Source organism: Paenibacillus eucommiae, from assembly GCF_017874215.1.
Taxonomy (GTDB): Bacteria; Bacillota; Bacilli; order Paenibacillales; family NBRC-103111; genus Paenibacillus_AI; species Paenibacillus_AI eucommiae.
Genome location: NZ_JAGGLB010000016.1, coordinates 115,343 through 212,121 on the forward strand (window position 1 = coordinate 115,343; position 96,779 = coordinate 212,121).

The 96,779-nt window shown below is 43.1% G+C and carries 79 protein-coding genes, 1 pseudogene and 1 riboswitch (1 of these 81 cut by a window edge); of the genes and pseudogenes, 56 read left to right on the plus strand and 24 right to left on the minus strand.

What is annotated here, in order from left to right:
* Positions 1-403: the 3' portion of a DedA family protein gene (locus J2Z66_RS22275; protein ID WP_209974645.1), read on the plus strand. The gene continues 125 nt to the left of window position 1, outside the view; the window shows 403 of its 528 coding nt (coding positions 126-528); the start codon falls outside the window, past its left edge; it ends in the stop codon at positions 401-403.
* A gap of 16 nt (positions 404-419) precedes the next feature.
* On the opposite strand, the gene J2Z66_RS22280 is transcribed toward J2Z66_RS22275, so the two are convergent.
* The 4 genes from J2Z66_RS22280 to J2Z66_RS42860 form a co-directional block, all read right to left on the minus strand.
* Complete coding sequence (locus J2Z66_RS22280) at positions 420-1,448, minus strand: NAD(P)/FAD-dependent oxidoreductase (RefSeq protein WP_209974510.1); 1,029 nt, start codon at positions 1,446-1,448, stop codon at positions 420-422.
* Positions 1,449-2,423 carry an ABC transporter substrate-binding protein gene (locus J2Z66_RS22285; RefSeq protein WP_209974511.1) on the minus strand — a complete coding sequence of 325 codons (975 nt, stop codon included), beginning with the start codon at positions 2,421-2,423 and terminating at the stop codon, positions 1,449-1,451.
* Positions 2,424-2,541: 118 nt separating this feature from the next.
* Positions 2,542-3,375 carry an ABC transporter substrate-binding protein gene (locus tag J2Z66_RS42855; RefSeq protein ID WP_312894709.1) on the minus strand — a complete coding sequence of 278 codons (834 nt, stop codon included), beginning with the start codon at positions 3,373-3,375 and terminating at the stop codon, positions 2,542-2,544.
* Entirely contained in the window at positions 3,330-4,169 is an 840-nt protein-coding gene (locus J2Z66_RS42860) for an AraC family transcriptional regulator (RefSeq protein WP_245375741.1), read from the minus strand. The genes J2Z66_RS42855 and J2Z66_RS42860 overlap by 46 nt, the downstream gene beginning before the upstream one ends.
* A 180-nt stretch (positions 4,170-4,349) precedes the next feature.
* Here J2Z66_RS42860 and J2Z66_RS22295 point away from each other — a divergent pair, with 180 nt between their 5' ends.
* Positions 4,350-4,712: a nuclear transport factor 2 family protein gene (locus J2Z66_RS22295; RefSeq protein WP_209974513.1), complete on the plus strand. Its 363-nt coding sequence runs from the start codon at positions 4,350-4,352 to the stop codon at positions 4,710-4,712.
* 43 nt (positions 4,713-4,755) lie between these two features.
* The gene (locus tag J2Z66_RS22300) at positions 4,756-5,280 is read left to right on the plus strand and encodes a shikimate kinase (protein ID WP_209974514.1); all 525 of its coding nucleotides are present in this window, start codon (positions 4,756-4,758) and stop codon (positions 5,278-5,280) included.
* 100 nt (positions 5,281-5,380) lie between these two features.
* Here the strand turns inward: J2Z66_RS22300 and J2Z66_RS22305 are convergent, their stop codons facing one another.
* On the minus strand, positions 5,381-5,812 hold the full coding sequence (locus tag J2Z66_RS22305; protein ID WP_209974515.1) for an SRPBCC family protein: 432 nt from the start codon (positions 5,810-5,812) through the stop codon (positions 5,381-5,383).
* Positions 5,813-5,980: 168 nt separating this feature from the next.
* Here J2Z66_RS22305 and J2Z66_RS22310 point away from each other — a divergent pair, with 168 nt between their 5' ends.
* From J2Z66_RS22310 to J2Z66_RS22320, 3 genes are all read left to right on the plus strand, one after another.
* Positions 5,981-6,457, plus strand: coding sequence for a GyrI-like domain-containing protein (locus tag J2Z66_RS22310; protein WP_312894710.1), 477 nt, complete (start codon positions 5,981-5,983; stop codon positions 6,455-6,457).
* Between the two features lie 196 nt (positions 6,458-6,653).
* A complete protein-coding gene (locus J2Z66_RS22315) occupies positions 6,654-7,409 on the plus strand; it encodes a creatininase family protein (protein WP_209974519.1) in 756 nt (251 codons plus the stop codon).
* A gap of 32 nt (positions 7,410-7,441) precedes the next feature.
* Positions 7,442-7,900, plus strand: coding sequence for an NUDIX domain-containing protein (locus J2Z66_RS22320; protein WP_209974521.1), 459 nt, complete (start codon positions 7,442-7,444; stop codon positions 7,898-7,900).
* Positions 7,901-8,047: 147 nt separating this feature from the next.
* On the opposite strand, the gene J2Z66_RS22325 is transcribed toward J2Z66_RS22320, so the two are convergent.
* Positions 8,048-8,740, minus strand: coding sequence for a hypothetical protein (locus J2Z66_RS22325; protein WP_209974523.1), 693 nt, complete (start codon positions 8,738-8,740; stop codon positions 8,048-8,050).
* Between the two features lie 165 nt (positions 8,741-8,905).
* Here J2Z66_RS22325 and J2Z66_RS22330 point away from each other — a divergent pair, with 165 nt between their 5' ends.
* From J2Z66_RS22330 to J2Z66_RS22340, 3 genes are all read left to right on the plus strand, one after another.
* Entirely contained in the window at positions 8,906-9,502 is a 597-nt protein-coding gene (locus J2Z66_RS22330) for a GNAT family N-acetyltransferase (protein WP_209974524.1), read from the plus strand.
* A 25-nt stretch (positions 9,503-9,527) separates the two neighbouring features.
* Complete coding sequence (locus J2Z66_RS22335) at positions 9,528-10,481, plus strand: phosphotransferase family protein (protein WP_209974526.1); 954 nt, start codon at positions 9,528-9,530, stop codon at positions 10,479-10,481.
* Positions 10,482-10,596: 115 nt separating this feature from the next.
* Entirely contained in the window at positions 10,597-10,944 is a 348-nt protein-coding gene (locus J2Z66_RS22340) for a VOC family protein (RefSeq protein WP_209974528.1), read from the plus strand.
* A gap of 82 nt (positions 10,945-11,026) precedes the next feature.
* On the opposite strand, the gene J2Z66_RS22345 is transcribed toward J2Z66_RS22340, so the two are convergent.
* Entirely contained in the window at positions 11,027-13,636 is a 2,610-nt protein-coding gene (locus J2Z66_RS22345; RefSeq protein ID WP_209974530.1) for an S-layer homology domain-containing protein, read from the minus strand.
* A 354-nt stretch (positions 13,637-13,990) separates the two neighbouring features.
* On the opposite strand from J2Z66_RS22345, the gene J2Z66_RS22350 reads away from it, so the two are divergent.
* The gene (locus J2Z66_RS22350) at positions 13,991-17,800 is read left to right on the plus strand and encodes a cadherin-like beta sandwich domain-containing protein (RefSeq protein ID WP_209974533.1); all 3,810 of its coding nucleotides are present in this window, start codon (positions 13,991-13,993) and stop codon (positions 17,798-17,800) included.
* A 102-nt stretch (positions 17,801-17,902) separates the two neighbouring features.
* Here J2Z66_RS22350 and J2Z66_RS22355 read toward each other — a convergent pair whose 3' ends face one another.
* Positions 17,903-18,796, minus strand: coding sequence for a hypothetical protein (locus tag J2Z66_RS22355; RefSeq protein WP_209974535.1), 894 nt, complete (start codon positions 18,794-18,796; stop codon positions 17,903-17,905).
* A gap of 413 nt (positions 18,797-19,209) precedes the next feature.
* Between J2Z66_RS22355 and J2Z66_RS22360 the strand changes: the two genes are divergently transcribed.
* The 15 genes from J2Z66_RS22360 (at position 19,210) to J2Z66_RS22430 (ending at position 32,020) form a co-directional block, all read left to right on the plus strand.
* The gene (locus tag J2Z66_RS22360; protein ID WP_209974537.1) at positions 19,210-19,461 is read left to right on the plus strand and encodes a DUF2164 domain-containing protein; all 252 of its coding nucleotides are present in this window, start codon (positions 19,210-19,212) and stop codon (positions 19,459-19,461) included.
* Between the two features lie 13 nt (positions 19,462-19,474).
* Positions 19,475-19,915, plus strand: coding sequence for a hypothetical protein (locus tag J2Z66_RS22365; protein ID WP_209974539.1), 441 nt, complete (start codon positions 19,475-19,477; stop codon positions 19,913-19,915).
* 222 nt (positions 19,916-20,137) lie between these two features.
* Positions 20,138-20,647 (plus strand): GrpB family protein, encoded by a 510-nt coding sequence (locus J2Z66_RS22370; RefSeq protein WP_209974541.1) that lies wholly within the window; start codon positions 20,138-20,140, stop codon positions 20,645-20,647.
* 29 nt (positions 20,648-20,676) lie between these two features.
* Positions 20,677-21,639, plus strand: a complete 963-nt coding sequence (locus J2Z66_RS22375) for a GNAT family N-acetyltransferase (RefSeq protein ID WP_209974543.1) — start codon at positions 20,677-20,679, stop codon at positions 21,637-21,639.
* Between the two features lie 113 nt (positions 21,640-21,752).
* Positions 21,753-23,087 (plus strand): IS91 family transposase, encoded by a 1,335-nt coding sequence (locus tag J2Z66_RS22380; protein WP_245375742.1) that lies wholly within the window; start codon positions 21,753-21,755, stop codon positions 23,085-23,087.
* Between the two features lies 1 nt (position 23,088).
* On the plus strand, positions 23,089-23,262 hold the full coding sequence (locus J2Z66_RS22385; protein WP_209974544.1) for a hypothetical protein: 174 nt from the start codon (positions 23,089-23,091) through the stop codon (positions 23,260-23,262).
* Between the two features lie 355 nt (positions 23,263-23,617).
* Positions 23,618-24,067, plus strand: a complete 450-nt coding sequence (locus J2Z66_RS22390) for a GNAT family N-acetyltransferase (RefSeq protein WP_209974546.1) — start codon at positions 23,618-23,620, stop codon at positions 24,065-24,067.
* Positions 24,068-24,150: 83 nt separating this feature from the next.
* The gene (locus tag J2Z66_RS22395; RefSeq protein WP_209974548.1) at positions 24,151-24,852 is read left to right on the plus strand and encodes a GNAT family N-acetyltransferase; all 702 of its coding nucleotides are present in this window, start codon (positions 24,151-24,153) and stop codon (positions 24,850-24,852) included.
* A 296-nt stretch (positions 24,853-25,148) separates the two neighbouring features.
* Positions 25,149-26,630 carry an Lsa family ABC-F type ribosomal protection protein gene (locus J2Z66_RS22400; protein ID WP_209974550.1) on the plus strand — a complete coding sequence of 494 codons (1,482 nt, stop codon included), beginning with the start codon at positions 25,149-25,151 and terminating at the stop codon, positions 26,628-26,630.
* Between the two features lie 318 nt (positions 26,631-26,948).
* A complete protein-coding gene (locus J2Z66_RS22405; protein WP_209974552.1) occupies positions 26,949-27,980 on the plus strand; it encodes a Cfr family 23S rRNA (adenine(2503)-C(8))-methyltransferase in 1,032 nt (343 codons plus the stop codon).
* A 710-nt stretch (positions 27,981-28,690) separates the two neighbouring features.
* Positions 28,691-29,488, plus strand: a complete 798-nt coding sequence (locus tag J2Z66_RS22410; RefSeq protein WP_209974554.1) for a lipid II flippase Amj family protein — start codon at positions 28,691-28,693, stop codon at positions 29,486-29,488.
* Positions 29,489-29,615: 127 nt separating this feature from the next.
* The gene (locus J2Z66_RS22415; RefSeq protein WP_209974556.1) at positions 29,616-29,756 is read left to right on the plus strand and encodes a hypothetical protein; all 141 of its coding nucleotides are present in this window, start codon (positions 29,616-29,618) and stop codon (positions 29,754-29,756) included.
* 13 nt (positions 29,757-29,769) lie between these two features.
* A complete protein-coding gene (locus J2Z66_RS22420; RefSeq protein ID WP_209974558.1) occupies positions 29,770-30,078 on the plus strand; it encodes a hypothetical protein in 309 nt (102 codons plus the stop codon).
* Positions 30,079-30,203: 125 nt separating this feature from the next.
* Positions 30,204-30,992: a PhzF family protein gene (locus J2Z66_RS22425; protein WP_209974647.1), complete on the plus strand. Its 789-nt coding sequence runs from the start codon at positions 30,204-30,206 to the stop codon at positions 30,990-30,992.
* A gap of 86 nt (positions 30,993-31,078) precedes the next feature.
* Positions 31,079-32,020 (plus strand): copper amine oxidase N-terminal domain-containing protein, encoded by a 942-nt coding sequence (locus tag J2Z66_RS22430; protein WP_209974560.1) that lies wholly within the window; start codon positions 31,079-31,081, stop codon positions 32,018-32,020.
* A gap of 129 nt (positions 32,021-32,149) precedes the next feature.
* Here J2Z66_RS22430 and J2Z66_RS22435 read toward each other — a convergent pair whose 3' ends face one another.
* Complete coding sequence (locus tag J2Z66_RS22435; protein WP_209974561.1) at positions 32,150-33,043, minus strand: AraC family transcriptional regulator; 894 nt, start codon at positions 33,041-33,043, stop codon at positions 32,150-32,152.
* A gap of 268 nt (positions 33,044-33,311) precedes the next feature.
* Between J2Z66_RS22435 and J2Z66_RS22440 the strand changes: the two genes are divergently transcribed.
* The 5 genes from J2Z66_RS22440 (at position 33,312) to J2Z66_RS22460 (ending at position 42,208) form a co-directional block, all read left to right on the plus strand.
* The gene (locus J2Z66_RS22440) at positions 33,312-39,293 is read left to right on the plus strand and encodes a DUF4838 domain-containing protein (RefSeq protein WP_209974562.1); all 5,982 of its coding nucleotides are present in this window, start codon (positions 33,312-33,314) and stop codon (positions 39,291-39,293) included.
* Between the two features lie 186 nt (positions 39,294-39,479).
* Positions 39,480-39,890 (plus strand): VOC family protein, encoded by a 411-nt coding sequence (locus tag J2Z66_RS22445; RefSeq protein ID WP_209974563.1) that lies wholly within the window; start codon positions 39,480-39,482, stop codon positions 39,888-39,890.
* Positions 39,891-40,028: 138 nt separating this feature from the next.
* On the plus strand, positions 40,029-40,607 hold the full coding sequence (locus J2Z66_RS22450) for a hypothetical protein (RefSeq protein WP_209974564.1): 579 nt from the start codon (positions 40,029-40,031) through the stop codon (positions 40,605-40,607).
* Positions 40,608-40,768: 161 nt separating this feature from the next.
* Entirely contained in the window at positions 40,769-41,764 is a 996-nt protein-coding gene (locus J2Z66_RS22455; RefSeq protein WP_209974565.1) for a phosphotransferase, read from the plus strand.
* A gap of 24 nt (positions 41,765-41,788) precedes the next feature.
* Complete coding sequence (locus J2Z66_RS22460; protein ID WP_209974566.1) at positions 41,789-42,208, plus strand: HIT family protein; 420 nt, start codon at positions 41,789-41,791, stop codon at positions 42,206-42,208.
* Here J2Z66_RS22460 and J2Z66_RS22465 read toward each other — a convergent pair.
* On the minus strand, positions 42,201-43,250 hold the full coding sequence (locus J2Z66_RS22465; RefSeq protein WP_209974567.1) for a bifunctional transcriptional activator/DNA repair enzyme AdaA: 1,050 nt from the start codon (positions 43,248-43,250) through the stop codon (positions 42,201-42,203). The two genes, J2Z66_RS22460 and J2Z66_RS22465, sit on opposite strands and share 8 nt — an antisense overlap.
* Positions 43,251-43,352: 102 nt before the next feature.
* Here J2Z66_RS22465 and J2Z66_RS22470 point away from each other — a divergent pair, with 102 nt between their 5' ends.
* From J2Z66_RS22470 to J2Z66_RS22520, 11 genes and pseudogenes are all read left to right on the plus strand, one after another.
* Entirely contained in the window at positions 43,353-44,306 is a 954-nt protein-coding gene (locus tag J2Z66_RS22470; protein ID WP_209974569.1) for a phosphotransferase family protein, read from the plus strand.
* 265 nt (positions 44,307-44,571) lie between these two features.
* Complete coding sequence (locus J2Z66_RS22475; protein WP_209974571.1) at positions 44,572-44,955, plus strand: hypothetical protein; 384 nt, start codon at positions 44,572-44,574, stop codon at positions 44,953-44,955.
* Positions 44,956-45,017: 62 nt separating this feature from the next.
* Positions 45,018-45,110, plus strand: a pseudogene (locus tag J2Z66_RS42865) (integrase); the annotation flags it as partial.
* A gap of 688 nt (positions 45,111-45,798) precedes the next feature.
* The gene (locus J2Z66_RS22485; protein WP_209974573.1) at positions 45,799-46,845 is read left to right on the plus strand and encodes a hypothetical protein; all 1,047 of its coding nucleotides are present in this window, start codon (positions 45,799-45,801) and stop codon (positions 46,843-46,845) included.
* A 175-nt stretch (positions 46,846-47,020) separates the two neighbouring features.
* A complete protein-coding gene (locus J2Z66_RS22490) occupies positions 47,021-48,304 on the plus strand; it encodes a hypothetical protein (protein ID WP_209974575.1) in 1,284 nt (427 codons plus the stop codon).
* Between the two features lie 138 nt (positions 48,305-48,442).
* A complete protein-coding gene (locus J2Z66_RS22495; protein ID WP_209974577.1) occupies positions 48,443-49,432 on the plus strand; it encodes a LacI family DNA-binding transcriptional regulator in 990 nt (329 codons plus the stop codon).
* A gap of 283 nt (positions 49,433-49,715) precedes the next feature.
* Entirely contained in the window at positions 49,716-50,444 is a 729-nt protein-coding gene (locus J2Z66_RS22500) for an SDR family NAD(P)-dependent oxidoreductase (protein WP_209974579.1), read from the plus strand.
* A 240-nt stretch (positions 50,445-50,684) separates the two neighbouring features.
* Positions 50,685-55,550, plus strand: coding sequence for a DUF4838 domain-containing protein (locus J2Z66_RS22505; RefSeq protein WP_209974581.1), 4,866 nt, complete (start codon positions 50,685-50,687; stop codon positions 55,548-55,550).
* Between the two features lie 647 nt (positions 55,551-56,197).
* On the plus strand, positions 56,198-56,923 hold the full coding sequence (locus tag J2Z66_RS22510) for an SDR family NAD(P)-dependent oxidoreductase (RefSeq protein WP_209974583.1): 726 nt from the start codon (positions 56,198-56,200) through the stop codon (positions 56,921-56,923).
* Positions 56,924-57,014: 91 nt separating this feature from the next.
* Complete coding sequence (locus J2Z66_RS22515) at positions 57,015-62,609, plus strand: S-layer homology domain-containing protein (RefSeq protein WP_209974585.1); 5,595 nt, start codon at positions 57,015-57,017, stop codon at positions 62,607-62,609.
* Positions 62,610-62,639: 30 nt separating this feature from the next.
* The gene (locus tag J2Z66_RS22520) at positions 62,640-66,596 is read left to right on the plus strand and encodes an S-layer homology domain-containing protein (RefSeq protein WP_209974587.1); all 3,957 of its coding nucleotides are present in this window, start codon (positions 62,640-62,642) and stop codon (positions 66,594-66,596) included.
* Between the two features lie 124 nt (positions 66,597-66,720).
* On the opposite strand, the gene J2Z66_RS22525 is transcribed toward J2Z66_RS22520, so the two are convergent.
* Positions 66,721-67,416 (minus strand): response regulator transcription factor, encoded by a 696-nt coding sequence (locus tag J2Z66_RS22525; protein ID WP_209974589.1) that lies wholly within the window; start codon positions 67,414-67,416, stop codon positions 66,721-66,723.
* Between the two features lie 461 nt (positions 67,417-67,877).
* On the opposite strand from J2Z66_RS22525, the gene J2Z66_RS22530 reads away from it, so the two are divergent.
* A complete protein-coding gene (locus J2Z66_RS22530) occupies positions 67,878-68,213 on the plus strand; it encodes a response regulator transcription factor (protein ID WP_209974591.1) in 336 nt (111 codons plus the stop codon).
* 114 nt (positions 68,214-68,327) lie between these two features.
* On the opposite strand, the gene J2Z66_RS22535 is transcribed toward J2Z66_RS22530, so the two are convergent.
* The gene (locus J2Z66_RS22535) at positions 68,328-69,230 is read right to left on the minus strand and encodes a hypothetical protein (protein WP_209974593.1); all 903 of its coding nucleotides are present in this window, start codon (positions 69,228-69,230) and stop codon (positions 68,328-68,330) included.
* 751 nt (positions 69,231-69,981) lie between these two features.
* On the opposite strand from J2Z66_RS22535, the gene yunB reads away from it, so the two are divergent.
* Complete coding sequence (yunB, locus tag J2Z66_RS22540) at positions 69,982-70,779, plus strand: sporulation protein YunB (protein WP_209974595.1); 798 nt, start codon at positions 69,982-69,984, stop codon at positions 70,777-70,779.
* Positions 70,780-70,817: 38 nt separating this feature from the next.
* Here yunB and J2Z66_RS22545 read toward each other — a convergent pair whose 3' ends face one another.
* Positions 70,818-71,894, minus strand: coding sequence for a M23 family metallopeptidase (locus J2Z66_RS22545; protein WP_245375743.1), 1,077 nt, complete (start codon positions 71,892-71,894; stop codon positions 70,818-70,820).
* A 139-nt stretch (positions 71,895-72,033) separates the two neighbouring features.
* Here J2Z66_RS22545 and larC2 point away from each other — a divergent pair, with 139 nt between their 5' ends.
* Positions 72,034-72,537 carry a nickel pincer cofactor biosynthesis protein LarC2 gene (larC2, locus tag J2Z66_RS22550; protein ID WP_281068877.1) on the plus strand — a complete coding sequence of 168 codons (504 nt, stop codon included), beginning with the start codon at positions 72,034-72,036 and terminating at the stop codon, positions 72,535-72,537.
* 395 nt (positions 72,538-72,932) lie between these two features.
* Here larC2 and larC read toward each other — a convergent pair whose 3' ends face one another.
* Genes larC through larE form a run of 3 tightly spaced genes read right to left on the minus strand, consistent with a single transcriptional unit; the run spans position 72,933 to position 75,791 of the window.
* A complete protein-coding gene (gene larC / locus J2Z66_RS22555) occupies positions 72,933-74,165 on the minus strand; it encodes a nickel pincer cofactor biosynthesis protein LarC (RefSeq protein WP_209974599.1) in 1,233 nt (410 codons plus the stop codon).
* A 7-nt stretch (positions 74,166-74,172) separates the two neighbouring features.
* Positions 74,173-74,949 carry a nickel pincer cofactor biosynthesis protein LarB gene (larB, locus tag J2Z66_RS22560; protein ID WP_209974601.1) on the minus strand — a complete coding sequence of 259 codons (777 nt, stop codon included), beginning with the start codon at positions 74,947-74,949 and terminating at the stop codon, positions 74,173-74,175.
* A complete protein-coding gene (larE, locus tag J2Z66_RS22565) occupies positions 74,946-75,791 on the minus strand; it encodes an ATP-dependent sacrificial sulfur transferase LarE (protein WP_209974603.1) in 846 nt (281 codons plus the stop codon). The genes larB and larE overlap by 4 nt, the downstream gene beginning before the upstream one ends.
* Before the next feature lie 314 nt (positions 75,792-76,105).
* Here larE and lipA point away from each other — a divergent pair, with 314 nt between their 5' ends.
* Both lipA and J2Z66_RS22575 read left to right on the plus strand, forming a co-directional pair.
* Complete coding sequence (gene lipA / locus J2Z66_RS22570; protein ID WP_209974605.1) at positions 76,106-76,987, plus strand: lipoyl synthase; 882 nt, start codon at positions 76,106-76,108, stop codon at positions 76,985-76,987.
* Positions 76,988-77,025: 38 nt separating this feature from the next.
* Positions 77,026-77,346, plus strand: coding sequence for a YutD family protein (locus J2Z66_RS22575; RefSeq protein WP_209974607.1), 321 nt, complete (start codon positions 77,026-77,028; stop codon positions 77,344-77,346).
* Between the two features lie 671 nt (positions 77,347-78,017).
* Here J2Z66_RS22575 and J2Z66_RS22580 read toward each other — a convergent pair.
* From J2Z66_RS22580 to spoVV, 3 genes are all read right to left on the minus strand, one after another.
* Positions 78,018-78,830: an NAD kinase gene (locus tag J2Z66_RS22580; protein WP_209974608.1), complete on the minus strand. Its 813-nt coding sequence runs from the start codon at positions 78,828-78,830 to the stop codon at positions 78,018-78,020.
* A 158-nt stretch (positions 78,831-78,988) separates the two neighbouring features.
* Positions 78,989-81,610, minus strand: a complete 2,622-nt coding sequence (gene glgP, locus J2Z66_RS22585) for an alpha-glucan family phosphorylase (RefSeq protein WP_245375744.1) — start codon at positions 81,608-81,610, stop codon at positions 78,989-78,991.
* 1 nt (position 81,611) lies between these two features.
* Entirely contained in the window at positions 81,612-82,850 is a 1,239-nt protein-coding gene (gene spoVV, locus J2Z66_RS22590) for a dipicolinic acid transporter SpoVV (protein ID WP_209974610.1), read from the minus strand.
* Positions 82,851-83,141: 291 nt separating this feature from the next.
* Between spoVV and J2Z66_RS22595 the strand changes: the two genes are divergently transcribed.
* Positions 83,142-83,525: a globin domain-containing protein gene (locus J2Z66_RS22595; RefSeq protein ID WP_209974612.1), complete on the plus strand. Its 384-nt coding sequence runs from the start codon at positions 83,142-83,144 to the stop codon at positions 83,523-83,525.
* Positions 83,526-83,627: 102 nt separating this feature from the next.
* The gene (locus J2Z66_RS22600; protein ID WP_209974614.1) at positions 83,628-84,326 is read left to right on the plus strand and encodes a DUF2225 domain-containing protein; all 699 of its coding nucleotides are present in this window, start codon (positions 83,628-83,630) and stop codon (positions 84,324-84,326) included.
* Positions 84,327-84,453: 127 nt separating this feature from the next.
* Here the strand turns inward: J2Z66_RS22600 and J2Z66_RS22605 are convergent, their stop codons facing one another.
* Positions 84,454-84,690, minus strand: coding sequence for a hypothetical protein (locus J2Z66_RS22605; RefSeq protein WP_209974615.1), 237 nt, complete (start codon positions 84,688-84,690; stop codon positions 84,454-84,456).
* Positions 84,691-84,693: 3 nt separating this feature from the next.
* Positions 84,694-84,891, minus strand: a complete 198-nt coding sequence (locus tag J2Z66_RS22610) for a YycC family protein (protein WP_209974617.1) — start codon at positions 84,889-84,891, stop codon at positions 84,694-84,696.
* A 185-nt stretch (positions 84,892-85,076) separates the two neighbouring features.
* On the opposite strand from J2Z66_RS22610, the gene J2Z66_RS22615 reads away from it, so the two are divergent.
* Complete coding sequence (locus J2Z66_RS22615; RefSeq protein ID WP_209974653.1) at positions 85,077-86,882, plus strand: M3 family oligoendopeptidase; 1,806 nt, start codon at positions 85,077-85,079, stop codon at positions 86,880-86,882.
* A 130-nt stretch (positions 86,883-87,012) separates the two neighbouring features.
* Here the strand turns inward: J2Z66_RS22615 and J2Z66_RS22620 are convergent, their stop codons facing one another.
* Complete coding sequence (locus tag J2Z66_RS22620) at positions 87,013-88,266, minus strand: methyl-accepting chemotaxis protein (protein WP_312894714.1); 1,254 nt, start codon at positions 88,264-88,266, stop codon at positions 87,013-87,015.
* A gap of 321 nt (positions 88,267-88,587) precedes the next feature.
* On the opposite strand from J2Z66_RS22620, the gene J2Z66_RS22625 reads away from it, so the two are divergent.
* Complete coding sequence (locus J2Z66_RS22625; protein ID WP_209974619.1) at positions 88,588-88,956, plus strand: O-methyltransferase; 369 nt, start codon at positions 88,588-88,590, stop codon at positions 88,954-88,956.
* Positions 88,957-89,713: 757 nt separating this feature from the next.
* Positions 89,714-89,912: riboswitch (cyclic di-AMP (ydaO/yuaA leader) on the plus strand.
* Positions 89,913-89,917: 5 nt separating this feature from the next.
* Positions 89,918-90,598 carry a 3D domain-containing protein gene (locus J2Z66_RS22630; RefSeq protein WP_209974621.1) on the plus strand — a complete coding sequence of 227 codons (681 nt, stop codon included), beginning with the start codon at positions 89,918-89,920 and terminating at the stop codon, positions 90,596-90,598.
* A 77-nt stretch (positions 90,599-90,675) separates the two neighbouring features.
* On the opposite strand, the gene J2Z66_RS22635 is transcribed toward J2Z66_RS22630, so the two are convergent.
* Complete coding sequence (locus J2Z66_RS22635) at positions 90,676-90,903, minus strand: alpha/beta-type small acid-soluble spore protein (protein WP_209974623.1); 228 nt, start codon at positions 90,901-90,903, stop codon at positions 90,676-90,678.
* 163 nt (positions 90,904-91,066) lie between these two features.
* On the opposite strand from J2Z66_RS22635, the gene J2Z66_RS22640 reads away from it, so the two are divergent.
* The 3 genes from J2Z66_RS22640 (at position 91,067) to rnhA (ending at position 93,747) form a co-directional block, all read left to right on the plus strand.
* A complete protein-coding gene (locus tag J2Z66_RS22640) occupies positions 91,067-91,561 on the plus strand; it encodes a hypothetical protein (protein WP_209974625.1) in 495 nt (164 codons plus the stop codon).
* A gap of 12 nt (positions 91,562-91,573) precedes the next feature.
* Complete coding sequence (gene cls, locus J2Z66_RS22645) at positions 91,574-93,034, plus strand: cardiolipin synthase (RefSeq protein WP_209974627.1); 1,461 nt, start codon at positions 91,574-91,576, stop codon at positions 93,032-93,034.
* Positions 93,035-93,099: 65 nt separating this feature from the next.
* Entirely contained in the window at positions 93,100-93,747 is a 648-nt protein-coding gene (gene rnhA / locus J2Z66_RS22650) for a ribonuclease H (protein ID WP_209974629.1), read from the plus strand.
* A 69-nt stretch (positions 93,748-93,816) separates the two neighbouring features.
* Here the strand turns inward: rnhA and J2Z66_RS22655 are convergent, their stop codons facing one another.
* Positions 93,817-94,230, minus strand: coding sequence for a DUF4395 domain-containing protein (locus J2Z66_RS22655; RefSeq protein ID WP_209974631.1), 414 nt, complete (start codon positions 94,228-94,230; stop codon positions 93,817-93,819).
* A gap of 156 nt (positions 94,231-94,386) precedes the next feature.
* Between J2Z66_RS22655 and ilvD the strand changes: the two genes are divergently transcribed.
* Both ilvD and J2Z66_RS22665 read left to right on the plus strand, forming a co-directional pair.
* Positions 94,387-96,075, plus strand: a complete 1,689-nt coding sequence (gene ilvD / locus J2Z66_RS22660) for a dihydroxy-acid dehydratase (RefSeq protein WP_245375745.1) — start codon at positions 94,387-94,389, stop codon at positions 96,073-96,075.
* A gap of 220 nt (positions 96,076-96,295) precedes the next feature.
* On the plus strand, positions 96,296-96,610 hold the full coding sequence (locus tag J2Z66_RS22665; RefSeq protein WP_209974633.1) for a hypothetical protein: 315 nt from the start codon (positions 96,296-96,298) through the stop codon (positions 96,608-96,610).
* Positions 96,611-96,779: the final 169 nt, after the last annotated feature.

The following is a 96,779-nucleotide window of genomic DNA, read 5'->3' on the forward strand; positions in this document are numbered from 1 at the left end:
CTCTGAGGGGCTGCTTCTCTTCCCGGTATCCGTTGTAGTTAGCTTCTTCGGCGCCATGACCGGCATGCTGTGCAGCTACGCCCTTGGGAGGAAATTCGGCAAATCACTGCTCTGGAAATATGGGAAATGGATCAGGCTTACGGCAAAAAGGCTTGAAAAAAACGAGATTTGGTTCGAGCGCTACGGACCTTGGGTAATTTGCATGGGCTACTACATTCCGGGCATTCGCCATCTAACCTGCTACATGGCAGGGGTAAGCGATATGAGCCTGCGAAAATATTTGCTTTTTGCGGGAATGGGAGCTTTGTGCTGGTGCCTTATTTTTATTTCAATCGGTTACTTCGTCGGGGCATCCGTCGATCTGCCCACTTTTTATTCTTCTTTGCTGGGGTTATTTTTCTAGCCACACGCTCTTTTTGTTACTGATGGATAATTGCTTTGTTTTTTTCAAAAAAACGATCATTATGAGAAGAAACACCAGCCATATCTGAAGCTGCCGGGTCCAGATAGAGCTTTGCACTATTGACAGCTAGAACGGCGTCATTAAAGGCGCCTGCGATTAGACGGACTTTACTGCCATAGGTAATAAAATCACCAGCGCCGAAAATACCCGGCATGCTTGTTCGCATTCGCGGATCAACAGAGACGCCATAGTCTTCTTTGTCTAGCCCCCATTTCAGTAAACCGCCAAAATCCCGGTCAAATCCATGGCTCACTATAACCTCATCTACTTCAATTTGCTCGATAGCACCAGTATCTGAATGTTCGAGAACTACGCTTTTAATCTGATCGCCCGCACCATGTAAGCGAGAGATTCTATATGGTGTCATTACCTCAGCAGATGCTTTCATTTGCGCTACAGGCAGTTCGTGTGCGGTAAATTCATTTCGTCTATGAACAACGATGACTTGTTTGGCCAGTTTTACAATTTCATTTGCCCAGTCAACGGCAGAATCGCCACCGCCTGAAATAAGAACACGTTTATCTTTAAATCTCGACAAATCTGTAATCGTATAGTGAAGATTCGTCAATTCATAACGGTTGGCCCCTTCAACATCCAGCTTTTGAACTTGCGTCATTCCCCTGCCGGCACATAATAATAGGGTGCGTGTATAATGACGTTCCCCCGTTTTCGCTGTCAAAACAAAGATCTGATCATCGCGCCGTTCCAAATGGGCAATTTCCTGGCCTAACACCAGAGTTGGATCGAATGTTTTCGCTTGAAGCTCCAGAATATCAATCAATTTTTCACAACGTATCGGACCAACTCCGCCTACATCCCAAACTAACTTCTCCGGATAAGTGCGCATGAAGCCCCCTAATTCTTCTTTAGCATCAATCAACTTGGTGCGCATTGCTCTCATTCCGCTATAGAAAGCCGCATACATACCGGCAGGACCGCCGCCAACAATCGTTATATCGTAAATATCAAGTTGTTCTGTATTCATTTAAGGCACCAGTTTTTCTACAATATAGTCAATGAGCAGGCTTGTTCCAATGGGTCCTTTAGCTGAAATATAATCATTGGTGCGCAGCGGAAATACATGATTATTCTTTACGGCATCCAAGCCTTTCCACAAAGGGTTCTCTTCCAATTCCTTCAATGATTCTGAGCTGTCATAGTTTTCCATGCTTCTTTTTTCTACAAAAATATAATCCGCTTTGATATCAGGCAAGATTTCTAAGGAGAAGGGTGTGAACCATTCTGTTGTATCTTTAAAAATTTCAGGAATTTTTAGTCCTAGTGTTTCATAAAAGAACCTGCTAACATCATCGTCAGCCTTTGCTCCTAAATAACGATATCGCTTTGGCTCCACTCGGAGTACGAGTACGGTTTTGTCACCAATCGCTTGATGAATTTTTTCTTTTGCCGCTTTCGCCTTCTGATCAAATTCAGCCAAAACTTTTTCAGATTGTTCTTTCTTATCGAATAGCTCGGCCAGCTTTGGCATCGCATCATGCATGCCGATACCTGAAGTCAAAGCGATAGTCGGCGCAACTTTGGACAATTCTTCATATACTTTTGTCTCCATGCCTCTTCCTGATGCAATAATTAAATCCGGTGATAAGCCCAGCAATTGCTCATAGTTATATTCATATTGTGCGTTTTCGATCATTTCAACACCATGTTCTTGTAAATAGGGTGCACGGTAATCGGGTTCAATTTCAGGAACTACTAATACTAACTGGGGTGTAACTCCCATCTCAATTAAATATTCTGCATAACTTGAATTCGATACAAGTATATTTTTCGGATTGGCTGGAATGGTCACGTCTCCAAAAATATCCTTCACCACTCTTGTTGCAGGCTTCTCTGGATCTTCAGTAGAAGTTGCTTGCTTCTTATCCGAAGAATTGGAACATGCCACTAAGATAATGGCTAGTAATGCTGTTCCAAAAAGTAAAATAAATCGTCTCGACATTAGGTATTCGCCCCTTTTTTTAATTGATAATAATTATCACTATCAAAGATTATCAAATAAGAGGACAGCATTCCATAGCTGATGGTGCGTATTAAGGTGGATTATTGTGCTCCGTGCTTTAGCGATTTAATAGACTGCTAACAATTTGACCGATGATAAGGTGATGCCCCGTGACTCCGCAGCCATCTACCCAAAGACTGGTATCCACATAGAAAACCCGATTCTCTTTTACCGCTTTTAAATGTTTCCACTGGTTGCTTTCCATTAGTTTCTCCATATTTTCCTCTGCGCTAAAATTCTCCATCACACGTTTCTCCACAAATAAATAATCTGGATCCGCCAGAAGTAATTGCTCAATGGAGCAAGGGTTAAACCACGCCTCGCCCGTCTTTAACGATTCAGGGAGTGATAGACCGAGCTTTCTATAAAGCAATTTGGATACTCCGTTTGCGTTTCCTCCCAAATACCGGTATCCGAAAGGCTCAACCCGTAAAACCATTACAGTAGCAGAGGCAGGAATCCCGGATTGAAGCTGCTTCTTTGCTCTATTCACTTCATGCTGCATATGAGCCTGGAGTTTAGCTGCTGCTTCTTTTTTATTAAAAATAGCTGCAAATAGCTGAAGAAGAGTCTCCATATCGTTCGTGAGACCTGCTAGCAGGGGTGCGATTGGGCGCAATTTCTTCTTCATATTTTCGCTTACAAAATTTCCGATAATTAATTCCGGCTGCTCCTGTTGTATGAACTCCGGATGTATCACATACTGCGGTACTTCCAGCAGCCTAACCTGATGCTCGTTAAACAGCTGCCGTTGATGCTGAGGCAAAAGTAAAGGAGTGACCATGACAGCATGCGGTATGATGCCTAATTCGATTAAAACTTCAGCACAGAGCGGAGAAATCGATACTATTTTTCGTTGGAGCAGGGTTTGAGCATAATTTCTCGGGGACACTCCTGTAAAATGCTTGAAGCGGCGGCTAAAATAATGGGCATCCTCAAACCTACTTTTTTGGCAATCTCCTGAGATTTCGCTGAAGTTAATAGCAGCTCTTCCTGGGCACGATAGATCCTGTAATTTGTTAGATAATCTAAGGGCGGTTTGCCGCATAGCTCACTAAACTTTCGAGAATAATGCCACTGGCTTACTCCTGCAATTTGCGCTAATTGCTCGCGCGTGATCACCTCATCATAATGCTCCTGCATATAGGCAATCGAACGCATAATTCCTTTTTCGGTTGTCTGCTGATCCGCGGGCTGTTTCTGGTATACATTTTTTAATAATCCATATAAAAGATGCTGATTTTCAATCATCGATTCATTGACATCATGAAGCAAATCTTCACTCAAACGATCACTGATACTTGTTAAAAAACCGCCCGTTAACTGCATGATCTGATAGCTGCTACCCAGCGGCACATGCCACTCAAATTTCATTGCTTCCCGTTCTTTATTGAACAAAGAATACGTACTAAAATCAATTTGCCAGCCTGCCAAATCCAGATTCCCGCCCTCAACTACCTCGATAACCGAGTTCTCTTCAATGGCAATTAAATGACCGAAAGCTACATGAATATGGTGCCCATTAATATTCCAAACAGCATGGCCGTCCGTTATAATTATGAATGCATGACTTAAGCAATAATGGAGTTCCCCCTCAGTCATCCATTTAGCTGTTAACGGCTTGGTTGACTCCCATTGAGCGATCCATTGGCTCACATTTTGTTGTGGTTCTATCCAATTCATCATTACTATGCTCCTTTTGAAAAAAGAGGAATAATCTCATCATTTAACCGCTCACTTAGTGGTGATAATCATATGTTATAATAGTAATAATATGATATCCCCGGTAAACGGCGCAAGACGAAAACCTGATATAGGAGTCCAAGTGAGTAATCAAAATATTGGTAAGAAGCGGTGGTTATGAAAATGGAGAATGACGTTTCATTAAGGGCTCAATTACTTGAACTGGAAGAACGGTTGTTAAAAACAGAGGTTCGTACATCTCCAGAAGAACTTTCATTATTACTAGCAGACGATTTTTTTGAATTTGGAAGCTCAGGTGACATATGGTATAAAAGCAATGGGGTTGCTGAAGAGGGAATAGGTGCAGTGAAAATGATACTTAGTAATTTTGAAATACATCCCCTGTCTAACGAATCAGTGCTAACTACATACCGAATATTCAACGAAGTAAAAATGCAGCATACATTGCGCAGTTCAATTTGGAGATATAGAGATGGCAGATGGAAGATGTTTTTTCATCAAGGGACACCTAGTAAACACTGCTGATTTTTTATGATTAAATGAAAGGAAGACAACAGTGAGGAAGAATATGAACATAGTTCTTATAGGTATGTCTGGGGCTGGTAAAAGCACTTTAGGTGTGCTGCTCGCAAAAGCATTAGGAATGGATTTCGTGGATACAGATATTGTTATACAACAACATGAAGGCAGGTTGCTACAGGATATACTTGATAATGATGGTATCGAAAAATTTATGCAAGTCGAAGAAAAAATTGTGTCAGAGCTGCAACTTAAAAATTGCATTATATCTACAGGCGGAAGTGTAATATATTCAGAAAAAGCTATGAATGTCCTTAAACAAGGTGGACGGATTATTTATTTACATGTGCCATATGAAGAAATAAATAAGAGACTAATAAACATAACAACCAGAGGCATTGTAATAAAGAAAGGAAATAGTCTTAAGGATGTTTACGAGGAAAGAGTTCCATTATACCTGAAGTATAGTGATAAAACTCTTGATTGCTCAAATAAGGATATAGAACAATGTGTTAGTGAAATTATAGAGAAAATACAAGAAAGTCATTGTGATAATTCAACTAACGGTGAATGATAGTGAGGAGCTTCTTCTGGGCAACTCCTAGTCTCTAACATTTAATTTTGTTAGCATAAAAAAACCTTCCGAAAGGAAGGTTTAAAATAATAATTTTATCTTAAGCTTCTTTGGAGGTTTCACTATATTTTTTAAAATTGTCTAGAATCGACTGCCAGCCTGCTTCCTGCATTTCAATGGAATTGGTGGTTTCTGCTTCAAAAGTTTCAATTACCTTAGTGTCGTTTTCTTGGCTAATAAAAGTAATCGTAACTGTTCTTCCATCTCCAATAGTGTAAGAAATAAATTCATTTACTCTCACTTCATCATAAACTCCACTAAAATCAAATCCGAAACTTCCATCCTTAGCTTCCATTCTTGTTAGAAAACTCCCGCCAACCCTTAAATCATTTTCGGCTTTTGGTACATGCCAGTCATCAGAAGCATTATTCCATTTTGTTATATGCTGTGGCTCTGTCCAATATTTCCATACTTCTCCAACCGGTTTATGAACTGTGGTTTCTATCGTTATTGTTTTATTACCTGTTTCCATTATAACTACCGCCTCACTAGGTTAAATTTAAATTCTATGAGTAATTATACCATAAAAATTCCTATGTGATTTCTTATGGATTGCTGTTTGCTAACCTGTTTTTTGAACCTTGATAAGTATATTATGGTAAAATGTACAAGGAACTATTCATACAGGAGGGAAGAAAAAGTGGTCGATATTATCGAAAAACAGCAGTTTTCAGTTATTGGTAAAATGGGGGAAGGACTTGCGATTGAAGGATCCAAGTGGATACCTCCATTATGGCAAGAGGCAAATAGTAGCTTTGCTGAGATAAGCAGTTTCGCGAAGTTGGATGCTGAAGGTAATATTACTGGAATTTGGGGTGCTATGAGTGATGTGGATGAGAAATTTGAAAGGTGGAAAGAAGAAGGTAAATATTTAGCAGGATGCGAAGTTACAGACGATGCTATTGCCCCAAAGGGATGGACAAAATGGGTCATTCCAGCATTCAAATATGTTGTAATAAAATGCACTCAAGATTCTTATCAGAACATGTTTAATCAAATGATTACAGATTATTTACCTCAAAACAATTATCAAATCGTTGGAGCCATTCAAGAATTTTATAATCCTAAAGATGATACCGGAGAATTGTACTTATACTTCCCAGTTGAAAGAATATAATTATACTCAACACGCCTCCAATACGTTAACAAGCCACGATAGTTCGACAAAAAAGCAGCATCGCGGCGGCGTATTGTTGCTACGTTTAGAAGAGATTGATGTACAAAGGATAATTTAGTTATATCCATTTTCCACGGTCCTATAATGGTATAATTTGTTGTATATTAGGAATTTGAACTTTTTAGGGAGTGTTAATATGTTTAGTTTTAAGAACACGACAATGGAAATTTCATCAAGTGGGATTGATACTGTTGTTTTGTCAGTAGGAGCAACGGAACAGTTTGGACCGTACTTACCCATGCATTTGGATACGCTTATCGCAGAGTTATACGCTGATGCTTATGGGAGAGAACTAAATGCGTACGTGTTACCTACAATCCCGTTTAATACCTCTGAGGAACATGCCAATTTCAAGGGAACAGTGACGGTAAGCCCCAATATTTTAACAGCCATGTTGGAGGAAATTATTTGCAACTTAACAAGGCAAGGCTTTAAGAAGTTCTTGGTCTGTACTGGACATGGTGGATCCTATTGGGAGGGAGCCTTCGTCAAGCATATGAACTACAAGTACCCTCATATTATCTTAATCTCCGCAAATCATAATAATCATATTGCATGGGAAGAGGCAGTTGAAAAGGCAGGTTTACAAGGTTTAAACGAAATGCATGGCGGGTTATTGTCCGTTTGTACAGCTATGTGGCTTTGTCCTGAATTGGTTAAAATGAATTCTATGGGTTCAGACATACCTCCAGAAAACCGTCTTTATGCAGATTACTTAGGTTGGGAAAAGCTAACTCAGGATGGTTGTTGGGGAAAGTTTGAAGAAGGAAAATATTCACATGAGGAACTGGCTGAAAAAGGTAAAATATTTTGGAATACATATATTCAAAAAAGAACTGAAGGTCTGAAACTAATCCTTGAAAAGGGATATTGGCGAAAAACCCAAGGATGATTCAGCATATTAATTTTATAACAGGAGGTAACATGAAGCCAATCAGAAATTCTGCTAAAGCAATAATTATTCAAGATGAAAAGATTTTATTGACCAAAAACAAAGATGATTTTGGTTTCTTTTATTTATTTCCCGGTGGGGGGCAAGATCATGGAGAAGAACTGAAAGATACTGTTTATAGAGAGTGTTTAGAGGAGATTGGGGAAAAAGTAATGGTTAGTGATCTTGTTTATGTACGTGAGTATATTGGAAAAAGTCATGAATTCGCAGAATGGGACTCAGATGCTCATCAAGTTGAATTTTATTTTAGCTGCTCATTAGCTTCAAATGATTCACCATGCGTGAATGGTACGAATCCTGATAAAGATCAGGTAGGTGTTGAGTGGATTGAAATTAAGAAACTTCATGAAATTAGATTGTATCCTAAAGCGCTCGGCAAAATCATTATAAACAATGAAATAGAAATTCGTTATCTTGGGGATGTGAACTAGGAATAAGTTCGATACGGAAAGGACGGACGCCAATGCTTCCGATCTACAAAACATTATCCGATCGTGCCCTTAGAGGGGTTGTCGATAAGGTACATCCTGGAGCAAGCGTTCTTTCCGTTCAACAGCTCCAAGGGGGAATCGATAGCTTTAAAGATAAAGGTAAACACCAAGTACTCGCGAGGATGGATTATCTACGGAAAGATAAATTTCTTTACAAGTAAAGGAAAAAAATTGGACACAAATACTATTGATCAAATTATCTGAGAATAACCATTTTGGTGACAACGAAACGTAGGTCTTATCGTGACTCATTAGTTTGAGAAAATCCCAGATTTCCTCAAATTCTTTTATCTGATGGGGTTCAACAGAATCTTTAGATAAAGGCTCCACACATGTTCTATTTAATTTCACTTCCTTAAAATCTCCTGAAGCCACATACCGACCATAATAATGATAAAAATCCAGAACAAATGGGTTAATCTTTTTTTGGTTCATTAATGATAGGAATGCTTCTTTTGATGCAGCTTTTAGATTATTTAGTCTTGCTTCAATAGGAATTTTTTTTGATGTAACAATTTGTAAGCTTTCAAAATGACATATTATTTGCTTCATGGCATCTCCATGTAAATCAATATCATGCAAGGCAATATTTATAGTAAGTTCATTTTCAATTTCATAAAATATAAATGGAGCTATAAAATATTGAGCTATTGGTGATAGGAAATTTGATGAGGCTTCCAGGATATCCAGAGAATTTATATTTAAATCTTCATATTTTGTATATTTCAAATTTCTATGTTTTAAGTAAACACGTTTATCTACTATTTCAAAATATTCCACTTTTAATCCTGCTCCTATCGTGTATTTCTCTATTTTGATTATATTACCTTATTTTTCTAATTCCCAGAGACTTAAGTCGCAAAATGTGAAATACTAGGATAAACAAGAACGGGTTAATATAAATAATGTTCAGTAATCATTGGGTTTACTTGGAGGCTGATGCGAATGAATTCAACTAACCAATTTGAATACACAAACAACGTTTTCACGATTGAGTGTGCCGATATTATTTTGCGTGAGTATAGAATTGAGGATTTGGACGAATTTTACGCTCTTACCCAGCAATCTGAAATAACAGAATTTTTGCCAGGATGGGATGTATCCAAGGAACAACGGTTAGAGTGGTTAATTAATCACGAATTAATAGAAAACAAACAGTTCTTAAAGGCTGTCTCGGAGGGTGGCAATATTGCGCAGCTTCGTTTACGGTTAGGAATTATATCAAAGGAGACCGGGGAGTTTATCGGTTGGTGTTGCACTGGAATAAAAGAGGAATTGCCGCCTCCGAACAGGGAGATCATGTTTGCCATATCAAAGCATCACAGAAATAATGGCTATACAACTCAAGCGACACAAGGCATTATCAAGTTTTTATTTGAGAAAACAGATGTACAGGAAATTAACATAATTGCTCTGATACGTAACATTCCCTCCAATAGAGTCATACAAAAATGTGGTTTTCGTTTTATAAATGTTATGGAGATTGAAGGCGAGAAAATTAATTGTTACAAACTTAGTAAGGAAACAAGATCCCATGTTTAGTATTTAGTGGAGGATAGCTAATCACATGTACAATAATGATAAAAATGAACATTACGGTATTATTAATGAAACACTTAAATTATTTGTTTCTTCAGAGGCTGAGATTTTAAAAGTAGAGGAGCAGGCAATAGCTAAGGGGTTTTCAGCTGAAGATATCGTACGCCATAAAATTATTATAATGGATAACAAGGAAGAAAAAGTAATAACTTTTATAACCAAAAGATCAACTTTGATCGAACGTCGTGTTCTTTCCCGATTATACAAGCAATCAGCTAATGTACCGTTTAACTTCTCATATAATTATGAATCAGATGAACCAAGTACTATCTACATGCAAGATATAGATTTTGACACAGACTATAGTAAACTCAACATAGAAAAGATTCTTAGAAGTGAGTATAAACTTTTAGCACATATTCATAGTAAAAACTATGGACTTAAGGACGACCTCGCTTGGTTACCCGTTGCTGACCGTGTTTATATTATAAAAATGCTCGATGAACGTTGGAAACCTTTTTGGGATAAAGCGCTTGAAAACGAACAATTTTTAGAAACTTTTGCTGCTTATATTCCAGAAATCAAAGCAGTTGCTGCTCTAATAATTGATGATATGGAGATTGTTATAAATGATGAAAGTTCACATACTTTGATCCATACAGATATGCATCCAGGAAATGTATTAGTCGGTAGTAATGATGATCTTTATTTTATTGACTGGGAAGAAGCTCATTATGGATCCTTTTATTTTGACATACCCCTTCGATTTAATACTTATGAAAAAGCAGAGAAATACCGTCAAGAACTTGTTTTACAAGGGATAGAAATACAGCAGAATTACTTTGCTGAACGATATAAAGTTGCCTCACGTTATATTGGATTACGGTATATGGCATGGACTTTGGGATCGTGGGAAAATAATCATCATTCTTTGGAGTCACTTCAAAGCTATATTAATATGATCGTAGGTAAAGATATTTAGGAACAAGTATTCGGGGAGGTTGTAGTATAGTTGAAAAAGGAATTTAAATTCAAATCTCGAATATCTAATGTAATCGAATAGCTGAAAATTTGATGATAGACAGGAGTTAGATACGATGATAAAAGGTTTCGGAGGAATATTTTGGAGAACTAAGAATCTTGAAGTTATAAAAAAATGGTACAGTGAAGTGTTGAAGATTGAAATAGATAATTGGAATGGGACTGTGATAAAACCCGAATTAGGCAATGAGACTATCTTTTCTTTCTTTACTGAGAATGACAGTTATTTTCCAACAGAACAACAAGTGATGTTAAATTTCCAAGTACATAATCTGAACGAGACTATTAAGCATCTTGAACATATTGGTGTACCTCTTGCAAAGAAAAAAGAGATTAGTGAATTTGGACAGTTTGTTTGGATTGAAGATCCTGATGGTCGACTGATCGAGCTTTGGGAGAAATAAGCCTATTAAATAAATGGCAAAAGGACCTGACGAGGTATCGTCAGGTCCTTTTCTAAGGCAAGAAGCTGTCAGCTATTGCAGCTTATTTCGAAGTAAAGTCAGTTGAAGCTGCGATAATATCTGAAAATGCCCAGTGAGTGGATGGGACATCTGTGAAGCTGGTTGTTACGGGAGCTTGTTTAACATCGCGCTTCAGAATACGATTAATAATTGCTGCAGCTTCTGCACGTGTCAAAGGTTGATTAGGCTTGAACGTTCCATCCTGCAAATCCGTCATGATCCCTGCCTGACTGGCCTGCTTGATGTAAGCTGATGCCCAGTGCCCGCTAATGTCGCTGGCTTGCGACTGGCCTTCGCCGGTCAGGTTCAGCCAACGGCTGGATATAGCTGCCATCTCAGCACGTGTAATAGCTTGTCCCGGGGCAAAAACATTACCCGACACGCCGTCCATCAATCCGGCTGTTTGCGTATAGAGGATGGCCTGAAGTGCCCAATGGGAGGACGGGACATCAGAATAAGGAGCTGCCGCTGAAGCTGGAGTGGATGTTCCTGCCTCTAGACGCGATAGAATCATGGCCATCTCAGCGCGGCTCATAGTATGATCCGGTCTGAACGTGCCATCCAGATATCCTTGCATATATCCTTTGTACAGGATGGATGGCTTGTTTGGCACTTCAACTTCTTGTTGCGGCAAATCCACAATTGTGAATGTGCTGAATTTTGTTACTGTGAATTTCAATCCCAATTTTCCTTCTTGAAAATTAACGACTTGCGGCTGAATCAGCTCTTTCTCCCCGTCACTGTGCTCAACGAAAATGGAGAGACGGCTTAGCCATTGCTTGCGTGCTGCTGCATCCTGCGGAACGATCTGTGGGTCCAGAGGAAGCACCAGCTCCACCGCGCGGCTTTGCAGATTGGTCTCAATCGTCATAGGACGGCCAACAATGCTGATAGTCCCTCTGCCAATTGCCTTAGTTACAATTTTCTCCTGCTTTGCCCGATCCTCGACTTCATTCTGAGCGGATTTCTCCTTGATCGGAACGATATGGAAATACACATCTTCCGTATAATTTGTCAAGGATGCTGCCGGAATAGAGACAATGACATCGTTCATATGAATTTCGATGCTAATATTAGCTTCTGCCAGCAGTTTGGCTGCTGAGTGGGTGAAGGATACCTTCACCTGTTCGACTTCATCCTTAGTGTCCGGAAGAATCAGTCTGGCGATTGTTTGCTTCGCTGCCTGCAGGCTTGAGATGGTTTCAAGTGCGTTGCCTTGAGAAAAGGTGACTTCATCCTTTTTTTGACCATTGGCCCCGCTTGTACGTGTAAGAGTAGCTGTTGCGTTTGAGAGGTTTTGGCCTGTGCTATCTTTGACGGCCAGTGTAATCTTCTCTCCAACACTCGTGGGAGCAGGAGATGGCACGCTTGTTACGGTTACGACAGCTGTGTCGGTAAAGTCGCCGTCAACTGTACTGGCAGTAATTGTTGTGGTTCCCGCGCTAACGGGACGTACAATTCCGTCCGTAACTGTCGCGATGTTAGGGTCGCTGCTTTCCCAGATGATAGTCTTATTTGCTGCATTTGCTGGCAAGACCTCCGCATTTAAGGTTGAAGAAGTGCCGTTCGCTTCCAGGTTCAACGTCTTTTGGTCCAGAGTAATCCCTGTTACAGCAATGGGAGATTCCACTATGACCGTGCGTTTAACTTCGGCAGCCTTCAGTCCTAAAGGATTGGTCACATTATAGTGTACCTTATAGGTACCTGCGACTCCAGTATTAACGCGGTCTACTTGAAGGCCATCTTTGGAGTAAGTGATTTGTGCGATTAAATTTTCATGTTTTTCGTCAACTATGGTTACACCAGCTTCTTCATACTCTTCACCAAAGCCTATGTTAATGACGGCAGGTCCATTTAGAGTGATGACAGGAGGGGATTGAAAACTGATTTCAGTAATTACACCCGCATTGCCAGTATAAGATCTACCATCAGGTAAAAATGTAAGGCCATATACTTCTCCTCTTTTACCTGTGTTAACCATTGAGCTGCTGGTTAGTGGAGCACTGAAAGCTTCATAGGAGATTTTGTAGAAATTGCCGTTAATATTGTTTAGATATAAGTTCCCAGCATTATCGAAGGCAATTGCATAGAAATTAGCAGCAGGAGTTATATCCGCCAACAATTGCGTGGATGTGGAGCTGTCCTTGGGTAAGACGAATATACCATTGGAGTTGTAGCCTGCGAAATAAAGGTCACCAGCGGAGTTGAAGGCAAGCCCATAAACATAATTGAAAGAGGCTTGGTGGTACACAGTAGAGATTGCTGCGAGTTCATTTGCCGTTAAGGGCAGTTGACCGCTCAGGGCGCTGCGTGGTATTTTATTTATTTTATTGCTGCTGTCTACAGTATAAAATAAATCCCCTTCCTGATTCACTGCAATAGACATAAAGGATTGATTTGAGGCAACGATTTGCGTTACAGCCCCAGTGGCTAACGTGAACTTCGATATTCCCTTATCACGCTGAGCTACGTATACTTCTCCATCATAATAAGCCAGTCCATAGGGGGATGAAATACCAGATTGGTCGAGTGTAACCGTATCTCCGTTATCAGGATTAGCATGGACATACGTTCCTGTCAGGTTAACTCCGATAAACAATAAAGCAAGTATTGAGATTAAGACACTCCTCATGTTAGTCTCCCTTTCACTTCTCTTGTAGTTATGCTGCTGAACTAGAGTATAAATGAAGCCGCTGTACAAATTCTAAACATAGGACCCCTTATTCCGACAAAAAAGCCTAAATTCCTATGTTCTTCAATCGGATGATTTGATACAATGATCATGTTGGTAAAAATGGGCAGCTCTGGTTTTGCCAGTGAACCAATAGCACTTTGTGCAGAGTCAATCTAGTCAGCTTGCAATGAATTAAAAACACTTTACAGGAGTTGATGCTCATTAGTTTGTAGGGTTGTTGTTGCATCAGTTGTAAAATAAGAGGTTGTGCCGCGCCAATAGCGGGAACAACTGTGGAGGGTTCCTTGACAAATGAATAACTTTAAACGAAGAGTATCAATTTTGGTAGCTTTTATGTTCATTTGTAATCTACTAGCAGGAGTTATTCTCCCTACACAAAAAGCTGGTGCAGAAGACCTGACTAATCAGGTTTGGTTTGGTCATAACAAAGTGACTGCTGGTGATTTTGTTTTATTCAGTGGAAGACTCTGGAATGTGATTGCAGATAATTACTTGATTAGTAGTGAAGTTTCACCTGAAGTTCCTTATGGACCCACTTTTGATGCAGTTGATCCTGAAAGCGTGGCTCATTATTTAAACACTACATTCTATGATACTATCAGCCCTGAGGACAAATCGTATATACATACCAGAACCTGGTACTTAGGACACACTGTGCCCACGGTAGGCGGGGTATACAAGATTGTCGTAGCCAGTATTGGTTTACTAAGCACTCAAGAATATGAGGCTTACAAGGGGAGCATACCTTCCACACCCCAGGAATACTGGTTATTAAACCGGGAAACAAAGGATTCACCCCATATTAGCTTCGCAACAGCGGCAGGGATTCACGCTAAGTCTTCGGACTCTCTAAGTGGTGTCAGACCAGCCCTATACTTAAAGCCTGATACACTTATTGAGACAGGAAAAGGAACGGTAGAAGATCCGCATAGAGTTGGAGAAGATATTGTTATTCAAAAGCCGGCTCATTTTATTGTCGAGCATGCAGCTGATGATTATGTCGATATCCGTTGGTCAGAGGTTTCAAAGGCATCGGGTTACAACCTGTATAGGGATGGAGAATTAGTTTACTCAGGAACCCAGACATCCTTTACCGACACAGGCTTGCGCAGCCAGTCACCCTACTCTTACTCAGTAACGGCGACAATAGAGGGCTTTGAAAGTCAATTTTTACATACCAAGGGTACAGTACTAACATCCGGATATCCATTACTGCCAATGACGTCAAAGTTCGAGAAGACGGTAACAGGCGATACCTACCTCAGCCTTAGCTGGTCACCCATAGAAGGGGCATCGGGCTATAAATTAAGCAGAGACGGCAAAGAAATTGCCGATTCAACTAACCTTAGCTATGAGGATAAGGATTTAACCCCAGATACTAACTATGTGTATTCCCTTCAAGGCTATAGCCTGGATGGTCAACTTAGTAAAAAAGCTGTTTTAACTGTAAAGACAGATCGTGCAAAATCAGCAAACAATCTTCTTTCCAGTCTGAGTATCAGTGGCGTAGAGCTAACACCCGGGTTCGACAAAGATACAATCCGTTACATAATTAAGAGTTCTATAACACCAGTCATACTTAATGCGGTAACAGAAGATACCAACGCTAAAATAAGTTACAACGGGATTCCTTTAGAATCAGGGGTAGATTCACAGCCTTTGCTTCTTAAAGCCGAAGATACATTAGTTATTTCTGTTCTTTCAGAGTCAGGAGTTCTAAAAGAGTACACGATACTTGTAAAGCAGGAGTTTTCTTCTGAAAACAGTTTAACAGCTATTCTTTTAACTGGCGCAGTATTGAATGAGCCTTTTGATGAAAACTTGCTTCACTACACCTCGAACGTTCCATATGGAACTGACTCCATGAGTTTTACAGTTTTTTCTTCAAGTACCTTCTCTAACATCAAGATCAACAATCAGCCTGTAGCTAAAAATGAGCGTTCTGGCGATTTCCCTTTGGGAGAAGGAGTCAGTGATTTCAGTATTGCTGTAGAAGCTGAGGATGGGCAAACGAAAATTTACACCATTCGTATAACTAGAGATGAACAATCGGAAGTTAAGAGTGAGAATGCTGATTTACAATCTGTAGAGATACCTAATATTTCATTTAGTCCTGTTTTTGACCCGGCAGAGACCTCATACACATCAACAGTTCCAACTGAAGTAGATTCTATTTTGCTAATAGCTGACAAAGTGGATACAAACGCAATAATCTTCATAAATGGTAATCTGACAACAAGTGGCTCTCCTTCTGATCCATTATCTCTACAGGAGGGACTAAATCCAATTTCAATCGAAGTGGTAGCACAAAACGGAAATAAAAAGGTCTATACGTTCTTAGTAACTCGTGAAAAGTCTGACCCAAAACCTCCTATTGTAGTGCCAGAACCAGGAGCAACAACATTTAAGGCTTCTGAGATAACAAAAACCTCAGTAAAATTAGTTTGGGATCCGGTTGAAAATGCCGAGTCTTATCTGATCTCACGGGATAACAACGCTCCAGTAATGGTAGCAGGTTCAGGTACGACATTTTTCGAAGATTCGGATCTGCTTGAGTTTACTAGATATACGTACTCATTGATTGCACGTAACAATCTGGGAGACTCGGTAATAGCAACTACATCAGTAGAAACCTTGGGCTCTGTACCTACAACCCCTGAGAACTTAACCGCTACTAAGGTTTCACATGAATCAGTCAGCCTTAATTGGGGGAGCGTGAATAATGTAACTTCATATGTTATAACGCGGGATAACAATGAACAGGAACAGAAATCGGAACAGAAATCGGAACAGAAATCGGAACAGAAATCGGAACAGAAATCGGAACAGAAACCGGTATACGAAGGTATCCTAACAGAATTTGTTGATACATCAGTGAGCCCTTTATCTACCTATACCTATACTCTAACTGCGAAGAATGCCGTCGGGGCGTCTGGATCTACTCAAGTGTCCGTTTCAACTCTTCCTCTTCCAGTAACTGAGCCTGGCACAGAGCCTGGTACTGATCCCGGTACTGAGCCGATAGAAATACCAGCAGTTTTAGTTGGAGAGAGGGTGGAATTTTACTTCCCGATTCGTGCAGATGTTGAAGAGTATCACGTAGATCGTAACCCGCGGTGGACATACCTGAAAAATCCAGATGGGACTTTTCATGCAACTTACTTTAATGCGGTCACAAATGAAAGTAAAGATATTGGTAACTACTCTGTAGTAGCTGGAAAATTACCATTTTACGAAGACAATTTATCCGCTGGGGACCACACGTACACCATTACATCAATTGTAAATAACCTTGATGGTACAACCACATCGGTTGTAGAACAAATTGTCAATGTTAGTGTCTTGGAACAAGAGAAAACTGACCCACCTGCTGGTGGAGGAAATATAGGCGGGTGTTGTTTTGGCGGTAACTACAGTGAAAGCGGTCTGACAGGAGCCCCTAAGCTTGAGGGAAAAGAAAACGAGGGCCTTTCTTCTTCAGCCTTGAAATGGGAGGAAGATGAAACGAAGACATTCTTCACTTCTTTTTCAGATGTTGGAAACCACTGGGCTAAGCAGGCAATCGAATCACTGCAGCAAAAAAAGGTGATCAACGGCTACGAAGACAACACATTCAGACCAGACAACAACATAACAAGAGCCGAATTAACAACATTATTAGTAAACTCCCTAGAAGGTGTATCTGAAGATGTTCCAGAAATAGCATACACAGATGTACCGAGGGCATCCTGGTATTACAACAAAATAGCAATAGGCAGCCATACTGGTCTTGTAAATGGAGTATCTCGAAACATATTTTCACCAGAGGTCTTCGTTACAAGAGAGCAAATGCTGGCTATCATCGGACGATATTCCGAATTGCTGGAAGCTGACTTAAATGGAACGAGAAACGTCCTGACGGAGACCTTGGCCGAACAATTACTTAACAAATTCCATGATAATTCTACCATAAGCGACTGGGCAAAAATGGACATAGCCACTGCAATCCAAAAAGGATTTGTACAAGGACATCCAGATGGATCATTAAAGCCTAAAGCTCTTGGTACACGGGCTGAAGTTGCAATGTTAGTCAATTCAGTTCTTGAGAAATATAATAAATAGGACACAGGAAGAACGACTTAATAAAGAGTTAGGGATGAGTTATTGTCTCTAACTCTTTTTCTCTGTGCAGTTTTTTTTTGATTTAAAACATAAAGTCGGGTTTTATTCACCAGGTTTAACATTACTTTTGCATGTAAATTGCTTAACGGCATCATGGATATGTTTCTCGAAATTATCTCGACCAGGATCATACTTATCTAATGAATTAATATTTTTTAAACCGAACCCCTTCATACCTTCAGCCTCAAAATCATTGTTTTTTTCAACAAGATGTACTGGAGAATACCATGCATACCCATCCTGTCGAACAAACCAAGCACCGCCTCCACTTTCATATTCATAAAAGTCCTCTATATATACCATTGCATTAGACCATTTCTCAGCGTCAGAACCTCTAGTAAAATCTTCACAAAGAGCCTTTAGCTTGGTCTCTAAAGCCGCTATCATCCTATCCTTACGCGAAGATGTGCCATAATTGGGTTTGTGAGGCTGTTTCACTTCAACTGAAAATGTTTCAATTACCTCAAACTTGTCTTGGGGCCAGAGGTTTTCATCTTTACTGACTTGGCCATCACAGTAGACGATTCCATTTTTTATCTCAAATATGGCCAGCCACTCGCCAATGCTCGTATGGGCATATACTTTCTTCTTTCCAGAGATATCGGAATATAAACGAACTTCAATATCAATTGTTTGACCGATATAGGGATCAAAACTTTTGGCGGAGTAATTCCCCTGGACTTTTTCTGGATAAAACCACAACCTATAATTTATATATTCTTCAAGAGAGCTTTTGATATTTACTTTCGTGAAGCCGGTTGGCAGTTTTTCCTCCGGATTCGGTGAAACATAGTTCTCCGTTACCTGTATGGTTTCCTTGGGTATGTCCCTGCTGGCGATCACTACGCCATTTCTAGGGTTGCTTGTTGTGGAACAAGAGCAAATAAGTAGGGTTATCCCTGTTACTAAGCCGATGAACGGTATCTTTTTCTTCATCTTCCACACTCCTGATTCTAGCAAAATAATGTGAAAATTATATCGTAGTGCAACAGGGAGCATTTATAATTTTTCCTGTTGTATTAGGATAATTAATATATAAGCTATTTCAATTTTTTAATAGTCATCATTCCTTTTTTGTATTTAAACATTTATGAAAATGTAAGTATATGGGTAAATTATACTAAATAATGGGTAAATTATTATTTATTCATTTAAAATAAAAAGACCACAATCACTTGTTAAGATTTAAGGAGATTTAAAACCATGATTTGTAGTATTTCATCTTAGTTTTGTTAAAGTAAAGGGGCAGGATAACTACATAATGCGATAACTAATCTTTGCTTTTAGTATTGCATATTGTATCATTAATCAACGAAGTAATCGTATAACTGATGGAAGAGGTGTGGGTATTGATTGTCATAAAAATCCCAAAAGAAGATAAAGAAAACTTAGTAAAACGGCTGCAAAATTATTTTTATGAAGAACGATCAGAGGAAATTGGTGATTTGGCTGCAGAGTTTTTACTTGATTTTATGATAAAAGAAATGGGCCCAGTTATTTACAATCAGGCTATTGATGACTCGGTAAAACTTGTCGGACAAAAAATGATTGCTATGGAAGAAGACCTTCAATCAATTAAACAGACAATGAAGAGGAATTGAAAGTGGTGAGTAAATGATACTCCCTAATGGAATAACTGGTTTTTATGACTCAAAAAACAATAAACCTCCATATGTCGATGGAAAGCAATTCAAACAAATTTGTTTTGCTATTGCAACTGATAATGGAGGTGAGGTGTTAGAGTTTAGAGAACCACAATATCCAATGAACTTTTATAATGTTAAAGTTGAGATTTTTAATAATCATTTTCATATATTACTTAATGAGCATTATCATTATCTTGCTTTTGCTGCTATTGTTGAATTTGGATACATAAACTTTATTGATGAATCTAGGCTATTGAAATCTTTTAGTTCTTTTTACAAAGTTTTGAGTACAAAGGAACTAAATGAGCCCTTACTTCCAAGGCATGAGTTAAATACTGCTGAATTGGCGCAGGTAGCGTATTGGAAGCCTGAAAAAATTGGTGAGGTTATTTATAACTACTGGGATTAAATTAATAAAACGTGAGCTTCTGTAGCGATAAAAACTGCAACATTTACTCGATAGTTAAGGAGCTTGCTTTGCTGCGGCTTCTTTTTTATTTGTTGACCTGCTGACGATAGTAGTTAATATAACGCTAACGGAGAACGAGAGTGAACCAGCATACAGTGGAAGGAATATTTAACGATACGTGGAATAAATAACCATATGATTTTGCAAGCAGGGGGTATTTTATTGAAAGTAAGACTAGCTGATTATAGTGAAAATTGGGTTAAGTTATTTCAAGATGAAATTGAGTTTCTGAGGAAGATATTTGGAGATGAAATAGTGCGTTTTGAACATTTTGGAAGTACATCCGTTCCTGGCTTAAAGGCTAAGCCTGTTATCGACATGATGTGTATGGTAAATGACATTGGAATAGTAGATTTATTCAACGATCAAATGTATACACTCGGATATGATGTTGCAGGAGAATGGGGCATTCCAGGAAGAAGGTTATTTCAAAAAGGCGGAGAGAACAGAACCCATCACATTCATTTCTATAAATCCGATAACCCTCAAATTGAACGGCATCTTATATTTAGAGATTACTTGAGATGCCATCCTGAAGAAATAGCCAGGTACAGTCGTTTTAAAGAAGAATTAGTTCAGAGGTTTGAACATACAAGCGATTATAGCCCAGCTAAAAAAACATTCGTAAAGGAAATGGAACAACTTGCACTTGCATGGTTTAATGAAACCTAATAGAAAATTGGTCAATAGGAGGCGGAATAATGGAATTTCAACTTATACCTTTGACTGTTGAAAACTATAAAGATAAGGTGAGCGAATGTGGAGCAACTCAGCTTTCATATGAAGTTCTACTTTACCAAGAAAAGATTCGGACCGAGGAAACATTGCTCAAGCGTATTGGAGCTGTGACTGACCACGGAGAATTGATTGGATTTGGTCTTGCGGTTAGCGGGCCATGGGATCCCATTACAAAACCAGGGCACTTTCTTCTCCAAATAAAGGTTGATCCTCAGTGGTGCAGGCGAGGCATAGGAAACAAAATTTATCAAGAGTTATTGCGCTATGTAACTGCCCATGAGGCGATCGTATTAGAAACAAACGTTGGGGATAATAATTATGAGGACCTTGCGTGGGCTGAAAAGCGAGGGTTTGTTATAGCCCGAAATGTATTCGCTTCCAAGCTGAATCTTTATCAGTTGGATATGTCTAGACTTATCGAAAGTGTGGGAAATAAAGAGACGGAGGGCTTTAGGTTTGTATCACTCGCGGATTATTCCATGAATGATGGAATGGTTGATAGACTCCTACATTTTCATTATGAACTGATGAAGGATGTTCCCAGTATAGGTGAAGTAGATTCGACGGAGCTGATGAAACTGAAGAAAATAATAACCGAGTCGGATGGCTGGGAACCAAGTGGAGTCAAGATAGCTATATATAATGACTGTTGGGTTGCAATGGCATGGGTTATCCGGCGCCCTGACGGAAATTATTACAGTTATATGACTGGCGTTTTAAGAGAGTACCGCGGGCAAGGATTAGGTCTTGCTGTGAAAATCAAGTCAATTGAATATGCACAGGAGCAGAACGCCGAGTTTGTGTTTACGCATAATGACTCCAGCAATACAGCTATGCTTGCTATTAATAAAGGTTTAGGATTTCAATCAGAACACGGAATTTATTGTTTAGTTCAAACAATGCGTCAAGCAAACGAGAAAAGATAGTTGAATAACAGAGGCTGCCTCGTGCAGCCTTTTTTTGACAATATAGAATTTATAAGTTTTCGGGGTGGGAGTAGGGGCTTCTATTCCGTATTTATTTTTGGTAAATTTAGAGTATGGAGACGAACATTCTGAAACGAATTTTCTTTGATGAGCGTGGTCATTGGGACCGATTTGTAAAAAAACATAAAAATAAACTTCGTTCTAACGTAGTGAAGGAAGTGGAGAAATTCCGCAAATGCGGCGATCCGCGAAATGGTTTTAAGCTGTTGGTCTGTGAAGGTTGTCATGATCTACGGCTTGTTCCGTATCGCTCTAAAGGAAGATTCTGTACGACCTGTTCCTGCGGAGAAACAGAGGAGTGGGCGCGGATCTTGGAACAAGATGTATTTCAAGTGAACCATCGCCATGTGGTCTTCACCATCGACGAAGGATTACGTGAAGTCTTTCTACTCCATCGGGAGAAATTACTCAAAGGATTCATGGATGAGGCTGTGCGCATAATCAAGGAATATTTTGAGAAGAAGCACAAGGTAACTCCTGGGATAATAGCCGGGCTGCATACGTTCGGTGCGCGGCTCAATTTTAATCCTCATGTGCATATGCTAGTGACCATGGGTGGAATGAAAAAGAATGGTGAGTGGAAAACATACGACTTCATTCCATTTGAGATGCTGCGCAAACAATGGCAGACGGTCGTGTTAAAACTGCTACGCCAAAAGCTAGGTGGACTGAAGAAAAAGCAGATACAGCAACGTTTGCAAAGAGCCTATTCGGAGAACGGAGAAGGGTTCTATATATATGCCCCAAAACAGAAAGGGAATGTGAAAGAGCAGCTGGGATACATCGGGCGTTATATGAGAAGACCAGCGATAGCGGTAAGTCGAATCGAAGCGTATGATGGGCAGTGGGTAACCTTTCGATACCGGGATAAGAGCGATGGAGAAGAGAAAAGGGAGACCATCTCCGTGGAAGAATTTATGGGAAGACTGATACGGCATATCCCGGATGAAAACTTTAAGACCATTCGCTACTATGGGGTATACTCGAGGCGGATCAAGAGTCTTTGCAAGAAGTTAGTAAGTCAGTGGCAACAAACAGCCAGAAGATGGATTGTAAAGGCGAAACGAATGTTAACACGAAGAACATGGAGTGAGCGGATCAAAGAGCAGACAGGGAAGCCGCCTTGTTGTCTAAAGTGCGAAGGCTACTATGAATACAAGGGAGAAGTATGTCTTGAAGACGGGAAATTAAGGGTGAAGTACGCTGTGTGCTCCACCTCAAAGGCATGTCTAGAAAGGATGATACAAGATGTCACCAGTGTCCAAGAAAAGAAAAGCGGACAAGAAAAAGAAAGCAAAGCAATTGAGCGTAAGCAAGTACCAGCAGTTCAAGGAGGTCGTCAATTATGTGTGTTTGATATGCTCAAGGAACGAAGAGATCCCGCTTAGTGTGGTACGTGATTTTGACAGGATGGACGACGGTGATCCAGAAGTGCCGCCCCAGTTTTCTTGCGAAGCGTGTGGAGGAGAAATGTATCCCGAGTATTACAAGGGAGTTCACGGATATGAGTACCGGATTGAAGACCGGATCGGTACTAGAGAAGTAGAAGGAAGCACCAAGTAGAAGAAAGGGAATGGATATGGGGTGGAAAAGCGATAGCGGCCGCCTTTAAAGTCGTGTTCAAACCACTTCAACCATTCAAAGAACACGACTTTAAAGGCGGTTGGAACCCCATGTCCATTTCCCTCCTATGCTCAAATGTATCGATTTCGACAAGGACCTAGCCGCAGGCTAGGTTTTTCTTACTAATGGGCAGACTCTATAGGTTAATAACAAGTTGTTTGCATAACGAGAAAGATCACGGAAGATTCCTTAATAATAAAGGGATTTTTGGACTGTGAAACGAATTTATTATCAAAAGGTTTGAGTGCACTACGACTGTGTGAATTAGGTTTTTATTGGCAAAGGAGCGATAAGCATGGATATAAGAACTGCACTACAAAGTGATCTTGAAGCCATTGTGCGCTTATTAGCTGATGATGAGCTAGGAGTAAGCCGTGAGCGGTTTGAAACTCCATTACCTCAAGCTTACATTGATGCTTTCTCGGAAATCCAGGGGCAGAAAGGAAATTCAATACTCGTTGCTGTAGAAGATAATGAGGTTATTGGCTGTCTGCAACTTACATTTGTACCAGGGCTAGCTCGATTAGGAATGACACGTGCTCAAATTGAGGGTGTACGTGTTGATAAGCAATATCGTAGTAGAGGTATTGGAGAAGCTCTCTTTCGTCACGCCATCGATTCCGCAAAGGCTAATTGCTGCGGGCTAGTTCAATTAACAACGGATAAGAAGCGTAATGATGCTCATCGATTTTATGAACGGCTAGGATTTGTATCCAGTCACGAAGGTATGAAATTATCTCTATAAGCGAGCATCCTCAGGGGGGATATATTCTGTTTGAAATCATTGATGTTAATCAAGAAAATGTGCATGAAAAAGGTTTTTTTTGCATGAGAAGTAAACCCAAATCGGAAGGTTATCATCAAAAGCTTTCTTGGTTATTGGAACGATTTCAAGAAGGATTGCAGCTAAAAACGATTGAAGAAGATGGAGTTCCTAAAGGGTTCATTGAATATATTCCGAGTGAGTATAACTGGAGAGGAATTTCGGGTGCTAATTATATGATAATCCATTGTCTATGGATTGTTGGGAAAGGCAAAGGTAAGGGATACGGTTCCGCGTTACTTAAAGCATGTTTAAACGATGCGAAACTTCAAAATAAGTCGGGTGTTGCAATGGTTACGAGTTCCGAAACTTGGTTATCGGATAAATCGTTTTTCATGAAATATGGCTTTCGATCAGTTGACACTGCGCCACCTTGTTTTGAATTAATAGTAAATAGCTTTGATAATCATCCAGTTCCTCATTTTAACCATGGCTGGGAGCAGAGGGCGGAAAAACATGGGCAAGGAATAACTATTATCCGGTCAGACCAATGCCCATATTTTGAGGATGCTGTAAATTCAATATTGGAGGTTGCTGCGGATAGAGGGCTTCCAGCACAAATAATTCGTATAGAGAACTGCAAAGATGCGCAGCTTGCACCTTCTGCATATGGTGTTTTCAATGTGCTTTTAGATGGCAGACTCATCACTTATCATCCGCTGAATAAGCGAGAACTGAACAAATTATTGGATACATACAGCGGATAACGAATAATTTATTTGTTGCAATAAAAAAATGGGTATGATAAAATGCATGTAATTTAATGAATGGAGTTGAAAAGTATAATGTAATTTTTCTTGCAAACAATATAAACTAATAAAACAATAGAAGCGGTATTTTTCGCATGTTTTATTTTTTATATGCAAGAGAGTTACTACATCTTTTCACTCAAACAATATGTCCTAATCTAACTCTATGGCGGGTTGGATTAACTGTATTTATTTGAGCTACAAGAAGGTAACTTTCTTGTAGCTTTTATATTTTCATACAGGAGGATAATTTGATGTCATTAATAAATGTTACAAACCTGACGTTTGCCTATGATGGCAGTTACGATAACATATTTGAAAACGTGAATTTTCAATTAGATACCGATTGGAAATTAGGATTTACGGGAAGAAATGGTAGAGGGAAAACTACATTTCTGGGCCTGCTGCTTGGTAAATATGAATACAGCGGAAATATATCAGCGAATGTCAGTTTTGAATATTTCCCATTTCATGTTGAAAACAAAGAAAATAATACCCTTGATGTCATTCAAGACATTTATCCAGACTATCTGCACTGGGAATTAATGCGTGAACTATCATTGCTTAAGGTTTCTGAAGATGTTTTATATCGGCCCTTTGATTCATTATCGAACGGAGAGCAGACGAAAGTATTGTTGGCTGCATTATTTCTTAAGGAAAATAGTTATTTGTTAATTGATGAACCAACCAATCATCTTGACATGAATGCAAGAAAACTTGTCAGTGATTATCTGAAAACCAAAAGCGGTTTTATTCTGGTGTCTCACGACAGAGCATTTCTTGATAACTGCGTAGATCATATACTTTCAATCAATAAGACCAACGTAGAGATACAAAAAGGTAATTTCTCCGATTGGTGGGAAAATAAAGTGAGACAAGATAACTTTGAGCTTGCAGAGAACGAAAAGCTAAGAAAAGACATTAAACGCTTGTCGGAATCTGCTAAACGAACGAGTAACTGGTCACACGAAGTGGAAAAAACTAAAAATGGTACAAGAAATTCCGGTTCCAAGGTAGATAAAGGGTATATTGGTCACAAGGCTGCTAAAATGATGAAACGCTCTAAAGCAATTGAGAATAGACAGCAATCTGCTATTGATGAAAGGTCTATGCTCCTTAAAAATATTGAAAGCTCCGATAGCTTAAAGATTTCACAACTTGTTTTTCATAAAATTCAGCTTGCTGAACTTGACAATGTTTCTATTTATTACGGTGAGAAGAAGGTTTGCACAGATATAAGTTTTACTATTGAGCAAGGTGATCGAATTTCACTTACAGGTAAAAATGGCTCCGGGAAATCAAGCATTATTAAACTGATCTGCGGCGAGGATATAAACTATACAGGCACTTTCAGAAAAGGCAGCCAGCTTAAAATATCCTATGTTTCACAAGACACTTCACATTTACAGGGGAATTTAACGGATTACGCTTTAGAAAATGGGATTGATGAAAGTCTTTTTAAATCTATTTTAAGAAAACTTGATTTTTCCAGAGTTCAATTTGAAAAGGATATTTCAGCTTTTAGCGGCGGCCAAAAGAAAAAAGTGCTGATTGCAAAAAGTCTTTGTGAACAAGTTCATTTGCATATTTGGGATGAACCGCTTAATTTTATTGATGTTATTTCTCGCATGCAGATTGAGGAGTTACTGCTTGAATTCTCGCCAACCATTCTTTTTGTGGAGCATGACAGTGATTTTTGCAAAAATATTGCTACAAAGATCATAAAGCTCCAATAAACTGACTTCTTGATTATGGTGAGAATGTATGCTATGTTGTTTTTTGTATTTAGTAATTACAATTTTAAGGAGGATGAAAGTGATGGCTGAAGTTGTAGATGTTAATGTGAACCTGTCATTTAAAATGATCGTTGACATGGTTCACCAAATAACTAAGCAGCCACCGGAACTTTATCCTTCTATATATAAATACACTAAACGATGACTTCTATAATCGCTTAGATTTTTTGTACTATAGTTTGGTTAATGTAAAACGCAAAAAAGCGCCGGTCGACTGGTGCTTTTTTGCGTTTTTCTCCGTGCTAAAAGGAGAAAACAATGAAACCAAAATCAAAATATAAAATGATTCAGCACATATTATCGAGCCTTAAACAGCCAGGTTACAGATATCTTCAGATCATAGAAGCTATTTTCAAACAAAAAATCGGTGAATTTGAACATATGACCATGTTACCTAAGTTTGTACGGGACGAATTGATCAATGAGCTTGGACATCATGTATCCAGCATTACACCGGTATTAGAAAAAAAATCAAATCAGGTCAGCAAGCTTCTGTTTGCCATAGCAGGTGGTGAGCGTATAGAGGCAGTTAGGTTAAGTTATAAACGCGGGTGGGAATCGTATTGCATATCCTCCCAGTGTGGTTGCGGGTTTGGTTGTAGTTTTTGTGCTACAGGTACAATCGGCTTGAAAAGAAATCTTACAACCGATGAAATAACCGACCAACTGCTGCACTTTCACTTGAATGGCCATGCTTTGGACAGTGTCTCTTTTATGGGAATGGGGGAGGCGCTTGCTAATCCTCATATATTTGATGCGCTGGAGACACTGACCGACCCGCAAATATTTGGTTTAGGGCATCGAAGAATAACTGTTTCTACAATTGGTATTTTGCCGGGAATATACAGACTGATGAAGGACTTCCCACAAGTTAACTTGACCTTTTCGCTGCATTCACCATTTGATGCTCAGAGAAGTGAACTGATGCCCATTAATGAGCGGTTCCCACTGCATGAAGTAATGAAAGCGTTGGATAGCCATATACAGCATACCGGGAGAAAGGTATATATCGCTTATATAATGCTTAGAGGGATAAATGATTCAACCGAACATGCGGATGCTGTTGCTGCTTTATTGTTGGGAAGAGGATTATGGGAGCATCTCTACCATGTTAACTTGATACCCTATAACTCGACCGATGAGACGCCCCAAAGCTATGGGCAGTCTGACCGGAACAGTGTCAAAATGTTCGTTCAAATATTAAAGTCAAGGGGAATCCAGGTCACAGTCAGAACCCAATTTGGATCAGATATTAATGCTGCCTGTGGTCAGCTGTATGGATCAAATTAATCCATCTTGAAACTTGTTTAGAAGCAGATAGTCTTAAAGCAGCGTATGTCCGTATGTTGCATGAGGCTGTCTGCTTTTTTTTATGGTTTTTGTTCATTCTCCAAGGGAATCAGAAAGGAAGCGGAGATTTTCCCTATCTTCACTATCCCTTCGCCTCAGGAAGCAAATTTTGCTGGTGGCCCGTTTGAGCGTGTGCTTCACTTAACGATGTTTTTCATCGTTAAAGTAAATGTTTCCAGGTAATCAGCCACGTTAGTGATGTTTTTCATCGTTAAAAGAGGCCGGACGGGCCCATCTGGGTGGATAACAGGGATTTAACGATGTTTTTCATCATTAAAGTAAGCTTGTGGAGACGAGATGTTGCTTTTAACGATGAAAAACATCGTTAAAGCAACACTCCTTCTCAAATCTTCATTCACAGCGCTTCCGACCCCTAGGAAGTCTTGGGAGAATGGTCTGTTCAGCACTTAGCAGCTGTGGACGGAATAGCGGTATCGTCCGCATTTAAAGATGTGTACCCACCTCACTTGTAACGCACCCTAGTCACTAAATACGCTCCTCAAAGTGCCTTTCGAATCTAAACATCAAAAATAAGAAATAAAAATGAAGTAAGTTTCTCTTTTTTAGAAAAATTAACTTCTTTATGATATAGAAGGAAGGCCGATATTGAGAAAAATTGTAAATAATTCATACAAGCTGGGGGTTATCGAATGGTCGAACGTATCGTATTAATATCGTTACTTACCCTGATAATCCATTCTGCTGAAACGCTCTCCTATGCGGTGAGAATGGCAGGAATTCGGACGGGGAAGCTAGCTATTGCACTTTCTTTAACAGGTATGATTGTTCTTGTTTCGAGAACGTCAAATATTGCTCAGGGAACAATGACCGGCAAAATCGTTGATTTTGCCAAGAGCCATTTGGAATTTAACCTGGCTGGTAACTTTCGGATTATTTTAGCCGCAGCTTCCCTTGGTACGCTACTAGCAATAGCATTATTCCCTACGTTTGTGGGCTTATCTGGACGTATGGTATCGCATCTGGAGAAGGCGGGATCAATCCCGAAAATGATAAAACACGCACTCCGAGTCAGTGTTATTCAAAATATTTTCTACCATATTCGAATGCCGAAATGGGAAATGCTTCAACGCCTTCATGCAGGTGGGGTCCCAAAACGCTTGATGCTTATGAACTGCTTTGTCACAGCTATTTATACCGTGGGCGTATTGGCAGCTTTATATGCAACATTTTTGCCTGGGCCATACAGCATTGGAGCTTCTCAATCCTCGGGATTAATAAACGGAGTGGCCACTATACTATTGACCATACTGATTGATCCGCAGGTTGCATTATTGACAGATAAAGCTTTGAGAAAAGAAGCGAAATTATCATCCATTAATAAAGTTTTTGGTGCTCTCATGTTCTCTAGATTTTGCGGGACGTTATTAGCACAAGTCATATTTATACCTGCAGCTTATTGGATAAAAGCAATTGTCCCTTACTTATAAATCCTATAATCAGATCACTATATGATTTAGTTGATTTCTCTTTATATTCCCTCGTAAATACAAGTGGTGATCGTGTTCTACCTTAAATACAGCATTGTTCAAAATAAATCGTTGGGGTAAAATAGGTTTGCAGAGGACGAATTCGGCGATTTCGCTGCATGATCCGAAGGGGAATTTGTTGGAAAGATGGGGCAGCATTAGAGCGGATATGGAGCATCTGATTTTTTTAGATAGTGAACAGCCTTTTCAAAGAAAAATTGGACGATAGTGGAGGCATCTTAATGAGTCAACGATATAGAATTACAAGAGCATTTCAGGAAAACGGCAATTCGGTGCAAACGATATCTTTGGAAGAGTGCAAACGGTATTTTACTTCCAAACCTGATTTTTCCTATACATCTGTGTTTACTGTAGCAGGTTCTACCAGCATGTCCATTGAGGGAGATTTTTTCATGTGGAGCTACGGCGATATAAAGATCCCATTTCGGCATTATCAGGGGGATATTTACGTATCTGGCACTAATGAAGCTGTGATCCCTAAGATGATTGAGGTTGCAGGTGAATTGATGGCGGATGTAGTGGAAGGGTGATTTCATATTGAAGAAAGAGGTGAATATCAGAAACGCTGCCGCGCGGCTGTCCTTTTCTCTATTTTCCGAAAGGATGAATAATCTTTTTGATAAATTTCAAATGATGGAAAGGAGGGAAGTTAGTGATGCTGCCGATATATGTGGTTGATGCTTTTACGGATAAAACTTTCAAGGGAAATCCTGCAGCTGTTTGTTTAACGCCTGGCCCGCTAGATGATGATCAAATGCAAAGTATTGCCGCAGAAATGAACTTATCTGAAACGGCCTTTTTGTTTCCCTATCAAGATGGATATTCACTAAGATGGTTCACGCCAAACACTGAGGTTGATTTGTGTGGTCATGCTACTTTGGCAAGTGCTCATATTTTATGGGAAAAGGAAATGTTGACTGTAGACCAACAGGCTAACTTTTACACAAAGAGTGGTCTTTTGACTGCCATAAAAAGCGGGTCTTGGATCCAACTGAATTTCCCCATGGAACCAGAGATTGCTTGCAGCTGCCCATCGGAACTCATCGAAGCTTTACAAATAACACCGATTTACGTAGGGCGAAATAGACTAGATTATTTAATTGAAATAGAATCCGAAGATGTTCTCAAAAATCTAAAGCCAAACTTCTCCTTGTTGGAAAAAGTTCAAACGAGAGGGATCATTGTAACGAGCAAATCGGTTGAATTTGACTTTATTTCAAGGTGTTTTTTCCCAGCGCTAGGGGTTAATGAAGACCCGGTTACAGGTTCAGCCCACTGTTGCCTTGCACCTTATTGGAGCAATAAGTTAAAGAAAAATGAATTATACGCTTATCAGGCCTCAGCACGTGGGGGTATACTTAAAATTACTATAAAAAACGATAGAATTATGATGGCAGGACAAGCTGTTACCGTTATTAAAAGTGAATTGTTAATATCAAAGTAAGTGAAGTGATATACAGTAAATGATAGTTGCGAGAGATTATGAGATTCTTGCTTTGCTTTAACTATAGATTAAGGGATGTGTGCTGATTGACTAATAAATTAATGATCTCTGCAAGATTGTTATTACTGATAACTCTTTTATTTATCGGGACTGGAATTGTCAAAACAGAAGCTTCAACAGTTACGGACAACAATATTCAAGTTTCTTTAGACGCGAATTCAATTGCATTTAGCTACCCGCCTTTTATTGAAAACTCGACAACACTTGTTCAATTCAGACCTATTTTCGAAAAGATGGGACTAGAAATCTCATGGGATAATCACACTCGCACGATCATAGGACGTAAGCAAGGTATACAAATCGAACTACAGATTGATAATCCGGTAGCCAAAGTAAATGGTAATTCTGTCACGCTGCCAGTGGCGCCTAAGTTGAAAGAGGGACATACATTTGTTCCAGTGCGCTTTATCTCGGAATCCGTTCAGGCAAAGGTTGAATGGGATGAAAGAGACCGTACGGTAGCGATCCACAGTAAGAAAGAATATACGAGCAGCGACGCCAAATTTCATTTTACCGTTTATGGTCTATGGAGAAATATGGCGGGGCTAGAAAAAAATAAATCAGAAGTAGATGAGAGGGTTCAGGATTTCGCGACCGTCGAGGATGTTGAGAATCTTCAGTTAGCTATACGTTACTTCAATTTCACGATGTTATTTATATCGGCCGAGCCCCAAACTGACGAGACGGAAGACATAACATTAATTGATTATTTGGATCGTGCTAAACAGAAGGCTGCTATTTCTAATGATTCCATTATTGAAGAAAAACAAATGAAACTGTTTGGATTTGACGCTATGCAATTGACCTATGTGAATGATACTGACTGGGATAAGCGAATAGATACCCTCATCGTATTTAAGTCTGATCTCCAGTTTTATAGTATTAGGTATTCCTCCTACCAGGTTACATATAAGAGTTCAATTCTATATTTCAAAGAGTTACTAGAAAGTATGGAATTTCAAGAATAGTAAGTAATTAAGCCCAATCGGTTAAATGGATAAAAAATGCCTCAATGAATCCGCTCCTATTTGTTTTTGAGGTAAGAAAAATATAGCCTTCATATTAACGCCTTAACGCCTTGTCTGCTGACTTGGCGTCTATTGTTGTATTTGACGTTCATGCATCTTTCTATATGCCTTGGGTGTAAGTCCTTTGGTGTTATGGAATACGCGCAGGAAGGTGCGGACGGAATCGAAACCAGTCTCTGCTGAGATATCTACAATCGGCATATTGGTAGAAAGTAGCAGGTTAACTGCAGATTCAATGCGCAGCTGATGCAGGTAGGTAAGAAAGCTTTGGCCTGTGTAATGCTTAAATATCCGACTAATATAGGGAGCGCTTACACCGAAGTGATCTGCGAGACTTTCCCTGGACAGTCTACTGGTGTAGTGCACATGCAGATATTGAATAATGGGCCAGAAGGGCTGCTGCAAATCAGGGATGACGACGAGGTTATCCATCGTCTTATGGGTACTGACAGCACGTACAAATACCAATAGAGCTTCTGTTAATAAGGAACGGATCATGCCGCTCCGGCCTGGAAGCGGGACAGGGCGGGTGCTTTCTACTAACAATTTATGGAACGTTTCTTTCAACCCTTGGCTTTCCGCAGCTGTGAATTCAGCATATGAGGGGAATTGAGTGCCGATTTCATACAACAAGGCACACCAGTCCGAATCGTAGGAGGAGCCCAGCAGCATATGGAAGTCGAACATGCAGCAATACTTGCGAACGGTTTGACCTGTATGACTATGAATTTCATGAATGTGATGCGGAAGCAGGAAGGAGGCTACCCCAGGGCGAAGCGTGTGTTTTTTTCCATTGATGCTCTCTATGCCGCTCCCTTCAATGACGAATGAAAACTCAACAAAATCGTGGTGATGCAAAGGGGTTTGATCTGTAATATCATGGACGCCAATGTAAAAGGGCAGAGATCCTTTCTGGGTATCCAGATTGATCGTTACATCTATATGCTCGGGAATAATGGTCATTTGTTGCTCCTCCCATTGCAATATCGGCTCATGTTCCCTAATTCCTGAGGCTTATTTGGCCAAGGTTCTATAGTGTCAGTAAAATGCTCGCTTTTGACACCTGTTGCAACTGCTTTCATTCTATCATATAAGTGATGACGAAGAGAAGATGATTCCGAAAGGAGGCTACAGGGTTTTTGAGGGGTCAGGGAGGATTGAGCAGAGCAGGATTGGCAGCGTCATTTGGTGGACCATCATTTTTATATACCCATATTATTGGAGGTGCAGTATGATTATAGTTCCTAAAAAACTCAGCAGAACGATTATTCTTCTGTTGGCGTTTTGTCTTGTTTTTACTTCATTTGGCACATCAGTGGCACCAGCTTTCGGTGCAAGTTCAGACTCTAGTCGTGATGTTTCTGTTTCTTCACCTGCATTTTCCGATTTAAGTGGACATTGGGCAGAGAAGCAGGTGGAGAAATGGGTCGAAGACAGGCAGATTGAAGGCTATGAAGACGGCACATTCAGACCTGATAACAAGGTAAGCCGGGGAGAAATATTTGCTCTGATCAACCGGTCCTTTGAATTTACAGCCGCCGCCGATATCCGTTTTTCAGATCTTGACAGCTCATACTGGGCCTATGGTGATGCAGCCAAAGCAGTTCAGGCCGGTTATGTGCAGGGCTATGCCGATGGTACAATCGGAGCGAAGCGGTCGATCAGCCGGCAGGAAATAGCTGTCATGATTGCCCGGCTGCTTGATCTGAGCCAGCAAAGTACTGAAAAGATTGAAAGCGGTTTTACAGATGCAGGGCAAATTGCTCCATGGGCAGCTGAAGCTGTTGCAGCGGCTGCCGCAGTCAAGGTGATGGAAGGCTATCCAGACAAAAGCTTCCAGCCTAGCGCTTCCATTACACGGGCAGAGGCAGTCGTGACGTTGGAGCGGGCGCTTAAGCTGAAGGCCCAGGAGACACTGGTCTACAGTAAAGCAGGTACATACGGGCCTGTAAGCGGTGTTCAAACGATACAAGGAAATGTCGTTGTTGAAGTGCCGGGCGTAACTCTGCAAAATATGGAGATCAAGGGCAGCTTGCTGCTTGCAAAAGGAATTGGAGAAGGAGATGTCACGCTTCAGCAGGTGACTGTGAAAGGCACAACTACGATTAACGGAGGTGGCAGTAACAGTATTCATGTGGCAAACAGCTTCCTGGCTTCCGTTATCGTAGATAGGGCTGAAGGGACTGTACGGATCGTCTTAGAAAATAACGGAAAAATTGCGGCGATCAGAGTTAAGTCTTCTGTAATTCTGGAGCAAGCCCAATCAGATACCGGTATCGGATTTGAACTCGTTCAAATTATGGAAACCCTGAAGAAGGGGGTGACGGTTGTCCTGAAGGGGCACTTCAATCAAGTGGAAGTGACGGACCCGGATGTGACCATCGAGCTTCTGAGTGGAAAGATAGAGAAATTGAAGATAGGTGAGCAGGCACAAGGGAGCAGCTTGAAGGTGGCGACAGAAGCGACAATTGTTGACATTATCCTGGATACGATTGTAAAGGTGCTGGGCCAGGGAGTGATCCAGACTGCAACGGTGAATGAGAAGGCGAAGGGCAGTGAGTTTGAAAAGCGGCCTCAGCAGCTCAAAGGGGCAGGTGTGTCCAATTCAGTTACTTCAGGATCCGCAGGAAACGGTGGGAATAATGGAACACCAACGCCAACGCCAACCCAAACACCGGGACCGACGCAAACACCAGAGCCGACAGAAACACCGGGACCAACCACAACGCCGGAGCCAACTCCGATTGTTATCGTCTCGGTTATTGCTTCTAACGGGAAAGTAGATGTAGCCTTGGATGGAGTCCAGGCTGCCGAACCCGTGTTAAGTGATTTTATCGTAGAACAAATCATCAATGGAGGAAGCCCTGTTATCGTGTCACCTGTCAAGCTAAAATGGGACGAAGCAGTTAAAGAAGCCTCCCTTACCATTCCACCTGTTGCTGCAAGCGGGGTAGCGCAGTCAGTCCTCTATCGGGTTAGCTATCTAGGAACAGCTGCAGTGGATTCCGCAGCCTTTGTGATTCCGGCAGGAACTCAGATTGTTGCGAACGGTCAAGCCCAAGCGGTCGTTGTTATTCCTTCTGATTTGCCGTTGGCCGTTGACCAGATCCCGGGGTGGTTTTCCCATAATACGTTTCTAAAAGGGAACGTACGGGTGACCGATATCAGGCATAATAGCGGCAGCAACAGCCTGCATATCAACGATGACAATGAATTTAACTATACGGTGGAAAGCAACCTGATGGAGGTTACTCCAGGAGTCAGTTACACGGCAAGTGCTTACTATTATCTGGAATCAGGTGAATTGAACCCGGCTTTAATCATCTATTTTTACGATGCCAATAAAACCTTGCTGACATATCCCGCTGTTGTGGGCATAACGGCTGAACAATGGGAGAAGCTGACTGTTACGGGAAGTGCCCCCCAAAATGCCAAATATGCATCGGTTGTAATGCAGTCTGATTCTATCGGAAGAAGAAGTGTATACTTTGACGATATCGAGTTTAAAGAAACGAGCGGGAATGTCTTAACTGTAGAGAATCCCGGATTTGAGCAGGATTCTAGCATCGCAGCTGAAACATTAGTCAAGTATATAAATAAATCTACTGGAGTCGAGCTGCCCGTTGTGACCGAAGAACAATTGCTGGAGGAGGAATGGCAGAATACAGATCATGTTCGTATTTATGTTGGCGGAGGTGTTCCTTCGGAAGAGACCTCACTTCATCAATTATTGGGGAGCCTGAATAGCGAGGGCTTTGTTATTCAAACAACGGATGATGTGATTAGAATTTCGGGTTCTACCAGCTGGGGAACAGAGTTTGGAGTGTATGAATTTTTGGAGCGTTATTTGGGGATTCGTTGGCTGATGCCGGGAGAAGATGGCGAGCATGTGCCTACCCGTAATGCTATCGTTCTGCCGCGCGAAACGGTCAGTGATGAGCCAACCTCACAATCCCGTCATATTTTCTGGATGGAAACGCCAGCAGAGAATCCGGAGTGGCTGCGCTTGAACCGGATGCACGACAATATTCAGTTCCATCATAATCTGGAGCACCTATTCGATCCTGTTGTATTTGCCGATCATCCGGAATATTATCCCGGTAATGTGGTACCCGAGCCTGGAAGCTTTGAATGGAATCCATGTTTAAACTCGGATACGGCAGCGGCAGCGGTTGAAAGAATTGTAGAGTATTTCGAAAAGAACCCGGGGGCTACCTCGTTTTCTCTGGGAGTGACGGATAGCAGGGCACACTGTGAATCGGACCCGTCACATCCAAATTATCCCGGAGCAGATCACCTAAATTCAGTAGGCTTGCTGAATATGTCGGATTTATATTATCCTTGGGTGAATGAGATTGTAGAAGGTGTACTGAATTATCATAACGGTACAGCACAGGAAGGGAAGCTTGCTGATAAATACTTCGGTATGCTGGCCTATGCCCAAGTGTATGATCCGCCGAAGAACGAGGATGGATCTCCTTATAAGCTGCATCCTAACGTAGTCCCCTATATCACGGACGACCGGTTAACGTGGCTGGATTCGGATATAGATGCCGAGGCGCAAATACTGATGGATAAATGGCTGCAATCGGCGACCCATATCGGGTTCTACGAGTATTTATTCGGTTCACCTTATAATTTACCACGAATGTACTTGCAGAAGATGGCGGACAATTATAAATATGCTGAGGAGAACCGCGTAATCGGGCATGTAGCGGAATGGCTACCGAACTTTGGTGAAGGGCCTAAGCTGTGGCTGGCAGCCAAAATGCAGTGGAATGCCGACCAGGATGTCGATGCCTTGACCGAGGAATGGTATGAGACTGCTGTCGGGCCGGATGCAGCTCCTTACCTGCAGCAATATTACGAACACTGGGAGGAATTCTGGACTACGCGCATATTTGAATCAGACTGGTATTTACAATGGAAATACACAAAGCCTAGATCCAATTATTTGAATATTTATACGCATGAGTATTTAACGATGATTACGAAGGAAGAGCTGCAAGCTGCTCGTGAGTTGATGGAGCAAGTGGTTAATGAGGCGCAGACGAAAGGAACCGCAGAGCAGCAGAAACGCGCGGCTTATCTGATGGGGACCTTCGAATTCTATGAGGCATCAGCACTGAGCTTCCCGCGTGAGGATGAAGTGGAGCCACCGGTGAATGAAACCGAAGCCTTGGCCATGCTCGCAGATTTCAAATTAAGCCTGCAGAAGGCCGCAGAGCGTAAGCAGTATATTGAAGCGAATCAAATGAGATATATGCAGATGTGGGATGGTGTACAGCAGGTTCTGATGAATGCTTTGCTAAGCTATGTAGAGGCTCATGAAGACGAGAACGGTATCATTCGCGGGGAAATCAATCAGATTCTGGCTGAGCATCCGGGAATGATCAAGCATCCGGCTTATGCCGTCAAAACGACTGCAAGTAAAGATATCATTTTGCAATCATTGGATTTTGAACAAGGTCCTTGGGTAAACGCTAAACCGTTTAACGATTTTCTGATTACACCATCCAAGGAGCAGCCAACAGCGGAAACAAAGGTGCGCCTGCTGTGGGATGATGCGTATATATATGTAGGATATGAAAACTTTGATCCTAACATTAGCGGGATGATTACGAATGATGCTATCAATTCTGCTATTAATTGGTGGAATGGGGCAACTCCGGACTCGGTGGAAACCTTCCTTGGAGATACGAAAGTGATGTATAAAGGATTTTTCAGCAATTTTAATGATAAGAAAATAGGCTTTACCATGGGTGTCAACCCGCCGACAGGCAGACAGGCGGCACCGGATATGCCTTGGGAAGTCCGGTCCCAGGTATACAGCGACCGATGGAATACGATACAGGCGATACCATTCAGCAGTATCGGGATCGATCCGGATCAGGTTTCTTCGCTGATGGGATTCTTTTTGCGGAATTATCATGGCGGACCTCCGTATTTTAGCTGGTATGGCGGTAATACATGGGCAACCGGAGATTTTAATATGATTTATTTGGAAGACCAGCCAAGTGGAGAAGATGTATTTGCAGTTGCAGTGAATGGCAAGCTGACCGTTAAATTGCCTGCCGGGTCTACAGAGCCCTCATCAGGGGACTTCAGCATCGAGCGGGTTGTTAACGGGGGGACAGCAGAAGCGGTAACGGCGGCGGTCCAGGCATGGAGCTCCGAAACCGGGATTGCTGAGCTAATAGTTCCAATCCTGGCTGCAGCTACGACCGATCAATCGGTAGTATACCGGATTAGCTATAAGGGCGGGTCAGTAGTTCAAGCCCCTGCCTTCGTGATCGCGGCTGAACAAGAGAGCCTTGTTATTGTGGAAGAGGGGCAAGCCCGGGCGATTGTAGTCGTGCCGACGCCAACTGATGATAAGATTGCGGGCTGGAAGCTTACACATCCTATTAATGAGATGGTAGCAGGCAAGATGAAGGTTGTCTCATCCAGGAAAGCCAGCGGAAGTTACAGCGTTCATATTAATGATGAAAATATTTGGCCCAAGCAGGTGCAGGGTTTGCAGACGAATTTTATACCCGTAACTGCAGGAGAAACTTATACGGCCAGTGCAAAGACTTACAGTGAATCCGGATCCTTGCCGTTAATTCTAATTATTTATTATGATAGTCAGTATAATACGATTACGGCAGCTTATAAAGAAGGCGGAATTCAAGGTGAATGGGCCGATATTTCATTAAGCCTGTTTGCTCCGGCCAATACCGCATACGCTTCGATCCAGCTTTTCTCGGATTCAGACGGAATTCGCAATATGTACTTTGACGATATTCAATTCAAGGATTCGAGCGGTCAGGATCTGATTCTGGAAAACCCGGGATTTGAACAGATTTCGAGCAGCGCTGCAGATACATTGGTTGATTATATCAAGCAGTCGTCCAATGCTGAATTGGAGATTATAACCGAAGAAAGGCTGCAGCAGGAAGCAGCGCTTTATCAAGACTTGATCCGGATTGAAGTAGGAGGCAGCGCCCCTACAGGAGATACTGGGCTTGATCTGAAGCTGGGTCAACTGGTGAATGATGAATACGTGATTTGGGTGAAGGGCAGGACGATCAAAATTATGGGATTGACGGATGCAGGTATAGAAGCCGGGGTAAGGGCATTCTTGGAACGCTATCTGGGCGTTGTCTGGGAAACTCCGGAAACACCTGAGGTTATCCCTGCTCATCCGACCATAACGATTCAGCCGGACTAATGTTGGAATTGAAGCTACAAAAGAAGAAAGCCTGCGGCTAACTCCGCAGGTTTTTCTTTTACAATGAGCACCGATAGTTAAATAAATCCGTTTACGAATAGCTGATGCATGCGATATGATGATAGTGGTTAATATTACCAGATGATATTGGCATCCACGTGTGTGGTGCTCAAGGAGGAGAATTGAATGCCAATTCAGCAATTGGGGAGTGTGTTCTTACCCGTCAGTAATTTAGAACAATCCATAGTATTTTATACAGAAATTCTTGGACTTGTTTGTCGGGGGATCGAGGACTGGGGCGATGGCAGCAGGGGGGCGACCTTGTTTTGCGATCCTCATCCCGATCATGCGGCACTGTTAACCTTGGCGGAGATGAAGGGATCAATCCCAGTTTACGAACGCCCTGTATTCAATTTCAAGTGCATCAGTGTTCCGGAAATGCATGCCGATTTAAAGCTGAGAGGGTGCCGCGTTACTGAGCTTGAGTCGTGGGATTCTCCCTGGAATCATCATGTGCTGTTCGATGTATTTGATCCGGATGGGCATATGATTAACATGATCGATATGGTACCGATTAAAGATGTACAAGCTACATAGAGTATTAAATGCCAAAAAGGGCTGCCTCATGGCGGCCCATTAAAGTGCTATTGGCAGTAGTTTAGTGGATAATCTTCATCTATGTTATTAGGCTAACTCTACGAATCTTTCTAGACATCATGTGGAATGAGGAAAAGAATGAGTACATTTATTAGATCCTTAATGAAGGTCCTGATAGGACTTATACCTACACTTTTTATGTTCTATATTTTAATTGAGCTGTTTCCATACACAGGATTAGGGAGAATTGTTGCTTTACCATCTATTTTTATTTTAAACACCATCATTATAGTTTTGGGAGTCTACATCACTCACAGATTAAATAGAAAGCGCCTTAGCTACACGTTGGCGTGGTTTACAATTTTGCTCTTAACCGTGCTGAATACCATTGTGCTTTATCCCCAAGAGTTTAGCCCAAGCGTTTCTAAGCAAGTATGGTATAGTATTTCAGCTATTAAAAATTTTGATGATTCGCCAATAAAAGATATGAAATTACCAATTTCTCATACCAATGAGGGTGCAAACGAAAAATATATTGTAGCGTTGTATAAATACAGACTACAAATTCCCTTGGATGGTTCTTATTTTATTTATAGAGAGTATAAAAGTGATATGAGTAGCAATGATACTGCAATAAAAACTATAGAGGACATTCCAACAAAACTAAAGGGTCATCATAAACTGATCTGGTGGTTTCTTGAAACAACTAGGAGATGATGAGCTGTTAATCTCTAAAACAGAATAGTTGATTAAAATTAAATTGTATCTTGAGTTCCTTTCAGAAAAATCCTACTATTGGAGACACAATTGGATCCTTCACCCATGAGGGGTCCTATCAGTAACTACCTAAAGAAGAATAATTATTCGGAGGTGTAAAATTGGCTTTATTTCCTGCAGCATACTCACTATTGTCGACAGCGGCGATATTATCTCATATAAAAAATAATTATGTGATCCATAAACCAGTTAGTTTCCAGTACTTCCTTAGAGGAATGAACGATACTTATGTTTTAGTAACTGAGCAAGCCAAATATATCTTTAGAGTCTATCGTGCTGATAGGAGAAATCATTCAGAAGTTGCTTTTGAATTAGATTTATTGAATGATCTCCATGCGAAAGGTGTAAACGTTTCAATACCAATTTTAAAAAAAGATGGAACTTTTATAAATGAATTTTTCGTGCCCGAAGGTGTAAAGTATGGGGTTATGTTTAGTTTTGCTGAAGGCAATGAAAAGCCTATACATTCCGTAGAAGATAGTTTTTTATTTGGAAAAGGGGTTGCGCAAATTCACAAAGCTGCTGACAGCTTTAAAAGTGAACACGTAAGAGCTGATCTTGATTTTGAGCATCTGATTGAAGGGCCGCTTAGTACAATTAAATTACATATGGCACATCGTCAAGAGGATTATGATTTTCTTTATGGACTTGCTATGCGATTAAAACAGAAGATTATGGACCATCTGGGAAAAGGTTTGGATTGGGGAATATGTCATGGGGATTTACATGGCAATACAAATGCAGCCTTTACGGATGATGGGCAGCTGACGCATTATGATTTCGATATTTGTGGGTATGGATGGCGAGCCTATGATATTGCTGAGTTTAGGTTGGCTAGAGAAATCCATAGTAGAGACAATAAAGATGAAGTTGAAAGGCTTTGGGCAGCTTTTCTGGATGGATACAGGGACATTAGACATTTTAGTGAAAATGATGTTGACGCCGTGCCTATATTCGTTGCGCTCAGACAGCTCTGGCTCTTTGGTTTGTGCTTAAGTGAAGCAGAGTTTTCAGGAATTGCTGATTATGATGCTGGATTTATAGATAGTAAGGTGGCTTATTTCAGAAATTTAGGTGACATATTTAAAGATTGCTAAATAAATGTTAAAGAGGCGATGCAAATGTCTTGTTTTATCTGTGATAAACATGCTGGCATTACTAATCACCAACCACCTGGGGGGTATATTTATGAAGATGAGCACTGGATGGTCTGCCATTTTCCTGCGGAACAATCGGTTGTGGGACAATTAGTGATAGAATCTAAGCGGCATTTTCTTGATTTTGCTGATATGACTGATGAAGAGGCGGCATCGTATGGTTTCTTGGTTAAAAAACTGTATGCCTTTATCAAACAGATAACGGGTGCGGAACGTGTTTATTCATTGGTGACGATCGATGGTGTCCCGCACTTCCATGCACACTTCATTCCTCGTACGAGTGATAGCTTAACCAAAGGTATTAATTACATTTCACAGGAAAAGTCATGTGACGAAAAAGACGCAATAGAAATAGCTCAGAAGCTGCATGCTATGTTCAATTAGATCCTTGCTTCTCATGATTAAGCAGCCAGTTTTTACGAGTTAAGCCTCCTCCATAGCCGCCCAACCCGCCATTTGTGTTGATGACACGATGACATGGGATAACGATAGCAAGCTGGTTTGCACCATTAGCCTGAGCCACAGCACGGAAGGCATTTGGGTTTCCAACCGTAAGGGCTATATCAGAATATGAACGTGTTTCCCCTGATGGTATTTTTATTAATTGCTCCCAGACACTCTTTTGAAAAGGAGATCCGAATAACATTAAGGGAGTTTTGAATTCGCTTAGTTTACCATCAAAATATTGTGCCAGTTCGCTTTCAATAGATCGAATCGGATTGGTGATACCAGGTATAATCGCTGATTTCGTTTTTTGCCGAAGTCGTTCAATTTCGCGCTCTAGACCTCGGCGGTCAACAAATTCCAAAAGATAGAGTGCTTCCTCATTGGCGATTGCTATCATAGGGCCAAGCGGAGTATCCAGCCATGATGCTTTTAAGAGATTACTATCGTCTAATAAAGTAGGTGCCGCTCCCATAATACGAGAAAATGCGTCCCTGAAACCACTGCTGGAATCATAGCCGGTTGAAAGTTGAGCATCAATTACAGTCTGACCAGCTCTTATGCTTTTCAAGGCGAGTCCCATGCGGCGTGCACGTGCGTATTTAACAAATGTCATTCCGAATCGTTTTTTGAACTGACGGCGTGCCGTTGATGCATCAATGGATAGATTCTCGAAATCTTGATCTTTCCATCGTTTCTCTGGATTTTCCTCAACGGCTTCTACAAGCAAACGAACAAGCTCTGAGACCTGATTAGGGTGGGACAGCGGACGACAGCGTTGACAAGGCCGAAAGGAAGCTAGAAGTGCCTGCTCGGCGGTCTCGTAAAATTCGCAGTTTTCAAACTTTGGTTTCCTGGCCGGACATGTTGGGCGGCAGAATACACCTGTTGTCTTAACGCCTACATAAAAAACACCCTCGTATTCCGTCCTTTTTTCTAATAAAGCCCTATAATATTCTTCTTTACGATCGGCTAGTATCATTCTTATCTCCTTAAACTTTGTGGTGTTCCTAAATTATAGCTTTTTTTATACGAATACGCCGCCGAAAATCAGGCATTCATTTTTTTAGAGAGGGTTGAGCTATTGATCAAAAATGATGCTCCTAATATTGAATTAGTGTTACAACTAGTAAGAGATTGCCTGAATTCCAAATCTTTTAAGCTAGAAAGAGTATTTAGTGGTGTATCTACCTATGTATATCGTATTCAGTTTGGTGAGGATATTTTGTATCTGCGGATTCTTCCAGAACAAGGTTTAAGTTTTGGTGTGGAAGTATATGTACATTCATTGCTTAGACAAAAAGAAGTTCAAGTTCCAGAAGTTATACACTTTGAGCATTTTAATGAAACCATAGGGATGTCAATGATGCTTGTTAAAGAAATCTGTGGTTCCAATGTTAAGGATTGTTCTTCAGTAGACGAATACGAGGGTGTACTTTTTGAGGCAGGAAAACAACTTGCGATTATAAATCAAGTGAAAGTTGATGGTTTTGGCTGGATTAAAAGAGGTGAAGAGGAATACGGAACCACTTTACGAGGCGAAAAGAACTCATTATATGATTACATCTATGAATTTTTAGACGAAGATTTAGCTTTATTATCAAAGCAAGTATTCAGTAAGAGTGACATATCCCAAATCACAAGTTTTTTTAGTTCTGGAATTGAATTGATGTTAAGACATAAAGCCAGTTTAATCCATGGGGATTTCGACGATTCACATATTTTTCAGCAAGCCGGGAAATATACTGGAATTATTGATTTTGGAGAGATTCAAGGAAACAGTCCTCTGTATGATTTAGGGCATTTCAAAATACATGACGGTCAATATCAGCGTTATTATGGTTATAATTCCTTAGCAAGGGGATATGACGAAGCCAGACATCTCTCTAGTAATGACCGTTTAGAAATAGACCTCTGGGCATTATGGATAGGCATTAGACGGCTAGGGGCCGTATGCAAGAGAACTTGGGGAAGTTATCATGAGCATTTAATTAAAGCTATAAAGATTGAAATGGACCTATTAAGCAAAAAATTATAATGACTTCAAAGGAGATTTTATTAAAAGAAGTTCTTTCAAAGGAGCCAAAATATTCTTTGACTTCCCTGGAAAAACTTCAAAATCACTATACTTATCACACAGATTATGGTAAAATTATGAAAAAGAACGTTTGTTCTTGTTTTAATGGCATGTACTTTCCATTGCTACGTGGATACATGTAGTTTAATTTTCGATTACTGTTAACCTTGATAAGGTGAATGTTTCAAAAATCCAACTCAATTAGACGACGAAAGGAAGTAGTTCAATGTCAAATCCAAAACTGACCACATTGGATAGCATCTATATCCCAGTTAAAGAGCGAACAAAATCTATGAATTGGTTTTTGCAGCATTTCGACCTTATTGTTGAAGGAGACCATTTGAAAATTGGAAGTACAGAATTATTTTTTTTAGAGACAATGGATGAAACAACAACAAATTTTACAACCAGTGCTTGGCAGCAGGAAGAGAAGCATTATGAAATGCCTGCGTTTTGTTTTAGGACAGAGAATCTTAGGCAATTGCATGAAAAGCTAATAAATGGAAATGTAAGAGTAACTGAAGTCATAAGTCATAGTTGGTTTGAAGAGTTTGATTTTTATGACTTAGATAATAATAAATTTAAAGTTTGGAGACCAAGTGAAGCCTAACATTGTGAGCAAATGTTTCCGATGTTGAAGATTTTACTCCTCAAATATGGAGATTAGTATCGATGATGAACTACGCTAGGATAACGACTTTGAATACGGTTCTAGGACTCAATACTGAACAACTAGATTACATATATGATTCTGAAAGTAATTCAAAGTGCAAGGGGAATGACGAGATGAGGCTTGGGGAAAATTTTTTGAATAATCGAAGTCTGAGTTTATGTGATTATGGTTATGAGCCCGATCCTGGATGTATTGAACATACTGATAATGGCAATATCGTTTTTTACCATTACACAAGAGAAGATAGATTAGAACAAATTTTTTCGCTTAATAGCGGTTTGTTTGCCCGCTTACCTGTTGACGTGTGTCCGAATCCACCCAATGAGTTCATAGGTTGTTTTATGGTCGAGGGTCTTCTTGAACCGCTTCCCACGTGGTTAACAAACTGTCCCTATTTTGGTGACCTGGGTATAGAAATGATGAGAAGATATGTTGGGAACGTACTACTAAGAATTGAAGTACCTAGCACATACGAAGGTCTTTTCACAGCTGACTATGCGCATATCATGGAAGCTAAACACTTAGAATTTAAAGGATCAAGCCCATTAAATCTTGGCTATGATTGTAGTACAGGGAAAGAAGTAACTCAAGCATATGTTAACTCCTATGTATCTGCAGACAAATACAAAAACAGACATATCGCTCCTGTCATGCAAGCTGCTCGGAAGGAACAGGGAATAGTTATTCCAAGGGACTATATCTCAGTCGCTTTGAAGCAGCCATTGAAGTAAAGGGACTGTTCAACTTAAAGTACGATGACTAATAGTTGGAGGTATACAAATGCAGAAAGACAGTATAATCAATTTTAATAATATGATAAGGCTTGATAATTACAAATTTACTGGATTGGATGCTTCTCTAATCGGAGCAATTAAGTCTGTTGTTGACTATTATCAAATTCCTGTAACGGCATCATGGATCTATGGCATGACAGGAGTTGCTTTTTTACATGTACTTGATGAAAATCTGGTTGAACCGAATGGGGGACCACCGGAGCCAGAAGTTTTTCGACTTGCTCGCAATACCGGAATTGAGATTAATGGACTGCACGTTTATGCTGAAGGTGAAGATTTTAATAGCTTACAGGCTGAGGCATGGGAGAAAGCAAGACTTGCAATGAACGCCAAGCAACCCGTGTTTGCAAAAAATTTAGATATCGAAAATCAAACGTCAGTCGTCTATGCTTTAGATGATATCGGTTATTATACACATTCCTGGCATACAGGGTACGAGAACAGTGAAGATGTGCTGCCTTGGAGCTGCCTGGGTCTAAGCCTTTGCCCTTGTATCAATTGTGTAAATTACCGGAAGTCATCCGAAATTGTTAACCCGGAGGGTGGTTTAATTTCTTTGCATTGGGCTAATCCAATCCCAGCAGTAGATGAACTGACCGCTCTTAAGGAAGCACTCGAATTAGTTATTCGTTTAAATGAGGAGGGGGCTTATACCTGGGGGGGTAAAACGTATCTGGTTGGTTCAAGAGCCTATGATAAGTGGTTAACTGCGCTGGAAAGCAATGATCTTGATAAGTACTTTTTTAGCCTTTTCGTAGAAATTTTGAACGAAGCAAGGGCTCATGCAGTTAAATTTCTGACAGAAATAAAGGATAGATTGACTGAGACAACCGCGCGGCTGATTGACGAGGGTATACATATATACAGCGAGATTGCTGCTAGATATAAAATTTTGAGAGACATGTATCCATACATGGAGCCGCGTGAGAGCGAAATAAAACAGAAAGCACAATGTGCTGCAATAATTGAAGAGTTGATGGAATTAGAGAGAAACGCCCTTGCAACTATTAAAGAAATCTACGCAAGTATATGATAATTAGAGTAGGGATGGCTCATTTCAACGTTAGGGAAACAAATCAGGAAGCCTTGGTGTCTAATATTTCGTGACGATCTTGCATATATACGAACAATTGAGGAAGAAGGAAGAGGCGAAACTCGTGAATAGGAAAGCCATTCTATTTTTGGCATTGGGGCTGCTGGCGGGCGCGTTGCCCGGTCAAATGGCTGTAACGGCACAAACGGCAGGTGTCTTGCAGGCCGCAACATCAACGGATGAAAGCCTGATGTTGTTTGAAACAACGGCGCTTCGAGACGATCATGGACTGGAAGTGGGGGCGGTCTCGCCGCAGAAAGTCCGTGTCTTGCAAACTTCCAGCATACGAAGAGGTCATGGGGAAGGGTACTTAGTACCGATGTATTTGATTTCCACCTGGCTTGGCGATAAATGGATCATCCCCAATAACGCGCTAAAGGGCAGCGAGGAGAAGATTGACACGTATCTTGAGCTGTCGCATGAGGAAAAACTGTACGCCGATCCCGGACTTCTTTCGGAAAAGGGAACGATCGGCAAGCAAACTGTCAAAGTATTGTCCCGCTGGGATGGAAGGTATAAGATCGCGACTTCGGATGGTGAGCGCTGGATTGCGCCCAGATGGCTGGCAGTCGCTGGGGTCAATCCGATTAAAGCGGATGTACAGCTGAAAGAGCGAACGAAACTCTTCTACTTTCCGAACGAATACGATACCGGAGCGAGCGTATCCCCGCAGCTTATGCACGTAACCGCAGTATGGCGCGACTGGTATCGGGCGGATTCGTGGCTTGGGCCGGTCTGGTTCCGGCTGCATGAGCTGGACGCGGTCGACGGCGGTGATAATGTTGAAGTAGGGCTGGGAGCTCGATATTTTGACGGGAAACAGACACAGATTCGTGCGCAGGTGCAGCTCGGAACGAAGTGGCGCGAGCAGAGCAAGACCATTCCGGCAGGCTTCAGAGTCGCGTTCTATGACGACAAGGGAGAGCGGATAGGCGTCTCCTCGGAAGCGACCGTCCGTCTTATCAGCGGGAAGCAGACAACCGTTGATCTGACAGTGGATCAGGACATCAATCAGTTTGCGTTTGCGATCGTCGAGCTCGGCATGTTTAATGGGAAAATCACAAACCTTATCGCACCCGGCGATCCCATGGCCGTTGTGGACGCAGCTAATCAAGATTTGCGGATTGGTGCCATTCAGGTAAGGCAGGAAGGCGCGTTCGGCGTCATTGCGGGCCAATATGCGTATAAACTTGCCGGCGCGCATCATTTGCTAGCAGATCTGTCCTTCCTGAACGCTGACGGAAAATCGATCGCGCGAATGCCACTTAGCCTTGTGTTCGACGATGCCTACCCGGGAAGCGGCGCGCTTCGGCCGTTCGAAGCAGTCGTACCCGCAGACATTACGAAGTACGCGTCGGTGTCGCTTAAAGTGCTGGAAGTAAAGCAGATGAACAAATAGGTGTATATCCAAAGATAACTGAAGAAATAACCGACGGATCCCAATAGCCCCCTTTTCATAAATTAATTTACTAATAGGTTTGACGAACGCTCTTTGTTTATGTATGCTAAGGATAAAACCTATAAGGGGAATAAGGCTATGACTGTAAGGAAAAAAGATATTGCTGAATATCTGGGCGTATCCAGAGCGGCCGTTTCACTCGCGCTCAATAATACGCCTGGCAGCACTATTTCCCAGGAGACGAGAAATAAAATATTGCAAGCAGCCTCCGAGTTAGGATATAAAGATTTTGTATCAAGTGATCAAATTGGTTTTATATTGTACAATCGTGAATCGGATGATCCCCGATACATTTGCATATTGAAAGAAATCGAAAAAACATTGAAAGAATTTCACTGCAATTTGCTGTTTATGAATATAAGCTCTTTGCCGTTGGAACATCTTAATCTTAGGCAATTCCTCGCATCGCAGAAGGTGAAAGGGATTATTGTCTCGGGGGACATGGATGATACGATTATTGAATTGATAGAAGATTCGGGCATTCCTTATGTTATTTACGGCGGAAGTGCGCGCGAAGATCTGCATATGGTCATTCCGGATCACCGGAAAGCGGCTTACGAAGCGGTTAAATATTTAATCCGGCTCGGACATCGTAAAATCGCGCTGTTCAACGGCAGCCTTGATTTAGAAATTCATAAGCTCAGCTTGGAAGGCTACCAGCAGGCCCTGGAGGACTTTGGGGTAGAGGTTAACAAAGAATTGGTACAAATCGGCAAGGAAGAAGACGGCTATGAAATGTGTGGGAGAATGGAAGCCTTGAAGATTGAATATTCGGCTGTTTTTTGCGTGAACACGATTATTCAATTTGGTGCCTTGCAGCGGCTCAAGGAAATGGGAGTAAAAATCCCGGCTGAAAAAAGCCTGATTGGTTACGGCTACACGGAGTTGATTCATATCAGTATTCCACAATTGACTGCTGTGTTTGTGGAACAGTCAGCGGAAAGGCCGGTCAGAAGGTTAATGGATATTATTCAAAACCAAAATCGGAAAAAGGAAGTTCTTTACTTGTCGGAAATGAGCTTTTTTGATGGGGGCACATGCGCATTACATCGTGAAAAGCAGGAATAACAAGTCCCTTATGCAGGAAATTAGATCGATACTGATATTAACGCAACGGTCAGCAACCGTTGTTTTTTTTGCGTGGAAAGACCCCATTTTTTATAAATGAATTTATGAGATAAACCATTTGTGAAGCAGCGGCAATGCGAATTGTGGCTCTTTTTTTATGAATACGAATAAATCAGTTTATGTATTGACAATAATAATTAATTAATTTATATTTGGTCTATGCTTCAAAGATGAAAACAATCAGGAGGCTATTTGAGGTTACATATAGGAGGCTTTATGAGAGATGAAAGATATGCTGCAAAATAAAGTGATTTGGGTTACTGGAGCCATGGGGTTAATTGGGATGGCCTCGTTGGAGGCTTTTCTTGCCAGGGGAGCTTTCGTCTTTGGGACGGATATCCGGGGGGGTGAGGGCAATGCTTACATTCAGCGCTTGCAGGCAACATATGCCGATAAGCTTGTGCTGTGCATTTCAGATGCCACAAATGAGCAGCAAGTGAAGGAAAGTGTGCTTAAAATCAAAGAAGTGTTCGGGCGGATTGATGGACTTTTCCATAACGTGTACACCCAGATCTGGAAAGGAGTCCTCGATCTGAGTCTTGAAGAATGGGAAGCTGTTACTACAGGAACACTCACGAGTACCTTTCTCGTCAATAAATATACGATTCAGGCCATGATTGAAACTGGAGGGGGCTCGATCGTGAATACGTCCTCTATTTTGGGTAAAATCCCGGTGAAAAATACAACGGCAGCTTACAGCTCAGCGAAGGCAGCGGTCAACCATCTGACCCGTATTATTGCAGTCGAATATGCCAAGCATGGATTACGTGCTAACGCTATCGTTCCTGGAGATATTAAAAATGCCGAGAGTTTGCAACAAGACACTAACAACCTGATAGGACGCAGTGGGAGACCAGAGGAAGTTGCTGAGCTTGCTGCATTCCTGCTATCTGACTCATCTTCCTATGTCACAGGTTCTTTGTATCCGATCGATGGTGGCTTTATGCGTTAAGAGACTAAGAAGAACATATTCGGCGGTAAGATCTTGCTATGAAATGCATTTTTCAGGCAAGATCATACTCGCGTTAAAAATAAATGAGAAACAGCTTCTACTGATCAAAGAGAAAGATAAAAGGGGGTGATTAGCAGGAGATTAATTGACATAATATGTAAACGTTTCCTTTTGGCACATGAACTGAATGAAAGCGCTATTAAATTGAAAAAATTATAGAACCAGGGAGATGAAGTTAGCATGAGTAGAACATTCAAACGCGGTTTGTCCATCATCATGACTATTTGTATAATGATCACAACGATTCTGCCTTTAGGCTCAACGGTTTTGGGCAACAGTCCTAAGCCGGATGACTATGGTGGTCTGGATCAGTCTGATCTGGCAGGACATTGGGCAAAGCCTGTTATGGGCAAATGGATTAACCAAGGACTTATACAAGGCTACGGAGATAACGAGTATCGTCCGGATCGGTTAGCTACAAGAGCTGAGTTTGTTGTGTTGATGAATCAAATTTTTCAGTGTGCTCAAAGCACAGGGGGCCAACCTTTCGCGGATGTACAAACCAATGCGTGGTATGCGGAGGACGTTTCCAACATATATGCCGCAGGCATCATTGAAGGTGTGGGCGGTGGCAAGTTCGAGCCAGAAGCACAAATTTCACGCGAGGATGCAGCGGTCATTGTGGCCAGAGCCTTCCGCATCGCTTTCAACAGCAAGGATAATCAAGGAACAGCAGTAGCAGAATTTACAGATTACAACCAGATCTCTTCCTATGCGCTTGAGGCTGTAACAGGATTACAGGCGGGCGGCTATATTCAGGGGCGAGAGAATCAGCAATTTGTTCCTAAAGGTAAGATCACCCGGGCAGAAATTGTGCAGTTGATCGATAACGTAATGGGAACGCTAATTAATGAGCCAGGAACGGATAGCAGTGAAGTTGCCGGAAATTTAGTTGTGAATACGGATGGCGTTACGCTGAAAGATAAGGTTATATCCGGTGATTTGTATGTAACCCAAGGTGTCGGAGAAGGTGACCTGATTCTCGAGGGCGTTACAGTGAAAGGGAACATGTATGTGATGGGCGGTGGCATAAACAGTATCATCGTTCGGAACTCACTGCTACAAGGAATACTCGTCATAAACAAATGGAACGGACAAGTGAGAATTGCGGTTTCGGGGACGACGGAAATAGCACAAACCATGATGCTATCCGGAGGAATTCTGGAGGAAAGCGAACTCGCAACTCCTGAAAGCGGCTTTATAGATGTTGAGGTGAACATTCCTGATACTGTGCAGCCCAAGGGTGTAAGTCTCAAAGGAACTTTCCGCAATGTGCTTAATACTGCGAAAGGCCCAAGCATTGAACTGGAATTGAACTCAATCATCGGCACGTTGATAGTTGAGGCAGCGGCGCAGTTCAAAGGAAAAGGAACGGTTAAACTTGCCAAGCTTCATGTAAGTGGTGCTATGCTGGAGCAGTGGCCGGATGAAGTGAGCTTTGCAAGCGGAGTGTCAGCTACAATCGCTTCGCAATTAGTCACAGAGGATAAGCGTAAACAGGTAAAGGTTTCAAGCTTTGGCCCCTCTGCGGGTGGAGAATATGTAAGCCCATCCCCCACGCCGACCTTAAGTCCACCGCTGCAAATTGTGGATAATAGTCAACCAGCAGCTGTGATAAGGGTGGCATTGAATGCAGATAATCAGACACAGGATGCGGCTGCCAAGCTGGCAGCTTATGTGAAGAAGTCTACGGGAGCGGAGCTTCCGATTCTAATCGATGATCCTGCTTCAGTGGAAAGCCTGCCTGCCGGTATCGAGGTCGAAATCTATGTAGGTGCCCAGGGGCTCCCGACAGGTGAGGGTCAGACGAACCCGCTTGCCGGGATGGATGGGGACGGCTTCGTTATTCAGCAGCATGAAGTGCGTATTACGATTGCGGGTCCGACTGCATGGGGAACGGAGTTTGGCGTTGATGAATTTCTGGAGCGCTACTTAGGTGTCCGCTGGCTGGGACCAGGGGAAGATTGGGAGGATGTGCCGCAGCATGCCGATCTATCCGTGCCTGCAAATGATTTTATTCGTCAGGAGCCTGCCTTCTTCTCCCGTGAATATGATGTTCATGCTACGAATACTCCGGAGCGTGCAGACTGGGCTCGAAGCAATCGGATGCATGGACGCGTTGAATTCAAACATAATTTATTTAATTTGTTCCCGCCTGAGATATACAAGACTTCCAATCCGGACTTTTATCCGGCTGGAGCTTATCTGGACACGCATGGTGGCTGGCAGCCGTGTTTTACAGCAGAAGGGATTGTGGAAGAGGCCGTTAAGAACATCAACGCCTATTTCGCAGCAAATCCGGAGGCTACCTCCTATTCACTAGGTGTGAATGACGGCTTGGCTAACGGAAGCGGTTATTGTGAGGATAATCCGAACCATCCTGATTACCCGAATAAAGTCAATTCAGTCGGCTTTACCGATATGTCCGATATTTATTACAACTGGGTAAATGAAGTATCCAAAGGCGTGTTTGCTGTGAACCCGGATAAATATTTGGGACTCCTTGCGTATGTGGAGGTGTATGATCCGCCGACGAATATCACGCTTGATCCGCGGGTTATTGTTTATATTACAGATGATCGTCTGTCTTGGGGAGACCCGAATCTAAAAACTGCAGGACATGAATTAACGGAAAATTGGGCGGAAGCAGCCCCGGGACTGGCCTTTTACGAATACTTATTTGGAACACCTTATATGGTTCCGCGAACATACCTCCATATATTAGATGATAATTATAAATACGCCAAAGATGCAGGCGTTGTTGCGCATTATGCCGAGCTGGTGCCGAATTTTGGAGAAGGTCCGAAGCCATGGGTCACGACCCGATTACAGTGGGACCCGGAGCAGGATGTAAATGCTCTAACGAACGAATGGTATGAACGTGTTGCGGGCACAGAGGCGGCTGCCGATTTGGCAGCGTACTATGAGATTTGGAGAGACTTCTGGGAAAACCGGATGTTCCAAACGAAGTGGTATTCCGATTGGGCACAGTCAAATCCGCGTATGAACTATATGAGCTTCCTCGATGACAGTTATCTGAATGCAGTCACCCCTCAGGATATGGCGCTAAGCCGCAGCCTGCTGGAATCGGTTGTAGCGAAGGCTGTTACTGTCAAGCAAAAGAAGCGCGCCCAGGCGCTGCTGCGTTCATTCGAATACTACGAAGCATCTGCAATAAGCCACAATGTGGAGGAAAGAGCTGTTCCTCTACCAACCGATGAGACGACGGCGCTAGCATTGGTGCAGACCGTCATGGAGAAAATAAGGCTCGCAGAAAAGCGGAAGGATTTAGTTGAGGCTTTCGCAGAGGATTCATTCCTCCAGCAAGCACTTAGTCCCTATTTTATTGGCACTAAAACCCTTGGAGGGTACTCGCGTATTTGGTCGGGTATAACCAAAAATGAAATGGACGCGATACTTTTCTGGCTGGAGCAAGAGGATGCACAAGGGGCAGTTCATCTGCTGCTCAATGATTTGTATCTGAATGATCAGGTAAGGTCTGTTCGCAGCTATGCCTACATCTTGTTAAGGAGTTCAGATCCCGAAGCGAGAAAGCTGATGAACGCCAATCCGGGCTTTGAGGTCGCTGGAACTACTGCAGATTTGGCCGATACATGGAGCTTGTGGCTGCATAATGGTCTTGAAATGAAGAGAACTGATGAAGTGAAAAAGAATGGAGCCTACAGTATTAAGTCCAAAGGGATTAAATTAGGCGGTGTGATACAGTCGGTTGCGGTACAGCCCGGTGTTCATGAGATGTCATTTGCCTATTATTCGCCAGAAGGAACTACAGGCAAGGGAACGATTCGCATACAGATTGATCTCTGGAATGCGAAGAATGAATATGTCGGAACAGTTCAGCCGCAAATGAAGCGCATCGCAGATACTGCAGGAGATTGGGTAAGCATGTATTGGGCAGGTGAATTGCCAGAGGGTGTCGTTAGAGTGGAGGCTGATGCCATACTGGAAAATTTCGATGACGATCAGGTGGTCTACATTGACGATTTCTACCTCAACCGCTTGAGCCCGGACATATATGCCGACTATTCGAGAACGCGGATTAACGCGAATGCGTCCTTCGAAACAGCAGGTGCAACTCCTGAGACTACCGATGCTTGGAGCTATTGGGTGTATCAAGAGAATGGCACGATACAGAGGACCTCGGATGCGAAAAAGAGCGAAGCATATGGTCTCAAGGCCACAGGCATTGGTGTTGTTGGAGGTGTTTTTCAATCCGCAGAGGTTCAAGAAGGCCTTTATGAAATGTCCACCGCTTATTATTCACCAGAAGGATCAACAGGCAACGGCACCATTAAGCTTCAGTTGGAATTCTATGATGCGCAGAACAACTATATGAGTGATATTAGAACTGTTGCCAAGCGGGCTATCGCTTCTTCAGGGGTCTGGTCTAAACTAGAATGGATTGGAGAAATACCTGAAGGAGCAAGCAGAGTAAATATAGGTGTTATTCTGGAAAGTTTCGCTCCTGACCAGGTACTCTACGTGGACGATGCCTACTTCAACCGTTTGAGTCCGGATATACATGTCGAAAATCCGAAAACACCTATTAACGTGAATTCTTCCTTCGAAACAGCAGGTGCGACTCTAGAGACTAGCGATTATTGGGGTTACTGGATTTTTCAAGAAGATGGCATGATACAGAGAAGCACCGATGCGAAAAAGAGCGAAGCATATGGTCTCAAGGCCACAGGCATTGGAATCATTGGAGGTATTTTTCAATCCGTAACGGTTCAATCCGGTGTGTATGGAATGTCCGCCTCCTATTATTCACCAGAGGGATCAACAGGCAGTGGAACCATCCGGCTTCAGTTGGATCTCTATGATGCGGAGAACAATTTTGTGGGCGAAATAAAACCTGCCGCTAAGCTCATTAGCAGCTCCGCTGGGGGCTGGTCTGAAATTGAATGGGTTGGAGAAATACCAGCAGGGGTAAGCAGAGTAAATATGAGTGTCCTTTTAGAAGCTTTCGATGCTGAACAGGAAATCTACTTGGATGATGTGAAATTTTGGCTAGGTGAAACATAAATCATATTCTGAAACCCTGATGGCCTCTATCTCAAAGAAACCAGCTGCTTAATTGCACTGGTTTCTTTTTTTTATATTGAGGTAGAAGAAACTTTATGAAAAACAGTAGAAAATGCCTCTGTTATCCTGATCAACACTTTCATAAACTATTTTACTAACGTGCTTAATGAACAGTCTTTATTAATATGCACTATAGAAATAAGCAGTGAAGTGAACAGGGTTACAACTGCAGAAAAGAAAATTTGCCAAATAACGCAGAGTTTTTAAGGTGATTGTCTCGTTTATGCTTAATGGCACACCTAGTAATACCATTCCAAGGCGTAAACTTGGGATGCATATGTTTTTCATTTTTTTCCTCCTTTCAGATGAAATAAATAGATTTATGTATTGACAACATTAATAAAATTATTTTATATTAAGGGTGCTACATAAATAATGGTAAGGGGGGAGAAGAAACAGAGCTTACATATCGAACAGATTGGTTAGAAAAGGAAAGGGCAGGTGATATTTGCTCGGAAAATGGCTGCCTTAAACAGAAAAAGTAAAATTAAAATTTGTTATAAATGAAATCGCTTACATGAAGTGTGAATGTTTTGAAGCATCGATGTAAGACTACAGAAAAGATGCGTCATAGGAGGCCATACTAGATGAAAGAAATGCTGCAAAATAAAGTAATTTGGGTAACTGGAGCAATGGGGTTAATTGGTTTGGCATCACTTGAGGTATTTCTTGCCAAGGGCGCATTCGTCTTTGGGACGGATATCCGGGACGATAAGGAAAGTCCTTACATTCAGCGCTTACGTGAAACATATGGCGGGAAGCTTGTGCTGTACGTTTCAGATGCTACAGATGAGCAGCAGGTGAAGGAAAGCGTGCTTAAATTGAAAGAAGAATTCGGACGCATTGATGGACTTTTTCATAATGTGTATACACAGATTTGGAAAGGCGTACGTGATTTGACCCTGCAGGAATGGGAAGCAGTCACCAATGGAACGCTCACCAGCACCTTTCTTGTCAATAAATACGCGATTGCAGCCATGATTGAAACAGGTGGGGGATCGATAGTCAACACATCTTCTATCTTAGGGAAAGTTCCGGTGAAGAATACACCCGCGGCTTACAGTTCAGCGAAAGCAGCTGTCAATCACCTAACGAGCATTATTGCAGTTGAGTATGCCAAATACGGAATACGAGCCAACACAATTGTACCGGGAGATATCAAAAATGTCGACGACCTGCAAGATGTTAACAACCTGCTAGGACGTAGTGGGAGACCGGAGGAAGTCGCAGAACTTGCTGCTTTTCTGCTGTCTGACTCTTCTTCCTATATGACAGGCTCCCTATATCCTATTGATGGGGGATTTAATCGTTGATGGGAAAAGCAGAGACAGCGGAAATACTTTTGGAGATACTTTTGTTTACAAAAAGCAATCGATTACTAATTGGTTAAAGGGAGATGATTAAATGAGATATAGGATGCCTAAGCGGATAGTACCGCTATTGTTAACGATTTGCTTGCTTGTTTCAGCATGGGGACCGTTCACGACTCTAGCCGCTGAAGAAGCGGGACGTTTGCAACAGACAGATTTAGCCGGTCATTGGGCGGAAAAGACGCTTGGCGAATGGTTGACGAAGGGATGGATTCGCACGGATTCGGAGGGGTCTGTACAACCTGACCGTCCCATTCTCAGGGGAGAAATGATTGCTTTTGCAAACCGTGCTTTCGGTCTCACAGAAAAAGCAGACATTGCTTTCTCCGATTTATCTGTATCCGATTGGGAGTATGATGAAGTATCCATCGCTGTGAAGACCGGTTATATTCAAGGGTATGAAGATGGAACTATTCGTGTGAGAAATAAGATTACACGACAAGAAATTGCGGCTCTAATTGCCGGGATGCTTGAATTACAGATGAACGCGGGACGAAAGCCAAACGAATCGGCAACTTTCAAGGATCATGCACAAATTGCAAGCTGGAGCGATAAGGCCGTTGCTTCGATGACTGCGCACAACATTATAGATGGTTACGAGGATGGCAGCTTTCGTCCGAATGAATGGGTGACTCGTGCTGAAGCGATCGTCATGCTGGATCGGGCAAAGTATCGCCAAGGCGATCAAATTATGGATGAGGCTGGCACCTTCGGGCCCAAGCATGTGATTCAAACGGTCAATGGCCAAGTCACTATAAAAGCTGGTGGAGTCAGTCTTAGAAACATGCTCATTAACGGAGATGTTGTTATTGATCCAAGCGTTGGAGTTGGCGAAATTATTTTGGATGGAGTCGAAGTTACGGGTATGGTAACTATTCGAGCCGGAAAAGTGAAGCTGTCTGGAACGCTAAGTAAAATAGAAGCTGCTTCTTCAGCTGTAGAAATCGACATCCAATCAGGTTCAATCAAAGAATTGCTTGTAACAGATAAAGCAGCCGGGGCAAAAGTAAACGTAAATCAACTGGCCCGTATCAGCAAGCTGGTACTCGATGGAACCGTAGACCTCAAAGGTCAGGGAGAAATTCAACAAGCGATTATTCATAAAGGTGCAGAAAAAAGTACATTTGATCGGCAACCGAATCGAAAAGAATCATCAGCTGCAAACAGCTACACACCTTCATACAGTTATGGCGGCAGTGGTTCAGGGGGGAACCCCCCAGTGATTGATCCAAATGAACAGCCAAGAAATCCTAAAGACGAAGAAGGGATTATGGACTGGAACAGCTCATTTGAAGAAGGAACGGGTGCTGAAGGAGTGCATTTTTGGACGACATTCTTCACAAAAGAAGCCGAAGGTTCTCGCATCCTTCGCAGCAGTGAGCAAGCTTTTTCCAATAGCTCCAGCATGAAGGCCGTAGCCGTACAATCGGGCGGGCTGTATCAAAACCTTCATCTCCAGCCCGGTAACTATAAAATTTCAGCCTCTTATTATGTTCCTCTCAGTTCATCCACAGAGGGAACGTTACAATTGTTTGTACAGTTCATGGATGACCGGGGGAAGTGGCTCCGTGAAGCGGTGTCAGAAGTAAGGCCATCTCAATATGATAGGGGACAGTGGAATACGTTTCATTGGATCTTGCAAGTGCCTGAATCTATTTCCGGGAAGGCAGTTAAGATTGCTCAAATCGGGGTGGATCTGCAGGGGTTCAACGCTAATGAAATGATTTATTTAGATGACATTACACTCAGCAAATCAAGCAAAGCTCCTGTTTCTGTAAGTGTTGCGTCTGTAAATTCGGAAGCTGGCAGCATTCGTGTGACTTTGAATGAGGTGCCTGACAATCCACCGGCCATCAGGGATTTCAAGGTAACCCAAAAAATCGACAATGGTATTAGTTCAACGATTTATCCGGATAGCATCAATTGGGACGAAGCATCAAAAGTGGTTACGCTGACGTTTCCAGTCGTGGAAAAGACAGCAAATGAACAACGTGTTGTATATGGTGCTGCTTATCGAGAAACGCTTGCAGTTCAAAGTGAAGAGGTGGTTATTCCAGCAGATCCTACGCAGTCGGTGATTGCTAATCCATCGTTTGAAGCATCGTTGGACGGCAACTGGGGGATCTGGATGGATCGGGAGTATAACTTTGCTGGTACGAGTATAGAGCGCAGTACTGATTTTGCTAAGAGCGGCGAATACAGTTTGAAAGCAAGCGGTGTGAAAATAGGAGGTCCTTTTCAATATGTAACTGTTGTTCCAGGGAACTATAAGTTTAAGGCATCTTATTATACACCTGCTGGTACACAGACGGACGGTACGGTTAAGTTTTCTGTAAATTTCTATGACGCAGGCTATATCGGCACTATAACCGATGTGAAACATGATGTTCAAGATACGTCAGGAGAATGGAACACGATAGAATGGTCATTCGAAGTTCCGGAGACGTATAACGGCAGGACTGTGGAGCGCATTCAAATTGTTTTTAATTTGGAGGATTTCGTAGAAGAAGATGTGGTGTTTGTAGATGATCTTGGGTTGTTCCGTTTGGATGTTCAACCTATCGTTCAAATATCGGCCGTATCCGCAGAGAATGGAACGATTCGGGCAGTATTGAATACGATTCCAGACAATCTGCCTGCTATTCAAGATTTCACAGTGAAGCAAACTGTTCAAGCAGGCATAGAAGTTGTTATTGAACCTACCGCTATCGCATGGGACGAATCAACGCAAACTGTAACGTTGACGGTTCCGATAGTGGAGGAGACGGCAAATGAACAACGAGTTGTCTATCGTGTAGCTTATCAAGAAACACCTGCGATCGAAAGTAATGAAGTGGTGATTCCTGCGAGGCTGTTGATCATGAATCCATCGTTCGAAGCCTCATTGGATGGCAACTGGAGTATCTGGATGGATCGGGAGTATAACTTTGCTGGTACGAGTATAGAGCGCAGTACTGAGTTTGCTAAAACAGGCGAACACAGCTTGAAAGCCAGTGGTGTGAAAATAGGAGGTCCTTATCAATATGTAAATGTTACTCCAGGGAATTATAAACTGTCGGCAACTTATTATACACCTGCTGGGGCACAGACGGACGGAACGGTTAAGTTTTCAGTGAATTTCTATGACGCAGGCTATATCGGCACCATAACAGATGTGAAACATGATGTTCAAGACACGTTAGGAGAATGGCACACGATAGAATGGACGTTTGAAGTTCCAGAAGCGTTAAACAGGAGGAATGTGGAGCGTCTTCAGATCGTGTTTAATATTGAAGATTTCACAGAAAGTGATGAGCTGTTTATAGACGATGTTATTTTGCAGAGCGGTCTAGAAACAGCTGATAAGCATCTCCCTATTGAAGATAGGAAAACTACCCCTAATTTGATCCTGTTTGAAATGCCCTTCACGGATGCCTCAACGACTCCGGCAGGAATTCAGGAAAATATCGCATATATCGATTCCCTGCCATTCGACGGAATAACGATCAGTCCTCCTGGTATTCTGGCAGGTTTGATGGGCGGCAGCGAGCTATCCTATGAAGACATCTATGATGAGATAGAAGTGTTGGATGGTTTGTTTCAGAATCTGAAAGAAAATTATCTCCACATTCAGATCAACAAGCCGATCAATAGAGTCAATCCAACGGAATTCTCTGGCGATTTCTTCGACGATGTTGCCTGGGGCATTGTGGAGCAAAATTTCAAAAACTTAGCACGAGCGGCGAAGGAAGTAGGCATACACAATTTCTTCCTAGACAATGAAGAGTATTGGGATGCATTTCTTCATCATCCCGGACTGTCCTATTATCCAGATAAAACATTAGAGGAATACGAAGATAAGGCCCGGCAGCGGGGAAAAGAACTTATGAACGCTATTTTAAGTGAAATTCCGGACGCAAAGTTCGTTCATCTTCACGGTCCCTACCTTTCGGATAAAAGAACACCCGCATGGTTCAGCAAGTTTCCTTATTTAAATCTTTATGGTCCCTTGTTTGTTGGCATGATGGAAGCCGTCAAAGAAGGGGGAAATCAAGGTACGATTATTGACGGAGGTGAGTTGTACCTTGAACGGACAGAAGGACAATTTATGGATTCCTACCAATATCGTAAATATGAAATGCCCTCTTTCCTGGAAAACACTTTTATCCCGGAGAGTTTACGACAAAGCTATCCTAGCACAGTTAAAATAGGCGCTGGTCTTTACAATCGCGAGATTGGAGAATCGCCAATGAATGCGGGGATCATGCGCTCCACACTGGAAAACGCACTGCGCACGAGTGAGGAAATCGTCTGGTTATTTCACGAACCTTTAGGAGGCCACGGCAATTGGTTAATTCCCGGTAGTGTAGATGAACCCTGGTTTAATGCCGTCCTAGGAGCCAGGCAAGCAATCCAAGAGAAGCCGCTCGGAACGAATCGGATCTATAACAGCGGGTTCGAGTTCGGTAAAGTCAATTGGAAGTTGTATGAGGGCAGCGAGATCAAGGACTTAGTTGATTTGAGGAAGGTAGCCTATTCGAATGCTAGCGGTTTGTCGCTGAACAGATATTCAGAAGGAGCGAAGCAACAACTGACTAACTTGCTTGAAGGAAGGGTATACGACTTGAGTGCTTGGGCGCAAGTAGGGAATACGGACGACAAAGCCCAAATTGGCATTGTTTTCAGAGATGATCAAGAGCAAGTGATTGCTGAGCATTCGTTCGAAGTTAGCACGCTGGATTACAGCCGTGGAAGTATGGCATTCATCACACCAACGCAATTCGATACGGCAGAAGTTTATGTGAAACGCGAAGGCAGTAACGATTATATATTTGTTGATGATGTATTTTTACGCGAATGGATCGTGACTCCGACGGCTGTATCTGCAGTGAATGGCACGATTCAAGTAGTGCTGGATGCGATTCCGTACAATCCGCCTGCTATACAGGATTTCACAGTAAAGCAAGTCGATTATGCAGATGTAGAAACTATCGTTGAACCTACTGCTATAGCATGGGATGAAGCAAGCAAAACGGTTACGCTAACGATTCCACCTGTGGAGATGACAGCCAATGAACAACGTGTTGTATATCGTGTTGCTTACCGAGGAACACTTGCAATCGAAAGTGAAGAGGTGATTATTCCAGCGGATCCTACGCAGTCGGTGATTGCTAATCCATCGTTCGAAGCATCATTGGACGGCAATTGGGCGATCTGGATGGATCGGGAGTATAACTTTGCTGGTACGAGTATAGAACGGAGTACTGAGTTTGCTAAAACTGGAGCACAGAGCTTGAAAGCAAGCGGGGTGAAAATAGGTGGTCCTTATCAATATGTAACTATTGCCCCAGGGAATTATACATTTAAGGGATCTTATTATACACCCGTTGGTACGCAGACGGATGGAACAGTTAAGTTTTCTGTAAATTTCTATGATGCTGGCTATATCGGCACAATAACCGATGTGAAACATGATGTTCAAGATACGTCAGGAGAATGGAACACGATAGAATGGTCATTCGAAGTTCCGGAGACGTATAACGGCAGGACTGTGGAGCGCATTCAAATCGTTTTTAATTTGGAGGATTTCGTAGAAGAAGATGTGGTGTTCATTGACGATCTTACTCTGCACAAAAATTTGGCAAATTAAGGTAATTAAGGAAACGAGGAGGTACAGACCATGAATAAAATCAATAAAATGATCGCCAGAGGGAGCTTATTCACCCTGATCCTTCTGTTATTCATCTCGCAGGTTGTCCATCCTCCCGCCGCTGAAGCGGCCGTGGTACAGGAGCTGCAAGTACAGGCAGCGAATCTAGTAACAAATCTTGTGACAAATCCAGGCTTCGAGGAAGATAAAGCAGGCTGGGATGTAGAATGGCCAGGTGCAATAACCGAAATTACCAACGATGCCCATAGCGGGGATAAGGCATTAAGAGTGCAATACAGCAGTTTGGAACAGACGCTGCCGATTCAACCTGGAAAAAGCTATAAGCTGGAGTTTTGGGCGAAAAGAGGCGGGTCCGTTGAAAATAATGTGATTGGCATCAATTTTTGGGATGTCCCGGGTATGGGGCGACAAGGTGTATTAACGGAGGTGGATTCGACAGAATATCAAAAGTATGAATTATTTTTTGATGCTCCAGTACAATTCTCCTCTGCTACCCTTGTTATTTACAAGGATGCAGGAGAAGGTTGGGTGTATGGAGACGACTTCTTGCTTACGGAGCTGACAAATATCGTGACCAATCCGGGCTTTGAGGAAGATAAAGCGGGCTGGGATGTAGAATGGCCAGGAGCAATAACGGAAATCACGAACGATGCCAATAGCGGAGACAAGGCATTAAGAGTGCAATATAGCAGCTTGGAGCAGACGGTGCCGATTCAACCTGGAAAAAGCTATAAGCTGGAGTTCTGGGCGAAAAGAGGCGGGTCCGTTGAAAATAATGTGATTGGCATCAATTTTTGGGATGTCCCGGGTATGGGGCGGTGGGGGGTATTAACGGAGGTAGATTCGACAGAATATCAAAAATATGAATTATTTTTTGATGCTCCCGTAGAATTCTCCTCTGCTACCCTTGTCACTTACAAGGATGCCGGTGATGGCTGGGTGTACGCCGATGACTTCTATTTGACAGAAGCACCTAGTAAAGAGGATAACGGCCCCGCAGGAGTTGATAAGCATATACCTGTTGAAGAAACGAGAACTCTCCCTGACTTGATTTTGTTTGAAATGGCATTTGTGGATCATTCAACTACACCGGAAGGGATACGGGATAATATCGAGCATATCGATTCGCTGCCATTTGATGGAATAACGATTAGTGCTCCTGATATTCTAAGAGATTTGATGGGCGGCAGCGAGCTAACCTACGAAGACATTTATGATGAGCTGAAAGTATTGAAAGGTTTGTTCAAGAATCTGAAACAAAATTATCTTCACATTCAGATTGACAAACCCATCAACAAAGCCAATCCAACAGAATTCTCGGGTGATTTATTCGATGATGAAGCCTGGGGTATAGTGGCGCAAAATTTCAAAAACGCAGCACGGGCCGCTAAGGAAGTGGGATTACACAACTTCTTCCTAGATAATGAAGAGTACTGGAATGCATTTCTTCATCATCCCAGATTATCCTATTACAAGGATAAAACGGTAGGGGAATACGAAGAGAAGGCACGGCAGCGGGGTAAAGAGCTTATGAACGCTATTTTAAGTGAAATTCCCGATGCGAAGATGGTTCATCTTCACGGTCCCTACCTTTCTGATAAGAAGATGCCAGCATGGCTCAGTAAGGGGTCGCTTCCCTATTTGAATCTATATGGCCCCTTGTTTGTTGGCATGATGGAAGCCGTCAAAGAAGGGGGGAATCAAGGTACGGTTATTGACGGAGGGGAGTTGTATCTGGAACGGACAGAAGGGCAATTTATGGATTCCTACCAATATCGAAAATATGAAATGTCCTCTTTCCTGGAAAACACTTTTATTCCGGAGAGTTTACGACAAAGCTATTCAAGCACAGTTAAAATTGGCGCTGGTCTTTACAATCGCGAGATTGGAGGAGCTCCGATGAATCCGGAAATCATGCGCTCCACACTGGAGAATGCGCTCCGCGCGAGTGAGGACATGGTCTGGCTGTTTCACGAACCTCTAGGAGGCCACGGCAACTGGTTAATTCCCGGCAGTTTGGATGAAGCCTGGTTTGATGCTGTCAAAGGAGCCAGGCAGGCAATCCAAGAGAAGCCACTTGGAACGAATCGGATTTATAACAGCGGGTTCGAGTTTGGTAAAGTCAATTGGAGCTTGTCTGGCGGTGCCGAGAGAAAGACCTCAGTTGACTTGAGGAAAGTAGCCCATTCGAACGAAGGAGGTTTGTCGCTGAGCAAACGTTCAGGAGAAGCAAGGCAACAGCTGACTAATTTGCTTGGAGGAAGAGTATATGACTTGAGTGCTTGGGCGCAAGTATGGAATACGGACGACAAGGCTCAAATCGGCGTTGTTTTCAGAGATGCCCAGGAGCAGGTTATTGCCGAGTATTCATTCGACGTAAGCAGCACGGATTACAGCAAAGGAAGTACGGCCTTCCTTGCCCCTGCACAGTTCAGCGCGGCGGAAGTTTATGTGAAGCGCGAAGCTGGTAACGATTATATATTTGTTGATGATGTGTTTTTACGGGAATGGATCGGGGCACCGACAGGCATGCAAATAAAAATGGAAAAAAGCAAATTGCAAATTGGAGAGAACGTACTCATGAGTGCCACCGGTCTGGATGCACAAGGCAATGAAGTTGCGTTGGACGATGTGGAGGTTCAATTTGCAAGCAGCGATTTTTCAGTTGCTGAAATTAGCGCTAAAGGAAAATCAAAGTCCGTGAAAGCATTACAAACAGGAAAGACTAACGTAGTGGCAAATGCCATTTCAAAAGGGCTTGTGCTGCAAGCACAAGTCGAGGTTACTGTTTATGAGCAGAGTACAGTCCCTTATGTACCTGGAACATCCGGACCCGTGGCCCAACCCGAGATTAAACCTGAAGTCAAGCTTACAACTGATACTGAAGGTAATCTCGTTGTTGATCTTGGAAAAGACGTAAACGAGACGGTCGTTCCCTGGAATCAGCTAGGTAAACTGGCTGCAGAAGGTGGCTCGCTGATATTTACGGATGAGGGTATAACAGCATCGTTAACTGCTGCTGGATTGAAATCTTTATTGAATCAAGTAGAAGCGAAGGATCACGACAAATATGCTTTGAAGGTATCCTTCCATGCATTGCCACAGCAAATGGCGACAGATTGGCTTGGAAAAGCAGAATTAAAAATGCATGCGAAATTAAACATGCAGAGTTCCATTCGCGAGCTAAGCTTTTCTGTCCAATTTAATGGGAAACAAACGGCCGCTATTAGCTTGCCGCCAGTCCGGCTATCATTGCCTCTATTGGACACGGGAAACCATAAGCTGGCAGCAATTTATGCAATTGATAACAGAGGAAATCTCAAATTCGCAGGCGGTGATGTTAAGGGGAATCGTATTGAAACGATCCTCCCGGACGCGAATGATTCGTTTGTTGCCTTGCTATTCGATAAACATTATTCGGATGTACATGCGAATCATTGGGCAGCAGAAGTCATCAAAGAGATGAGTGCGAAGCATCTCATCCATGATGCAGGTGCCAAATTGTTTCCTGAAGAGGGAATGACCAGAGCGCAATATATCGCTATGCTGGCTCAAGCTTTTAACATGGGGGAAAGTAAGACGATTCCATTTAACGATGTGGCTGATGGTGCCTGGTATGCAGGCTGGGTAGCAAAAGCTGTAGAAGAGGGCTTGGTGAATGGATACGGGAACGGTAAATTCGGTCCTGATGACATCATCCAGCGCGAACAAATGGCCGTGATTCTGCTGAGGGCGTACGAATGGAAGACAAAAAAGAGCTTTCAAACGTCTCTCACCTCTGAGTACCAGGACAGGGAACAGATCAGCGATTGGGCGATAAACGCTATTGATGCAGCGACAGAAATTGGAATGTTACAAGGGAAATCAGGCAATTTGTTTGATCCGAAGCAAGCGGTTACTCGAGCGGAGTCAATAATGGCGATTCATTCAATGTTACAGAAGCTAGATCTCCTGCAGTCAAAATGATCGTCGCAAGCCCCATCCTTTTAGTTTAAAGGATGGGGCTTGTTCAAAATATGGCCGAATAATCCGAAATGCTAATTGAGAAAGGAGAAAGGAGAAAGGAGAAAGGAGAAAGGAAGCAGGAGCATCAAAGATCATTTTCGTGAAGGTAAGCGACGGTTTCAGAACGGCTGGAAACATTCAGTTTTTTGTAAATTGTACTCAGATAATTTTTTACAGTACCAGTTGTCAAAAATAATTCAGAAGCGATAGCTTGATTCGATTTCCCTTGCTTCAGAATCTTTACAATATTTCGTTCCTGTATGGACAAACGATTCAATTTTTCATCATACTGTTGGTCGGTATCGGAATAGGAGGGGGCGATCGTATCTGTCGAAGATCCTTTTTCGTGCTGCTCTGATGATTGAAGCGCCTGAATAAGGCGTGATTGAATACTGAATGGATAATTGATCCTTCCATCCAAACAGTCCTGAATCGTAGAAAGAATTTGTTCCGTCTCAACTCCCTTAACTAAAAACCCGCTTGCTCCATGACGAATCGCTTCCAATATGTATTCTTCATCCTCGAAAGTTGTCAAAATCAGCACTTTGGTATCAGGGAATTCCGTTTTAATTTGCTTTGTTGCATTCAAGCCATCTAGCTTTGGCATATGAATGTCCATCAAAACAAGCTGAGGACGGTGCAGCTGAACTTGCTTTATCGTTGCCAAACCGTCGCCCGTTTTAGCTACTACGGTATAGTTTTCCTCCATGTTTAGAATAGCTGCCAAACCGTCGCGTATCAAGGGTTGATCGTCTGCAATAAGAATAGTTGTTTTAGACAATTTGTTCACTCCGTCCGATCGTTTTCCTCTGTACAGCTCACGTGAAATGAAATAAATTACCATCTTTATTTTATCACAAACATGACTTAAGTCATACAAATTAGAAAATCATGTCGAAAAATAGCGGAATTTCGCTCTTACTAGTGATTTTCTTCATCTAGGTTTGGACAATACATTTATTTATAATAGATAGTGCGACAGATTTAGTACCTAAGACCTTTTCATATGTGGGCCAAAAGTAGATGAGATATACTCCCTAGATCGGAAAACGGGTATGGAATTGGCCTGGCATTCTATAGATGAAAATAGAATTTCAAGGGGGCATGTGTAATTGTTTCTGATTTTATGGAACGTATTAGGTTGCATTCTTCTATTATCTATTCTATTTATTCTTATCAGTTTAATGCGGGAAAGCAAGCCAAAGCAGGTTAAACTCCCGTTTGAAAGCAGGGAAGCATCGCATGAAGAACGGAGATATTCATGAACGTTACGGTACGGACTGTGAGCACTTGAATGATTTGCTGACTCAGAGAATGGGCGCCGCCATGCAAAGTTTTTCAAATTGTTATCAAATTACGCAGCGAGAGTCGGAGATTCTCGTACTGATCGCTTTACATGGCTTTTCTAATCGCGAAATTGCCGAAAAATGCGTAATCACGGAAAAAACGGTAAAAAATCATCTTGCAAATATAATGAAAAAGCTTGGCATTCGATCGACTCGAAAGTTACTTTCCCTGCTTTTCAATCATTTACATTACGTTGAGGAAAATCGCCCCCTGAAAGTTGTCTCTCAGTAGGCTCGTACTCGCTTGAAATTAAAGACAGAACCCCTCTGACGAGGGGTTCTGTCTTTTTTTAATAAATTATAGAAATTATAAGTTATTTAATTTAGGCTGCAGCGGCCACGAGCATTAATCTATAGGGAAATATTGGATTTCCTGGTCACTAGGTATGGAGTCACCTTCCGTATCCATAATTGCATTTGTTCTGAATTTAAGAATCAGATATCCGATATCTTCAATAGAAATGTCAGCTGACAATTGCATGATCAGGATTGGTTGATCCGGTACGCCTAGATCCCACGTCAGGGAAATCGGGGTGATCGAAAGTGGTTCCTCGGATTCCTCAGACCCGGACTGCAATGGATAGTAAGCTAACGAAAGCACTGTATCCTCAAACGATGTACGATTCGTCGTCGCTGCTGATAAGGGCTTATTAAAATAAACTTGAAGGGCATTTGAAACCGGAAAATTCGAAATGCCTAAATCTGCTGTCAATGGATACAGTTCCAACAGCTTCGCTGCAGGACCGTTTGCACTAAGCTGCGCGGAGACACTCGTTCTGAACTCAACTGTATATTCGCCATCGTTGCGGATATATAATTCATGATCCACCCAATCAAAATCTAAAATATCATCAGGCCCAATCGCAGCATAAAAGGCAAGCTCTACATTTTGTTTACCCGCTTCATCTAAAGGTGCGCTAAAAATTATTTTTAGAAACTGATCTGTCCACCTGACAGGGAGGTAGGTTGGATTAGGATTATCATCAGTATGAGCTCTTTTTACAACATAAGGGGTTTCTTGACTTACAGGAACGGAAAGAGGTCTAATCTGGCTAAGTAAATTTGAAATCTCGCCCGGAGATGGGCTGCTTTGATTTATGTACTTGACTACATCGTCAATATGTATGCCATCCTCAGCTGTATCTATCTGCAAAGGAGCTGCATAAGTACTTACATGAACACTAATGAGTGATAAGGATAGAAAAATAATTACGGTTAGACATGAAAGCTTTTGCCATCTTGACTTCATCATGAACCTCCAAACAGTCATATTTAACAAAAATATTAAGCGAAATATTTAACCAAATATTCAACCAAATATTCAACAAAATTTTATCACATTTGAGGCTATTGTCATAACCATAATTTACTAAGAGTATTAAAAGGGATCAGTGCGATTTTTTTTACATATTAGAAAGTTTAAGTGCTTTACAGTGTTAAATTGTGGAATTAGGCATTAGTTGGCACTATTATTTTACTTGGTTGGTTTACAGTGTAAAAGAGGGTGCAGGAGGAGCGAGGCACTGAAAAACATGGATAAAGCGAAAATAAGTTTGAGGGGGAGCCCCATGCGTAAGCCGAATGATCGTTAAAGAGGACGGATGGCCTCTCCAGATCCTTCTCGGCTGCGCGAGCTTTTCTTCCCAGCTCTTTTGACGCTAGGAAATCCCTTCCAACCAAGAGAAAACCCTTGCTGGTTGTCCGTTTGAGCTTGATGTTCGAGCGATTGTAGCTGAGAAGAGGGAATCGATGTGGGAGGAAGAGCTTTAGCGTCCGCCTTTAAAGATTTGTTTCTTCCTCCTCATCTATACCATTCAAGGGAACAAATCTTTAACAGCGGCTGGATCCCACAGCGATTCTCTCCCTCCATGCACCAACGTCACGGACACGCACTTCAAAGGACACCGCGAGGCGTCCATCCCAAATATCCAAGCCCTCTTCTTTTTTGCAGGAAGCTTGCATATGGTGATAATAAACGGGAACTAGCTGGGGGGAAAAGGATGCGAAGGCGCAGATGGAGAAGCAGTCCTACTGGTAAAAGCAGCCGCAAAAAAAAGCTGATCCTGGCGATGATCATTTTTTTTCTGTTCTTTCTGCAGTTTTTTATTTTTGTGGAACGCAATTTAAGGCCGCCGCTGATGAGCTTGGCTAAGGTTAGAATTAAACAAATCGCCACGCAGACGATTAATTCGGCAATTGCAGATACCATATCCAAGGAAGCCAATGCCGAGCAGCTTATTGATTGGAAAACGGACAATAATGGGAAAATTACTGGATTTATGCTCAATTATGCCGAGCATATGCGCATAACGGCTGAAACAATAAACACGGTTCAGAAGGAATTGGATAATCTCACCAGCATGCCGGAGCATATTCCACTCGGTCAAGCGCTGAACAGCACCATTCTTGCTTCTTTTGGACCCGATGTTCCTATAAGGCTGCTGCCAGTGGGGAATGTGAAGGTGGATCTAAGCACCAGGCATCAGAATGCTGGCATTAATATGATCCTTGTCGAGGTTTTCGTGCGGATTATTGCCGAAGTTAAGGTTATCATCCCCTTGGACAGTGAAGCGGAAATCGTCGAGACGGAAATTCCGATTTCCTATTCACTGGTTGTAGGGGACGTGCCCACTTATTATTTTGATAACAAAGGTAATCCAGTAGGTACAAACAAAGATTCTGCTCCCAATATGGTGCTCCCCAATGTAAGCTTTCCATTGACAAGCGGGGGGAGTGGAGGCGATCTAAACAGCGGAAATGCTGGTAGTGGAAATGGTAGCAGTGGCAACAGCAATTGAAACCGGAATTGAAACTGGAAATGAAACTGAAATTCGGCTTAGGCAGAAGGAGCGGATTTTGTCCGATTCTTCTGCTCTTCCCGTTCCCAATTTTTTAAGTATGGATAAGGGTTAAATGACCATTCATTTAGACCTGTATCGCGGTACAGCCCATAATGTAAATGAGGAGGGAACTTGCCGGAGGTTCCAGGCTTGCCATATCCGGAGCTTCCTACCCAGCCTACGGTCTGTCCTGGCTTCACAATATCCCCTTGCTTCAGGTTTTTAGCAAACCCCGATAAATGAGCATAGTAGTGGTACGTATTGGTCAGATCCCTGATGCCAACCCGCCAACCGCCGAAGTTGTTCCAGCCAATCAATTCAACGATTCCGTAGCAAGTGCTCCTGACTGGAACTCCATAACGGGCAAACAAATCCGTGCCTTCATGTGTCCGAAAGCCTCCCCATCCCCGTTTGGCTCCCCAAGTGCTGCGATAGGAATAATCTGCGCTCAGCGGCAGAGGAAAAGCATGCTCAAATAAATCAAGTTTTTCTAGATTTTTATATATTTCACTAAATTGTTTAATGCGTTGTACACTCCGGGTGTTCTGATAGTAAGCCCAAAGACCGATCTGACGATCCGTATCACGATTACCAGACTTGGTTATTTTTGATACCATTGTCTGTAATAAGTCCAAATCATTGCTCCGGTCCGCTTTACCGTCTCCAGAGCCATCCTTGCCAATACCGCCAAACCAGGCGATAGACATCGGATTCGTATCTGCTTGATCCGGATTTAGTGGTCCTGCCCAGACAGCCTCGGGGATTTGAATAGCGATTAAGCCTTGTGGCTGGGCGGTACCTTTCTTTTTTGCAGAAATCAAACTGCGTTCGTATTGATCGATAGCAGCCAGCTCATACCAGGGAATTTTGCTGACAAGGGCAAATTCCTCCAATAAATCTTTGCGTTCTGCAAATATGTTTTTCTTCTGCACCTCTGGATTTTCAGCAGCGAATAAACGTTGGTTTTGACCTAAACCAAAGTCAGAACGCGTCATCTCAAGCACAGAAAGGAGCGTAAAAAGAAAAAGGACTGCATAAGCAATTTTCATCCATAAGCTGACTTTGTTAACCATGATTATCATCATCCTTTACTACATCCATCCGGACTTTTGTTTGTAGGATGCTCTGCTGTTAGATTTTTATGCCGCATTTCTGTCGGCTGGGCAGATAATTCCTTTGATGTACCGATTTCTTTTCTGTATGTTTTTTGCTATGATCAATTCAGAGGTGGTTAGGGTGAGCTTTGATCACAGGGAAGAGCACGTGGATGAGAATATGCTGCTAGTACAGGCCAATCTGGATGATATGAACCCGGAGTGGACCTCATACATAACAGACAAGCTGTTTGCTGATGGCGCAAATGACGTATACTGGATTCCTATTATTATGAAAAAAGGAAGACCAGGAATTATGCTGAATGTTCTCATCGAGGCGGTTCGTTTGCAAGCTGTAGAATCCATTATTTTCAGTGAAACGACAACACTTGGTATCCGATATTTGCACGCGTCTTGTCACCGGTTGGCAAGAGAATTTGTAACAGTTGAAACACTATGGGGGCCCTTAAAAGTAAAAGCAGCCTTTCATCAGGGCAAACTCGTACAGTATGCTCCTGAATTCAAAGAGTGCGAGGAAGTCGCAAAGAAGCACCAGGTCCCATTAAAATCAGTCTACGATGAGGTAAGGAAGCAATTCGATGCTGCTCAGAGATCAGGTTGAGTGGGATCAGACAAAAAGTGTGGGAACATATTGCAGGGGGACACTATCGTTTTGAGTAGGGTTCCTTCTTTGGCAACACGGACATTCCGGTAAGCATCACCGGGGCCAAATGCGGGCTTGTCATACATAGAAGTAAAGGTTACGGACATGAGGGCCGCTATTTTGCCATTTATCTCTTTTTTTAGAGAGCTTAAGGACATAGGTTCCGTTATTTGTCTTAAAATCATGGTTTTGGAACGGTTTCCGCATCAATAAGGTCTTTCATGTCCGTAAGCGCCGCAAAAACCTTAGAATTTCTAAAATAACGACTCTGAGGTCCGTAAGGCCCACACATCACATTAAGAAAGCAGCCTCCCTTTAGCGGAAGGCTGCTTTCTTTGTTAATTGTGTTAGCTCTAATGCTGCTGCTTGTGATCATGTTCATCTTCTTCATGGTTGTGGGCATGTCCTTCATGTCCATGACTATGTCCATGCTTATGTGATAGCTCATCATCATGATCATGATCGTGGCTATGATCGTGTTTGTGAGAGTGAACAGGTTCATGCTGATCACTATGTTTGTGTGAATGTGAGTGAACTACATCATGCTGATCACTAGGATCATGTGTATGTGGATGTGAATGCTCACTATGGTGGTTATGTTCGTGTGTATGCGAATGTGATTGCTCATCATGATGGCTATGGTCATGAGAATGGGAGTGGTGTGAGTGACTATGGTCATGATTATGATCTTTGGTGTGCTCGTGCTGGTGACCATGCTCATGAATATGCTCGTGTCCATGTCCAACATGTGTATGCTCGTTATGATGGTGATGCTCATCATTGTGGTGATGATGATGATGATGATGATGGCCCTCAGCCAGATGTTCATGAGTAATTTGCCATTTACTGATGAGTGGGTCAATCGTGCCAATGACAACACGCAGCACGTTGGGCTGGTTAGGCAGGTCGCGAGTACCGGCTCCATATCCGATTGCGTCTACAACCATAGGAGGAAAGCTCTTGGAGAATTCATCCACAACTCCAGAGATAATGCCAGCACCTGTAGGTGTGGTCATTTCCATGCTGTAGTTTGTAGAGGCAATTGGCAGACCGCGCATCATTTCTAATGTGGCTGGTGCTGGTACAGGATAGATGCCATGATCGATATGGATAGTTCCTGAGCCTAGAGGAACGGGAGAGGCATAGATTTTCTCAATGCCCAAAGAATCAATGGCAAGTGCAACACCGACGATATCTACGATAGAGTCAATAGCGCCCACTTCGTGGAAATGGACTTTTTCGATAGAGATTCCGTGAATTTTGGCTTCGGCAATGGCGATTTTTTCGAAAATAACAAGACTAAGCGCCGTTACCCGCTCATTAAATCCGGCTTCCTTCAGTACACGGACTATTTCTGAGTAGTGCCGGTGATGCTGGGGAGGATGGGCAGGATCGAGCCGCACGTCGAACTTCAGTGAAGAAATACCGCGCTTGATAACTCGCTTCCACTCCAGTGTATAAGGCTCCAGCTTGATTCTGGCAAGCTCTTCTTCTATGTAGGCTCTGTCTGCCCCCGCGTCCACCAGAGCAGCGACTGTCATGTCGCCGCTGATGCCGGAGAAGCAATCCAAATATAAGATGCGCATGGCTGAATTAATCTCCTTTAGACATATTTGTATTGATCAATGCTGCATAGTAGCCTGCCCCAAAACCGTTGTCGATATTGACAACAGAAATACCGGGGGCGCATGCATTAAGCATCGCGAGCAGAGCTGCGATGCCGCCCATGCTAGCGCCGTAGCCGATGCTGGTCGGCACCGCCACGACCGGCTTCGCCACAAGGCCGCCGAGGACGCTGGCGAGCGCCCCTTCCATGCCGGCTACAACCACGATCGCGTTAGCACCGCGAATAAGCTCCAGCCGGCGAAACAAGCGGTGGATGCCCGCAACGCCCACGTCGTAAACCCGTTCGACGCGGCTGCCCATGCACTCCACCGTGACCGCGGCTTCCTCCGCCACAGGCAGGTCGGAGGTGCCCGCACACACGACGGCGACATAGCCATCGTGAAGCTTCAGGATCGGGCGCTTGAACCAGGTCAGCGCTCTCGCCGTTTCGTGGTAGCTGACGCCTGCCACAGCGGCTACCACATGCGCAGCTTTCTCAGCATCGACACGCGTGGCCAGCACGCGATCGTTATGCTCCGTCAGCTTGCGGAAGATGACTTCCAGCTGCTCCGCGCTTTTGCCTTCCCCGAATATAACCTCGGGAAAGCCGGTGCGCTTCTCGCGCCCCAGGTCCAGGTGCGCAAAACCAAGGTCCAGCCCTATCTCCTGGCCCTTGGCTTGACTTTCCTCGATCTGCTGCTTGGCTTCTTCGACATCCAGATCGCCGCTTTTCAGCAGCGTTAATATTTTTTCCAGATCCATCATACAGACGCTTCCTTCACTTTATCTTTAGTTTCCTTAGACAAGACCTCATTCATGCTGCCGGTACGATAACCCTGCAAGTCAAGGGTTACGTAGGCGAAGCCGAGCTTGCTGAATTTCTCATATATAGCATCACGGTGCTCAATAACCTTATGAATTTCATCAGGCATGACCTCGATGCGGGCAATTTTGTCATGATGGCGCACACGAACCTGGTACAAGCCGAGCTGTGTCAGGAAATATTCGCCTTCGTCCAGCTGATCGATTTTCCACTTCTCAATCTTCATACCATATGGAATCCGCGAGGAAAGACAAGCGAAGGAGGGCTTGTTCCACGTTCTAAGGCCAAGCTCCTGCGATAATTGACGGATTTCATCTTTCACCATACCAGCTTCCTGCAGCGTACTTCGGATGCCTTGTTCATTTTTAGCCTTAAGCCCTGGACGGTAATCGCCCAAATCATCGACGTTGGAACCGTCAAGAATAAAGGGGTAGCCATTCTCCTTGGCCAGCTGCTGCAAATGAGCGTACAAGCCCGTTTTGCAGTGGTAGCAGCGATCCGGATTATTGGCGACGAAATCGGCATTTTCGAGCTCTTTGACTTCTGTTTTTAGAAGCTTGACGCCAAGCTCTTCGGTTAACTCAACAGCAGCGTCGAACTCTCTTGAAGGAAACGTTTCGGAAGCAGCAATTACTGCAATGACTTCACTGCCAAGCTCCTGAATCGCCCGCTTAAGCACAAATGTACTATCGACCCCTCCAGAAAAAGCGACCATGACGCGCCCCATACCTCTTAGAATTTCTCCTAGCTTGCGATCCTTCTCGCGGGTTGTTTCCAGTATCATGATGTTATCCCTCCCAAGCTCAAGACTATATATTTTCATAAAAATAATGAATACAAACAACGCCGTTATCCGTTACAGCTAAGTGTTATGCAAACGTGTCCATTAACAATGCAATGCATCGTAAAGTTGGCAACAACAGCAAATCTGCATGAAAGCAGCACCTGTTTTAAAGCAGAACTTATTTACGGGGGCAAGCAAAAAAGAACGATTATTAATTAAGTGTATCATAAACCATAGTTAAAGTGGATTGTTTTGTCATGTATTCATGTTATAATGGGGAAAATGAATGAAACCACTGTAAGGACGTGACTTCTTTGGCGACAAAACCAATGGAAAGAAAGCCGGAATGGCTGAAAATAAAGCTGAACACCGGAGATAATTTTAAAGAAATCAAATCGATGATGCGTTCCAAAACGCTGCACACGGTATGTGAGGAAGCTAAATGCCCGAATATTCATGAATGCTGGGCTAACCGTACAGCAACCTTTATGATACTAGGCGATATTTGTACCCGGGCTTGCCGCTTCTGCGCTGTTAACACAGGACTTCCAACTGAGCTGGATCTACAGGAGCCGGAACGTGTTGCGGATGCCGCACTGCAAATGGGACTTCAGCATTGTGTAGTCACATCAGTAGCACGCGATGATTTGGAGGATGGCGGGGCAATGATTTTTGCGCGTACCATCCAGGCTATTCGAGAAAAAATGCCGTTATGCGGCGTAGAAGTGCTGATACCTGATTTTCTGGGTCGCGAGCAGTCGCTGATCACAGTATTGGAAGCTAAGCCAGACATTTTGAATCATAATATTGAAACGGTGGAGCGTATGTCTGACCGCGTGCGTTCCAAGGCCAAATACCGCAGATCACTGGAACTGCTGGAACGCTCTAAACGAATTGCTCCTGGCATTCCTACGAAATCAAGTATTATGCTTGGTGTTGGTGAGGAATGGGATGAAATTTTGCAAACGATGGACGACCTTAGAGCTGTTGACTGCAATATCATGACAATTGGTCAATATTTGCAGCCTTCGCCTAAGCATCTGGATGTAAAGATGTATTACACGCCCGAACAATTTGCGATTCTCAAAACAGAGGGAATGAAGAGGGGCTTCAAGCATGTAGAGTCAGGCCCACTGGTGCGAAGCTCCTACCATGCGCATGAGCAGGGGAAATCGGTGGTTGAATCCAAGGTCTAGCCCCGGCTTATTTAGAAAGGAGACAAGCAGCAATTACTATGATTCATATCGGAAGCAAAACCTACGAGTTGGTAATTGATCATAAAAGCGGCTGGAATTACGAGGTGTTCCGGGAACGCTTCAGTGAAGTACTGGAGCGCTACGATTATATCGTTGGCGACTGGGGATACAATCAGCTGCGATTGCGCGGATTTTTCAAGGAAAACAACCAGAAGGTAACCAAAGAAAGCTCGATTGCCTTTTTGCAGGATTACTTAAATGAATACTGTAATTTCGGCTGTGCCTACTTTATTATAGAGAAGGTAGCCAGTAAAAATCCGGCCGTTCCGGAAGCAGAGCCTGAAATTTCAGAAGCCTGATGTATATAGGAACACATTGTTGCACATAAGCACCTAGAAAACACATATGCACATAGAAAATCCCCGTAAGCGATAAGCTTATGGGGATTTTTTATTCGTTAGAGCGTAGGATGAAGAACGGTAGTAGCAGCCAATAGCAGCCCATCTCGCCGGCCTACTTCAAATTGAGATGTCTTCACTTAAGCATTTCATCGTTAAAGTTAGAGTTCCAGGTCAATCCATCACGTTAACGATGTTTTTCATCGTTAAAAGAGGGAGGATGGCCTCTGTGGGTGGTGAAAAGGGATTTTAACGATGTTTTTCATTGTTAAAGTAAGGTAGCGGACCCGACCTGCCGCTTTAACGATGAAAAACATCGCTAAAGCGGCAGGTCCTTCTCAGCTCTTCATCCCCAACGACAGCCCGCCAGGAAATCTCCTCCGATCAAGAGGATAAAACTTTGCGGGCTGTCCGTTTGAGCTTGGTGTTCGTCCGATTGTAGCTAGAAGAGGGAAGGGGTGTGGGTGGAGGAGCGATAGCGTCCGCATTTAAAGATTTGTTCCAACCCATACATCCATTCCATTCAAGGGAACAAATCTTTAACAGCGGCTGGAGCCCATACCCCTTCCCTCGGTAACGCACCTAAGTCACGAACACGCTCCTCAAAGGAAGCCGCAAGGTATAGGGGGCAGTTAGTTGACATCAAGGCCAATAAAAGCCTCCCGGACCCGGTTCCAGAAAGGAAACGGACGGAAGCGGGCGAATTTCACTTTGACGTCTGTGGCAACTCTGCAGCGGATCGAAATCACATCGCTGCGCTGGATGTAGAGATGATCGAGCGAAAGCAGCATATGCTGATGGTCGCTAGGGTAAATATCACAGTGATGATGTTTAGGCAAAATGATGGAGGACCCAAGGGTTCGGTAAACGCGGTTGTTGATAGAAGCAATTTCCGCTATTTGTATGGCCTCAAGTGCAGGATGGACCATCGCTCCTCCCAAGCCTTTATTATATCCTGTGCTTCCGGATGGTGTGGAAATGCAAATACCATCGCCGCGGAAGGTTTCGAAAATTTCATCATTAATATGCAGCTGGGCAACGAGCGTTTCTTCAATTCCTTTTAACGTAAATTCGTTAAGGGCCAGATGGGTTTCAACGCCAGCAGCTGTTGTAATTTCAATTTCTACAACCGGATATTTGACAACGCTTAGCTCTTCCGGAGTAGCTATGTTCATCATCAGATCAGCCAGAACCTCTACCTCATCGGGTTTCCAGTCTGCAAAAAAACCAAGTCTTCCAGTATGAATGCCAACAAAAGCGATGTGATCAAGCTGATTTATGTATTTGTGAAAAGCGCGCAGCATCGTGCCGTCGCCCCCGATCGAAAGGACAATATCGGGCGTTTCCTCCTCGCGGAGCATTCCGTGCTGAGCGGCCATACTGTGAAAACGTGCCGTCAGCTCCAGGGAAACCTCATCACCACGATCAACAATATTGTATTTCAACGGTTTTCCTCCTTAGCCTTTACGCTTCTCCCCTTATAGCATCACCATGGGGAGAGATTTACATGCTATTAGCTTGCCAACGTAGTGAGTATAGATGAAATTATATCCTTAATGTAACATTAAGAAAAGCCCCAATCGGGGCTTTTCGACATATCGCACTATTCTTGCAGCGTACTTACCGACAAAGGCAGCTCAAAAGAATGAGCGAAGCTGCTGCTTATAGGCCGGACACGAATGGAGAAATTCGGACCGTGCTTAAGGTGGGAGGGAATGCTCGCTTTGAAGCTCTGAGTTTGATTTTTCAAATCGCCAGTGGCCTGCATCCATACAACGACTTCGTTCCAATCACTGCCGCTTTCCTCAAAATAAATAAGCTCAACAAGTGTATCCGGGGGCCAAATGGGTCCGAAAAAGACATCCGCGGTAACTTCCTTCAAGGTGGAAAGTTTCTCAACAGCTGATATTGAGGACACAGCAGCGCTTGAATCGGCACTTGGGTCGTGTACTGCTGCAATTTTCACATGGTGCCACTCGCGGCGGATGAAATTTTTGTAATCGGCTACCTTGATAGCAAGGTCATATCCGTTTTCAACAAAATGGTGGGCTCTGTCCGCTGTAGGGAGATAGCTGCGCTCGGTATATTCGGCTACCATCCGATGCGTATTGTAGATTGGAGCCAGAGACTGAATCGAGCGCTTCATCAGGTTAATCCATGGATGCCGTGGATGATGCTGCGGCTGTTCTTGTGAGCTGAAATAAAGCGGTATGATCGACGATTCCAAAATACGGTAAATATCTGCCGTGTTTTCCTGCTCTTGCACCGCCCAATCCTGGCTTTCGGTAGAACCGATAGCCCAGCCGTTATCGCCATTATAGCCTTCCTCCCACCAGCCATCCAGCACGCTAAAGTTAATCACACCGTTCATAGCTGCTTTTTGACCGCTGGTTCCACTGGCTTCAAGAGGTCTGCGCGGATTGTTCAGCCACACATCCACACCCTGCACCAAGTATCTGGCCATGTTCATGTCGTAATTTTCGAGCATCACAATTTTTCCTTGAAATTCCGGCAATTGCGATACCCGGTAAATTTCCCGTATCATTTCTTGTCCAGGGTGATCAGCTGGATGCGCTTTGCCGGCAAAAAGAATTTGCACAGGACGCTCCGGATCATGAAGCAGCTTCTTAAGCCGCTCAAGATCGTTGAAAATCAAATTCGCCCGCTTATAAGTGGCAAATCTTCGGGCAAAGCCAATCGTCAACGCATCTTTGGATAAAAAGCTTCTTACTTCAGCGGCCCGTTCTTCCGATTCACCAATACGGCGGCGCTGCTGCTCCAGATTTTGCCTGGCAAAACCAATCAGTTTCTCCTTCAGCTCTTGATGCACCTGCCAAATAGAGGCATCCGGAATGAGCTCTAGCGATTCCCAGATCCGCGCATCTGCGATCCGATTTCTCCAGCCGCCTGGAAGGAACCGGTCGAATAATGCTTTCCACTCTGGGGCAAGCCAGGTATCTAAATGGACACCGTTCGTAATAGAATCGATAGGAACCTCGCGGGATTGGATGTCACCGTAGAAGCCTTTGAACATATCTCTGGATACTTGGCCATGAAGCTTACTTACGCCATTTCTAAGTGATGAAGTATGCAGGGCCAGATGAGTCATATTAAACAAACCTGTCTTAGGATCGTTTCCCAGCCCCAGTAAATCCTGGCGATAAGCAGGAAGCTTACTTAGCAGTGGACCTAAATAATATTCGGCCATCCCGATTGGAAACGCGTCATGACCTGCAGCGACAGGGGTATGCGTAGTAAAGACAGTGGCAGAGCGGATCGTTTCAACAGCGGCCTGAAAAGGTAGACCTAAATCGAGCAACTCACGCAGACGTTCCAAAGTAAGAAAGGCAGCATGCCCTTCATTCATATGATATACGCTTGGAGATATCCCTAGAGCACGAAGCGCCTTGACTCCGCCCATACCAAGAATCATCTCCTGAGAAATACGCATATCCTGATTGCCGCCATATAATTGAGCGGTTAATTGTCTATCAGCCGGAGTATTGCTTTCTATATCGGCATCCAGCAGGTAAACAGAATTTCTTCCAACCCTAATGCGCCAAACCTTTAAAGCGACTGGGCCAGTCGGCAGTTCCACATGCACGATTAATTCCTGGTTGTTTTCTTGATAAGCCGGCAAAATGGGAAGCATAGAGAAGTCATACTGGAACTGCTCCGCTTGCTGATCGCCTTGGCTATTAATTTTTTGTGTGAAGTATCCTTTTTTGTATAAAAGACCTACTCCTGTAAGTGGAACGCCTAAGTCGCTTGCCGATTTACAGTGGTCCCCAGCCAGAACGCCGAGTCCGCCTGAATAAATAGGGAGAGACTCATGAAACCCGAATTCAGCGGAAAAATAAGCGAATTGTATATGGCTTTGCTTTGCGTGCTCGGTCTGAAACCATGTGCTCTCGTGCATATAGGCATCAAATTGCGAGATGACCTGTTCATAAGCTTCGAGAAATCCCGGATCAACACTTGCTTGCTGAAGCGCGTCCGCAGAAGTGAGCAGAAGCTGCACAGGATTGTGTCCTGAATCTTCCCATTTGCGGGAATCCAAACGTTGAAATAAGGCGCTTGCTTCCGCATTCCAGCTAAACCAGAGATTGTAGGCGAGCTCCCCCAGCCGCTTGATGGAAGTGGGCAGCATCAATTTTTGGTGCAATAAAGCAGCTGGCATAGTGTCATTTCCTCTTTCTGTGCTTGTTTTCTTTTGATAATCCATATTATCTGGTGCCACCAACCTTTTCATACATGAGTTTAAGTAAGGAGTATGCAGCAAATAGAAGCGAGATGACTACAAAAGTTCCTGCGAACACGAACAGGCTGGTTGGTATGACCATTTGTACAAAGCTTGAAAGCGGTGCGTTCACATCGTAATCGGGCAAAAACACGGACATTTCGCCTCTAAGCGGCTGCATCGGCTGCCAAATCAAGAAGACGAGTGCCGCAGAAAATATGCCGTGAACAAAGCGTGCTGTGACGAAAGGAAGGTAGCGCAAATTCGTATGGCTCAGCAGGCTGACAACTTGCGCATGAACCGATAATCCTGCCCAGGACAAAACGAAGGCTGCAATAGCGACCTTACTAACCAGAGAAATATCACCGGCTGCCGAGCCTGCTGCCTTGGCTCCAAGAGTAACTTCGAATACGCCTTTCATGACTGCATCTGTGAGGGCAGGCGGAAGACCAAACAATTGAAGGAGCCACTGTACAATGTGGTACAGGAAGCTCATTATGCCGCCTGTCGTTAGAATTTCTAGTACTACAGAGAAGAACACGACAAGGCCGCCAACCACAAAAATTAAACTTATGGAATGCTTTATGGATTGGCTAAGTAAAATACCTATAGGGCGCCCGTCTGCCAAACGGGCCTTATGCATAGCTTGAAAAGCCCGTTTTCCTATAAACCCCTTGCTTTGCACAGGCTGTTCGGTAGACTTGCTGGAAGCGCCGTGAAATCTCATCAGCAAACCGATAATAATGGCGCCACCATAATGGGCTGCAGCTAAAATCAGAGCGAGACTCACATCATGGAAAAAGCCGACAGCTACAGCGCCAATAAGAAAAATGGGGTCAGAGCTAGTCGTTGAGGCCACCAGTCGTTCAGCTTCCTCCCGGTTTACAAGCTTCTGATCCCACAGCTGAGAGGTTAGCCTTGCACCGACTGGATAGCCGGAGGCAAAACCCATTGCCATGACAAAGCCGCCAATACCAGGAAGCCGGAATACCGGGCGCATCATGGGATCCAGTAGGGTCCCCAGGAAGTGGACGATCCCGAAGCCAAGGAGCATTTCAGAGATGACAAAGAACGGAAAAAGTGCCGGAAACAACACATCCCACCAGATAACGACGCCGCGGAGGGCGGCATCAAAGCCTTGCTGCGGGAATATGAGCAGAAGAACAGCAATCATCATGGCTACTGAAGCAAGCAAATAAGTGCCTGCGAATTTTATATTCAACATGACCTTGTCCACCCCCTTCTTTATTCAATCTATATGAACAGGAGGAGGCAGACATGCCGCACATAAAAATTATCCCTGGCTGCTGTAATACATTTTCTATTATGGTACAATGGAACTAGATAAATCCTACATCCTGACAGCGGGAGTGATTTCATATGACTGGTTTGATAACCGGAATTGTGGTATGTGCTTTTGTATTTGTCATTAGAGAGACATTAATGAGCTCAGCGGATGAGGATTGGGAAAACTAAACTGTAGGTATATTTAGGCAGAGAGGATCGGAGCAGCGCGATGCAATCAGATGGAAAAAGCGGTTATCAGCTGATGGGAGGAGCGGACACGATTCGCCGCCTGGTGGAAGCATTTTATCCCAAGGTTCAGAATCATCCGAAGCTCTCCCCCCTGTTTCCTCCGGATATTATGCCGGTCATGGAGAAGCAGTATTTGTTTTTGACCCAATTTTTTGGAGGTCCTTCGCTTTATTCCGATGCCTACGGGCATCCGATGATGCGTGCCAGACATATGGAGTTCCCGATTAATCGTGAGCTTGCCGATGCCTGGTTAGGATGCATGCAAGAGGCGATGGAAGAAATTGGATTTTCACAGGAGCTTAAAGAAGTTATTTTGCATAGGCTGAAAGGCTCAGCTTATCATTTTATCAATACACCGGAATGATGATTAGAATCAGATTTATGCATGATTAGATTTACGTATGATCAGAAGTATGCATGACTAGATGTAAGCAGGATTAGATTCACGAGAAAAAGGTGAGGTTTTATGGTAGAGCCTTTATTTAATGTTACTGTGAAATGCACATATTGCGAGAATAGCTTTGAAACCTCACGTGTCCGGCCCAGCTTCAAGAAAGCGACCCATACGGATACCGACTTCTGTGTTCATTACAAGAATGTGAACCCTGATTTCTATGTTGTCCGTATTTGTCCTTTTTGCGGCTTTGCGGCTACTGAGAGCTTTTCCGATAAATGGACTTCTGATCAGCGGGCAGACTTCGGAGAGAAGGTTGCAAGCAATTGGACGATGAAGGAATATGGGAAAGAGCGGACCTGGGAGGATGCCTTACAAGTATACAAGCTGGCTTTATTGTGCGCACAAATCAAGAATGAGAAGGTTCGGGTTATTGCGGGACTGCTGCATCATATTGCCTGGCTGCACAGATATAAGAACAACTGGGAGCAGGAGAAACGGTTTCTTGAATTCGCTTTGGGTGCTTATATTGGTGTGTACGAAACGGAAAGCGGCAGCTTGAACAATGCGAAGCTGATGTTTCTGATGGGAGAGCTTAACCGGAGGCTGCAGCGGTATAACGAAGCTATCAAGTGGTTCGGCCGCGTCATTAACGATCGCAAAATTATGGACGCGGGAATGATCAAGGCTAGCAGGGAGCAGTGGGTAGTTACCCGGGAAGATATGCTGCAAGCTAAGCTGGAGCTGCCCGATGAGATGAGGCAGGCTTAGAAGGCTGGCAATATATATAGAAGTATTATAGAAGCATAGCTTCATCATACATAAAATAAATAAAACGCTTATGAAGCGGAAGCCGTCCCTTAATGCTGACGTCTTTGACTTCATAAGCGTTTTATTGTTACGACTTTCTCAGAGGAGTACTCGCGAGCAGGTAATCTCTGTCGTTATCGATTAAGGTAATGGAATGATGACAGCAAGGAAATACCAGCAGCTTTTTCTTGCCTTCACGAATCGTCTGCAGCTCCGCGATCTTCATAGGGAGCAGCACATTATTACTCTGACAAAAAGGGCATTCCGCCACGTAAATGTCCTTCATTAAAATTTCGTAAGGCCATGTGTGGGCAAATGGAATCAATTGCTATTTCACATCCTGAGAGCCGCTGTCCGGAGCTTTTGTGGTGTCATCCGTTTTGTCGTCCGCTTTATTGTCTGCGGCCAGCTCGGCTAATCTTTGTAAAAGAATGTGCTGTGGCATGTGCATTAAATGTTCTAACGGAATATTCAGCTTGGCGGCCAGTTTCTGAGCGGTATCAGCTGAAATTTGTAACGGTTTCATAGATCCACCCTACCTTCCTCTAATAATCTACCCTTATCTACCCTTCTATTGATAACACACTTTGGAGCGGGAAGCAATCAGCTGGGCAATCCCTTCGCTTCCATTGGCGGTATAGCACAGATTATGCTTTAATGAAGAGGAACCTTCATGCCAAAAAAAGGATAAAGGATAGGTGAGACCATTTGCTGAAAAAACCGCTTAGTCAAACTTGGGATTTGGAATCGTTTTTTGCTGGGGGCAGTGAATCTGCCGCATTTGCTGATTTTCTGAAACAACTGCAGGCGGACATAGTGACATTTCAAAGCAGAGTGGTCGAAGCAAGACCACCGCAGAGCACGGCAGAGAAAACAGAGCTTGCCGCATTGACCGGACTTCTGCAAACGATCATGAAGCATATTCATGAAGCTGATTCCTTCGTTGGCTGCCTGATGTCCGACAATCAGCAGGATAAGAAGGCACTGCTGCTCAGCGGACAGGTGAAAAGTCTGTCTGCAGCGTACTTATCCTCTTTAACGCAGTTTGACCGGCTGTTGACCGGGATCGAGGACAACGTTTGGGAAGATTTGCTTGAGGAAGAGTCTTTCCAGGCGATTGCTTTTCCTTTAACGGAAAGGCGGATGCTGGCGGGGGAAAAGCTGCCTCCAGAGCAAGAAGCGTTGATTAATGATCTGTCTGTAGACGGGTACCATGGCTGGAGCGATCTTTATAATGCCACAGTCAGTCAATTCCGGATGACGGTTGAGGAGAATGGGGAGCAAGTATCCTTGTCTGCCGGTCAAGCTTATAATCGGTTACATACAGATAATCCGGTAGAACGGAAGCGTCTATTTGCCTTGTGGGAGGAAACCTGGGCAGAGAAAGCAGATTTCTGTGCGGAGGCTTTGAACCACCTGGGAGGCTTTCGTTTACAGGTATATAAACACCGCGGCTGGAAAAGCATTCATAAAGAACCCTTGGACATCAATCGGATGAGCGAAAAGACCCTCCACACCATGTGGGAGGTTATCGACAAGAACAAAGCGGTTTTCACTGAATATTTACAGCGTAAAGCGAAGATTATGGGACTGGAAAAGCTGGGCTGGGCTGATGTAGACGCACCACTCGGCAAGGCTGCACAAAAAATCAGCTTCGACGATGGAGCGGAAACGATTATCGAGCAATTCCAAGCCTTCAGCCCGAAGATGGCGAGCTTTGCCGCCAAAGCCTTTGAGGAGCGCTGGATTGAAGCTGAGGATCGGGCGGGGAAAAGGCCGGGAGGCTTCTGTACTTCGTTCCCTGTTGCGGGGGAAACGCGTATTTTCATGACCTACAGCGGAACAGCGGATAATGTGTCTACTTTGGCCCACGAACTAGGTCATGGCTACCACCAGCATGTGATGAATGATATGCCTGCGCTAGCTCAGGAATATGCAATGAACGTTGCTGAGACCGCCTCTACGTTGGCTGAAATGATTGTAGCGGATGCAGCAGTGAAGGGTGCTTCTTCAGATGAAGAGCGGATTGTTCTGCTTGAGGATAAAATTCAGCGGGCCATTGCTTTTTTTATGAACATTCATGCCCGCTTTATTTTTGAAACGAATTTCTATAAAGAACGGGAGCAGGGCTTAGTCAGTGTAGAGAGATTGAATGAACTTATGGTCGATGCGCAGAAGCAGGCCTTTAATGATTCACTGAGCAGCTACCATCCACATTTTTGGGCAGCAAAGCTGCATTTCTATGCGACTGAGGTGCCATTTTACAACTTTCCTTACACTTTCGGATATTTATTCAGTGCTGGCATTTATGCCAAAGCCTTGGAGGCCGGGGCTGATTTTGAGGATCAATACGTTGCTCTGCTCAGGGATACTGGCAGCATGACGGTTGAGACTTTAGCCAGAAAGCATCTGGACGTTGATTTAACGGAGCCGGATTTCTGGCAAAGCGCTGTTGATATGGCGATAGCAGATGTGAAGCTGTTCATGTCACTTACAGACGATAAAGTAGACGGTTAATAAACGGCTAATAACATGTAGAAAAAGGACCATTGGGAGTTGAGGTGCTCACTTCCTCTAATGGTCCTTTTTTCCTATTAACAAATATATAATATAGCAATTATAAAATCTATTATGTATAAGGGGATGACTACAGCTTGAAAATTTGAATGGTCTGCTGCAGTTGAGTCACTATGCGGGTCATCTCTTCTGCCTGATCTACGATTGCCTGAACTGTGGAAATTTGCTCGTTCATGGATGCGGAAACTTCCTGTGTCCCTGCGGCTGACTGCTCTGTAATTGCAGAAATATTCTCCATGGAAGCTGTAATCTGCTGGGAGCTATCGAGCATGCGTGAGCTTTGATCAGCAAACACAGAAATTTCACCAGAGATGAAGCGCACGCTGTTAACAATCTCGGAGAAAACCTTCTCAGTCTGTTCGATCAATACAGTTTGCTTTTGTACAACATCTTCATTCACCTGAATGCTGCTAAGCGCCTGCTTAATGCCTTGCTCAATGCTTTTAACGAAGCCGAAAACTTCCCTCGTAAGCGAGGTTGATTCTTCTGCCAGCTTGCGCACCTCTTGGGCGACAACGGCAAAGCCTCTGCCATGCTCACCTGCTCTGGCCGCTTCAATCGAAGCGTTCAAGGATAGCAGATTCGTCTGCTCGGCGATTTCCGAGATGGAGCGGGTAACATTGGATATTCCGGCGGCCTGCTGGGCAAGCAAATCAATCGTTTCCGATACATGATTCGTTACTTCCACATTGCGCTTCATTCCAACGCTTTGGCTTTCGACGGAGATCTTTCCTTTCTCCACGAGCCCTAGCATTTGATCTGAGCGATCCTTCATTTCTTTGGCTGAACCCGCGTAAGAGCTAATGTTCGTTTGAATATCTCTGGCTGAGATGGAAACCCCGGAAATTTCTTCGGAAATTTGCCCGGCCCCTGCTGCAAGCTCATGTGCAGAAATGCTGACCTGCTCAAGCACGCCGCGGAAGTTCTCATTTTTAAAGTAAATATCTCTACTGGAGTTAAAGACCTGCTTAGTAATAGTGCCTGTTTCATGAAGAATTTCTCTCAGCTTGTCAATCATTTTGTTAAAGGACTGCCCAAGCTGGCCAAGCGTGTCGTCGGAAGTCACGGACACCTTTTGCGAGAAATCCCCTTTGGAAATATTCAGCGCAATTCTCGATAGATCGGCTACAGGTTCTGTAAGCGTTCTCTCAAACCATTTAATAAACGGGTAGCTGCCGGCAAGCAGCACAATTAAGAACAGGATGCCGACAAAGGTGTTTGGAACTAGCAGCAAAATTAGTACCATGATCGCACTTAGGCCAATAATACCATAGCAACCAAATTGCAGCTTTTTTCTAAAAGAGAACGAAGACAAATTGAACACATTTACCGACTCCTTCGGGAAAATTGTAAGATTATGCCGATTTCTTATAGCTATGGATGAAATTATAACATTCTCAGGGCAAAGTTACTATATTCTTATGAGAAAAAACTCATATAAATTTATTTGACTAGTACATTGGGCTTATTTTTTTTCTGTGTAAATCGACATGTTCTTCTTTTTGCCGCGCAAATAGAGGGTGAATGGAGTGAGAAAAAACGATAATAATGTAAAATTATGTTGAAATAGTGTTAAAGTCGCAGTATAATAGGACTACATCCTTAGATTTGCATAATATTCCAAATAATTGAAAGGAGGAATGTAATGATTCTGGAGCAGCTGCCATTGGCACGTCAGGTTGATATGGTTTTTCGGCAAATTAAAGAAGAATTGGCGCAACTCACTTCAGGAACGGTTTTTATCCAGATCCGCAATAACGGAATTGGAAAATTTGGAGTCAGACATCTACCGCTAGAGAGCAGGGGAGGAGAACTCCAAGGAAGCTTCAAAGGTTTAGTGGAATCCCAATACCAATCTTTCCGTCAAATGGCAATTGAGTCTCTTAAGTACAAAAGAAACTGGACACACGGGGAAATCATGCTTGATTTCACTTTGAAGCAGAACATGCTGCATGCAAGCGTTCAGTTTGAGAGTAATTACAATATGTCGAACATGCTTGCTAAGACGCCGTGAGGCTTCGAGGAGATTCGAAAAGTTTCACGAAGCTTCATAAAACTTTGTGAAGATTTGTTAAGCTACTTAAACGACTGAATGGTCGCGATTTCAACGTTACATGTTTTGATTTTAGGAGAAGAGCCTGGGCATTTAACATAATGCCCGGGTTTTTTAACTACTTTGTGAGGTATATGACAGTTTATATTGGTGGCAATTAGCGGCCTTTAGCGATGAAAAGTATCGTTAGCTGTAACCGAACTGGAGCAAACTATTTCTTTTATTTGTTTACCTGGGATAAGCTTCACTTAACGATGTTTTTCATCATTAAAGTAAGGTTGTGGACCCGAACTACTGTTTTTAGCGATGAAAAACATCGTTAAAGTAGCAGATCCATCTCAGCTGCGCGCGCTCTTCATTCCTAGTGCTGCGCCGCTAGGAAATCTCCTCCAATCGAGAGAAAAACCCTTGTTGGCTGTCCGTTTGAGCTTGGTGTTCGTGTGATTCGTGCGATTGTAGCTAAAGAGAGGGAATGGCTGTGGGTGGAAGAGCGGCAGCGTCCGCCTTTAAAGATTTGTTCCCACCTCTCATTTATACTATTCAAAGGAACAAATCTTTAACAGCGGCTGGAGCCCACAGCCATTCCCTCCCTCTATGCACCAACGTCACGAACACGCTCATCAAAGGACGCCGCAAGGCGTTTTCTTAAAGTTTATTTAAGGTGTCTACAAGAAATTGTAAGAAATTGTGGGTTTCCGTGGCTATTGGGAGTATGGTAGTCTTGTTTAAGCCGAAGCTTCTGTAATCGGAGCGCGGGGGATGATTTACCACGATTGGAACTTTCTGCATGAGCAATCGAGAGATTGCAGCAGTTAGCACTATTCGTTAGGGGTGAATCTCGGAGCCAATCCGAGTAGGGGCTATCCTTTGGTCCGAACCCGACAGCTAACCTCGTAGGCAAAATGTTCAAAGGAGAGAAAAAATGAAATTCAATTTTGTAAAACAGACATTGGCCGGGCTAGCTTTGAGCCTGACCGTTGCCGGATTTGCTGTACCTTCTTACGCTGCGCAGGCTTCAGGTACATATGTTACCGCGAAAGATGATACGTTCTGGAAGATCTCACAAAAGCTGCGCATTCCATTGGATGACCTGCTTCAGGCTAACACCAATATACATCCTCTAAATGTATATGAAGGTTTGACTATGGTCCTTCCCACTGCAGGTGTGCCAGTAGCACAGAAGCAGGCAGCAGACAAGGTTGCCGCTACAGAAGCACAGCCGGCGGCTGCTCAAGCAGTCAAGCAAAATTCGGTGAAAACAGCTTCCGGAGAGACATTGAGCTACAGCAAGATCATTCAGGCCGTTGCCACGGCTTACTCGGATGCACCCGAGGAGAATGGATACATTTGGGGCCCTGTGGACTATTTCGGGAACCCGCTTAAACTAGGTACTGTAGCTGTAGATCCCAAGATGATTCCTCTTGGAACGAAGCTTTATATTACTGGATATACATCAGACGGTCTTCCCAGCGGATTAGTTGCAACTGCGACTGATATTGGTGGCGCTATCCGTGAAAATCGTGTAGATATTTTTGTTCCGGGCCCTAAGGCCAACGCCATGAAGTTTGGTATACAAAATGTGCAAATTTATGTTCTGAAATAATAACATAACATGATCCCTCATATGCAAAAAAAGGTGGCCTGCTTAGGCCACCTTTTTGCGTAAGTATAGGAGAAGCATTATCTAGCGGATTTGCCAGCAAGTTGTTGCTCAGCAATTTGAACGAGGCGGCGAGTGATGTGACCACCGATTGCTCCTGTGTCACGAGTAGCCATGTATCCGTAGTAGCCGTCTTGCGGGATTTGAATACCCAATTCTTGAGCAACTTCGTATTTAAGCTGGTCAAGTGCTTGGTTAGCTTGTGGAACAACTAGTGAATTACTGCTGCGAGATTGTCCTGTACCCATCTGTTATCACCTCCAGTAATAGGTAGTATAATCGAAAATTGAAAAACTACTCGTTCAATAAATTGGTAAATTTCGCCACGAATTTTTAGCGCCTTGCGACAAAATAAGGTCGGCTCTGGTATAATGACTTAGATACTGAAACAAGCTTAATTTGGAGGGATATATGTTTCAACTTGATTTGGATCATTGGTCGTTTGACAAGGACTTGCAGATCATCCATGCAGATGTTAGATTAAGCATTTCCGATATGATCATTGTAGAGGAACCCCTCTGTATAGATGTGGGTCTTCCGGCTTTGCTGGCCAGCGCTTTCCAGGATCATGTGCCTGACCGTTGGGCTGCTGCTGAGGAGTGGAGCAGGATGCCTTTTTTTGTATGCGGCTGTGGAGACCCGGATTGCCGCGCGTTCTCATTTGTTATCAAACATTTGAATGATAGGCAGCTTGAATTTACCTGGGTTGAGGAGAGACAGGGAAGCGCTTATAAGGAGATGGAATCGTTTAAGTTGGATGCGGATCTTTATCGTGAGAAAGCACTATCGCTTGGAAAAGAATTTTTACAATTTGTAGCAGTGCTCGACTACAGACCTTATATGAATGAGACGGTACGTATCGTAAAAGAGCTGGTGCAGCGCTTGGAGCATGCAAAACAACTATGAGGAGTATGGCAGATGCAATTTTGGAGCTGGTCTATCTGGGATTTGCTTTATTCATGGCTGCCTTTGATTAATTTATTGTTCGCGATACCGATTATTTTTCTCGAAAGGCGCAACATTGGGGTTACCTGGGCGTGGTTAATTCTGCTCCTGCTGCTTCCAGTTGTCGGCTTCCTTCTATATATCATCCTCGGGCAAAATTTAGCGCGTCAAAAGGTCTATAAGATTAAGCCTAAGACGCAGCGGTATGTGCGGGAAATGATTATCGGTCAAGCAGGCAAATTCAAGAGGGGCAGCATCAAGTTCCGTGATGCTAACGTTCAGAAGCACCAATCTTTGGTGTACATGAACCTCGTGAGCAGCTATTCTCTACTGACGCAAAATAATGATGTAGACATCTTTACGGACGGGAAGAAGAAGTTCGATGCTTTGCTTGAATCCATTACTGAAGCCGTGGACCATATTCATATGCTTTATTATAAAATAGGCAATGATAAGCTGGGTAAGCTCGTTCTCTCAGCCTTGACGCAAAAAGCGAAGGAGGGCGTAACGGTACGTATCTCTTACGATGCTATAGGCTCACAAGGTGTATCCAAGGCTTTATTTCAAGAGCTGCAGGCTGCAGGAGGGAAGGTTTATCCTTTTTTTCCTTCGAAAATCCCCTTCTTAAATCTTAGAGTCAACTACCGGAACCACCGGAAAATTGTGATTATAGACGGTGCCGTAGGCTTCATCGGCGGTTTCAACATTGGTGATGAATACTTGGGCGAGGACCCGGTGATTGGCTTGTGGAGGGATACACATCTCAAAATCAAAGGGGATGCTGTGCATCGGCTGCAAATGCAGTTTATTTTGGATTGGTCGCTGGCTTCCGGAGAGTTTATTCCGTTTGATCCGCCATTTTTTCCGGAGATCGACAGTGATGGGATGACTTCCATGCAAATTGTCGCGAGCGGACCTGATTCTGATAAAATGCAAATAAGAGATGGCTATGTGAAGATGATTTTCGAGGCCAATACTAGTGTGTTTATTCAGACGCCTTATTTTATACCTGATGATAGCATTCTTAATGCGTTGAAAATTGCTGCTGCATCAGGAATAGATGTACGAATTATGATTCCCCGCAAAGCAGACCATGCACTCGTGCAGCTGGCTACCTATTCCTATATTGGCGAGCTTCTTCGGGCGGGTGTGAAATGCTATTTGTATGAAAAGGGCTTTCTTCACGCCAAAACCATTATGATTGACGCAGAGGTAGCATCTGTGGGAACCGCTAATTTGGATTACCGCAGCCTTATGCTTAATTTTGAAATCAATGCTTTCTTGTATGATCCGAATGAAGCGGCTGAGCTCGAAGCTATTTTCGAAAAGGATATGGAATCTTCCACACAGCTGACATGGGAAGGCTATCAGAGGAGATCCATTTTTCTTCGTTTGTCGGAATCGATGGCCAGGTTATTCTCGCCTATTTTATAGACCTATTTTATGGACATGTAAATTAAATTCTACCGTAAATCTTACTTATCGAACGAGGTGTTCAAGTGGCGCAAAGCAAATTTTATGTGGTCTGGGTAGGCCATCAATCGGGTATCTATCAATCTTGGGCTGAATGCCAGGCACAAACCAAGGGTTACACGCAGGCGAAATTCAAATCTTATGAATCTGAAGCAGAGGCGAAAGAGGCTCTTGCCAGAGGGTGGCAGAAATCACTCAATTTTTCAGGGAAAAACGGCAAGCCGGCTGCTGCCAAAAGTGGTGGTTCGAGTTCGGAAAACAATGCCGAGATTAATTACGATAGTATTTCTGTAGATGTAGGCTGCTCCGGAAATCCTGGCATTGTGGAGTATAAGGGCGTGGACACCAAGAGCGGCGAGATCCTCTTTTATCAAGGGCCTATTGCCAAAGGGACGAATAATCTGGGGGAATTTCTGGCGATTGTACATGCGCTTGCATATTTGAAGAAGCAGAGCAGCAACAAGACGATTTATTCAGACTCCATGACGGCGCTAAGCTGGATCCGCAAGAAGGAGGTAGCTACCAATCTGGTTAGGGATGCCTCAACGGAAGAAATCTGGACGCTCGTAGATCGTGCATTGAAATGGCTGAAAAGCAACTCCTACACGAATGCTATTGTGAAATGGGACACGCGCAAGTGGGGAGAAATCAAGGCTGATTTCGGCCGCAAATAGCCCCTAAATAGGCCCCAAATAGGCCACAAATAGATGTTGGCTGACGGTCAAAGGAGAGCTGAGAGCTGATCAGCGTGTGCGGGCGCGCAATCTTTTGTATTGGTAATATAAGGTGCAGCCGATGCAATATCCACAGATTGCTACAAATGCTGCAATGGCTACCATTCCAGCGAAAATATACCCGGCAACTTGGAAATTCAGCAAGAAAGAAATCGTGGAAATGATTAGCAGTGTAACGGCAATCGAATTATTAAAGCGCTGAAGCTCCGCTGCTTCTTTCTGGGATGTGGCGATTAGGCTGCCAAGGAAAGGTTTGGCCATGCTAACGAATAAATTTCCTTTCACTCCGGCAATAAGACCAACGACTTCAACCAGTCCTACAAGCATAATGATCCATGGCTGCTGGAGTACGACTGCAAGTGCAATGAAGAGCACCATGGCTGCTTGATTGCTTCTAACATAAGGAATAGGGATTTCTTTCATGCCATTCACTCTCCTTAAGTACATTTTATACCCGTATCATAGCATAGGAAGCGACGAAAAAAGAGAGATTTCGCGAAAAATGTGGTATTATAGATGAAATGTCCATTTATCAATGGTAAAATAAAAAATAGATGAGCTTCTATGGGAGGAACTAAAATGGCAAAGCCAAAAAAAATGCGCAGTGACATGATTACTAAAGGATTCGACCGTGCTCCGCATCGGAGTCTGCTGCGTGCAGCAGGTGTTAAAGAAGAGGATTTCGGCAAACCCTTTATTGCAGTATGTAATTCATATATAGACATTATTCCGGGTCATGTGCATCTTCAAGAGTTCGGCAAGCTGGTAAAGGAAGCTATTCGCGAGGCTGGTGGCGTTCCTTTTGAATTCAATACTATTGGTGTAGATGATGGAATCGCTATGGGGCATATTGGAATGAGATATTCACTTCCGAGCCGCGAGATTATCGCGGATTCCCTGGAGACTGTAGTTAACGCTCACTGGTTTGATGGACTTATTTGTATTCCTAACTGTGACAAAATTACACCAGGGATGATTATGGGCTTGCTGCGTGTCAACATTCCGACGATTATGGTAAGCGGCGGACCGATGAAGGCTGGTAAAGACAAGAATGGTAAATCTATTTCCCTGTCTTCCGTTTTCGAGGGCGTAGGCGCATTTCAAGCTGGTAAAATTGATGAAGCAGACCTGGACGAGCTGGAGCAGTACGGATGTCCGACTTGCGGATCGTGTTCGGGTATGTTCACAGCGAATTCAATGAACTGTCTGGCTGAAGGACTAGGACTTGCTTTGCCGGGTAACGGTACAATTCTGGCAATTTCAGATGATCGTAAAGAGTTTGTAAAAGAATCAGCAAGACAATTAATGAAAATTATCGAGCTGGATATCAAGCCTAGAGACATCGTAACTATTGAAGCTATCGACAATGCTTTTGCATTGGATATGGCTATGGGTGGTTCTACGAACACTGTACTTCATACTTTGGCTATCGCTCATGAAGCTGGATTCGAATACCCGATCTCCAGAATTAACGAAGTAGCAGAGCGCGTTCCCCATCTTGCTAAGGTTGCTCCAGCGTCCGATTATCATATCGAAGATGTGCATCTGGCCGGAGGCGTCAGCGCAATTATTAACGAGGTTCTTAAGAAGCCGGGAGCTATGGATGGAAGCCGGATTACGGTTACTGGCAAGACGCTTCGCGAGAATGTGGAAGGCTGCGAAATTAAGAACACGGACGTTATTCATACTTTGGACAACCCACATAGCGAACGTGGTGGTCTGGCTGTATTGTTCGGCAACCTGGCCCCTGATGGCAGCATCATTAAAGTTGGAGCGGTGGACAAATCAGTTGGAGGCCGTCATGTAGGCCCTGCGATTTGCTTCGAATCCCAGGATGAAGCGCTCAGCGGTATTGCCAATGGCAAGGTAAAAGAAGGTCACGTGGTCGTTATTCGTTATGAAGGACCTAAGGGCGGACCGGGAATGCCGGAAATGCTGGCTCCAACCTCACAAATTGTGGGCATGGGCTTGGGTGCGAAGGTCGGCCTGATCACAGACGGACGTTTCTCTGGCGCATCGCGCGGCATCAGCATCGGCCATATTTCCCCTGAAGCAGCGGAAGGCGGTCCGATTGCTTTCGTAGAAGATGGCGATATCATCGATCTGGATTTGGTCAATCGCAAGATTGAGCTGCAAATCAGCGACGAAGAGATGGAGAGACGCCGCGCTAACTGGAAAGGATTCGAGCCAAAGATCAAAACCGGTTATCTGGCCAGATACTCCAAGCTTGTTACATCAGCCAGCACTGGCGGTATTATGAAAATATAATTGAATATGCTGCCCTCACGTTTTTCAGTGGGGGTGTTTTTTCTTTTCATTTAAATTTTAACTAACTTTTTTAGTCTGGTTATGGAAACCTTTGTTAAATCATAAACGTAGGTATGATATACTGATTTCAAATGCGCTTGTTTTATAGTGCTTGTTTTATAGAAATTATTTCTATAGTACTTATTTTTATAACACATATTTGTTAGGAGGAGGTTTAGCTGTGAGTACATCAAAAATTTTGAAATGGGTCACTGGTGGATTGGAGGCTTTTCTAGGTATTCCGATATTGGGTGGATTCGTTGTCCTTGCGTTCAGTTATGTACCGCTGGTCATTATGCTCGCCCTACATATTATTACACTGATTGTTTCAAACAAAGAGAGAACCAATAAACTCCCAAGTATTGTGGGTATCATCACATCGTGCTTGGCATGGATTCCTTTTTTAGGTATGGTATTGCACATTATATCCGCAATATTCTTAGTCATTGATGCATTGGGAAAAGATCGTGAAAGCACAAATAGACCCTGGAGCTAATGCTCCGGGGTTTGTTTGTTCTAGCAGCCCACCTCCCACCCAAGTGAGCAGGTGCTTCACTTTAACGATGTTTTTTTATTTAGTATATAGAGTGGACCACTTGAAAGGAGTATGGGAAAATAGGCATAACCAAAATAAGAGGTGACCACGGATGAAGGAACAAAGAAAG

What these genes read in the sequence shown, in the direction of transcription:
- glgP (WP_245375744.1), bottom strand. Translation starts at nt 81,610, where the DNA reads ATGGATTATCAAAAGAAAACAAGCACAGAAAGAGGAAATGACACTATG.
- J2Z66_RS22630 (WP_209974621.1), top strand. Translation starts at nt 89,918, where the DNA reads ATGAAATTCAATTTTGTAAAACAGACATTGGCCGGGCTAGCTTTGAGC.
- J2Z66_RS22520 (WP_209974587.1), top strand. Translation starts at nt 62,640, where the DNA reads ATGAATAAAATCAATAAAATGATCGCCAGAGGGAGCTTATTCACCCTG.
- J2Z66_RS22410 (WP_209974554.1), top strand. Translation starts at nt 28,691, where the DNA reads ATGGTCGAACGTATCGTATTAATATCGTTACTTACCCTGATAATCCAT.
- ilvD (WP_245375745.1), top strand. Translation starts at nt 94,387, where the DNA reads ATGGCAAAGCCAAAAAAAATGCGCAGTGACATGATTACTAAAGGATTC.
- J2Z66_RS22625 (WP_209974619.1), top strand. Translation starts at nt 88,588, where the DNA reads ATGATTCTGGAGCAGCTGCCATTGGCACGTCAGGTTGATATGGTTTTT.
- J2Z66_RS22655 (WP_209974631.1), bottom strand. Translation starts at nt 94,230, where the DNA reads ATGAAAGAAATCCCTATTCCTTATGTTAGAAGCAATCAAGCAGCCATG.
- J2Z66_RS22460 (WP_209974566.1), top strand. Translation starts at nt 41,789, where the DNA reads ATGTCTTGTTTTATCTGTGATAAACATGCTGGCATTACTAATCACCAA.
- J2Z66_RS22390 (WP_209974546.1), top strand. Translation starts at nt 23,618, where the DNA reads ATGGATATAAGAACTGCACTACAAAGTGATCTTGAAGCCATTGTGCGC.
- J2Z66_RS22595 (WP_209974612.1), top strand. Translation starts at nt 83,142, where the DNA reads ATGCAATCAGATGGAAAAAGCGGTTATCAGCTGATGGGAGGAGCGGAC.
- J2Z66_RS22545 (WP_245375743.1), bottom strand. Translation starts at nt 71,894, where the DNA reads ATGGTTAACAAAGTCAGCTTATGGATGAAAATTGCTTATGCAGTCCTT.
- larE (WP_209974603.1), bottom strand. Translation starts at nt 75,791, where the DNA reads ATGATACTGGAAACAACCCGCGAGAAGGATCGCAAGCTAGGAGAAATT.
- J2Z66_RS22405 (WP_209974552.1), top strand. Translation starts at nt 26,949, where the DNA reads ATGAAACCAAAATCAAAATATAAAATGATTCAGCACATATTATCGAGC.
- larC2 (WP_281068877.1), top strand. Translation starts at nt 72,034, where the DNA reads ATGATCAATTCAGAGGTGGTTAGGGTGAGCTTTGATCACAGGGAAGAG.
- J2Z66_RS22340 (WP_209974528.1), top strand. Translation starts at nt 10,597, where the DNA reads ATGATAAAAGGTTTCGGAGGAATATTTTGGAGAACTAAGAATCTTGAA.
- J2Z66_RS22400 (WP_209974550.1), top strand. Translation starts at nt 25,149, where the DNA reads ATGTCATTAATAAATGTTACAAACCTGACGTTTGCCTATGATGGCAGT.
- J2Z66_RS22635 (WP_209974623.1), bottom strand. Translation starts at nt 90,903, where the DNA reads ATGGGTACAGGACAATCTCGCAGCAGTAATTCACTAGTTGTTCCACAA.
- J2Z66_RS22280 (WP_209974510.1), bottom strand. Translation starts at nt 1,448, where the DNA reads ATGAATACAGAACAACTTGATATTTACGATATAACGATTGTTGGCGGC.
- J2Z66_RS22330 (WP_209974524.1), top strand. Translation starts at nt 8,906, where the DNA reads ATGAATTCAACTAACCAATTTGAATACACAAACAACGTTTTCACGATT.
- yunB (WP_209974595.1), top strand. Translation starts at nt 69,982, where the DNA reads ATGCGAAGGCGCAGATGGAGAAGCAGTCCTACTGGTAAAAGCAGCCGC.
- J2Z66_RS22425 (WP_209974647.1), top strand. Translation starts at nt 30,204, where the DNA reads ATGCTGCCGATATATGTGGTTGATGCTTTTACGGATAAAACTTTCAAG.
- J2Z66_RS22295 (WP_209974513.1), top strand. Translation starts at nt 4,350, where the DNA reads ATGGAGAATGACGTTTCATTAAGGGCTCAATTACTTGAACTGGAAGAA.
- J2Z66_RS22495 (WP_209974577.1), top strand. Translation starts at nt 48,443, where the DNA reads ATGACTGTAAGGAAAAAAGATATTGCTGAATATCTGGGCGTATCCAGA.
- J2Z66_RS22510 (WP_209974583.1), top strand. Translation starts at nt 56,198, where the DNA reads ATGAAAGAAATGCTGCAAAATAAAGTAATTTGGGTAACTGGAGCAATG.
- J2Z66_RS22380 (WP_245375742.1), top strand. Translation starts at nt 21,753, where the DNA reads ATGGAGACGAACATTCTGAAACGAATTTTCTTTGATGAGCGTGGTCAT.
- J2Z66_RS22420 (WP_209974558.1), top strand. Translation starts at nt 29,770, where the DNA reads ATGAGTCAACGATATAGAATTACAAGAGCATTTCAGGAAAACGGCAAT.
- J2Z66_RS22610 (WP_209974617.1), bottom strand. Translation starts at nt 84,891, where the DNA reads ATGAAACCGTTACAAATTTCAGCTGATACCGCTCAGAAACTGGCCGCC.
- J2Z66_RS22440 (WP_209974562.1), top strand. Translation starts at nt 33,312, where the DNA reads ATGATTATAGTTCCTAAAAAACTCAGCAGAACGATTATTCTTCTGTTG.
- cls (WP_209974627.1), top strand. Translation starts at nt 91,574, where the DNA reads ATGCAATTTTGGAGCTGGTCTATCTGGGATTTGCTTTATTCATGGCTG.
- J2Z66_RS22305 (WP_209974515.1), bottom strand. Translation starts at nt 5,812, where the DNA reads ATGGAAACAGGTAATAAAACAATAACGATAGAAACCACAGTTCATAAA.
- J2Z66_RS22300 (WP_209974514.1), top strand. Translation starts at nt 4,756, where the DNA reads ATGAACATAGTTCTTATAGGTATGTCTGGGGCTGGTAAAAGCACTTTA.
- J2Z66_RS22375 (WP_209974543.1), top strand. Translation starts at nt 20,677, where the DNA reads ATGGAATTTCAACTTATACCTTTGACTGTTGAAAACTATAAAGATAAG.
- J2Z66_RS22485 (WP_209974573.1), top strand. Translation starts at nt 45,799, where the DNA reads ATGCAGAAAGACAGTATAATCAATTTTAATAATATGATAAGGCTTGAT.
- J2Z66_RS22445 (WP_209974563.1), top strand. Translation starts at nt 39,480, where the DNA reads ATGCCAATTCAGCAATTGGGGAGTGTGTTCTTACCCGTCAGTAATTTA.
- J2Z66_RS22335 (WP_209974526.1), top strand. Translation starts at nt 9,528, where the DNA reads ATGTACAATAATGATAAAAATGAACATTACGGTATTATTAATGAAACA.
- J2Z66_RS22395 (WP_209974548.1), top strand. Translation starts at nt 24,151, where the DNA reads ATGAGAAGTAAACCCAAATCGGAAGGTTATCATCAAAAGCTTTCTTGG.
- larC (WP_209974599.1), bottom strand. Translation starts at nt 74,165, where the DNA reads ATGCGCATCTTATATTTGGATTGCTTCTCCGGCATCAGCGGCGACATG.
- J2Z66_RS22500 (WP_209974579.1), top strand. Translation starts at nt 49,716, where the DNA reads ATGAAAGATATGCTGCAAAATAAAGTGATTTGGGTTACTGGAGCCATG.
- J2Z66_RS22350 (WP_209974533.1), top strand. Translation starts at nt 13,991, where the DNA reads ATGAATAACTTTAAACGAAGAGTATCAATTTTGGTAGCTTTTATGTTC.
- J2Z66_RS22465 (WP_209974567.1), bottom strand. Translation starts at nt 43,250, where the DNA reads ATGATACTAGCCGATCGTAAAGAAGAATATTATAGGGCTTTATTAGAA.
- larB (WP_209974601.1), bottom strand. Translation starts at nt 74,949, where the DNA reads ATGATGGATCTGGAAAAAATATTAACGCTGCTGAAAAGCGGCGATCTG.
- J2Z66_RS22530 (WP_209974591.1), top strand. Translation starts at nt 67,878, where the DNA reads ATGAAGAACGGAGATATTCATGAACGTTACGGTACGGACTGTGAGCAC.
- spoVV (WP_209974610.1), bottom strand. Translation starts at nt 82,850, where the DNA reads ATGTTGAATATAAAATTCGCAGGCACTTATTTGCTTGCTTCAGTAGCC.
- J2Z66_RS22515 (WP_209974585.1), top strand. Translation starts at nt 57,015, where the DNA reads ATGAGATATAGGATGCCTAAGCGGATAGTACCGCTATTGTTAACGATT.
- J2Z66_RS22505 (WP_209974581.1), top strand. Translation starts at nt 50,685, where the DNA reads ATGAGTAGAACATTCAAACGCGGTTTGTCCATCATCATGACTATTTGT.
- J2Z66_RS22315 (WP_209974519.1), top strand. Translation starts at nt 6,654, where the DNA reads ATGTTTAGTTTTAAGAACACGACAATGGAAATTTCATCAAGTGGGATT.
- J2Z66_RS22285 (WP_209974511.1), bottom strand. Translation starts at nt 2,423, where the DNA reads ATGTCGAGACGATTTATTTTACTTTTTGGAACAGCATTACTAGCCATT.
- J2Z66_RS22475 (WP_209974571.1), top strand. Translation starts at nt 44,572, where the DNA reads ATGTCAAATCCAAAACTGACCACATTGGATAGCATCTATATCCCAGTT.
- J2Z66_RS22320 (WP_209974521.1), top strand. Translation starts at nt 7,442, where the DNA reads ATGAAGCCAATCAGAAATTCTGCTAAAGCAATAATTATTCAAGATGAA.
- J2Z66_RS22450 (WP_209974564.1), top strand. Translation starts at nt 40,029, where the DNA reads ATGAGTACATTTATTAGATCCTTAATGAAGGTCCTGATAGGACTTATA.
- J2Z66_RS22575 (WP_209974607.1), top strand. Translation starts at nt 77,026, where the DNA reads ATGATTCATATCGGAAGCAAAACCTACGAGTTGGTAATTGATCATAAA.
- J2Z66_RS42860 (WP_245375741.1), bottom strand. Translation starts at nt 4,169, where the DNA reads ATGATGAATTGGATAGAACCACAACAAAATGTGAGCCAATGGATCGCT.
- J2Z66_RS22640 (WP_209974625.1), top strand. Translation starts at nt 91,067, where the DNA reads ATGTTTCAACTTGATTTGGATCATTGGTCGTTTGACAAGGACTTGCAG.
- J2Z66_RS22365 (WP_209974539.1), top strand. Translation starts at nt 19,475, where the DNA reads ATGATACTCCCTAATGGAATAACTGGTTTTTATGACTCAAAAAACAAT.
- J2Z66_RS22600 (WP_209974614.1), top strand. Translation starts at nt 83,628, where the DNA reads ATGGTAGAGCCTTTATTTAATGTTACTGTGAAATGCACATATTGCGAG.
- J2Z66_RS22355 (WP_209974535.1), bottom strand. Translation starts at nt 18,796, where the DNA reads ATGAAGAAAAAGATACCGTTCATCGGCTTAGTAACAGGGATAACCCTA.
- J2Z66_RS22435 (WP_209974561.1), bottom strand. Translation starts at nt 33,043, where the DNA reads ATGACCATTATTCCCGAGCATATAGATGTAACGATCAATCTGGATACC.
- J2Z66_RS22535 (WP_209974593.1), bottom strand. Translation starts at nt 69,230, where the DNA reads ATGAAGTCAAGATGGCAAAAGCTTTCATGTCTAACCGTAATTATTTTT.
- J2Z66_RS22345 (WP_209974530.1), bottom strand. Translation starts at nt 13,636, where the DNA reads ATGAGGAGTGTCTTAATCTCAATACTTGCTTTATTGTTTATCGGAGTT.